Below are 111,753 nucleotides of genomic sequence, written 5' to 3'. Positions count from 1 at the left end.
CGCCACCGTGCCGATCCGATCGGCGAACTCGCGCACGGCCTCGGCCGGGTCGCGCTCGCCGGTGACGAGGCAGTGGCCGGTATCGAGGGCGAGCTTGAGGCCCGGCACATCCAGCGCAACGAAATCGTCCAGGGTCTCGATCAGCATGCCGGGCTCGGGCTCCAGGCAGGGCACGATTCCGGCCTGGCTGGCGAAGGCCGCGACCTCGTGTAGCCCCTCGGTCAGCCAGCGGCGCGCTTCGCCATGGTCGACACCGGGCTTCGGCACGCCGGCCCAGAACGACACGGCCTCGGCCGACAGCATCGCGCCGATCTCGACCGCGCGCTTGAGGAAGCCGACCCGGCGGGCCCGGCCCGCCGCATCGGCGGTCACCAGGGTCGGCTCATGCTTGGCGGTGGGATCGAGCAGGAAGCGGGCGCCGGTCTCGATGACGCAACCGAGTTCCAGCTTCTCCAGCAGGCTCGCCACCCGGCCGGCCTCCGCCGCCCAGGTCTCGGCGAAGGGGTCGAGATGGTGGATGTCGAGGGTCAGAGCGACGCCGTCATAGCCCGCCGCCTTGATCAGATGGAGGGCGTCGTCGAGGCGGTGGTTGGCCGCGCCGTTGGTGTTGTAGGCGAAACGGAGGGTCACGCCGCCCTCCCCTGCTTCTGCGCGAGCCGGAACGGCGCGTGATGCGATTCGGGCTCGCGATAGAGCGGATAGTGCCGGCCGACGATCTGCTCGGCGAGCGCCGTGTCGAACAGCGGCTGGCCGCCGAACCGCTCCAGGGCCTCCGGGGTGAGGCGCACCGGCCGCAGGGTCTCGCTCTCGGTGCCGAAGCGGATCAGCGGGTGGTCGCGGTCGAGGAGCTTGCGCGTGTTGCGCTCGCCGATCCGGTAGTAGCTCATGGTCTCGACCTCGAGCCCGGGCACGATCGCCTTGACCACGCCGACGCTGCCGCCGAGCGGCGAGCAATCGACGTAGAGCAGGTCGAACCCGGCCTCGGTGAGCCGGTCGCAGGCGATCTTACCCCGGGCATGCCCGTCGGCCGCCTCGGTGGACGGCAGGTCCGAGAACCGCTTGGTGCTGCGCTCGCTGTACACGGTATCGGCGAGCACGCTCCGGAGATCGGCGGCCGGCAGCTCGATCCAGGCGAGCATCGCCTGCAGGGCGCGGCTCTCCTCCAGGTCGAGGCTGGGAAGCGCCTTCTGGATGAAGGCATCGACGTAGCCGGGCGGCGTCACCGTGGCGGCGAGGTCGAGCGGACCGTGCCCGAAGGTCTTGCGCACCCGGGCGGCCTGGAATTCGAGCAGCGCCTTGCGCAGGGCCCGCTCGCGGTCCGGATCGCAGGCCTCGCCGCAGGCCGAGAGGGCGATCGGCGCCGGCGCCCGGGCGGGATCCTCGTCGTAGCCGACGACGTAGAGATTGGTCAGGCCGAATTGATCGGTGGCGAATTTCGGCAGGGCGCGGATGCCCAACTCCTTCAACCGCGCCAGCATCGCGGCGTTCTCCGGGCCGATCCCGTCGAGATCGAGCATGACGCCCTGGTCGAGGGCCCGGAACAGCAGGCCGTTGCCGTCGCGCTGGAGCAGTTCGAGCACGCCGTGGCCCAGCGCGAAGGGCACGTCCGGCCCGGCGCCGAGGCCGTTGGTGATCAGGTTGGTGAAGGGCCGGTAGCCCTCCGACAATTCGAAATAATCGGTGGCGGCGACATCGAGCGGCATCAGCACGATCTCGCCGGTCCCGTGCCGGACCGCCGGCGTCCATTCGAGCACCGTGTCCCGCCCGACCGAGGAGCCCGCCGGCAGGCACAGGGTGAGCGGGTCGGCGACCGATTTCGGCCCATAGACCCGCACGAGGTCGGCGTAGCTCGCGCGCTCCTTGGCCCGCGGCAGGACCGCGAGCGAGGGCATCAGGTTCTCGGCGATCTCCGCCACGGCGCCGATCAGCGCCTCCTCGTCGGTGGCGCCGTAGCCGATGCCCGACGGCATCGCGCCCACGAAGAACGGATCATCGAGGAACAGAGCGACGAACCAGACCGGCACGCCGGTCCGGTCCAGCGGCGCCAGCGGGAATCCGACGATGCGCCCCTCCGGCAGCACGTCGAGATAGGCGCGCACCGGATCGGGCAGCGCCTCCGGCAGGCCCTCGATCCGGCGCTTGGCGCCGAACCGATAGGGCCGCGGCGCTTTGATCCGCTCGTGGCGGGCGCGGTCGTCCTGGTCGTGACTGGGAGCTGTGTCGGTCAAGTCGTATTCCCGTCTGCCTTGAACCGCTTTGCCGCCCCATCCCGCCCGTCTCCCTCATCCTGAGGTGCCGAAGCGCAGCGACGGCCTCGAAGGAGGCTTCCAGAAAGCGCAGGGGTCTCTGGAGGACTCCTTCGAGGCCCGCTGACGCGGGCACCTCAGGATGAGGGTCGGGGTGGGAGATCCCGGGGTTTGGCTCGGCGGTCGATCATCCTGTCTTGGGGCCGCTACCCCTGCCCGTAGGCACGGGCGACGAGTCGCATCGTGTGGAGGTCTCGGGAGGCCGAATAGGCCGCGCGCTCCTCGGGCCGGCGTAGCGCCGAGCCGAAGGCCCGCACCTGCTCGGTGAAGGGCGAGCTGTCGGTATCGAAGGCCAGCGGCTCCGCGCGTCCGCTCGCGCCGTCGGTGAAGGTCAGGGACCCGCCCGCCGTCTGGCCCATCGTGTCGATGGCGGTGAGCTGGCCCTTGGTGCCGACGACTTCCAAACGGCGGCGGGGCAGCGCGTCGGGACAATTGTAGGCAACGTGCAGGCTCGCCAGGGCGCCGCCGGCGGTGCGACCGATCAGCAGGGCGCCGTCATCGACGGCATAATCCTGGGCGCGGATCTGCGTCAGGGCCGCGATATCGGCGAGCGGCTCGCCGAGCAGGAAATCCACGAGGTCGAGGCCGTGGGGGGCGAGATCCATGAGCGCGCCGCCGCCGGCCTGCGCGGCGTCGATCCGCCAATTGGGCTGGCCGGCCTCCGACCAGTCGCGCCCGAGCCAGCAGGCATAGACGATCCGGACCGCCGTCACGGTGCCGAGCCGTCCGGCCGCGACCTGCGCGCGGATCGCCCGGTGGGCCGGGTGGTGGCGCTGATCGAAGGCGGTGCCGTAGAAGATCGTCGTGGACTCCACCGCCCGCACGATCGCTTCGGCGTCGGACAGCGTCGCCGCCATCGGCTTCTCGCACAGGATCGCCTTGCCGGCGGCGGCGAGCGCCTCGACGGCGCCCCGATGGAGGTGGTTCGGGGTCGCGACATAGACCGCCTCGACCTCGGGCTCCGCGAGGAGACCGGCGAGGTCGGCATGGGCGCGGGCGCCCTCGCGCTCGGCCGCCGCGCGGCTCTCCGGGTTCGGGTCGCTGACCGCCACGAGCCGGTGCCCGGCGGCCCGGATGCCGGGGGCCATGTAATCGCGGGCGACCCAGCCGTAGCCGACGATGCCCCAGCCGACAGCGTCCATCACCAGCGCTCCGGCAGATCGACATATTCGCGGGCGCGGACGCGCTGCGTATCGGCACCGTCGATTCGGCCGTCGAAGGTGAGCTGTTCGGGACCCGACGACTGCATCGGGTAGGTCGCGCGGGAGGCGTATTCCTCCCGGTAGCGCTCGGAGGGCCAGCGGATCGCGTACCCCTCGCCGTCGGGCTGATAGAGCGGGTTGAGCCGCACGACCGTGCCGGCCTTGGGCAGGGTCAGGCCATCCACCACCGCCCGGGGCGCCGGGCGCATGCCGGGGCCGGCGACCACCGAGAACGCCTCGCAGGTCCTCAAGGCGGCCGGCTCCTGGGGGACAGGCGCCCGGGCCTCGACCAGGGCGCGGGTCAGCTCGGCGTCGTCGTACACGAGGGCGTCGGGAAAAAGCTCGGCGATGTCCTCGGCGGTGACGGCCCGGCCGGCCGAGAAACCGGGGCACTCGCGATTGTGGATGTGGCTCAGGGCGAGCCAGCCATCGTCGCCGGCATTCTGGCGCAGGTTCTCGAGCAGGGCCGTCTTGTCGTCGAGGAAGTAGAAGGCGTCGTTGCACACCACCAGATCGACCGGCGCGTCGGGGATCGGCCAATGCGGCGAGCCGGCGTCGAAGCAGACGAGCTGCGGCTTGGGCCCCACGACCCAGTGGCGGGCGACCCAGAGCTTCGCGAAGACTACGTCGGCCCCGGCAGTCTTGCAGCCGCGGCGCTCGAGCTCCCGGAGGTAGTGGCCGATGCCGCAGGCGAATTCGAAGACGCAGCGCGGCTCGTTCCAATGGGCTTCGAGCAGGGTCAGGCCGGCCAGGAAGGTCGGATCGCTCCAGCGATGCAGGAAATAATCGCCGACGCGGCCCCAGCCGAGGCGGTGGACCGCATCCCGCAGGGTCGCGTCGCGGCGGTCCTTGATCAGCCGGATGATCTCGGCCGGGTCCGCCGGGGGGCCGTTCCACCAATCGTCCTGATCGACCAGCAGGGCGGCCAGGGCCTCATCGGGCTCGCCCGCGTCGAGATGGGCCAGCACCCGCTCGACCAGCGCCTCGCGGCCGACCCGCAGGTACGGGATTCCGTCGATGACGGGCCAGCGCGCCCCGGTGCCGGCGTCACGCAGGGCGTGCGGCGCGTCGGGCTTCAGCGGGTTGCCGGTCTGCGGCGATCTGAGTTCGAACGGGATCATGGGCTCTCGGGACCGCCCCGTCAGATGGGCGACCGGGTCTGACGGACAACGCGAATCTGGTCCTAAGGGATGCGCATGTCGCGCAGGACACGGTCGTGGAACCCCTTCACCGGCCCGGCATGGACCAGCTCCCACTCATCGAGCACCGCCGCCATCGTGGTCGAGGCGCCGCGCAGATGCTGGGCGATCTGCAGGACCCGGTCGACGCAATCTGCCGCGTGGAAGGCACGACCCTCCGCGGTGGCGTCGTCCGGCAGCACCGCCCGGGCACGCTCGACGTGACCGCGCAACGGCGCGTCGAGCTCGGACATCGCCCAGCCGGTGGTCACGGCCATGATCGGGCCGAGATGGTCGCCAAGCAGCATCTCGCCGGTGAAGCCGGCATCGGGCATCGCGGCATTGTGGAAATGGTGGGCCATCGCGGCCAGGAACACAGTCCCGGGATCCGCCCGATAGAACGGGCTCAGGCAGACCCCGTAGACCGCCACGATCAGGCAATGCTCCGCGTGGTTCTCCGGCGGCTCCAGCAGGATCCGGGCGCGACCGGGGCAGGTGACGCCCGCCCGGGGCTGCTTCGCCAGGGCCGCCACGAAGGACGGCACCGGTCCGGGCCGGCCCGGCGGGCGCGGCGTGAGCCGTGCGCGCAGGCGATCCCGAAGGTCCGGGTCGAGGTCGCCGGTCACGGCATCGAAGCCCGCGACCAGCACGGCGGAGGCCGCCGCGTCCGAGAGCCCCGTCGCCGCCAGGAAGGCGGCGTCAAGGTCGCAGAGCCGGGTCGCGGCCAGCGTCGTGGCGGTGATGTCGAGGGCGACGTCCTCCGGGGAGGCCCCGCCGGTAAGCAGGCCCCACCCCTGCGCGAACAGCCGTTCTGCGATCGACCCGTCGCGGCCCGCCGAACGGACGCGCTTGAGATCGTTCATCTCGACGAAGAGTTCGCGCAGAGCGGCCGGCGCCGCCGCGTCGGACATCAGTGAACGCCGAGCCAGTCGAGAAGCATCGCTTCCTGCTTGCCGAAGGCGTGCTCCGGCCCGTGGCCGTTCTTCACCATCGGAGCCTTGAAGAAGGTCGAAAGCTGCTCCTGCACACCGCCGTCGCCGCGCTTCTTCGCCAGATCGAGCACACGGGCGATCTCGATCACCAGGGGCGCCGCCAGGATCGAGTCCTTGCAGAGGAAGTTGACCTTGATCTGCATGCGCTGGCCCATGAAGCCGGTGACGTCGATGTTGTCCCAGGCTTCCTTGTCGTCGCCGCGCGGGCGGTAATAGTGAATGTGCACGAGGTGGTCCTCGACCGGGTAGCCGAGGATCGAGTCGAGCACCGTGCCCTTCGTGTTGAGCTTCGACTGCAGCGAGTTCGGGTCGTTCAGGGCGAGCCCGTCGCGGTTGCCGAGGATGTTGGTCGAGAACCAGCCGTCGACGTGGAGGGCGCGGGCCTTGAAGGCGGGGGCCAGCACCGTCTTCATCATGGTCTGGCCGGTCTTGCCGTCCTTGCCGGCCACCGGAACGTTCATCTCCTTGGCCAATTCGAGCAGGGCCGGCACATCGGCGGCGATGCTCGGGGTGAAGTTGGCGTAGGGGACGCCGCTCTTGATCGCCGCATAGGCGTAGAGCATCGCGGGTGAGATCGACTCGTCGCTGGAATCCAGGCCCTTCTCGAAGGCGTCCGAGGAATTCAGGGTCGGGTCGGATAGGTCGGGCCAGCGCTCGGTGGAGGCGAGGTTCACGACCACGACCTCGTCGAGGTTGCTCTCCTGCTGGAAGCGCCGCAGGTCGCTGGCAATGATCGAGACCGCCTCGCGGTGCCCGGCGGCGACGATGCGGTTGCTGCCGTCGATGTTCTTGCAGAACTTGGCGCTGCCGACCGCGGGCCAGGGCGTGATGCCCTTCAGCGCCTTGGCGCCGTCCTCGATGTCGTCCTTCGACAGCACGCCGTGGCCGGCCGCGGCCGAGGCGAGGTCGTCGCCGTTCAGATCCCAGCCGCCGAACACGAGGTCCTTGTAGTCGGCCATGCCCGCCACGGAGAGGCCGGCGAGCGGCAGTCCGTCGAGCCGGTTCGATCCGGATTTGATCATTTCGATGCCGGCGATGGCGGTGGTGGCGACAGCGCCACCCATGCCAACGAACGCGACGCCGACGCGGCGACCGGTCTGCATGCTCATCGGAAAATACTGTCCTTGTGGGGACGCGCGTCGCGTCTGGGGAAAGAGTAGTCGACCCCCCCGGGGCGATATCTAACTGGCTCAACCGTGGCCCGTTCCAAGTCGAATGCGACAACTTTGCGCCCAACCGACGTGAAGCGCGGCCGGATCACGGCGTTAACGCGGCCTCAAAAAGCAGGGTTAACCCTTCGTTGACCGTGCCACGGTTGAATCACGGGGCCGTCCCATTCTGGTCACGGCCGGTGCCGATAGGGCCGCCGTCTGAGAGAACCCGGCCGCCAGACGCCGGGCCGACGCAAGGGACAATCTAGAGAAGGACCAGTGATGGGGGTTTTCCCGGAGCCGGCGCAGTGCGCCGACGACGTGAGCCGACTCGTGCCCAGCGCGAGCTTTTGTGAGACTGAGACCGTGGCGTGGCTGCCGCGGGCCGGACGCGGGAACGGGCGCCGGTCACTTCGCCGCATGGGCCGCAACGGCCTGCGCCGCCTCACCGGGACCTTGGCCCTGGGCGTCATCGCCGGGTTCGGTCTGCCGCAGGCGGCCTTCGCGCCGGCCGTCTTCGCGCCATCCGCGCAGGCCCATGACCGGATCGACACCAGCCCACGCGCGGCCCGGGCGCTCGCCGCCGGCAGCGAGTCCGGCTGGATGCAGGCCGGCGGCTCTGAGCAAGACCTGCGCGCCGGTTTCACGGACACGCCCCCGGCGGAGAGCCCGGACGCCTGGACCGGACTGCCCGTCGAGGACCAGGAGCCCGCGACCACCGCGCTCATCCAGGACGATCTCGCGACCCTGCCGCGGGTGACCCAGGAGCAGGGCGAGGATGCGGTCCGGTTCGGCGAGCGCAGCGTGCCGCGCAAGGTGGTCGACACGATCGTGAAGGCCTCCGACGAGGCCGGCGTCGACCCGGTCTACATGATGGCTCTGGCCGACAAGGAATCGAGCTTCGACACGGATGCCAAGGCCGGGACTTCCTCGGCGCAGGGCCTGTTCCAGTTCGTCACCCGCACCTGGCTGGAGATGATCCGCGATTACGGCGCCCGCTACGGCCTGGCCGAGGAGGCCGCCGCCGTGAAGGGCCGCGGCTCCGCGATCACCGTCGCCGGCCCCATGCGGGCCCGCGTGCTCGGCCTGCGCAACGATCCCCGCGTCGCCGCCCTGATGGCGGCCGAGCTGATCAAGCGCGACCGCGAGCGGATCGAGGCGAAGGTCGGGCGGGCGCTCACCACCACCGAGCTCTATCTGGCCCATTTCCTGGGCAGCGCCAGCGCCGGGCGCTTCCTGTCGCTCTCCTCCGAGAAGCCCGACGAGGTGGCCGGACGCGAGTTCCGCAGCGCGGCGCGCGCCAATCGCAGCCTGTTCACCGCCAAGACCGGCGGCAAGCGCCGCAGCCTGACCGTGGCCGAGTTGCACGGGCGGATCGACGACATGATCGACCGCCGCCTGACCCGCTACCAGGGCGTCGCCGCGGTGACCGGGGCGGTCATTGCCGACAAGTTGCCCGCCCCGACCGAGACCGCGTCCAACGCGGTTGACCAGGCGCCGGACAACCGTCGCGTCGAGGTGACGGAGGCGCTGCCCCCGGACGGCGTCTGATGCCAACCCGCGTCAGTGCCCGCCTGCCGGGGCACCGCCGCCGAGCTTGACCGATTTCAGGCTCAGCGCGAGGGGCACCGCGCAGGCGGCGACCAGGCCCATCACCCAGAACACGTCGATATAGGCCCAGTAGGCCACCTGCGTCTGCAGCACGCTGCCGATCCAGGCGGTCGCCTGGCTCTGGGCCTCGACGCCGGCATAGCCGTGCTCGGAGAAGTACTGCGTCGCCTGCCGCATGGTCTCCTGGTAGGCGGGCGCGGCCGGGTTGACGCTCTCGACCAGCCGGCTCTGGTGGAACTGGCTGCGATAGGCCAGCATGTTCTGGGCGAGCGACACGCCCATCGAGCCGCCGACGTTGCGGGCGACGTTGATCAGCGCCGAAGCCTGGTCGGTCTGGTCCTTGCGCAGGCCCTCGTAGGAGGCCGAGGTGATCGACAGGAACACCATCGGCAGGCCGATGCCGATATAGACCCGCGACCACGCGAAGAACGAGAAGGTGGTCGTGCCGTTGAGCCGGGTCAGGTCGTACATGCCCAGCGCCACGATGGTCATGCCGGCCGCGATCAGCCATTTCGGCTGCACGTAAGCCGAGACTCGGCCGGTGAGGAACATCATCACCACCGTGACCATGCCCCCGGGGCCGAGAACGAGGCCCGACAGGGTGGCGGTGTAGCCGTAATATTCCTGCGTGATCTGCGGGATGAACTGCGTGGTGGCGATCAGGATCGCCCCGGTGAACATCATCACCAGGAAGCAGGAGCCGAACTGGCGATTGCCGATCAGGCGCAGGTCCACCGCCGGGTTCTTCCGGGTTAGGAGCCAGGGGATCATGGCGATGAACGAGACGACCATGAGCAGGCCGGAGACGTTCATCAGGGTCGACGTGCCGAACCAGTCCTTCCGCTGCCCCTCGTCGAGAATGACCTCCAGCGAGCCGAGGAACACGGCGACCAGCAGGAAGCCGACGATGTCGAACCGGATGCCCTTGCGCACCAGGGCGCGGCGCTCCTTCTTGGCCGCGTCGCTGTCCTCGATCAGCCAGTACATCAGCCCGAGCGCGATCACGCCGATCGGACCGTTGATCAGGAAGCACCAGTGCCAGGAGGCGTTGTCGGAGAGCCAGCCGCCCAAGGTCGGGCCGATCACCGGCGCGACCACGATGGCGACGCCGTAGAGCGCGAAGGCCTGGCCGCGCTTCTCGGGCGGGAAGGAATCGGCCAGGATCGATTGCGCCAGCGGGGCCATGCCGCCGCCGCCGAGCCCCTGCAGCACCCGGAACAGCAGCAGCGATTCGAGGCTCCAGGCGAAGCCGCACAGGATCGACGCGATGGTGAACAGCGCCACCGACCACATGAAGAACGCCTTGCGGCCGTAGCGCTTGGCCAGGAAGCTCGACGCGGTCAGCGTGATCGCGTTGGCCACGAGGTAGCTGGTCACCACCCAGGCCGCCTCGTCGGGCCCGACCGCGAGACCACCGGAGATGTAGCGCAGGGCGACGTTGGCGATGGTGGTGTCGAGCACCTCCATGAAGGTCGCCAGCGCCACCACGCAGGCGATCAGCCACGGATTGTGCCCGCCCGGCGCCTTGGCGGCGGACGATTTGCCGGCGGAAGCCCGGCCGGTCCCGGCCATCGCGGTCACCGCACCGTGACGGTGGGGACGATTGACATGCCCGGGCCGATCGAGACGTCCGTCGGCCAATCCTTGACCACGATCTTCACCGGGATGCGCTGGGTGACCTTCACGTAATTGCCGGTGGCGTTCTGGGCCGGCAGCAGGCTGAAGGCGGTGCCCGAACCCGGCTGGACGGAGGCCACGGTGCCGTGGATCGTGCGACCCGGATAGGCATCGATCACGAGGTCCACCGGCTGGCCGGGACGCATGTCGGTGATCTGCGTCTCCTTGTAGTTCGCCGTGACCCAGATGTCGTCCGGCACGAACATCGACAGGCTCTGCCCGGCCTGCGCCAGCGCCCCGATACCGCCCGTCAGCCGCACGACCCGCCCGGGCTGCACCGCCCGGATCGTCGTGTAGCCGAGGTTCAACTCGGCCTGCTCGACCTGGGCCTTGTCCCGGGCCATCTGCGCCTGGGTCGAGGCCTTCTGGGCCTGGAGCGAGCCGATCTGCTTCTGCGCGGCGACGACGCTCGCATTCGCGCTCTGCACCGAGGCTTGGCGCTGCTGCAGCGTCGAGGTCGCCGACTGGGATTGCTGGACCGAGCCCGAGCCCCGCTCCGCGAGGTCCTTGTAGCGGGCCGCATCCTCCTGGGCGAACTTCAGGGCCGCCTCGGCGGTCGCGACCTGGGCCTTCGACACGTCGATATTGGCGTACTGGGCCTGGATCTGGGCGTCGATATTCGTGATCGCCGCCTCGTCGGCCGCGACCTGAGCCTTGGCCTGCTCGAGAGCGATCCGGTAGTCGCGCTGATCGATCTGGAACAGCATCTGTCCGGCCTCGACATGCTGGTTGTCGGTGACCGGCACCTCGACCAGGTATCCGCCGACCTTCGGCTGGACCGCGATGCTGCGGGCATCGACGAACGCGTCGTCGGTGCTCTCATAGGGATGCATGTACAGGAGCCAGTAGAAGAACACGCCGACGCACAGCGCGACCACCGCGAGGCCTCCGAGCAGGAAGGCCCAGGGGTGGCGCCGCAGGATGTTCGGACGTTGCTCCTCGTCCTCGGGCTCGTCCTCCTGTCGGGCAGCGTCGTCCTGGCCCTCCGCGTCGGAGGAACCCGGATCGTCGTCTTCTGTGTCGGGCTTGCGCGCGGTCTCGCGGCTCTGGCCGGAGGTGTCGCGGCCGAGATCCAGAATGTCGCGCTGGGGCGCCTCGGGCGGTCCCTCGACCGACAGCGGACGTGATGCGGGCTCGGCGGCCTGCCGCTGCTCGTCAAACATGGCGTCTCATCACCACTGGATGGACCGGCCGCCGCACGGCAGCCGGGCTGTACGCGTGCCCGCCTCGGTCAGCAAAAGTCAGGGATTGCGCCAAGGTTCCACCCGGCCCGTGGCCGGCCTCAGGAACGCTTGTCGCAGTGCAGCGTTCTGCGGGCGGATTGACCGGGCCGGCGGGCCCGGCGCGTTTCGGAGTTCCGCCATGACCAGCACCCAATCACCCAACCCGCAGGGCTCAGGCTCCGGCTCGACCGCGACATCGCCCTCCGGCATCCCGCTCACCGGCAGCGCGCGCCTCGATGCGATGAGCGCGGCGCTCGCCCGGAACTGGTGGCTCATCGCCCTGCGCGGCGTCGTCGCGATCCTGTTCGGCATCGTCGCCTTCGCGGCGCCCGGGGCCTTCGTGCTCTCGCTCGTGCTGCTGTTCGCCGCCTACACCCTGGTCGACGGCGCCTTCGCGATCGTCGGCGCCGTACGCGCCGCACAGCGGCACGAGCGCTGGGGCTTCCTGCTGCTCGAAGGCCTCGTCGACATCATCGTGGCCGTGGCCGCCGTGCTCGTCCCGGGCGCGGCTGTCTGGGCGTTCGTGCTGCTGCTCGCCGCCTGGGCGCTCGTGACCGGCGGCCTGATGATCGCGGCCGCCTTCCGGCTGCACCTCCATTACGGACGCTGGTGGCTCGGCCTCGGCGGCCTGGTCTCGATCCTGTTCGGCATCGCGCTGGCCCTGGAGCCGGGTATGTCGGCCCTGGTGCTCACCTGGTGGATCGGCGCCTACACGATCGCGTTCGGCGTGCTCCTGCTGATCCTGGCCTTCCAGCTGCGCAGCCGGCACACGGCCGCGGGGCGGTAAGCCGCCGCCCGCCCGCGGTTCGAGACCGGACCGCGTGGCGCGCGTCACACGCTCGGGCGCGATCGTCTCCGGCAGGCCGGCCTCATCGCTTTGTCGGTGGGACTCGCAGGCGAATGCAGCTTAGAACCCTCCGTCGATCGGATCGGCCGGTCCCGGAACACGTATCGCGATGACGCCAGACGCGCCGGAGCGCGCCCCGACCGACCCGGATCCCGCGCGGAGCCCCGGGGCGGACACGTCGGACCCGCGTAGGGCGGCGCGCGAGGCCGGGCGGGCCGCCCGCGACCTGTTCCGCCACCTGTGGATCCTGATCGCCGCCGGTGGACGCGCCCTCCTGCGGCTCGGGCAATCGGCCTTCGCCCGGCTCGCCGCGAGCCTCGCCCGTCGGCGCGATCGCGTGCGGCCAGAAGCGACGGAACAGCCGGTTGGCGCCTCACCTACCCCCGCCTCCGCGCGTTTCGCGCGCCTGAACCGCAAGCCGGTGCGGCTCGCCGTCGGTGCGGCGATTCTGCTGCCGGTCCTGGCGCTGGCGATCTACCTGCTCGTCGCCCTCCTGACGCTGCCGCCGCTCGGAGGCGCTGTCGTCGATACCGGCCAGCGGGCGATCACCGTCGAGGCGGATGACGGGCGGGTCTTCGCCACCCGGGGCAGCTTTCGCGGCCAGAAGCTCACCGCCGCCGACCTGCCGCCGAACCTCGCCAAGGCGATCGTGGCGATCGAGGATCGCCGCTTCTACAGCCACTGGGGCATCGACCTGCGCGGCCTCGGCCGTGCCGCCTGGCGCAATGTCGCGGGCGGCGGCGTGCGCGAGGGCGGCTCGACGATCACGCAGCAATATGTCCGCCTGACCTCGCTCAACCAGGAGAAGACGCTCTGGCGCAAAGTCCAGGAGGCGTTCCTGGCCTTGCGGGTCGAGTCGACCATGAGCAAGGACGAGATCCTGCTCGGCTATCTCGACGCCGCCTATTTCGGTGCCGGCGCCTACGGGGCGGATGCGGCGGCGCGGCGCTATTTCGGCAAGCCCGCCAAGGCCCTGACCCTGCCCGAGGCGGCCATGCTGGCCGGGCTGGTGCGGGCGCCCTCGCAGCTCGCCCCGACCCGCAACCTCGGCGGCGCCAAGGAACGGGCCGACGTGGTGCTGCAGGCCATGGTCGAGACCGGCGCGATCACGCAGGGAGAGGCCGACGCCGCGCGCAAGCAGAGCGTGAGCCTGGAGTCGCCCCCCGAGGCGCCCCCCGGCACCAACTACTTCCTCGACATGATCGCCGGCGACGTGAAGCGTCTGGCCGGCACCGACGGCGACATGACCGTGCGCTCGACCCTCAATCTCGACCTGCAGAGCCTCGCCGAGGGCGTCGTCGCCCGCCGCCTCGACAAGGACGGCGCCAAGCGCAAGGTCGGCCAGGCGGCCATGGTGGTGCTGTCGAAGGCCGGCGCGATCCTCGCGATGGTCGGCGGGCGGGATTACGAGGACAGCCAGTTCAACCGCGCCGTCCAGGCCAAGCGGCAGCCGGGCTCGCTGTTCAAGCTCCTCGTCTACCTGACGGCCTACGAGCAGGGCCTCACGCCCGAGACCGTGATGGACGATCGCCCGGTGCGGATCGGCGACTGGGAGCCCGAGAACGACGACGGGCGCTACCGCGGGCCGGTGCCGCTGCGGACCGCCTTCGCGCTCTCGATCAACACGGTGGCGGCCCAGCTCGGGCAGGATGTCGGTATCCCGGCGGTGATCGCCACCGCCCGCAAGCTCGGGATCCAGTCCGAGCTGCCGAACGTGCCGAGCCTCGTCCTCGGCTCCGGCGCCGTGAGCCTCCTGGAGATCACCCGCGCCTACGGCTCGGTGCTCTCGGGCCGTGCCCCGCTCCAGGCCTTCGGCATCCACGCGATTCGCGGCGCCGCCCCGCAGCCGCTCTACGTGCGGGCCGATCCGGCCCAGACCGCCCCCTTGGCGCAGGAGCCGCGCCAGATGATGCTCGATTCGCTTCAGGCGGTGGTCGAATCCGGCACCGGCCGGGCGGCGCGGGTGCCGGGCCAGATCATCGGCGGCAAGACCGGCACCAGCCAGGATTTCCGGGACGCCTGGTTCGTCGGCATGACCCCGGACCTCGTGGTCGGGGTGTGGATCGGCAACGACGACGACAGCCCGATGAACCGGATGTTCGGCGGCGAGATGCCGGCCGGCATCTTCCACGATTTCGTCCAGCGCGCCTCGGCGCAGCTGGCCAAGGGCAAGCCCCGCCCTTCGGCGGAACGGGCCGAGCCGGCGCCGGCCGCCGCCTCGGCCCCGCCGGCCCCGGTCGCGTCCGCGGAGATCCGGGGCGTGCCCGAGGTGATCGACACCGGGACCCTGTCGCTGCGCGGGCGGACCGTGCGCCTGCTCGGCGTCGTCGGCGAGCGCGGCCATCTCGCCCGCCAGCTCGCGAACTACCTGCGCCGCCGGGAGGTGGTCTGCAGCCTCTCCGACGGGGCCACGGCCCGCTGCCGGATCGAGGGCGACGACCTCGCCGCCCTGATCCTCACGGCCGGCGGCGCGCGCGCGGCGGAAGACGCCCCGCCGGACCTGCTCGGCGCCGAGGAGCAGGCCCGGGCCGAGCGCGTCGGCCTATGGGGGCGGTGACCCCCTAGCCCCCGCCGAGCTTGGCGAGCGTCAGCGGATCGGGCTGGCCGTCGAAATACCGCGCCAGCGCCTCGGCGAAGAGCGGCTCCTCCGGCGCGGCGCGCGTGAACAGCGTCATGCTCGAGCGGAACTTCACGTCGTCGGGCGAACCGAAGATCGCGTGCGCCGAGCGGGCGGTGACGCCGTTCACCGCCGCCGTGCAGGCGCGCAGGCGGTCGCCGAGCACGGGATGGGCCAGGTACGCCTTGGCCTCGTCGAGGGAGCCGATCGCGTAGCGCTGGGCCATCGGGCTGGAGCCCAGGCCGGCGATCTGCGGGAAGATGAACCACATCCAGTGGCTGCGCTTCTCCCCGGCGCGCAGCTCGGCCAGCGCCCGCTCGTAGACGCCCTCCTGCGCGGCGACGAAACGCTCGAGAGTGTACGGTTCGGCCATGGTCCCGCTCCGGTCTGCAGGGGATCAACCCCGCGGCCGGCATTCGGATGCGCGCGGCCGACGCCGGGCGGCGGATCGTGTAACCTCACCGGATGCTCGACGCGCTCCTCGGCTTCATGATCGCCAACCCGGCGACGAGCCACGCCCTCACAGCCCTGCCCGAGACCGCCGGCGTCGCCGCAGCGATGATCGGGCTGCGCGCACCCCGTCCCGAGGCGACCGCGGCGCTGGTGGTCTCGACCTACTATTTCGGCCGCGAGGCCGGGCAGCGCGAGCACGACATCAAGCATGCCGGCTGGGACGCGGTCCAAGCGCATCTGGGCGCCGAATTCCTGTACGGCTGGTCCCTGCCGAACCTTCAGCAATGGCTCGCCCCGACCTGCGCCGCCTGGGCAATCGCGGCCGCGATGATTCTGGTGCGGCGCCGGAGCGTGCGGGGGCGCTGATCGGGCGCGCACGCGCGACCTATCTGGGCGGATGACGCGCAAAGCCGAACACGGAGACGTTTGATGCCGCAGATCGCCGTCCGGGGGCTCGAACTCCGCTACGTTCTCGAAGGCCCGGACGACGCGCCCGTCGTGGCTTTCTCGAACTCGCTGGGGGCCACCCTGGAGATGTGGGACGCCCTGCTGCCGGCCCTGGCCGGCCGCTTCCGGACCCTGCGCTACGACACACGCGGCCATGGCGGCTCGGAAACGCGCGACCGGCCGACCGAGATCGCGGATCTGGCGGGCAACCTCGCGGGACTGCTCGACGCCCTCGGGATCGGCCGCGCCCATCTGGTCGGCCTCTCGCTGGGCGGCATGACCGTGCAGGCGCTGGCGAGCGCCGAGCCAGAACGTGCCGTGAGCGCGACCCTGATGGCGACGGCAGCCCATCTCCCGACTGCGCAGACCTGGAACGCGCGCGCCGCGACGGCCCGGAGCCAGGGCACCGGCGCTCTGGTGGACGCCACCCTGGCGCGCTGGTTCACCCCGGCCTTCGCGCAGCATGCGCCCGAAACCGTCCAGGCGGTCCGCGAACGCTTCATCGCCTGTGACCGGGCGGGCTACGCGGTATGCTGCGAGGTGATCGGGCGCATGGATCTGCGCCCGGCCCTGTCGGCGATCACGGCTCCGACCCTGGTGATGGCCGGGCGCGACGACCCTTCGACGCCGCCCGCCATGGCGGAGGAGATCTGCGCCGGCATCGCCCAAGCGGAACTCGTCGTGCTCCCCCGGGCGGCGCATCTCCTCGCCGTGGAGCGCGCCGACGCGGCCGGCCTCTACCTGCGCGCCTTCCTCGACCGTATCGAGACAGCCCGCCTCTGAGCCCCTCAGAGGCCGCCATTCGGGGCGACGTCCAGACGCCGCTCCCGATCGCGCCCGCCGACGCCGAGCCAGTGGCCGCTTCGGCGCCGAGCGCTCTAGTGGCAGGGAATGCCGGCATCGGCCGGCGACATGCCCCGCGCCAGCCGGCGCCCGACATGGAACAGCACCTTCTCGATCAGCGCCACGGTGAGCGGATCGCCGTCATGCTTGGCCAGCTGATAGGCCACGAGCAGGTTGTCGCTGATATCCCCGAGCAGATCCGACGAATCGATCGGAAACTCCACGGGCTCGGCTTCCGAAGCCGGCGCCAGGTCCTCGGCCGGCTGGTCGCGCGTGGCCTGCGACACTTCGATGACCTCGCGCGCCGCGTCGATCATCGCCCGCATTTCCGCGAGCAGTTCCAGACTCGTCGCGTCTTCCGGCGTGTCGTTTCGCATGGTGTCGGCCCCCCAACCTACCCCAAACTGCACCTACAGGTTGCGATCCGTCAACCGCCAACCTGCACATCTTCCGCGCATCTGTAGATTATTGCCCATCCGTCGCACGGTCGATCTCTTGGCAACGCAACCGAATGCAACATTCAAGATTCGATGCATACAACCGAAGGGTGATAAGCACGCGCCTGCAAGTTCTGCGTATCGGCCTCATATTCGCGACTGAAACGCAAGAACGCCCCCGTGGATACATCCACGAGGGCGTTGCCGTTCGTCGATACGGGCAGGGTGTGCCCGCGAAACGTTACTTGATCAGGGCGAGCAGCGCCTTGCCGGCCTTGGAGTTCAGCTCCTTGGCATCGAGGGTGCCGTCGCCATCCGGGTCGGCCGCCTTGAAGCGGTCGGCGACGGCAGCGAGGTACTCGTTCTTGTCGATGGTGCCGTCGTTGTCCGGATCGGCCTGCTTCAGGCCGGCCTTGCTGAGGCGGCCCTTCAGTTCCTTGGCATCGAGGGTGCCGTCGGCATCCTTCTCCAGGCGATCGAAGGTGGCGGAGGCCACGGCCTCGACTTCCTTGAGATCGACGGTGCCGTCGTTGTCGGTGTCGATCATCTTCACGGCGCTGGCTCCGCTCACCGGCTTGGCCAGGGCGGCGGGGACCGAAAGGCCGGACACGGCAAACGCAACCGCCGCGAAACCACTGATGAAACGAAGGGTCATTGCCAAATTCTCCCGAAACGTGATGCGCGATCTTCCTAGTCGCGCGCCAGCGCTGCTGCAAGTGCGAAGTTTGGCGGTGCAGCGCAGCTTCCAACGCCAGGCGCGATGAGAAAAGGGGCCGGCACATGCCGACCCCTTCCAAAATCATGGCGCCCTACAAGGCGGTCAGCCGGCTGACTCAGTAGCCGTAGCCGCGACGGACCACGGGGCGGTCGTCCTCGAAACGCTGCCGGCGATACATCCGGTCCTCGTCATCGGCCCGGTCGCGATCCCGGCGATATTCCTCGCGCCGGAAGTCGCGTTCCCGCTGACCGCGCGAGCGCAGGTCGACGCTGGGACCGTCGGGTCCGATATCGATGCGCTGGGCCGAGGCCGGGACGACGGTCGCGAGGGAGGCGGCCAGGATGGCGCCGGCGAGCAGGGTCTTCATGGGACACTCCTTCGTGCGTTGGGGTCCCAACACAGTCTCGCGACGATCGTTCCTGATTCGCCCAGGCTTTCCCCGAACCTCCGCATGGATTGAGGCGGTCTCAGGCCAGCATCGAGAGATCCTGAAACCAGTGCTGAGCCTGCACGTAGTCCTTCACCCGCGGCGACAAGGCGTGGGGATTGGTGTCGTGGACCACCCAGACCTGCACCGCGTCGTCGACGATGATTTCATGGATGCGGGCCAGCAGTTTGTTCTGCTCATCCGGATCCAGGCTCGCCTTCACCTTGTCGCAGAGCGCATCGACCTCCGGGTTGCGGTAATGGCTCCAGTTCACGCCGCCCGGGGCGATCTGCTTCGAATCGTAGAAGCGCAGGATCGCGTAGAACGGGTCCGAGGTGACGTAGGCGATGTTGCCGGCGGTGATGCCCTTGAGGCTGGGATCCGCGGCGCCCTGGCGCCAGGCCGTGTAGGCCACCTCCAGTTCCACGGTCTTGAACTCGACCTGGATGCCGATCTCGGCCCAGCTCTGCTGGACGAATTCGTTGATCGGCAGGGACAGCATCTGCCCGGTGCCGCCGGTGGGAATCATGATCGTCGCCTTCACCGGGTTCTGCACCGAGAAGCCGGCCTCCTGCACGAGCTTGCGCGCCTGATCGACGTCGGTCTTGATCTGGAAACTGGGCTTGCCGAACCACGGGCTCGAGGCCTGCATCTGACCGGCCGCCGGCTGGGCGAGACCGCCCAGAAGCTGGACGACGCCCTCGCGATCGATGGCGAGGTTGGCGGCCTTGCGCAGGCGCAGGTCCCGCCAGGGGGAGCCCTCCAGCATCGACAGGTGGTAATTCCAGACATGCGGGGTGTCGTTGCCGACGACGCGGATTCCGGACGCCTTCAGGCGGGGCACCGCGTCCGGGGCCGGCGCCTCGATCAGGTCGACATTGCCGGAGAGCAGCGCGTTCACCCGGGCGAGATCCTCGGGCACGCAGGTCAGCGTCAGCTTGGCGAGCTTCGGCACCCGCTTCGGGTTCCAGTAGCCGGCATTCGGCAGGAGCTCGAGGCGGACCCGGGGGACCAGCTGACCCATCTTGAACGGGCCGGTGCCCGAGGGCTGGAACGCGAACTTCGCCCAGTCACGCCCGACCGCCTCGTATTGCGCCGGCGAGGAGATCAGGAACCACAGCATCTGATAGGGGAACAGGCTGTCGGGATTCTTCGTGGTCACCTGGACGGTCTTGGCGTCGAGCTTCCGGTAGCTCGCGACACCCGGCAGCCTCGGCCGGACCTGGGCGGCCTGCCGCTGATCGAAATGCGGCGCCTCCTTGTTGAGGACCTTGTCGAAGTTCCAAATCACCGCGTCGGCATCGAAGGCCGAGCCGTCATGGAATGTCACGCCTTCGCGCAGGTGGAAGATCCAGACCTTCGGATCCGCCTTGTCGACCTCCCAGGACGCGGCGAGGCCGGGGATCATCGTGCCGGGCCGGTCGGCGATGCCGAGATCCCAGGCGACCAGGGGATCGTAGAGCGTCAGGCCGGTGAACTGGTAGCCGCCGGCGCCCCGGTCCGGCTGACCGGTGGTGAGCGGCAGGTCGGTCATCGAGATGCCGTAGGTCAGGCTGCCGGCACTTCCGCCCTGGGCGCCGGCCCGGCCGACCGTGCCCAGGGCCGCCAGGGCCGCGCCCCCGGCCATCAGCGCGCGGCGTGTCGGCTTGATCGAGTCCATCGTGTCTCTCGGCAGTAGGGGACGCGCTGCCGGTCAGCGCCGCCCCCTTCGTCGAGAGGCACCGCGCGCAGGCTGCATACGGCATCTTGCATGCATCGTGCCCAACGCCGCGGCCGCCGGTATTCCGACCCTCAGCCGGCCCAGACCTGTCCGGGCCTCAGGGCCAGGAACCGCTCGGGGGCGATGCCCTGCGCCTCCAGCGCCGCCGTCAGCGCCTCTACGGGCCGCTCGATCCCCTCGTCGGTGAGCTGGAACGTGCCCCAATGGTGGCCGAGCGCCTGGTCGGCCCCGAGCAGCGCGAAGGCCTCGACCGCCTCGGCCGGGTTCACGTGCTGGGCCTGCATGAACCAGCGCGGCTCGTAGGCGCCGATCGGCAGGGTCGCGAGCCGGGGCGCGCCGAACCGGGCGCGGATGTCGCGGAAGAGGCCGCCATCGCCGAAGCCGGTATCGCCCACATGGTAATGGACGCCCTGGGCCGCGGTGAGCACGAAGGCGCACCACAGGGCCATGCGCCGGTCCTGCACGCCGCGGGCGGACCAGTGATTGGCAGGGGTCAGGTGGACGGTCAGGCCGTCGCCGAGATCCACCGACTCGCCCCAGTCGCGGGTCTCGACATGCATCGTGTCGTCGTAGTTGCGCAGGATCGTGTCGTTGCCGAGCGGCGCGACGATCAGCGGTTGGTGGGCCTGCCAGATCCGGGCGAGGCTCGGCCCATCGAGATGGTCGTAGTGGTTGTGGGTGATCAGGACCGCATCGATCGGCGGCAGGTCGCCGAACGCGATCCCCGGCGGGTTGACCCGCTTCGGGCCGGCGAAGCGGACCGGGCTGGCCCGCTTGGCGAAGACCGGATCGATCAGGATGTTGCGGCCGGCGACCTGGACGAGATAGCTCGCGTGGCCGATCAGCACGACGCGCAGCGCGCCGCTGCGCTCGGGCGGCCGGTCAGCGGGGAACGGGCTCGGATAGCTCTTGGGCCAGGGCTCGCGCTGCCGCTTGGCCTGCCAGCGCAGCACGTCCGGCAGCGACTTGTCGGTGGCTTGGTCCGGCAGGAAGAACCGCAGCCCGTCGAAATGGTCGGATTTCGGACCGCGATAATACGGGTTCTTGCCCCGGCGGTGGGCGGCATAGCCGACGCCGCCGAGCGTCATCACCGTGGCCGCACTCGCGACCGTGAGCAGGCTGCGCCGTTTCATGGAGGGGAGATGGCCGGCCCGGCGCCGTGGTCAAGCTCTCCCGGCCGCGACGGGGAGCCTCAGGGTCGTCTCGGCCTCACTCGACGGCTTCCGCCGCGAGCGACAGGCGCGCACGAAACACCACCTTGCCAACCGTGTCGCGCACGCAGGCGACGTAGTCCTGGCGCTCCACGTCGGGCAGCATGTCGCGGGCGATCGCCGACATGATCCGGGTGACCTTGGCGCGTGCGGCCGGCAGGTCCGGGAGGTCGAAACCGACCTCGTCGCGGACTGGCTGGGAACCGTCATGGAGGTCGATGAAGTAGCGGGGCATCGGCGCGCGGCGTCTCGAGGAATACTAATTCGCCGATATCCGTACGCAAATTATAGTTAATGATGCGTTAACCGCCCCGAATAGTGATCTATACCGGCTCTACAAATCACGAGCGCCAGCGCAGTTCGCGCTGTTCCAGCGGATTCACGAACGGGCGTCCGGCCCGGGCCGATTCCAGGGCCTCGCGCTTGAGCCGGAAATACCATTGCGAGGGCAGATCGCCCTGGCCGAACAGCACCATGGTCGGCTTGCGGTCGAGGCCGTCCTGGGCGTGCTGGAGCACCTGCTGGTCCTGGGTGAGGAACTGCCGCATCAGCGGTCGGGCGACGGGCTTGAGCAGGTTCAGCGCCGGCATGCTCCAGTAGAGGGCATTGGTGAGCAGGGTGCGATCCGGCGTGAGCGGGGTCGCGAAGGTGTAGTTGGCCACGCGCTTCGCGCCGGCGCGGATCCGCTCCAGCCGGACCCCGGGCAGGCGGAACTCGATCTCGACCTCCGGCACGCCGCCGAGCAGGCGGTAGACCGGCGCGCTGGTCGTGGTGGCGTGGCTCGTCATGACGAAGCCGTGCGGCACCGGCTGGAAGGTCTTCACCTTCTCGCGCAGCTGCTTCGAGGGGCGGAACCACCAGCTGTCATGCACGAAGGCGACGTGGCCGGGATCGACGAGGCTCAACGTCGTGAGGTCGTAGGAGGCCTCGACCACGAGCTCGACGACGAGCGACCCCGCCGGCTCGAAATCCAGCTCCGGCACCGCGGGCACCGCGCCGGAAGCAGGGCCGAGATGCGGGTTCACCCAGAGGAACCCCGCGCTCTCGCGGACGGGGAAGCGCTGCACCTGGATGCGGGAGAAATCGGCGGCGTCGTGCTCGGAGAGGGTCGGAACGTCGCGGCAGCGCCCATCCGTGCCGAAGCGCCAGCCGTGGAACGGGCACATCAGCGTGTCGCCGTCGAACCGGCCCTTGGACAGGGCCATGCCGCGGTGCGGGCAGCGGTCGCGCAGGGCGAACGGCGTTCCGTCGGGAGCGCGGCCCAGCACGATCTGCTCGCCGTTCAGCTCGACGGCCCGAAGCCCCGTGCGCCCGAGGCTGCGGGACTGGCCGACGCAGTACCACGCGTTGCCGAGCGGCTGGCGCATGGCCTCGGGATCGAGGGCGGCATCCTCGGCGGGACGCGGCAGGGACGTGACGGGAGCGGTCAAGGGTTTTCGGGCTGGCCTCGGTGCGCCCGTCATACGCCCGGCAGCCCGGGGGCGGAAGCGGCCTTCCCGGGGAGGACAAACGGGCGCAGCCGCGGGGCTTCACAAGCGGCCGTGAGCCACCTACCTTCGCTTCACCCGCAACGAACGAAAGGAGGTGATCCAGTGTCTCATTGTCATCAGCCGTCAGCCTCGGCTTACCGGACCTGGACCGTCGCCTCCGGCGCGTCGCTCTAAGACGCGTCAGAGCCCCGATTTCGGGACAGTTCCGCCGGACATGACGGTTCGGCAATGGAAGGGCCACCCTCACGGGTGGCCCTTCGGCTTTTCGGGACCTGAATTTTCAGCGCTTCGGCGACTGGAACAGCGGCTGCGCCAGGGCCTCGGTCCGCGCCCGCCACAGATCGCGCTCCTCGCGCAGGGCATCGCGCTCGGCCGCGATGGCGTGGCGCTCGGCCCGCAAGGCATCGCGCTCGGCGACGGCCCGGTCGCGCTCGATCCGCATATGCTCGCGCTCCTGCCGGAACCGCTCGCGCTCGCTCCGGAACTCCTCGCGCTCGGCGCGAACCTCCTCCTGCTCGGCGCGCAGATCCTCGATCGAGCCGATCTCCTCGCGGATATGCTCGCGCAGGGTCCGGATCTCCTCGGCCAGGATCGCCTGCAGCTCGTCCTGGCGGTCGGCCTCCAGGCGCAGCTTGGCCTTGAGCATGAGGTTCTCGGCCATCAGCTCGGACACATCGGCGTCCTCCGAGGCCGCCCGGGGACCGTCCGGCGGGGAGACGAGCCGGGGCGACCAGGCCGCCTCGGCACCCCGGGGCGTCCTGGCATCGGGCTGGGCCTCCTGCGGCCGCGCGTCGCCGCGCGGCTCGGCCGGGCTATGGGTCTTCATCGTCGCGAGCCAGTCCCGCAGCGGACCGGGGGCGGCGCGGCTGCCGGCCTCGTGCGGCGGAATGGTGCGGGCGGGTTCCGACATCGGCGGTCGTCCTGAACGGGTGCTGCCGGATCAGAGACCAAACATGCTTAACGATCCGTAAAAGTTAATGGGCGGTCTCAACCCTGGGGTGGTTCGCGGACGAGGACACCGAAAATTGACTTTTGCGGCCGCTGCCGCTACCCCCCGCGCTTCCGATCCGTAGCAGATCGCGACGACACGAAGCCGACCGGTCCCCGAGGCCGGAGGTCAACGCCCGACAGCGCGTCCGCGCCCTCGGGCGCGATCTGTGTTGGGTCGATCCGCTTCGCCGGACTCCGCCGGTCGAGGCCTCCGCATGCCCCAAGATGCCGTGACTCCAGCCGCATTGAACATTGCGGACGCGATCAACGAGACCTGCCCCTGGTCGGGCAAGCCGATTTCGGCCGACTCGCTGACGCTCTATAACGGCGCCGTCGTCGGCTTCTGCAATCCGGAATGCCGGGACAAGTTCGCGAGCGCCGTGCGCAGCTTCGAGGCCGCCCTCCAGGCGCGCCGCGTCGAGCGCGCCGGCCTCGAGCAGTAAGCGCGGGTCCGAAAAACCATGTTCGAAGGCCTGTCCGACCGCCTCTCCGGCATCCTCTCTGGGCTCACCCGCCGGGGCGCCCTGACGGAAGCCGACGTCACCGCGGCGATGCGCGAGGTCCGCCGCGCCCTGCTGGAAGCCGACGTCGCCCTGGAGGTCGTGCGCGGCTTCACCGACCGGGTGAAGGAGAAGGCGGTCGGCGCCGTCGTGCTCAAGTCGGTCACTCCCGGCCAGATGGTCGTCAAGATCGTCAACGACGAGCTGGTGGCGATGCTCGGCACGGATGCCGAGGTGATCGACCTCAACGCCCCCGCCCCGGTGCCGATCCTGATGGTCGGCCTCCAGGGCTCGGGCAAGACCACCACCACCGCCAAGATCGCCCGGCGCCTGTCGGAGCGTGAGAAGCGGAAGGTGCTGCTCGTCTCGCTCGACACCCGTCGCCCGGCCGCCATGGAGCAGCTCGCGGTGCTGGCCAAGCAGGTCGGCGTCGAGAGCCTGCCGATCGTGGCCGGCCAGTCGGCGGTGCAGATCGCCAAGCGCGCCATGGAGGCGGCCCGGCTCGGCGGCTTCGACGTTGTGATGCTCGACACCGCCGGCCGCACCACGGTCGACGAGGCCCTGATGGTCGAGGCGGCCGAGGTGAAGGCCGCGACCCGGCCCCACGAGGTGCTGCTGGTCGCCGACGCGCTGACCGGCCAGGACGCCGTCAACACCGCCCGCGCCTTCGACGAGCGGCTCGGCGTCTCCGGCATCGTGCTGACCCGCATGGACGGCGATTCCCGCGGCGGTGCGGCGCTCTCGATGCGGGCCGTCACCGGCAAGCCGATCAAGCTCGTCGGCACCGGCGAGAAGGTCGACGCGCTGGAGGAGTTCCACCCGGCCCGCGTCGCCAACCGCATCCTCGGCATGGGCGACATCGTCTCCCTGGTCGAGAAGGCCGCCGAGACCATCGACCACGAGCAGGCGCTCCGCACCGCGGAGAAGATGCGCAAGGGCAAGTTCGATCTCGAGGACTTGTCCATGCAGCTCGCCCAGATGGAGAAGATGGGCGGCATCGGCGGCCTGATGGGCATGCTGCCCGGCATGGGCGCGATCAAGAAGCAGGTCGAGGGCGCCAACCTCGACGAGAAGATGTTCAAGCGCCAGCGGGCGATCATCTCGTCGATGACCCCGCAGGAGCGCAAGAACCCGGACCTGCTGAAGAATTCCCGCAAGAAGCGCATCGCGGCGGGCTCGGGGGTCGACGTCTCGGAGATCAACAAGCTCCTGAAGATGCACCGGACCATGGCCGACATGATGAAGGCGATGGGCTCCGGGAAACGCGGCATCGGCCAGGCGCTCGGCTCGATGTTCGGGCTCGGCGGCGGCGGCATGGGTGGTGGCATGGGCGGCCTTCCGCCCGGTATGCCCGAGCCGACGCCCGAGCAGATCGCGCAGATCGAGAAGCAGTTCGGCGGCAAGCTGCCGCCGATGCCGCCGGGCCTCGGCGGGGGCGGGCTGGGCGGGATGCCGAAGATGCCGGGGCTTCCCGGCCTCGGCGGCCCGAAGCTGCCCGGTCTCGGTGGCTTCATGCCGGGGAAGAAGAAATGAGCGTGCTGGCGGCCCAAGCGGTCGATCCCGAACTCGCCCGCCTGCGCGACAGCATCGACAATTTCGATGCGGCGCTGATCCACCTGCTCGCCGAGCGCTTCCGCTGCACGCAGCGGGTCGGCGAGCTCAAGGCCCGAAAGGGGATCCCCCCTTCCGATCCGGACCGGGAGGCCCGTCAGGTCGCCCGGCTCCGCAAGCTCGCGGTCGAGGCCAAGCTCGACCCCGATTTCGCCGAGAAGTTCCTGGCCTTCGTGGTCAAGGAAGTCATCCGGCACCACCAGACGATCGCGGCGACGCACGAGTCGGCGATCGACAACGAGAGAAAGTCCTAAGACAATGGCCCTGAAGATCCGTCTCACGCGCGGTGGCGCCAAGAAGCGTCCGTACTACCGCATCGTCGTCGCCGACGCCCGCGCCCCCCGCGATGGCCGCTTCATCGACAAGGTCGGCGCCTACGACCCGATGAAGGCCAAGGACGACCCGGCCCGGATCCAGCTCGACGCCGAGAAGATCCAGGGCTGGCTCGCCAAGGGCGCGCAGCCGACCGACCGGGTCCTGCGCTTCCTCGATCAGGCCGGCCTGGCCAAGCGCCCGACGCGCAACAACCCGCAGAAGGCCGAGCCGGGCGAGAAGGCCAAGGAGCGCGCGACCAAGCGTGCCGAGAAGGCCGCGGCGCCCGCCGAGGACGCCGCCGCGTAAGGCGGCTGCGCCATGGCGCGCCGCCCCGCAGGTTCATTCTCCCGCGACGGCGGTCGCCGCGGCCGCGCCGGCACGGCTATCGGCGCCATCGCGCCGGAAGCCGCAACCTCGCCCAAGGCGCCGGCCCCCAAGCCGGCGGCTCCGCCCGTGCCGCCCGACCCGAACCTCGTCCTGCTGGGCGAGTTCGGGCGGGCGCATGGGCTGAACGGCGAGATCCGGCTCAAATCCTACACCGGCGATCCCCTGGCGATCGCCGGCTACGGCCCGCTCCTGACCTCGGACGGGCGTACGCTGACCTTGTCCGGGGTGCGCACCGCCCCCGGCTCATCTCCCGACATGCTGATCGCCCGGGTCAAGGATATCGGCGGCCGCAACGCCGCCGAGGCGCTCAACCGGGTCGCCCTGTTCATCCCCCGGGACCGTCTGGCGGAGCCCGAGGATGACGACGAGGTCTACGCCGCCGACCTAGTCGGCGCCACCGCGGTTGACGAGGCCGGGACCGTCGTCGGCACGATCGTCGCGGTTCCGAATTACGGCGGCGGCGACCTCCTCGAACTCCGCCCCGCCGCGGGTGGCGCCACCGCGCTCCTGCCGTTCACCAAGGCGTTCGTGCCGGTGCTGGATCTCCCGCAGCGGCGGGTGACCGTCGTGCTGCCGGACGATTTCTTCGCGCCGGTGGGCGATAAGCCCGCCGACGAGCCGGACTGACAGCCGCATGCCGACCCTGGCGTGAACCGCCGGCTCACGGTCTGTCGAGGCCGGGCAGCTCGGCCAAAGCGGCCGCCAGGGCATCGACCACCAGGCGGACGCGCTTGATGCGGATGCGGCTGGGCACGACCAGGATCGAGAGCGGGACGGGCTCGGGCGCGTGGTCCGGCAGGACTTGTTCGATCGCGCCCGCCGCCAGGAGATCGTCGACGAGCCAGACATGGGCGGCCGCGATCCCGCGCCCCTGCGCCAGGGCTTCGCGCGCGGCCAGGCCGTGATCGACCAGCAGGCGGCCGCCCACGGGAATGCGCGCCGTGGCGCCGTCCGGCCCGTGCAGGCACAGCGTATCGCTGCCGGCGACGTTGCTCATGCGGATCGCCAAATGCCGCGACAGGTCGGCCGGATGCTGCGGCCGGCCGTGATCCGCGAGATAGCCCCGCGACGCCACCAGGATCCGGCGGGAGCGGCCGATGGCCTTGCGCTGCAGGCTGCTCTCCGCCAACGGCCCCAACCGGATCGCGACATCCGTCGCCTCGCGCACGAGGTCGATCCGCTCATCGGTCAGGCTTAGATCGATGCTGATCCCCGGATAGCGGTCCTGGAGCACGAACAGCGCCCGGCAGACATGGCGCACGCCCAACGCAGCCGTGCAGGACACGCGCACGGTCCCGGTCAGACCACCCCCGGCGTTCCGGACCCCGTCCGTCGCCTCGTCCACCAGCCGCAGGATGGTGCGCGCCTCCGCGTGGAAGCGCCGTCCTTCGTCGGTCAGGGTGAGGCGCCGCGTGGTCCGGTTCAGCAGGCTCGCCCCCAGGGCGGCCTCGAGCTCGGCCACGTGCCGGCTGACGGTCGATTGCCCGACGCCCTCCTCCCGCGCCACCGCGGACAGGCTGCCGCGCTCGACCACGCGAACGAAGCTGCGCATCCGCTCCAGCGTGACGCTCGATCTATCCATGGCGCGGAACAATCCTATCCCGCCCTGCCGTCTACCGGATGGATCGGCGGCCGCCTAGCTTCGCGGCTCCCTCCCCCCGTGAGCCCGCACCATGAAGATCCTCGTCGTCTCAGCCCATCCCGATCCGGCCTCGCTGACGAACGCGTTGCGCGGCGTGGCGGTGGAGCAATTGGAAGCGGACGGACACGAGGTCCGCGTCACCGACCTCTACGCCGCGGGCTGGAAGAGTGCCGTCGATCGGACCGATTTCCCGGCCCTGCCGGAAGCGGCGCGCCTGCGGGTCCCGGCCGCGTCCAGCGCGGCCTTCACCACCGGGACCCTGACCGACGACGTCACGGCCGAACAGGCCAAGCTGCTCTGGGCGGACGCGCTGATCCTGGTGTTCCCCCTGTGGTGGTTCTCCATGCCGGCGATCCTGAAAGGCTGGGTCGACCGGGTCTACGCCTACGGGTTCGCCTACGGCGTGGGCGCACACAACGAGACCCGCTGGGGCGACCGCTACGGCGAGGGCACGCTCGCCGGAAAGCGCGCGATGCTGGTGGTGACGGCCGGCGGCTGGGAGACGCATTACGGCCCCCGAGGAATCAACGGGCCGATCGACGACCTGCTGTTCCCGATCCAGCACGGGGTGCTGTTCTACCCGGGCTACGCCGTGCTCCCGCCGTTTGTCGTCTACCGGGCCGACGGCCTGACCGAGAGCGGATTCGCGGCCACGGCGGAGGGCCTGCGGGCCCGGATGCGCACCCTGTTCAGCACGGCCCCCATCCCGTTCCGACGGCAGAACGGCGGCGATTACGCGATCCCGTCCATGGCGTTGCGCCCGGATCTCGCTCCGCATCGCACCGGTTTCGCGGCCCATCTGGACACGGCGCAGCCGAGCACCGGCGGCGCGCCCTGAACGCGCGCCGAACCGTTCAGCGGGCCGTCGCGGTATCCCGGCAGGGGCGGATCGCCTCCGGTCGCGGGCGGTCCTCCGGGGCGGGGGCCGCGAACACCGCCAGATAGGCGCCGCCCTTCAGCGGATGAAAGCCGGTCTCGCGGTAGCCCGCGGCGGCAAGCTCGCATCGCAGGAGCGCCGGCGGGGTGCCGTGCCGCGACGGGATGTCGTCGGCATCGACGATGCCGACCCGACCGCCGGGCCGCATCGCCGGGGCGAGATTGTGCAGCAGGCCGAAGGGCTGGGCGATCTCGTGATACATGTGCACGAGGATCGCGGCATCGACGGAGGCCGCGGGCAGGCGCGGGTCGTGGGCCTCGCCGCGCACCACGGTGACGTTGTCGAGGCCCTTCACCCGCCGCTCCAGGCTCGCCAGGTAGGCAGGGGTGACGTCCTCGGCCAGGACCTTGCCGCCGGGCCCGACCCGCGGGCTCAGACGGGTCACGTAGTAGCCGCTGCCGGCGCCGATATCGGCCACGGTCTCGCCCGGAGCGATGCCCATCCCGCGGGCGACCGCGTCGAACTCGCCGGCCTTGTCCCGCGCGGCCTCCGAGGACCATTGCGGCGCCACGATCTCGGCCACCGGCCGGTCGGGCTTCGGGAACGCGCTCGCGGGCGCGCCCGGAGGCGCCAGCGGCTCCGCCGCGAGGGCCGGTCCCGCCAGCAGGGCGGTGAGGAGGAGGATGTGCCGGATCATCGCCGACAACCCGCCGCGGGGTCGAACGGTGCCCGGGCCGTTGACCGTGCCGCACCCCGCGCGCGATCAAGCGCCATGACGCGCGCGGAAACGCCCTGGCGGGCCACGATCCTCACCCTCTACCCGGAGATGTTCCCGGGGCCGCTCGGCGTGTCCCTGTCGGGCGACGCCCTCGCCCGGGGCGACTGGAGCCTGGAGGCCCGCAACATCCGCGAGCACGGGCTCGGCCGCCACCGGGCGGTGGACGACACGCCGGCCGGGGGCGGGGCCGGGATGGTGCTGCGCTGCGACGTGCTCGCCGCCGCCATCGATGCCGCCGCCGGGCCGGACGACCCGCGGCCGCGGCTGCTGATGTCGCCGCGCGGAAAGCCGCTGAGCCAGGCCCGGGTGCGGGAGCTCGCCGCCGGGCCGGGGGCGCTGATCGTCTGCGGCCGGTTCGAGGGGGTGGACGAGCGGGTGATCGCCGGCCGCGGCCTGGAGGAGGTCTCGATCGGCGATTACGTGCTCTCCGGGGGCGAGATCGCCGCCCTGGTGGTGCTCGATGCCTGCGTCCGGCTCCTGCCCGGGGTGATGGGCAAGGCGGAATCGGGGATCGAGGAGAGTTTCGAGGGCGGGCTCCTCGAATATCCGCACTACACCCGGCCGCGGGACTGGGAGGGGCGGGCGATCCCGGAGGTGCTGTCGGGCGGCAATCACGGGGCGATCGCCCGGTGGCGGCGGGCGGAGGCGGAGCGCATCACCGCCGAGCGGCGGCCCGACCTTCAGGCCGGTTCCAGGTCGATCACCGGCCCGTCGACATCGTAATCCACCGGATCGAGCCGCAGCGGCTGCGGGATCGGACGGTCGAGGCGTCCGGGAAAGCGGGTGCGGGAGGCCGCGGCCAGGATCACGGCAAGCAACAGGAACCAGATCGCCACGAACGCGGCGCTGTCGACAGACATCGGCGTACCTCGAACGCAACTCGGCACGCCGTCGAACCTAGCCGCGCAGGCTTAATCGACTGTTCCGTCCCTTCGGCGGATCTGTCCCGCCCCGGGTGCGGCCCGTCGCAGGCTCTTCGCATTGTCTTGCCAGCCAGCGGGTTTCGGCGCATCCCCGGCCCGGGACACTCCTCCCCGTCGAGGAGCGCCCATCTGCAAGGATGGATCCGACGATGAGCCGACCCGACAGGCGCCCGCGCGTTCCCCATTTCTCGTCCGGCCCCTGCGCCAAGCGTCCGGGCTGGACGCCGTCGGCCCTGGCCGACGCCGCGCTCGGCCGCTCGCACCGCTCCGCGATCGGCAAGGCCAAGCTCGGCCGGGCGATCGACCTGACGCGGTCCGTGCTGCAGGTGCCCGACGCGTACCGGATCGGCATCGTGCCGGCCTCCGATACCGGCGCCGTCGAGATGGCGATGTGGACCCTACTGGGCCCGCGGCCCGTGGAGGTCGCTGCCTGGGAGGCGTTCGGCAAGGAGTGGGTCACCGACGCGCTCAAGCAGCTCAAGATCGCGCCCAGGATCCACCAGACGCCCTACGGCGTGCTGCCGGACCTCGCGGCGATCGACACCCGGAACAGCGACGTGGTCTTCACCTGGAACGGCACCGCCGCCGGGGTGAAGGTGCCGGACGGCGACTGGATCGCCGCCGACCGCGCCGGCCTCACGATCTGCGACGCCACCTCGGCGGCCTTCGCGCAGCCGCTGCCCTGGGACAAGCTCGATGTCGTCACCTTCTCCTGGCAGAAGGTGATGGGCGGCGAGGCGGCGCACGGCATGCTGGTGCTCTCGCCCCGGGCGGTCGAGCGGCTGGAGAGCCACGTTCCGGCCTGGCCGCTGCCGAAGGTGTTCCGGCTCACCAAGGACGGCAAGCTGATCGAGGGCATCTTCAAGGGCGACACGATCAACACGCCCTCGATGCTCGCCGTGGAGGATTACCTCGACACCCTGGACTGGGCGGTGCGGATCGGCGGCCTGCCGGCGCTCCACGCCCAGGCCGACGCCAACGCCCGCGTGATCTACGACTGGGTCGCCCGGACCCCGTGGATCGCGCCGCTGGCGGTCGACCCCGCGACCTACTCGAACACCGGCGTCTGCCTGGTGATCGCCGACCCGGACGTGCTCGCCCGCGGCGACGCGGCGGTGGCGGCGCTCGCCTCGGGCATCGTCGCGCGCCTCGACCGCGAGGGCGTCGCCCTCGACATCGGCGCCTACCGCGACGCCCCGGCGGGCCTGCGGATCTGGTGCGGTGCCACCGTCGAGACCGCCGATCTCGAGGCGCTGACGCCGTGGCTGGACTGGGCGTTCGCCGAGGAGAAGGCGGCGCTGAGCCGGGCGGCGTAGCGCTTCACCGCCCCCACCGCCGCACTTTGAAGTGGAGGCGAAGGCGCGCTTCGAAGGAGCTCTTCTTCGAGGCCCGCGCTGCATCGCTTCAGGATGAGCGGGAGCGAGCGAAACATCCCTCGGGATAAACGCTGCGCTCCCGTCATTGCGAGCGGAGCGAAGCAACCCAGTGCTGCGCGCGATCCCCGGATGTGGCGTGTCCCTGGGCTGCTTCGTTCCATCCGCAATGACGGCGTGAGCGGAAAAACGAAAAACCCCGGCCCTTACGGAGCCGGGGTTTTCCATGTCCGCGGCGCGGCCCCGGAGGGACGCGCCGGTCGCTCTCAGTAGTTGTAGGCACGCTCGCCGTGATCGGCGATGTCGAGGCCCTCGCGCTCCTCTTCCTGGGTCACCCGCAGGCCGATCGTCAGGTCGACGAGCTTGTAGAGGATCGCCGAGCCGATGCCCGACCACAGCAGGGTGAGGCCGACCGCTTCCGCCTGGACGATGAGCTGGCTCATCATGTCGTAGGCGCCCACGGCCAGCTCGCCCGGCTTCGAGGTGTAGTCGGGGATGCCGACGCCGCCGAGATTCGGGTCGACCAGGATGCCGGTCGCCAGGGCGCCCAGGATGCCGCCGACGCAGTGCACGCCGAACACGTCGAGCGAGTCGTCGTAGCCGAGCGCGTTCTTCACGGAGGAGCACATCACGAAGCAGACCACGCCGGCCACCAGGCCGAGCACGATCGAGCCCATCGGGCCGGCGAAGCCCGAGGCCGGGGTGACGGCCACGAGGCCGGCCACCGCGCCCGAGAGCATGCCGAGCAGCGACGGCTTGCCCTTGAGCGCCCACTCGGCGAACAGCCAGGCCACCGCGGCGGCGCAGGTCGCCACGAAGGTGTTGAGCATCGCCAGCGCGGCGGTGCCGTTGGCCTCGAGGTTCGAGCCGGCGTTGAAGCCGAACCAGCCGACCCACAGCAGCGAGGCGCCGATCATGGTCATGGTCAGCGAGTGCGGGGCGAGCAGGTCGCGGCCGTAGCCGATGCGCTTGCCCATGATCAGGCAGCCGACGAAGCCGGCGATGCCCGCGTTGATGTGCACCACGGTGCCGCCGGCGAAGTCGAGGGCGCCCTTCTGGAAGAGGAAGCCCGCATCCTTGTTGACCGCGTCGAGGGCCGCCTGGGCGGTCGCCTTCGAGGCGTCGTCGGTGGCGGCGGCCAGCACCTTGGCGGCGTTGCCGACCGCATCCGGGCCGCCCCAGTACCAGACCATGTGGGCCATCGGGAAATAGATCAGCGTGACCCAGAGGATCGTGAACACCACCAGGGCAGAGAACTTCATCCGCTCGGCGAAGGCGCCGACGATCAGCGCCGGGGTGATCATCGCGAAGGTCATCTGGAAGCACAGATAGACGTATTCGGGGATCACGACGCCGTTCGAGAAGGTCGCCACCGTCGAGTTGGCGTCGATGCCCTTCAGGAACGCCTTGGACAGGCCGCCGACGAAGTCGTTGATGCCGCCGCCATTGGTGAAGGCGAGGCTGTAGCCATAGAACACCCAGAGCAGGCCGACGATCGAGACGATCGCGAAGACCTGGGTCAGGACCGAGAGCATGTTCTTGGTGCGCACGAGGCCGCCGTAGAACAGGGCCAGGCCCGGCACGCTCATCATCAGCACCAGCGCCGAGGAGATCAGCATCCAGGCGGTGTCGCCCTTGTTGGGCAGCGGCACGGCCGTGGCGGCCGGCGCCGCGGAGGCGGCTTCCGGCGCCGGGGTCTGCGCCAGGGACGGCTCGATCAGGAGGGCGGCGAGCGCCGCGCCTCCCAAGCCGAGCATCAGGGCATTACGGACTTTCATGGACAGGTGGCTCCGGTCACGATTCGTTGCGCGTTGCGTAAAGGTTGAAGCTGTCGGCGGGCCGGCTCAGAGGGCGTCGGCGTCGGTCTCGCCGGTCCGGATGCGCACCGCCTTCTCGAGGGGCAGCACGAAGATCTTGCCGTCGCCGATCTGGCCGGTGCGCGCCGCACCCGCGATGGCGTCGATGACGCTGGAGGTCAGGTCGGAGGCGACCGCGACCTCGATCTTGAGCTTGGGCAGGAAGCTCACGGCGTATTCCGCGCCCCGGTAGATCTCGGTGTGGCCCTTCTGGCGGCCGTAGCCCTTCACTTCCGTCACCGTCAGCCCGTGGACGCCGATGCCGGTGAGCGCGTCGCGCACCTCCTCCAGCTTGAACGGCTTGATGATGGCCATCACGATCTTCATGGGCGGCGCCCCCTTACCGAGTCCCTGGGAACCGATGCCGTCGCCCGATCCACGCGGCGACCCATCGGGCCGCCCGTCGAGCCGGGCTGGCCCGCGGTTGAGCGGGGCTATTCAAGGACTATGCCATCCCGCCGGAACCGGGAACTTTTCGCGCAGGGCCCGTTATGCCCAGGAAATAACCGGATCGGGCGAAGCCTTGGGCATGCGGCGCGGCGTAGGTGCCCAGGCAGCGCGCAAACGACCGAAAAATAGGCACTCCGCGGCGGTGCAATTCTGCAACGCACGTCGGACAAGGCATTCTAATCCGGGGGCGATGAGCGATATCGTCGACCGCAGGGTCTGAGGGAACGCCATCGCATTCTGCACCTACCCCGCCTTTCCGCGGCCGCGAAGCGGAGCCCGGGATCCAGGTGCTTGCCCTGGCATGGTCGGCGGCTCTGGATCCCGGGCTCGCCTTCGGCGCCCCGGGATGACGGTGCGGGTCAGCCCGCCGACGCCGCGCGGATCGGATGAGGAGCCGTTCCGCGCCGTGACCTCATCCCCCGTGCGGCCGAATCAGGCCCTCCTGCGCCACCGAGGCGACGAGGTTGCCGGCGCGGTCGAAGATCTGGCCGCGGGCAAAGCCACGGGCGCCGCCGGCGGCCGGGCTGTCCTGGGCGTAGAGCAGCCAGTCGTCGACCCGGACGGGGCGGTGGAACCAGAGGGCGTGGTCGAGGCTCGCCGCCTGGATGTTCGGATCGAACACCGAGCTGGCATGCGGGATCAGCGACACGTCGAGCAGGGTCATGTCGGACGCGTAGGCCAGCACCGCCCGGTGCAGGGCCGGATCGTCCGGCAGGGCCGAGGCCGCCCGCAGCCAGACGTTGAAGACCGGCTCCGGCGGGGCCCCGTCCTTGCGGCGGGCGATGTAGCGGTCGAGATCGACGGGGCGCAGCTCGATCGGGCGCTCCCGGCCGAAATAGGCGGCGACCGCCTCGGGCATGCCGGTGGCGCCGGAGGCCGCCAGCGCCTTGCCGTCGAGGAGGCCGTCCGGCCCCGCGACATCCGGCATCGCCGGCTGGTGCTCGAACCCGCCCTCGGAGACCTGGTAGGATATCGTGGTGGCGAAGATCGCCCGGCCGTGCTGGATCGCCTTGACCCGCCGCGTGGTGAAGCTGCGGCCGTCGCGGATGCGCTCGACCTCGTAGACGATCGGCGCGCGGGGATCGCCGGGGAGCATGAAATAGGCGTGCAGCGAATGGGCCGGCCGGTCGTCCGGCACCGTGCGGGTGGCGGCCACCAGGGCCTGGGCCACCACCTGGCCGCCGAAAACCCGGCGCCAGCCGGTCTTGGGGTTCTGGCCGCGGAACAGGTCGACCTCGAGGCGCTCGAGGTCGAGGATGGCGATGAGCTCGGCGACCGCGTCGGTCATCGCGTCGGTGGTAGCGTCGGTCATGAGTCGCGGGGTTTCCGTTCGTCGTCCAAACGCGACATAGGCCTTTCGGGCGGAGCGATCCACGCGCTCGGCCCCCAGATCGGAGATCCGTGACGATGACGGCCCAGACGCCCCGCCCCGGCAGCCGCAGCCTCCTGATCGCAGGCGGCGGCCTTGCCAGCCTCGCCCTGGCCTTCGCGCTCAAGCAAGCCCACGGGCCGGCGCTCGCGGTGACCGTGATCGACCCCCACGGCGCCGATCCTGCCCGGCACCGCGGCCGTGCCTACGCGCTGGCGGCGGGCGGACGGCGGATGCTGACGCAGCTCGGGCTGTGGGACGGGATCGCGGCCGCCGCCGAGCCGATCGCCGAGATGGTGATCTCCGACAGCCGAATCGCCGACCCGGTGCGGCCGGTCTTCCTGACCTTCGGGCGGGAGGAGGAGGACCAGCCCGACCGGGCGGTGGGCGAGCCCTTCGCCCACATGGTCGAGGCCGAGCCCCTGGCGCGGACGCTCTCCGAGGCCTGCCGGGACGCGGGCGTCGAGATCGTCACCGGGGGCGTGGTGCGGGCGGTGCCGGAGGGCGCGGCGATCCGGGTGGAGCTGACCACCGGCGTGAGCCTCAAGGCCGACCTGCTGGTGGCCGCCGACGGGGCGCGCTCGCGGCTGCGCGAGGCGGCGCGGATCGGCTGGGTCGGCTGGTCCTATCCGCAGGTCGGGATCGTGGCCACGATCGGGCATGCTCGGCCGCACCGGGGCCGTGCCTTCGAGCACTTCCTGCCGGCCGGCCCCTTCGCGATCCTGCCCCTGCGAGACGGCGGCTCCCTCGGCCACCGCTCCTCGATCGTCTGGACCGAGCGCGCCGACGAGGCCGACGCGCTGCTCTCGGGCGAGCCCGACGAGGTGCTGGCCGAGATCGAGCGCCGGTTCACCCTCGACCTGGGTAAGCTGACCCTGGAGCACGGCCCGAGCCGGCATCCGCTGGCCTTCGGCATCGCCCGGGCGTTCCGGGCCGAACGCCTGGCGCTGCTGGGGGATTCGGCGCACGTCATCCACCCGATCGCCGGGCAGGGCCTCAATCTCGGCCTGGCCGACGCTGCGGCGCTGGCCGAGGCGGTGACCGGCGCCCTGCGTCTCGGCCTCGATCCCGGCAGCCCGGACGTCCTGCGGGCCTACGAGCGCGCCCGCCGGTTCGACAGCTTCGCCATGGCGGCGGCGACCGACGGGCTGAACCGGCTGTTCTCCAACGACGCCCTGCCGCTGCGGCTCGCCCGCGATCTCGGCCTCGGGATCGTCGACCGGCTGCCCGGCCTCAAGCGGTTCTTCATCGGCGAGGCCGCGGCCTCCCGGGGCACCCGGCCCCGGCTGATGCGCGGCGAGGCGCTGTGACTCAGGCGGGCCGGCGCTCGCTCACCCAGCGGGCCGCGTCGGCCCGGGGGGCGACCACGTCGGTGTCGGTGCGCAGCTGCGGGCTGTAGGCCGGGTCGTCGGTGAGGACGTCGTGCCAGCGGCGCAGGAAGCGCGAGATCTGCGAGCCCGGGGCGAAGCTGGTCTGCCGGGAGGCGCTCTCGTGGTGCGCCATCTCGGCGAATGGCGTGTAGACGATGCGGTAGCCGAGCATCCGCAGCTTGAAGCACAGGTCGACGTCGTTGAAGTCGAGGGCGAAGCTCTCGTCGAAGCCGTCCACCGCCTCCAGCACCGCCTTGCGGGTGGCGAACAGGGCGCCGGTCACCGACGAGCAGTCGCGCTGCGCCAGCGCCCAGTCGCCGTAGGTCGGCTCGGCCGCGTCGCGGTTGTACCAGGGATGGGCGCAGACATCGAAGATGCCGCCGAACATGCCGGCATGCTGGATCTTGCCGCTCGGGAACAGCAGCCGCCCGCCGACGCCGCCGACGCCGCGGTCGAGCGCGAAGGTCAGGAGCGCCTCGATCCAGCCGGGGCGGCGCACCACGAGGTCGTCGTTCATCAGGATGACGAGGTCGGTCTCGGCGGCGCGCCAGAGGGTGTTCATCTTGGCCGCGTAGTTGAACGGCGCGCCCTCGGGCCGCGTGGTGAGCAGGCGCGTCACCGCGAACCGGTCGGAGCGGCCCCGGTAGATCGCGTCGTCCGCCTTGTCGTCGCCGATCAGCACCCGGATCCGGTCGGCCGGGTAGCTGCTGCGGTCGAGGCTGTCGAGCAGGTTGACGATGTGGGGCTTTGCCCCGTCGACCGCGCGCCCATCCTCGCCCCGGGGCCGGCTCTGGTTGGTCGGCACCACCAGGGTCACGGGCGGGCGCGCATCCAGGCTGCGGCGGATCTCCAGCGTGTCCGGGGTCAGGCCGGGGGCGGTGCGCAGGGGGGAGCCCGAGCCCTGGAACCAGCGGTCGAGCACGTCGGCCCGGGCGGCGCGCTTCGCCTTCGGGCGGGCGAGCGGCGAGGCGATCAGCGTCTGCGGGATCCGGTCGATGCCGATGCCCGCCGCGATCGCGTCGAGCAGCAGCCGGAACCAGGCGGCGTTGCCGGTGCGCCGGCCGAAATCCGGGGTCAGGCTCGCCAGGGCCGAGACGCGGATCACCAGCGGGAAGCCGATGTAATCGTCGGCCATGAGCAGGGCCGGGTTGAAGGCCGGCTTGCAATGGACGCTGCGGACCTGGCCCGCGCCGTCCACCACGGCGTCGTCGCCGTAGAAGATGCCGATATCCGGCCGCTCGGCCATCGCGGCGAGGATCGGTTCGAACAGGTCCGGATGCAGCTCGGACGCTGCCGGGGCCACGAACACCGCCCGGCAGGCGGGAAGCGCGCCGGCGGCGACCTGACCGAGCTTGCGCTCGTCGATCGGGTGGAAGCGCTCGTCGAGGGGCAGCGGCAGGAGCGCGTCCGGCCAGGCGCGCGCGCTCCACGAGGCCGACGGGGCCGGGACCGGTTTCTTGTTCAGCACGGATCGCGTCTCCCGGGCGTCAAATGCGTTCGGCTGCGAGGAGCCGGCTGACGCTCGCCTCCATGGCGGCGGCCACCGCGCCGATCGACAGGCGCTCGCGGATCCGGGCGCGGGCGGCGGCGCCGATCCGCGCGGCGTCGCCGCTGTTCACCGCCCGGGCGGCGTCGGTGAGCGCGCGGGCGAGGTCGGCCTCGTCCACCTGGCCCCATTCGGCGCCGCGCAGATACGGCCCATAGGTCTGGTCCAGGGCGGCGATCTCGGCCTTCACCGGGAAGCCGCAGGTGGCGTCGAGGAAGTCGCGGCTGCCGCCGTAATCGGTGGCGACCACGACCTTGCCCATCTCCATCGCCTCGGCGATCGTCAGGCCGAAGCCTTCCGAGGAATGTGACGAGGCGTAGACCGCGCAGAGCTCGAACAGGGCGCCGAGCTCGTTCTGGGAGAGCGGCTGGTCGACCATCACCACGTCGCCGGTCTTGCCGACGAGGTCGAGCAGCTTCTTGCCCTCGTCGGGCAGGTCGAACACGTGCTTGGTCTTGAGCACGAGCTGCCAGCCGGATTGCGCCAGCCCCGCGGCCCGGAACGCCCGGATCAGCGCGTGCGGGTTCTTGCGGGCGAGGTAGCTCGACCCGTCGAAGGCGTAGAGAATGATCTTCTTGGCCGGGTCGATGGAGAACGTCTTGCGCAGGTTGGCCTTGGCGGCCGCGCTCGCCGGCTCGCCGGGCTCGTTCTCGACCACGTAGGGCACGACATCGACCGGGATGTCGGTGATCTGGCGGAAGATCGCGGCGCAGAACTCGGTGGGCGCCCAGATCGCGTCGAGGCCGTCCACGGTGGGCAGCCAGCCCCCGGGCACGTGCGAGGTCTCCCAGACGAACAGCCCGATCTTGAGCCGGGCGCTCGCGGCGATGTCGAGCTGCCGCGCGCTCATCAGCGAGTGCCAGCTGTCGCCGTTGAAATGCACCAGGGCGACGTCCGGCGCCCCCGAGAAGGTCCGGGCCTGCCAGCCCGGCCCGACCCGGGCATGGACGTGGAACGACCGCTCCATCGGATGCACGTTCAAGGCGAAGGGCGCCCGGTGCAGCGCCCGCACGTAGCTGCGCGCCGCGACGCCCAGCCCGTTGGCGTAGTTCATCGGCGAGACGTAGGAGACCCGCAGCGGCCGCTCCGGTGCCTGGGGCCTGCGCAGGTCGGCCCAGATCTTGGGGCCGGGATAGGTGAAGGTCTGGTCGAGCCGGTCGAGGTCGAAGCCGCGCTCCTCGATCGCCGGGCGCACCGCCGCGCCGCCGATCGCGGCGTGCTCGCCCAGAAGCGAGCGCTTCACGAACGGGAAGCCCTGGCTGAGCATGTTCTCCCAGTCGAAAAGGGTGCGGTTGTTGCGCGGGTCGTTGACTAGCGTCATGTGCTTGTTCTGGGCCGAGAACAGGCTGCGCATCCCGAGCCCGGCAGCCCGCATCCGCCCGGAGAAGGTCAGCTCGTACTCGGTGATGACGCTGTTCTTGTCCGGCCAGTTCGCCACCGACTGGATGAAGTGGTTAAACGCGTAGGAGGACAGGCAGCGCTTCTTCAGGGCAAGGAAGAAGCTCTGCAGGTGGTGACTGTAGTAGAAGTTGTCGGCGAGCCCGATCACCGCCTCCGGGTAGGACTCGATCTTCGCCAGCAGCCCGGCGAAGTCGCCGCTGTCGAGGGGCCCGACCAGGCTGTCGTTGGCGAGATACAGGGTCTCGGAATCGAGCAGGTCGTCGTCCTCCAGGAGGACATGCGCCCAGGCCGCGAAATCGAAGCCCGTGTTCTCGCGCAGGTAGGCCGAGGCGCACAGGTTCAGGATCGCCTCCGGCACCACGGTCTTGTGCTGGTCGGCCGCGACGATCAGCACGATGTCGATGCCGTTCTCGGCAAACGCCCGCAGGTAGGGCTCGACATGGCCGCGGATGCGCCCCTCCGGCGCGTGGGTGATGAACAGGGCCGTGCGGCCGTGCCGGCGCGGCTCCCGCTTCAGGCAGGACAGGCGGGCATCCGCGGCCTCGGGCACCGCGGCGCCGGCGACCCGGCGGGTCAGGCGCCCCGCCTCCAGCCCGGTCGTGACGTAGTCGACCAGGGGATTGAGGCCGAGCGCGGCGACCTTCGGGTAGCGGGCGAGGTACCAGGGCGCGTCGAAGCGCGGCGACGGGCTCGTGCGCCGGCCGTTGTCGGCCAGGAAATGCGCGAGCGGGTTCGCCTCGGTCTCGTCGTCGGCGAGGTAGGTCTTCGTGTACCAGCGCGTGTCGAACCAGGGGCCGGGATCCAGCCCCTCGCGGGCGCCGTGCTCCAGGAAATGCACCAGCGGGTTGAGGCTGTCGGCGCGCACCGCCGCCGATTGCGCCGCATACCAGTCGGGATCGAACAGGGGATGCGGGGCGTAGCGGCGATAGCCGCCGGCCATCACGTAATGCTCCAGGGGCTCGAGCCCGCTGGTCTCGGCTTCGGGGCAGCGCCCGCGATAGAACTCGGCGTCGAAGATCCCGGAGCGGCGGATCAGGTCGACATGCCGCGACAGCCCGGCGAATTCCTCGGGATTGCGCAGGTAGCCCTGCTTCCGGCCGGTCTCGTAGTAATGCGCCAGCGCGATGCCGCCCGCTTCCCGGGCATCCGGGTAGCGCGACCGGTACCAGGCGGAATCGAACAGCGGCGACGGGTCGGTGTCGGGGCTCTTCACGAAGTGGAAGAACGCCCGGGCGCGGGCGTCGGCACCGCCGAGATAGCGCTCCGCGTACCAGTCGGGGTCGAACAGCGGGTTTGGGGCGATGCCGGCATCGGCGCCGCGCTCGACATAGTGGATCAGCGGGTTCACGCCCTCGGCGCGCAGGCCCGGGACGGCGTCGAGATAGCGGTCGCCGTGGAACAAGGGCGACGGCCAGCGGCCCTCGCGCCCGCCATGGACCGCGTAGTGGACGACCGGGTCGATCCCCTCGCCGACCACGTCGGGATAGCGCCTGGCGTACCAGGCCGGATCGAACAGGCCGGAGGCCTTCACGGCCGCCACGAGATCCGCCTGGCGGGGCTCGTTCGTCCGCCGCCGCTTCAGGCGCCGGGCCAGCGGGCGCGTGAGGGACCGCGCGGGCCCGGCGACGAACACATCTCGAAGGCGCATGGTGTGTACCGGATACGCGGGAGGCCCGCTGTGCTGCCTACGCCGCAATCCGCGAGAGACATCAGGAGGTTCAGCCGGCCGCCCCGGCTCGCGCGCCTTCCTAATGGTCCGGCCGGCCCGCGCCAAGGGCCGTGTCGCGGGGCCGCCGCGCGGCGGCGTGAAACCCCGGGGTTCCGGGCGTCGAAACCGCGTGCGGCGATCCCGACCTTGCCAGCCCGGTGCGAACGGCCCCACATTGGCCGGATGACCGACGGGGTTCTCCGGAGCCCCGGACAGGAGACGGACAACCGCATGACGCAGGCGATCAGCCCGGCCACCAGCCTCGACGACGGCATCGTGGCGACCGCGGAGACCTGCCTCGCCGCGGTGGGTCAGGCGCGCGACGCGATCCACGGGGTGATCTTCGGGCAGGAGAAGGTCGTCGACCTCGCCCTGGTGACGATCCTGGCGGGCGGCCACGGCCTGCTCGTCGGCCTGCCGGGGCTTGCCAAGACCAAGCTCGTGGAGACGCTGGGCACCGTGCTCGGCCTCGACGCGCGGCGCGTGCAGTTCACCCCGGACCTGATGCCCTCCGACATCCTCGGCACCGAGATCCTCGAGGAGGATGCCGAGCGCCGCCGGGCGTTCCGCTTCGTGCAGGGGCCGGTCTTCACCCAGCTGCTGATGGCCGACGAGATCAACCGGGCGAGCCCGCGCACGCAATCGGCTCTGCTCCAGGCGATGCAGGAGGGCCACGTCTCGGTGGCCGGCGCCCGCCACGACCTGCCGCGGCCGTTCCACGTGCTCGCCACCCAGAACCCGATCGAGCAGGAGGGCACCTATCCCCTGCCCGAGGCCCAGCTCGACCGCTTCCTGCTCGAGATCGACGTCGGCTATCCCGACCGCGCCGCCGAGCGCCGGATCCTGATCGAGACCACCGGCGTCGACGAGGTGCGCCCGCACGCGGTGATGTCCACCGAACAGCTGCTCACCGCCCAGCGCCTGGTGCGCCGGCTGCCCGTGGGCGAGGCCGTGGTTGAGGCAATCCTCGACCTCGTGCGCGCCGCCCGGCCCGACGGCGGCGATCCGTTGGTCAAGGACAAGCTGCTCTGGGGTCCCGGCCCGCGCGCCAGCCAGGCGCTGACGCTCGCCGCCCGCGCCCGGGCGCTGATCGAGGGCCGGGTCGCGCCTTCCGTGGCCGACGTGAAGGCCCTGGCCGAGCCGGTGCTCAAGCACCGGATGGCGCTCAGCTACACCGCCCGCGCCGACGGCGAGACCATCGAGGGCCTGATCGGCAAGCTCGCGGAGAAGCTTTAGCCTTGGTCGGGACACACGCCCTCGGCTCCGAACGGCGCACGCCCGGCAGGCGCGAGAGCGAGGGCGCGACCGCCCTATCCGAAAAAATGCCCCGCCTCGTCCTGGAGGCGCGGCGGGTTTCGAGCCTGCTGGCCCATGGCCTGCACGGCCGGCGCCGGGCCGGGCCGGGCGAGAGTTTCTGGCAGTTCCGCCCCTTCGTCACCGGCGAGGCCGCCGCGCGGGTCGACTGGCGCCGCTCCGCCCGGGACGACCGGCTCTACGTGCGCGAGCGCGAATGGGAGGCCGCCCACAACATCTGGCTCTGGATCGACCGCTCCGCCTCGATGGGGTTCGCGTCGGACCTGGCCTCGGCCTCCAAGGTCGAGCGGGCCCTGGTCCTCGGGCTGGCGCTCGCCGATGCCTTCGTCGAGGGCGGCGAGCGGGTCGGGCTCCTGGGTCTCACCCGGGCCACCGCCTCGCGGGGCATCGTCGAGCGGATGATCCAGGCGCTGGTCGCCGACAAGGCCGGATTGGCGCAGGACCTGCCGCCCCGGGCGAGCCCGGCCCGGTTCGACGAGGTGGTGCTGATCGGCGACTTCCTCGCCGATCCCGACCGGATCGCGACCGCCGTGCAAAGCCTCGCCGGGCGGGGCAGCCGCGGCCATCTGCTGATGGTGGTCGATCCGATCGAGGAGACCTTCCCGTTCACAGGCCAGGCCGTGCTGCACGACCTCGAAGGCGGGCTCAGCCTCGACATCGGCGATGCCGGCGCCTGGGGCGACCGCTACCGCGCCCGCATCGCCGAGCACCGCGCCGCCTTGCAGGGAATCGCCCGCCAGCAGGGCTGGACGCTCACCATCCACCGCACCGACCGCCCGGCGAGCGAGGCGGCCCTGCGGCTCGCCACGCTGATCGCCGCGCGCGGCCCGGAGTGAGGCCGCCATGCTAGGTCTGACCTTCGCGGCGCCCCTGGCGCTCGCCGCCCTGATCGGCTTGCCGGCCCTGTGGTTCCTGCTGCGGGTGACCCCGCCGCGCCCGCGCCGGATCGCGTTTCCGCCGCTCAAGCTCGTCGCCGACCTGATCCCGCAGCGGCAGACGCCGGCGCGCACCCCGCCCTGGCTGCTGCTCCTGCGCCTGCTGATCGCCGCCGCCCTGATCCTCGCCGTGGCCGGCCCGGTCTGGAACCCCGGCGGCGTCGGGGCCGGCGGCGGGCGCAGCGCGCTCCTCGTCCTCCTAGACAACGGCTTCCCGGCCGCCCACGATTGGCGCGACCGGCTGCGGGTCGCCACCGACGCGATCGAGGGCGCGGCCCGGGACGGACGGCCCGTGGCGGTGATCGGCCTCGCCGAGCCGGCCGCGGCCTTCGAGGCGAAGACCCCGGCCGCCGCCCTGGAGCGCCTGCGCGCCCTGGCACCGCGCCCGATCGTGCCGACCCGCGACGCGCATCTGGCCAGCATCGGCGCGTTCCTGGAGAAGAACCGCGGCGCCGGCCTCGTCTGGATCAGCGACGGCGTCGCTGGCGCCAGCGACGAGCGCTTCGCCAAGGGCCTGGCCGACCTTGTCGGCGGCAGCGGCGCCGCCCTGACCGTGCTGCGCGCCGACAGGCCGCCGGCCCTGGCGCTGACCGCCACCGAGTCCGGCGGCACCCTCACGACCCGGGCGCAGCGGGCGGCGCCCAATGGGCGCGACACCGGTGTGATCCGGGCCCTCGACCAGAAGGGCCTGCCGCTCGCCGAGCGCGATTTCGCCTTCGCGGGCGACGCCACCGAGGCCACGGCCGCCTTCGAGATGCCCGTGGAGCTGCGCAACAGCATCAGCCGCCTGGAGATCGCGGGCGAGCGCTCGGCCGGGGCCGTGGTGCTCCAGGACGAGCGCGGCAAGCGCCGCCGGGTCGGCCTCGTCTTCGGCGGCACCCTCGACCAGGCCCAGCCCCTGCTGGCGCCGACCTATTACCTCGCCCGGGCGCTCCAGCCCTTCGCGGACGTGCAGGAGGCGCGCGGCGCCAAGGGGACGGCGGAGTCGATCAACCAGCTCCTCGACAACCAGGTCTCGGTGCTGGTGCTGGCCGATGTCGGCGCGCTGGACGAGCGGACCACCGCCCGGGTCGAGAGTTTCGTGAAGGCCGGCGGCATGCTGCTGCGCTTCGCCGGGCCGCGGCTCGCCGCCGGCAACGACCCGCTGGTGCCGGTCCGCCTGCGCCGGGGCAACCGGACGCTGGGCGGCACCCTGTCCTGGGACAGCCCCAAGACCCTGGCACCGTTCCCGCCCGAGAGCCCCTTCGCCGGCCTGACCCCGCCGGCCGATATTGGCGTGCGCCGCCAGATCCTGGCCGAGCCGGACGGCGATCTACCGAATCGGACCTGGGCCTCCCTGCAGGACGGCACGCCGATCGTCACCGCGCAGAAGCGCGGCCAGGGCACGCTGGTGCTGTTCCACGTCACCGCAGACACGACCTGGTCGAACCTGCCGCTCTCGGGCCTGTTCATCGACATGCTCCGGCGCGTCGTCGGACTGGCCGGGACTTCGGCGCCGCCCGCGGGCGAGGCCAATCGCGCATCCGCCGTGGTGCTCGCCCCCCGGGCGACGCTGGACGGGTTCGGCGCCCTCGGCTCGCCCCCCGCCTCCGCCACCGCGGTGGCGGCCGACTATGCCGACCGGGGGAATGCCGAGCACCCGCCGGGCTTCTACGGGCCGGCCGATGGCGGCATCAGCGTCAACGCCCTGAAGCCCGACGACCGCCTGAAACCCCTCGACACCGCGGCGCTCGAGGGCGCCCGGATCGGAAGCCTCGCCGGAGCCGAGACCCTGGACCTGCGCCCGACCCTGTTCACCCTGGCGCTGCTGCTGCTCGCCCTCGACACCCTGGCGGGCCTGTGGCTCGGCGGCTTCTTGCGCCGATCCGCCTGGGCGAGCCGCCTGCGCGGACGCCCGGCGGCGCTGGCCGTCGCGGGCCTCCTGCTGTTCGCCGCCCTGCCGGCGCAGCCCCTGCGCGCCGAGGAGCCCGCGCCCAACCGGCCGAACGGCATCGAATCGGCCCTGGTCACACGGCTTGCCTACGTGATCACCGGCGACGCCGCCGTGGACGAGGCCAGCCGGACCGGGCTGACCGGCCTGACCCAGATGCTCGCCTCGCGCACCGCCCTCGAACCGGGCGAGCCCGCCGGGATCGACCCGGCCAAGGACGAGCTCGCCTTTTACCCGCTGATCTACTGGCCGATCGCGCCGTCCCGGCCCCAGCCCTCGGAGACGGCGATCCGCAAGATCGACGCGTTCATGCGCAACGGCGGCACGGTCCTGTTCGACACCCGCGACGCGCTCACCGCCCGCCCGGGCGGCCCGCCCTCCCCCGAGGCGGCCTACCTGCGCAAGATGCTGGCGACCCTCGAAGTGCCGGAGCTGGAGCCGGTGCCCCTGGACCACGTGCTGACCAAGGCCTTCTACCTGGTCGACAGCTTCCCCGGCCGCTACGCCACGGGGCAGACCTGGGTCGAGGCCCTGCCCCCCGCCGCGGAGGGCGCCGAGCGCCGCCCGGCCCGGGCCGGCGACGGCGTCAGCCCGATCATCATCACCGGCAACGACCTCGCCGCCGCCTGGGCGGTGGGCCGCCGGGGCGAGCCGCTCTACCCGGTGGTCGGCGGCGACCAGCGCCAGCGCGAGATGGCCTTCCGGGGCGGCGTGAACATCGTGATCTACACGCTGACCGGAAACTACAAGGCGGACCAGGTCCACGTGCCCGCGCTGCTGGAGCGGCTGGGACAGTGATAGGCATCGACACGTTTCCCGGGCAACGCTTGCTCCCAACAGATCCCCTCATCCTGAGGTGCGGCCGCGCAGCGGGCGCCTCGAAGGAGCCCTCCGGCCGGCTCGGCGATCCCTGGAGCCCTCCTTCGAGGCCGCTGACGCGGCACCTCAGGATGAGGGGGTTTGATGGGCTGACGGCCACCCGCACGCGCATCTTGGAGGCTTGCACGCCATGCTGAGCCTCAGCTTCACCCCCCTCCTCCCCTGGCCGGTCCTGGCCGCCCTCGGGCTGATCGTTGTCGTCCTGGCTCTGCTCGCCTTCGTGGCCCGGGGCCGGACGGCGCTGCTGCGCGCCCTGGTGCTCGCCCTGGTTCTGGCGGCCCTCGCCAACCCCGCTCTGGTGCGCGAGGATCGCGAGCCCGTGAAGGACATCGCGGCGATCGTGGTCGATCGCTCCGGCTCGCAGGCGCTCGGCGACCGGCCGCAGATGACCGACGCGGTGCGGGCCGAGCTGCAGCGCCGCTTCGGCGCGCTCACCAATATCGAGCCGCGCTTCATCGACGTGCCCGACGCCAAGGACGGCGACGACGGCACCAAGCTGTTCACGGCGCTGGGCCAGGCGTTGGCCGACGTGCCGCCCGAGCGGCTCGCCGGCATCGTGATGCTCACCGACGGCGTGGTCCACGACATCCCGGCCGCGATGGCCCAGCTCGGCATCAAGGCGCCGCTCCACGTCCTGGTCACCGGCCATCCGGACGAGCGCGACCGGCAGATCAAGCTCCTGGAGGCGCCCCGCTTCGGCATCGTCGGCAAGGATCTCACGATCCGCGCCGAGGTGATGGAGCGCGGCGGCACCGGCCACGCCGTCGTCACCATCCGCCGTGACGGCGAGGAGATCGGCCGGCGCGACGTGGCCACCGACAAGCCGTTCGCGCTGACCACCCGGATCGAGCATGGCGGCCCGAACGTCGTCGAGATCGAGGTCGAGCCGCTGCCGGGCGAGCTCACCACGGTCAACAACCGCGCGGTGCTGCCGATCGAGGGCATCCGCGAGAAGCTGCGGGTGCTGCTGGTCTCCGGCGAGCCGCACCAGGGCGAGCGGACCTGGCGCAACCTCCTGAAGTCCGACGCCAACGTCGACCTCGTGCATTTCACCATCCTGCGCCCGCCCGAGAAGCAGGACGGCACGCCGATCTCCGAATTGTCGCTGATCGCGTTCCCGACCCGCGAGCTGTTCGTCCAGAAGATCAAGGACTTCGATCTGATCATCTTCGACCGCTACGCCAACCAGAGCGTGCTGCCGCAGGCCTATTTCGACAACATCGTCCGTTACGTCCGCGAGGGCGGGGCGCTGCTCGTCGCCGCCGGCCCCGAATATGCCGGGCCGGCGAGCCTCGCCCGCACGCGGCTGGCCGGCATCCTGCCGGGCGACCCGGACGGGCGCGTGGTCGAGCGTCCCTACAAGGCGACGCCGACCCAGGTGGGCCAGCGCCACCCGGTCACCCGCGACCTGCCGGGCTCGGACGCCAACCCGCCCGCCTGGGGCGACTGGCTGCGCATCGTCCAGGCCCGCACCCGGCCCGGCATCCAGCCGATCCTGTCCGGCGCGGAAGGGCTGCCGCTGCTCGCCCTGTCCCGGGAGGACAAAGGCCGCGTCGCGCTGCTCCTGTCCGACCATGCCTGGCTCTGGGCGCGGGGCTACCAGGAGGGCGGCCCCTATCTCGATCTGCTGCGCCGCCTGGCGCACTGGCTGATGAAGGAGCCGGCCCTCGAGGAGGAGGCCCTGCGCGCGCAGACCACCGGCCGCGGCCGGGAGGTCCGGGTCGAGCGCCAGACCATGGCCGAGCAGGTCGAGCCGGTCACCGTCACCGGCCCGACCGGCAAGGTGACGACGCTCACCCTCAAGCCCGGCGAGCCCGGCCTGTTCACCGCCACCTTCGACGCGGAGACCCTCGGGCTGCACACCCTGCGCTCGGGCAACCTCGTGGCCTTCGTCAGCGTCGGCCCGGCCAATCCGCGCGAGCTCGCCGACGTGTTCAGCGACACCGAGCGCCTGAAGGCGGTGGCGGAGGGCTCCGGCGGCTCGATCCGCCGGGTCGCGGATGCCGGCGGCACCACCCAGGTGCCGCGCCTCGCCACCGTGCGCAGCGGCCGGCTGGCCGGCGGCGACTGGATCGGTTTCCGCCCGAGCGACAGCGCCAACATCCGCGGCGTCGAGGTCTACCCGCTGGCGCTGGGCCTCGCCGCCCTGGCGGCCCTCGCGGCGGCCGTGCTCGCCATGTGGCTGGTCGAGGGACGCCGCGGGCGTGCGGCTTGAGTTTTTCCGAGTTGGGGGGCTCGGCGAGGAGCGTTCTGGGCTCACCCGCATCCAACAGCCGCGACGCTTTCCCTCCTCCTCCGCGGGGGAGGGAATGGCGCGGATCCGGCCCGCTTCAAGAAGCCCCGTGCCGGGCGTCACGCCGCGTTCGCGCACCGACCGGCAACATGTGACCTCGACGCCCGGGCCACGCCCGGCCTAAGACCCTTCGGACACCCCAATGCCCGCACCGTACGGTGCGCCGACATGGAGATAGCCTGCCTGTGACTGGACGCCTCCTCGCCGCCACGCTCTGCATCGCCTGCCTCCAGTTCGCCCCCGCCCGCGCGCAGGAACCGGCCGCGAGCGCGGCCGCCACGGAGGCGACGATCCCGGCTGCCACCGGCCAGTGGACCCACGCCATCACGTTGATGGGCGAGCCGAAATACGGCCCGGGCTTCAAGCATTTCGACTATGCCGACCCGGCCGCGCCCAAGGGCGGCCTCGTCCGGCTGGGCATGCAGGGCGGGTTCGACAACTTCAACATGATCGTCTCCGGCCTGAAGGGCGATCTCGAGGGCGGCGTGCTGCAGCTCTACGATACGCTCATGACCGAATCCTCGGACGAGCCGTTCACCTCCTACGGCCTGCTGGCCGAGGCGGTGCGGGTCGCCCCCGATCTCGGCTCGGTGTCGTACCGCCTGCGCGAGAATGCCCGCTGGCATGACGGGAAGCCGATCACCCCCGAGGACGTGGTCTGGTCCTACGGCGTGCTGAAGGCCAACAGCCCGTTCTACGCCGCCTATTACCAGACCGTCGCCAAGGCCGAGGCGACCGGGCCGCACGAGGTGACCTTCACGTTCAGCGAGAAGGGCAACCGCGAGCTGCCGCAGGTGATCGGCCAGCTGCGGGTGCTGCCCAAGCACTGGTGGGAGGGCAAGGACGCCAGCGGCAAGCCGCGCAACCCCACCGAGACCACCCTGGAGCCGCCGCTCGGCTCCGGCCCCTATCGGTTGGCCAAGTTCGAGCCCGGCCGCAGCGTCACCTACACCCGCGTGCCGGATTATTGGGGCAAGGATCTGCCGGTGAATGTCGGGCGCTACAACTTCGACACCGAGCGCCACGAGTATTTTCGCGATGGCACCGTGCTGGTCGAGGCGCTGAAGGGCGACCTCTACGACTTCCGGTCCGAGAACATCGCCCGCAACTGGGCGACCGCCTACGACGACTTCCCGGCCGTGAAGGAGGGACGCCTGATCAAGGAGGCGTTCCCGGAGCGCGGCATGGGCATCATGCAGGCCTTCGCGTTCAACACCCGCCGGGACAAGTTCAAGGATCCGCGGGTGCGCCGGGCCTTCAACCTGGCGCTAAACTTCGAGGAGATGAACAAGAACCTGTTCTACGGCCTCTACAAGCGGATCGACTCCTACTTCTTCGGCTCGGAACTGGCCTCCTCGGGCCTGCCGGAGGGCCAGGAGAAGGCGATCCTGGAGAGCGTCAAGGACAAGATCCCGGCCTCGGTCTTCACTACGCCCTACGCCAACCCGGTCAACGACACCCCGGACGCCGTGCGCAAGAACCTGCGCGAGGCCGTGGGGCTGCTGCGCGAAGCCGGCTACGAGCTGCGCGGCGGCAAGATGGTCAACAAGGCGACCGGCGAGCCCCTGACCGTCGAGTTCCTGGAATTCCAGAACGCCTTCGAACGGGTGATCCTGCCCTTCGCGGCGCAGCTGAAGCTCATCGGCATCGATGCCTCGATGCGGGTGATCGACGCCGCGCAGTACCAGAACCGGATCCGCGACTTCGACTTCGACATCACCACCAACGGCTGGGGCGAGTCGCTCTCGCCGGGCAACGAGCAGCGGGAATTCTGGGGCTCGGCGGCGGCCGACAAGCCGGGCTCGCGCAACCTGATCGGGATCAAGGATCCCGGCATCGACGCCCTGATCGACAAGGTCATCTACGCCCATGACCGGGCCGGCGTGATCGCCGCCACCAAGGCCCTCGACCGGGTGCTGCTCGCCCACGAATACGTTGTGCCGCAATGGTCGGCGAGCGAGCAGCGGACCCTGCGCTGGAACCGGTTCGGCCACCCCGCCGTGCTGCCGCGCTATGCCGGCTCCGGCTTCCCGACGACCTGGTGGTACGACGCGACGCGCGCCGCCAACACCGGAGCCCCGCGGTGACCGGCCGGCCCTGGCGGCCGAGCCGGCGCGGCCTCGTCCTCGGCGCCGGCGCCCTCGCGGCGATCCGTCCCGCCCGGGCCGCCGGCGAGGAACGCCACGGCCTGTCGAGCTTCGGCGAGCTGAAATACGGCCCCGGCTTCGAGCATTTCGACTACGTGAACCCGATCGCCCCGAAGGGCGGCCGGTTCTCGACCCAGCTCGCCAGCACGACCGGCAACCAGGCGCTCAACACCTTCAACACGCTGAACATCTACGTGCTGCGGGGCGACGGCGCGGCCGGGCTGGACCTGACCTTCGACAGCCTGATGGTCCGGGCGCTGGACGAGCCGGATTCGGTCTACGGGCTGGTGGCGCGCGCCGTGACGGTGAGCCCGGACGGCTTGACCTACACCTTCGCGCTGCGCCCGCAGGCCCGCTTCCACGACGGCTCGCGGCTGACCGCCCGGGACGCCGCCTTCAGCCTCAAGATCCTGCGCGACAAGGGCCATCCCTCGATCTCCGAGGTGATCCGGCCGATGACCGACGCCCGGGCCGAGGGCGACGATACCCTGGTCGTCACCTTCGCGGAGGGCCGAGCCCGCGACCTGCCGCTGTTCGTGGCCCAGTTGCCGATCTTCTCCGCGTCCTACTACGCCAACCGCGACTTCGAGGCCGCGAGCCTCGAGGCGCCGCTCGGCTCCGGGCCCTACCAGGTCGGCGCGGTCGATCCCGGCCGCTCGATCGGGCTCGACCGGGTGCCGGATTACTGGGCGGCCGAGCTCGCCGTGACGGTCGGGCAGAACAATTTCGACGCCATCCGCTACGAGTACTTTCGCGACCGCACCGTGGCCTTCGAGGCGTTCAAGAGCGGCGCCTTCACGTTCCGCGAGGAATTCACCGCCCGGGTCTGGGCCACCGGCTACGACTTCCCCGCCGCCACCGAGGGGCGCGTCATCCGCCAGACCGTGCCGGATGCGCGACCGAGCGGCACCCAGGGCTGGTGGATCAACACCCGCCGCGAGCCGTTCCGCGACCCGCGCATCCGTGAGGCGATCGGCCTGTGCTTCGACTTCGAATGGTCGAACCGCAACCTGATGTACGGCGCCTACACCCGCACCGCCTCGTTCTTCGAGAATTCCGACCTCAAGGCCACCGGCAAGCCCTCGGCCGAGGAGCTGGCCCTGCTGGAGCCGTTCAAGGACCTGCCGCCGGAGGTGTTCGGCGAGGCCTGGATGCCCCCGGTCTCGGACGGGTCCGGCCAGGACCGGGCGCTGCTCAAGCGTGCGGACGCGCTGCTGCGCGAGGCCGGCTGCACCCGCCAGGGCGGCGGCCTCCTGCTGCCGGGGGGCAAGCCCCTTTCCATCGAGTTCCTGGACGACGACCCGGTCTTCCAGGCGGTGACCCAGCCGTTCATCCGCAATCTCGGCCTGCTCGGGATCAAGGCGAGCCACCGAACCGTCGACCCGTCGCAGTACCAGGCCCGGGTCAACGATTTCGACTTCGACGTCACATCGCGCCGCTTCTCCGGCGGCGTCACCCCGGGCACGGAGCTGCGCGAGCTCTACGGCTCCAAGGCGGCCGCCACCCCGGGCTCCAACAACCTCTCGGGCGTGGCCGACCCGGCCATCGACGCCCTGCTCACTGCCATCGCGGATGCCCGGTCCCGCGCCGCGCTGACCACAGCCTGCCAGGCCCTCGACCGGGTGCTGCGGGCCCGGCGCCTCTGGGTGCCGATGTGGTATTCCGGCGCCCACCGCCTTGCCCTGTGGGACATCTACGGCCGGCCCGCCAACCCGCCGAAATACGACCTCGGCGCCCCCGGTACCTGGTGGTACGAGGCCGACAAGGCCAAGCGGATCGGGCGGGACTGAGACGATGCTCGGCTACATCCTGCGCCGCACCGGCCTGATGATCCCGACCCTGTTCGGGATCATGCTGATCACCTTCACGATCGTGCAATTCGCCCCCGGCGGCCCGGTGGAGCGGGTGCTGTCGCAGATGAAGGGTCAGGGCGACGGCACCCTGTCGCGGGTCACCGGCGGGGGCGGCGACCTCGGCGGCGGCGGCCGGGCGGCAGGCGGCGGCGAGGGCAATTCCCGCTACCGCGGCGCGCAGGGGCTGAGCCCCGACTTCATCGCCAAGCTGGAGAAGCAATTCGGCTTCGACAAGCCGGCCCCGGAGCGCTTCGCCAAGATGCTCTGGGACTACGTGCGGTTCGATTTCGGCCGGAGCTATTTCCGCGACGTCACGGTCATCCAGCTGATCAAGGAGCGCCTGCCGGTCTCGATCTCGCTCGGCCTGTGGATGACGCTCCTCTCCTACGCGATCTCGATCCCGCTCGGCATCCGCAAGGCCGTCAAGGACGGCGAGCGCTTCGACCGCTGGACCTCCTTCGTGGTGATCATCGGCTACGCGATCCCGGGCTTCATGTTCGGGCTGATGCTGATCATCCTGTTCGCTGGCGGCTCGTTCTACCAGTGGTTCCCGCTGCGCGGCCTGACCAGCGAGGGCTGGGAGACCTTCTCCACCTGGCACAAGCTCACCGACTACGCCTGGCACCTGGCGCTGCCGCTCACCGCCCTGGTGATCGGCGCCTTCGCGACCTCGACCCTGCTCACCAAGAACTCGTTCCTCGACGAGATCCGCAAGCAATACGTCCTGACCGCCCGGATGAAGGGCCTGTCCGAGCGCCGCGTGCTCTACGGCCACGTCTTCCGCAACGCCATGCTGATCGTGATCGCGGGCTTCCCCGGTGCGTTCATCTCGGCCTTCTTCACCGGTTCGCTGCTGATCGAGACGATCTTCTCCCTGGACGGCCTCGGCGAGTTGTCCTTCCGGGCGATCGTCGGCCGCGACTACCCGGTGGTGTTCGCGACCCTCTACATTTTCTCCCTGCTCGGGCTGGCAGTGAACCTGCTCTCGGACCTGATCTACGTCTGGATCGACCCGCGGATCGACTTTTCCGCGCGGGCGACGTGACGGCCGGACGCGTCCGGTTCTCGCCTGGGGCTTGCAACAGGTGGAAGCTCCCACTCCACGGACATCCGGATCGCCGGCTCATCCTGCGGGGATGGGTGAGACCTCTCTGCTCTGCGGGGAGACCTGCCCGGTCAGCGACCACGACTGCACTCGGACGCGCGACATCCACCCCGGCATCCCGGGCTTCGCTTCGCGGCCGCGGGATGAGTGGGTTGTTGTCCGAGCGGTCCCTGCGAAGAACCTGCGCCGTCGCGCGAGCGGAACAATCCGCTGCCCCCATTCGGAGCCCGCGCCCAGGACCCTGCCCGGGCAGGTCCGGGTCGACCGATTGTCACCGCGCGGACCCCACCGTCATTGATCCCGTTCACGATTGCGATAGCACTGCGCGGGCCGTGCAACGCGGAATCGTGCGGCGATCGTGATCGGAGCACCCATGCGTCTCTCGACCCTCCTCGTCGGCCTCTGTCTCGGAACCGCGCTGCCCGGCGCCGTGCTGGCGCAGGCGCCCCAGAAACCCGCGCCGGCCGCCGCCCCGGATCCGGCCCTGCTGAAGGTCGCCCGGGAGACGGTCGCGCAGATGCAGGGGGATCGCGCCGCCACGCTCGGCTCTATGGCGGCCCCGATGGTCGGCATGATGCAGCAGATCGGCATCAAGGAGCCCGAGAAGGCGCAGGTCCTGGTCCAGGAGGTCGTGATGCCGACCCTGTCCGAGCATTACGACGAGCTTCTCGACATCCAGGCGCGCGGCTTCGCCACGATCCTCGGCAAGGACGACCTGCAGGCGATCGCGGCGTTCTACGCCACGCCCACCGGCAAGCGCCTCGCAGCCGCCCAGCCGCAGCTCGCCCAGATCCAGCTGGCCGGCATGCAGCAATGGATGCAGGCGGTGGCGCCCGAGATGCAGGCCAAGATCGTCAAGGCGGTCCAGGCCCATGGCTGGGGTCCGGGCGGCCAAGCCAAGCCGAAGTGACCGGCTGATCCGGTTCGACGGAGAACCGCGCGGGCGGCCTACGGCGGTCCACCGCCGCCCAGCACCCGCGCCACCGTGCTCCGCAAAGCCTGCGCGCTCCGGTAGCCCACCGCCGCCGCCACGGCGCCGGGCGGGCGGCCCTCGGCGGCGAGCGCGAGCGCCCGGATCACCCGGGCCCGCGCCCGCCAATCGCCGAAGCTGAGCCCGGTCTCGGTGCGGAACCGGCGGGTCAGCGTGCGCCGGCTCGCCCCGGCGCGGTCGGCCCAGGCATCGAGATCCTCCGCGGCGGCGGGATCCGCGATCAGGCCGAGGCAGACCCGGCGCAGGCGGGCATCCCGCGGCGGCGGCAGGGTGAGCGGCGTCTCGGGGGCGCGGCCGATCTCGTCGAGCACCAGGGCGGCGAGGTGGCCGCCGCGGCCGGCCTCGTCGTACAGAACCGGCTCCTCCGCGAGGGCGGTCAGGGCCGAGGACAGGAGCGGCGAGGCCGCGATCACCCGGCAGGAGGCCGGAAACGCCGCCACGGCGGCGGGGTCGAGATAGGCCGTGCACAGGGCCACCGGCCCATGGGTCACCGTGGCATGCGGCAGGCGTGGCGGGATCCAGAGGGCGTGCCCCTCCGGCACGACCCAGGTGCCGTCCTCGGCCGAAGCGCTCATCAGCCCGGCCGTCGCGTAGAGAAGCTGCGCCCGGACATGAAAATGCAGGCCGGTGCCGCTCCCGGCCGGCAGCGGCTTGCGCACGACCGCGACCGGCCGCGGCACATGCTGATAATCGGCCGCGGCGGTCGACCGCGGCGCCACCACCGATTTTGGCCCGTTCGCATACATATCCGGCCCGACGTCTCCATCGGGCCAGAGTATCAGGGGGCGATCCCGGAGGATAGGTCGCGATGGATTCCGAAACCCTCTCCCGACGCACGCTGCGCTTCGTCAATGTCGCGCACGCCCTCGACCATTTCGTGCTGCTGATCTACCCGACCGCGGTGATCGCCATCGCGGCCCAGACCGGGCTCGGCTACGGCGAGCTGATCGGGCTGGCCACCGGCGCCTTCGTGGCCTTCGGCCTGTGCTCGCTGCCGATGGGCTGGCTGGCGGACCGGTTCGGCCGGCGCAACATGCTGGCGGTGTTCTTCCTCGGCTACGGCCTCTCCTGCCTGGGGGTGGCGAGCGCCACGACGCCGCTGAGCTTCGCGCTCTGGCTGTGCGTGCTCGGCCTCGCCTCGGCGATCTACCACCCGGTCGGCTCGACCATGCTGGTGACCCACGCGCGCCGGCTCGGCCGCGACCTCGGGGTCAACGGTGTCTGGGGCAATCTCGGCGCCGCCTCCGCCTCGGGGGTGACCGCGCTGCTGGCCGCCAATGTCGGGTGGCGCGCCGCCTTCGTGGTCCCGGGCCTCGTCTGCCTCGCCTGCGGCGCCGCCTTCCTGGCGCTGGTCCCGGGCGACGGCGAGGCCGGCGGCAAGAAGGCCGGGGGCGCGGCCGCGATCGCGGTGAGCCGACCCTGGATGCTGATGGGTCTCTACGCCCTGGCGATCTTCGCCGGCGGCGTCACCTTCAACCTCACGACGATCAGCCTGCCCAAGGTGATCGACGAGGGCGTCGGCCAGGCGCTGCCGCTGACGCTGATCGGCTCGCTCGCGACCGTGGTCTTCCTGTTCGGCGCGCTGATGCAGCTCGCCATGGGCCGGCTGATCGACCGGTTCAGCCTGCCGTCCCTGTTCGTGACCCTGTCGGTGCTGCAGCCGCTGGGCCTCGGGATCGCGGCGCTCACCACCGGCCTGCCGCTGCTCGTCGGGCTGATGCTAGCCATGACGGCGATCTACGGACAGGTGGTGATCAACGACGCGATGATCGCCCGCTACGTGCCCCCGGCCTACCGGGCCCGGGCCTACAGCGTGCGCTACTTCGTCGGCTTCACCGCCAGCGGCTTCGTGGTCCCGGCCATCGCGGTGCTGCATGATCGCGGCGGCTTCGCGCTGGTGCTCGGCATCGCGGCCGCCTGCGGCGCGGTGATCTGGCTCTCGGCGCTCGGCTTCCTGAAGGTGACGCAGGGCGGCCCCAGGGCCGAGCTGGCGGCGGCGGAATAGGCCGGCGGTTTGCCGCCCCGGGCCTCCGCTGCTACGCGGCCACGGTTCCGAGCCGTGAGCCCGCCGTGACCACACTCTCCCTCGTCATCCGGCCCGAGCGGCCGGAGGACGCCCCCGCGATCGACCGGCTCCAGGCCCGCGCCTTCGGCCCCGGACGCTTCGCCCGCACCGCCTACCGGTTGCGCGAGGGCGCGGCCGAGCGGATGGATCTCGGGGTCACCGCCTCGGTCGGCAGCTTTCTGGTGGGCTCGGTGCGGATGGGGCCGGTGCGGGCCGGACCGTCGGCCTTCGTCATGCTCGGGCCGCTGGCGGTGGATCCGAGCTTCGCCGGACGCGGCATCGGCGGCACCCTGACCCGCGCGGCGCTCGAGGCCGCCCGGCAGGCGGGCGAGGGCCTGGTGATCCTGGTGGGTGACGCGCCCTATTACACCCGGTTCGGATTCGCTCCGGTCCCGCCCGGCCGCCTGACCCTGCCGGGACCGGTAAATCCCGCCCGGCTGCTGTGGCTGGAGCTGCGGACTGGGTTCTGCGCGGGCGTGTCGGGCCTGGTCGAGGCGGTGCGCGCCTGAAGCTCCGCGCCGCGTGCTAGGCCTGCGGCTCGGCGCGTCCCTCGATCAGGCGCGCATATTCGGCCTCCGCCACGCCGTAGCTGTCCCCGGCATAGTCGAGCAGCCCATCGCGATCGGTGATCTCGACGCTGCCGCGGCGCTTGCGCACCGAGCCGGCCATCTCCAGGCTTCGCAACGCCGCCGTCACGCCCGGCCGCTCGACGCCCAGCATGAACGACATGAAATCCTGCGTGACCGTGATCTGGTCGCCATCGACGCGGTCGTGGCACATCAGCAACCACCGGGCGAGGCGGGTCGCGGTGTTGCCCCGGGCGTTGACGAAGGCCGTCTGGGCGGTCTGGACGAATTGCGCCTGGATGAAGCGCTGCAGGAGCCGCCGCAGCGCCGGGCGCCGCTCCACCTCGGCCCGCAGCCGCGGCACGTCGATGCTCAGCATGTGCCCGGCCATCTGCACGAAGTGGGTGTGCGGGCTGCGATCGTCATCGAGCAGGATCGGGGCGGCACCGACCAGACCTTCCCGGCCGATCAGCCCGATCTCGACCCGGCCGCTGGGCGCATCGCTGGTGATCGAGACGAACCCGTCTTCCGGGAAATAGACCGTCTCGATCGTCGTGTGGGACGCGATCAGGACATGCCGCAGGCGCATCGCCTGGGCCCGCAAAGCCGGCTGCAGGACCGCGAAATCCTCCGGCGGGAGAGCCCGGAGGAGGCGGTTGCGGATATCGGCTTGCTGGAGGGGGGCCATGAGGGTCGCCTGTGGGGCAAGAGCACACGGCGTCCCTCAATCACCAGCGCCCGAACCATGGCCGGCGATGAAGAGAAAATGGTATTTGCCACGAAAACCGCAAGTGTTGCTCAAAAAACGCAAGAATATTACCGCCGACTGAAAACTGATCTCGATCAATACTACGCGTACCGGCGACGCCCGTTAGAGACTCCGCCGCCTATCGTTCGCGATGACCGTCGGACTGCGCCTTCAGGACTTCGCGGACGCAGGCGAACACCGTCTGGCGATCCTCGGGATTCCGGATCGCGAGCCACATCTGGAGAAGCTGAGCCGTCTGGCCGGTCGAAGGCCCGTCAGAAGCCGCGAAGAACAGATCCGTCGAACAGCCGAGCACCTCGGCGAGGTCTTGGAGCTTCCCCAGGGCCCGGGGGCTTGCGGCCGAACCCGGGATGGTGGGGGTCTTCATGTCCATCGCAGCGGCTCCATCGATAATTCGCCCCCACATCAACGATGAACAGCTCTTATCACCACAACATCGGTTGCAATACGGTAATAAAAATACAATTATTCGAGTGAAGGCGACCGGAATGTAAAATTTTTACAATCCGCAACCCGTCTTCGACATGTTAGACGTTGGATATGCAATGAGTCGGGCCACCGATCTGGATGCCGTGGCGGATGCGTGTATCGCCGCCTACGCCGTCATCGCCGATCACGGCACGCCGCAGATGAAGATGCTGATCCGGGTGCTGCTGCACATCGTCGGCCGGGAGATCGTGCAGGATCTGGAGCGAAGGGAGCGCGCGGACGACGGGACGCCCGAGGGTTCACCGGAACGCGACACGGGGGCCTGATCGTTTCGAGGCCCGGCCGGCCAAGGCCAGTTTACGCGACGCGACCGCGCAGGGCTCGGACCCGCGATCGGCCGCCACCCCAGACAGTCACGCCCGCCGCAGCGCCAGGGCGGCGATCAGCCCGGCGGTGAGCAGCGCCAGGGCCACGGGGGTCGCCGAGGTCGCGGGCCAGGCCGAGGCAGCGGCCGTGAACAGGGCCCCGAAGGTCATCTGCGTGAAGCCGTAGAGGCTGGAGGCCGAGCCCGCCGCATGCGGATCGACGTTCATCAACCCGGCCACCGCGTTGGGGCTCAGCAGGCCGACCCCGACCGCGTAGGCGAAGAGCGGCACGATCAGGCTGACGACGCCGAGCATCCCGGTCCGGTCGACCAGCAGCAGCGCCAGGGCGGACGCGATGCAGAGCAGGTTGCCGCGGCGCGCCGCCTTGCGGATCGGCACGCGGCTCGCGAGCCGGCTCGCCAGCACGGCACCCCCGACCATGCCGAACACCACGATCAGGCAATCGAACCCCACCTCCTGCGAGGAACGCCCGAGCCGGTCGACCAGCAGGAAGGGCGCCACCGCCAGGAAGGCGTAGAGGCTGGTGCCGCCGCAGGACCCGGCCACCAGGTAGGCGCGGAAGGCCGGGATCTTCACCAGCCGGAGATAGCCCGCCAGGATCGCCACGAAGCCCGGCAGCGCCACCTTGTGCCGGTTGGTCTCCGGCAGGGTGAACACCACCAGGGCACCCAGCAGGGCGACGATCCCGGCGAGCACCACGAAGACCGCGCGCCAGCCGAACACCTCGTTCACCACGCCGCCGATCGCCGGGGCCAGGGCGGGGGTGAGGGTCATGGCGGTGGTGAGGATCGCGAGCTTCTTGGCCGCGTCCTCCCGGGTGGAGACGTCGCGCACCATCGCCCGGCCGATCACCAGGGAGCCGCAGGCCCCGAGCGATTGCAGCACCCGCGCCACCAGCAGCACGCCGATGCTCTGGGCCGGAATCGCCAGCAGCAGCCCGGCCAGGTAGAGGCCGAGCCCGCCGATCAGGATCGGACGCCGCCCGAACCGGTCGGAGAGCGGGCCGTACAGGAGCTGGCCGCCCGCGAGCCCGATCAGGTAGACCGTGATGGTGAGCTGGGCGGCGGCCGTCGTGGTGCCGAGGTCGGCGGCGGCGGTGGCGAGCGCGGGCACGAAGATGTGCAGCGCCACCGTGCCGGTCATGGTCACGGCAACGAGCAGCGGCAGGGGCGCACGGCGCCCCTCCGGATCCAGACGTCGATCGGGCAAGCGGATTCCTTCGCGGTGTCTGACCCGGACGGACATCGGGTCGCGGACGCCTAAAGGCAAAGGCCGGGCCTGAGGCCCGGCCGGTGCGCCGCCGCTACTCCTTCGGCGTCGGCAGCGGCGCGTTCAGATCCTTGGTCGGGCCGTCGACCTCGAGGTTCTTGGCCCGGTCTACCGCCTCGGGATTGGCCTGGGCCGGCGGCTCCTTGGCGGCCGGGGCGGACGGGGCCGTCGGCTCGGCCGGGATCGCGCTCGACGGCGTGCCCTGCTGGTCGCCGTCATGGGCGCCCGCCGGCGGGGCCGGGGCGTTGCGGTCGCTTGATTCGCTCGGCGCACGCGGGCTGCCGGCGGATTTCTCCTCGACCGGCTTGGCCGTGTTGACGTCGGCGGGCTTGGCCGGGCTGTCCTTGCCCTCGGAGCCCTTGCCGGCGGCCGGCTTGGCGGCGGTGGGCTTGTCCTCGGCGGCGGGCGCGGGCGCAGGCTTGTCCTCGGGCTTGGCGGCCGCCGGAGCGGCCTCGGGCTTCGCCTCGGTCTTCTCCACGGCGGGCAGCGGCTTGGGGCTGTCGGCGTTCTTGTTCAGGTAGGCGATGACGTTGGCGCGCTCCTGCGGCGAGGCGATGCCGGCGAACGCCATCTTGGTGCCCGGGGCGTAGCCCTTCGGGCTGGCCAGGAAGGCGTCCAGGTCATCGTAGGTCCAGGTGCCGCCCTTGCCCTTCAGGGCCGCCGAATACTCGAAACCGGCATGGCCGCCCTTCGGGCGCTCGACCACGCCGTAGAGATCCGGGCCGACCTTGTTCGGGCCGCCCTTCTCGAAATTGTGGCAGGCCCGGCAGGCCTTGGTGCCGGCCTCGCCCTTCTCGACGTTGGCGCTGGCCAGCCGGACGGCGATCGGCTCGACCTTGGCCTCCGGGGTCGCGGCGGCGGTCTGCGGCTCCGGCTCGGGCAGGTCGTAGCCGGCTTTGCCCGCAGGTCTCGGATGGTAGATCAGCTCGGCGACGAAACCCGATCCAGCCGCGAACAACAGGGCACCGAGCACGGCACCAAGCACTTTGTTCACTTCGAACGAGTTCATGCTCTTCTCTCGATCTGCCCGTGCCGTCACAGGCAGACACGCCGGGACACAGGACCTTGGAAGATTTCAAGGGTGCTTAGCCGTTCCGGCACGATCTTGACAATGGTGGTGGGGGGATCCGTACCGTCGCGGGGCAAAACCCCCGTGCCAAATCGCCCAGCTTGTCACCCAGCGGCATCATTTTGCCGGATCGCGAGACGCGGAGCCCCGCCCGCGCCAGGGACGACAACCGCCGGCAGGCCTGTTAAGCAGCCGCGCTCCGCCGCGAGCCCCCGCCCGATCGCCGATCCCCGATGTCCGATCCCCTCGTCCTGATTCCGGCCCGCCTGGCCGCGACGCGCCTGCCGAACAAGCCGCTGGCCGAGATCGCCGGCGAAGCGATGATCGTCCATGTCTGGCGCCGCGCCATGGAGGCCGGGATCGGCCCCGTGGTGGTGGCGACCGACACCGCCGCGATCGCCCAGGCCGTCGAGGCGGCCGGCGGCATCGCGGTGATGACCCGGGCCGACCACCCGTCCGGCTCGGACCGGCTCGCCGAGGCGCTGGAGACCATCGACCCCGAAGGACGCCACGACGTGGTGGTCAACGTCCAGGGCGACCTGCCGACCATCGACCCGGCGATCATCGGCGCCTCGATCGGCCCGCTCTCGGACCGGACCGTGGACATCGTCACGCTCTGCGCGCCGATCACCGACGCGCACGAGGCCGACAACCCCAACGTGGTCAAGCTCGTGGGCCACAGCGTCGGCCCGGGCCGCCTGCGCGCGCTCTACTTCACCCGCGCCCGCGCCCCCTGGGGCGAGGGTCCGCGCTGGCACCATATCGGCCTCTACGCCTATCGCCGCACCGCGCTGACCCGCTTCGTCGCTCTGCCCCCCGGGGAGCTGGAGACCCGGGAGAAGCTCGAGCAGCTGCGCGCGCTGGAGGCCGGCATGCGCATCGATGCCGTCATCGTCGACGACCTGCCGCTGGGCGTCGACACCCCCGCCGACCTGGAGCGCGCCCGCGCCCTCCTCCAGGCCCGCCGCCTGAACTGAACCGCATTCCCGATGACCGACCGCACCATCTCGTACCAGGGCGAGCCCGGGGCCAACTCGCACATCATCTGCGCCGCGGCGTTTCCGGACTGGACGCCCCTGCCCTGCCCGACCTTCGAGGACGCCTTCGCGGCAGTCACGGAGGGCCGCGCGCAGCGGGCGATGATCCCGATCGAGAACTCGATCGCGGGCCGGGTCGCCGACATCCATCACCTGATCCCGACCTCGCCGCTGCACATCGTGGCCGAGCACTTCCTGCCGATCCATTTCCAGCTGATGGTCCTGCCGGGCACGAAGTTGGAGGCGGTGCGGACCGTGCACAGCCACGTCCACGCGCTCGGCCAATGCCGGCGGATCGTCCGCCGGCTGGGCCTGAAGGCGGTGGTGGCCGGCGACACAGCGGGCGCGGCGCGCGAGATCGCCGAGATCGGCGACCCGAGCCGGGCCGCCCTGGCGCCGGCGCTGGCCGCCGAGGTCTACGGCCTCGAGATCCTGGAGCGCGACGTCGAGGACGAGGCGCACAACACCACCCGCTTCGTGGTGTTCTCCCCCGAGCCGGAGCCGGTGGAAGCCGGGACCGGCCCGTGCGTGACCAGCTTCGTGTTCCGCGTGCGCAACATCCCGGCCGCCCTCTACAAGGCGCTCGGCGGATTCGCGACCAACGGCGTCAACATGTCCAAGCTCGAGAGCTACATGATGGACGGGGAGTTCACCGCCACGCAGTTCTACGCCGAGGTGGACGGCCACCCCGAGGATCCAGGCCTCGCCCGGGCGCTGGACGAGCTCGGCTATTTCTCGCGGGAATTGCGGGTGGTCGGCACCTACCCGGCTAATCCGTTCCGCGAGGCGGCGCGGCCGGCGGCGGAGTAGGCTCCTGAATTCAACGGTCGGCCGCGCTGACCAAGGCCGCCTCGATGAAGGCCGACCGGCTGAGGCCTCTCTCCTCGGCCGCCTCGTCCGTCAGGCGCAGAAGACCCTTGTCGATCATGATGTTGACGCGCACCCGTTCGCCTGGGACGCGCCGCGGTACGATGAGTTGGACCATCGCGCCTTCCAGATCTTCTGCAAGGGTCGGGTCAGCACGGAGTTCGGCCAGCGTCCGGGGGGATGGGGGTGCCACTCCATCCGAGGCCAACATGGCGAGATGCCCCGACAGCGCTTCGCGGGCGGACTCAACGGCGGCCTCGAAGCTTGGGCCGCCGGAGGTGCAACCCGGCACGTCCGGGAATGTGACACCCCACTCAGAGGTGCCGATCGGCGGATGGATCAGGCCAATATATGGGGTCATGTCCCTGATTCCTCGTCGAAAGGAGGGTCCGATCACAGGCCGGCAGCCCGGAGGATGGATCTCACCGTCTTGGGATGCATATCCTTCTTCGGGTGAGGGATCGTGATCTTGCCGGGCTTCACCGGGTGCTTGAAATGCCGATGGCTTCCGGTGGTTGAATGCCAGATCCAGCCATCCGCCTCGAGCATGCGGATCAGATCACGCGAATCCACGAGCACCATCCCAGCGGGAACCCAGAGCGCGCGCGCGGGCGGCATCGCCACTAAAATGTGGAACGCGTGTGTAATTTTAGCAAGCGGTGGACGATCAGGAGCGCCCCGCCCGATCACTCCCGTCGCAGCACCTTGTCGGCGGCCAAGTCCGACCAGAATCCCGGCCGGAAGTCGCGCTTGAGCGCCTCCGGGTCATAGATCGTCTCGACCCAGGCCAGGAAATCGATGCCCTTGGCCTCGCCCTCGACCAGGTAGCGGGCGAAGAACGCGTCGAGGATGCCGGTCTTGGCGAAGCGGAGATGGCCGTAACGGGCCGAGAGCTGGCGGGCGGCCTCGGCGACCGGGCGGTTCTCGTGCAGGATCAGGTAGAGGGCGGAGGCGAGCCCGGCCCGGTCGGCGCCCGACTTGCAGTGCATCACCGCCGGGTACTGGATGCCGGCGAAGAAGTCCTTGGCGGCCAGCAGGGTGGCGCGGTCGGGGGCCTCGCGGGAGCGCAGGACGAACTCGACCAGGGTGAGCCCGTGGCGCTCGCACGCCTCCCGCTGCAGCGGCCAGGAGCCGTGCTCGCGGCCGCCGCGCAGGGAGATGATCGTGCGCACGCCCTCGGCCCGGAAGCGCGCGAGCTGGTGCGGCCCCGGCTGGGCCGAGCGCCAGAGCCGACCCGAGCCGACCCGGTGGCGGTTGAGATAGGCCAGCCGGAACACGCCGTGATCGATCAGCAGCATGTTCGCCCAGGCCTTTAGCCGGTCGCCGGGGCCGGCGATCGGCCGCTCGAACCGGGCGATCCGGGCCATGCGGCGGGCGTAGCGCGTCTCGGGCTTGAGGAAGCGGTTGAACACGTTCAGGACTGCCGCGGAATTGGGAGCTGGCTCTAACAGCCGCCCGGAAGCCCGGCAATTCGCCTGTCGGGCCGGCATCCACGCCGCGTTGCCGCCGACCATCGGAATGTTCCGAAAAACCGGCGCCGATCTTGCCTTCACTCTGCCCGGATCGGGATCGAACCTGGGCGGGCCGCGCGGGTTATCCGACGGTCGACGGGGGAAGGCCGGAAGCCCATGAGCACGCGCACCACGAGCATCCGCCGGGCTCGCGAGGCCGATCTCGGCAGCCTGTCGACGGTGTTCGATGCCTCCTGGCGCGAGGCCTATCGCGGCATCATTCCCGGGGTGGCCCTCGAGCGGCTGATCGCCGGGCGCGACCGGGCCTGGTGGCGCAGCGCCCTGCGCCGGGGCCGCCCGATCGCCCTGGTCGAGACCGGGGAGCGTGTGGTCGGCTACGCCGCCTACGGGCGCACCCGCAGCCGGGCGCTCGGCACCGAGGCGGAGATCGACGAGCTCTACCTGCTGCCGGAATACCAGGGCGTCGGCCTCGGTCGCCGCCTGTTCAAGGCGGTCCGCAACGACCTCGCCGATCACGGCCTGACCCGGCTCGGCGTCTGGAGCCTGGAGGACAACGCCCGGGCCGGCGCCTTCTACGAGGGCCTGGGCGGCCAGGCCGGGCCGCGGGTGCTGGACCGGGTCGCCGGCGTCGCGCTGCCCAAGGTCGGATACCTGTTCAGCTAACGTTTCCTGGGACTCGTCGCCGGCCCCGCGCCGATACTGATTTGCATCGCACGGCCAGGCATCTAAGAGGTCGGGGAAGCGGTGCAAGCCGCATCCCGGAAGCGATACGCCATGAACATCGACGCCATCCCGCTCGGCAAGAAGCCCCCGCACGACGTCAACGTCATCATCGAGGTGCCGCTGGGCGGCGAGCCGATCAAGTACGAGATGGACAAGGAATCCGGCGCGCTGGTCGTCGACCGGTTCCTCTATACGCCGATGTTCTACCCCGGGAACTACGGCTTCATCCCGCACACCCTGTCGGGCGACGGCGATCCCTGCGACGTGCTGGTTGCCAATACCCGGGCGGTGCTGCCCGGCGCGATCATCAGCGCCCGCCCGGTCGGCGTGATGGTGATGCAGGACGAGGGCGGCGAGGACGAGAAGGTCATCGCGGTGCCCTCCCGCCACCTGACCAAGCGCTACGACCGGGTCGAGAACTACACCGACCTGCCCGACATCACGATCCAGCAGATCCAGCACTTCTTCGAGCACTACAAGGATCTGGAGCCCGGCAAGTGGGTCAAGTTCGTCCGCTGGGGCGACAAAGAAGAGGCCCACCGGCTGATCGAGGAAGCGATCGAGCGGGCGAAGGCCAAGAAGTAAGATCGACCGGCAGGCCGCTCCCGTTCGGGGCGGCCTGTTTCGTTCACCCGTCGATGCGGCGCAAGCCGGCCTTGTAGCGCCGGGCGTTCTCGACGTAACGCAGGGCCGCCTGGCGCAGGCCCTCCACGGCCGCGGCATCGAGGGTGCGCACGGCCTTGGCCGGGGCGCCAACGATCAGGCTGTGATCCGGAAATTCCTTGCCCTCGGTGACCAGCGCGTTGGCCCCGACCAGGCAACCGCGGCCGATCCTGGCGCCGTTCAGCACCGTCGCGCCCATGCCAATCAGGCTGCCGTCGCCGATCGTGCAGCCATGGACGATCGCGCCGTGGCCCACGGTGACATCCGCGCCGATCACCAGCGGGAAGCCGGGATCGACATGCATGATCACGCCCTCTTGCACGTTGGTGCGGTCGCCGATGCGGATCGGCTCGTTGTCGCCGCGCAGGGCCGCGCCGAACCAGATGCCGACATCGACGCCGAGATGGACGCGGCCGATCACCTGGGCGTCCGGGGCGATCCAGACGCGATCGGGATCGGCCAGGTCCGGCGCGTGGTCGTCGAGGGCGTAGAGCGGCATGGCTGGCTTTCCGTCCCGGGGCTGATCGGTCGGCGTCGAGGCCGACGAGGCACATCGTCTGTCGCCGGAATGGCACAGGTCCGGCCCGCCTGCCAATGTAGGGTCACCGGCGAATCGTGAGCGAGGCGCGGCGTGAAGCGGATCACGGCATCGATCGGCCTTGCGGCCCTGTTGCTGGCGCAAGCCGCCACGGCGGCGGATTGGCACGACGGCGCGCCGGCCGGCGGCTTTCGGGCCACTTGCGAGGACCTCGCCACCTTTTGCTTCGCCGATGCCTGCGGACGCGATCAGATCACGGCGGCCCAGAGTTGCCAGGCGCGCTGCCCGAGCGCCGTGATCCTCAGCGTGGTGCCGGCCGCCTGCCGCATCCCGGAAGCGCCGCTCGGGCCCATCCTCCGGCGTCGCGGCTGAGCGCCCTGCAAGATCCACCGCGTCATCGCGGATGGATCCCCAGATGAGGCCGAGAAAAAAATCATCGCCCTGCGGCAACGAAACGCGGGGCGCAGCATTGACCATGCTCGAACGGCTCTAAAGCGAACAGGTCGACATGGACCGTTGCTCGCAAAGGCGCGAGACCGGAAGTCATATCATGATCAACGATGATCTTATGCCGCCCAAATCGGGCCTGAATGCTGACCCTGTTCTCTACGGCGTCGCCGCCGGCCTGGCGGTCCTGTTCCCGCCGGTCATGGCGCACGCCCAGGATGCGGCGCGGCCGAGCGCATCATCCGAAGGCGACGAGGACGCGGAGACGCAAGACGCGGAATGACCGGGGCCCACTGAGGGTCGTGCCGGACGCACGAGCGTCAGACGGCAAGTCGCGCGATCAACAGCAGGGTCGCCAACACCGGCGCCGCGGCCGCGAGCCAGAGCGCACCGGCATGCACGGCGGGGGGTGCGCTGAACCGCAGGGGCCGCGCCACGCCGGGGCGCAGGGGTTGCTCGCGCCCGAAACCGATCCCGATGGCCATCCGCCGCCTCCTCGATGCACGAGGAGGAAATCGCGGCGGCCCTCAAGGCCGTCTGAATCGACGGCCGGGTTCGTGCGGCGTGGTGAATCCGCCCTTAAGGCGGCTTCCGGCCAGGGATCTCTTGCCTCAGAGCGCCCGGTCGAACTTCAGCTCGCCGTTCGGGCTCTTCAGCACCAGCTGCGAGCCGACCAGATCCCACACCGCCGCGGTCCGCAGGGCGACGAAGAACGCCTGCTCGGAGGCCGCGAGGCTCTTGTCGCAGCTCTTCTTGGTGAGCGCGAGCGGGCCGACCGCGAGGTGCTGATCCTTCAGCGGGAAAGCGGTGGCCGCGAAGGTGTTGCAGCCGCCGTAACCGCGGGCGCGGTACTGCTTGTCGATGATGAAGCTCGGCCGGTCGCCGCCGGTGAACGGCTTGCCGTTGAGGCTCACCGCCGTCCAGGTCGAGTCGAGCGGGAAGATCTTCTCGCTCGCCTTGGTGCCCGGCACGTATTGCGGCTTCTTCTCTTCCTCGCCGCCCGGGCGGCGGTTGCCGCGGCCGAAGCCCGTGGGCGCGCCACCGCCCATCTGGGCCTGGGCCTGCGTCGCTGCGGTCAGGTCCACGGCCATCACGGCACAGGCCAAGGTGGCGATCAGCACCGCTCTCATCGTTCTGCCCCTACTCTCGCGCGCACGGCGCTCAGCTCGTCGTCCATTCGGCGGCGCATCATGCCCCCGACGCCCACGATTCGCGCGTCGAGGCCGCCCCGAATCCATACACCCCCGCGGATGCGACCGAATTTCAGCACAATTATGGTCACGGCGCATCCGGCGGCGCCCTGAACCGATCGGCGGCCGTTATCGTTGTCGATCATCGTACAGTGACGAGCGACGGAATGGAGGACGACGTGGCGGGATCGGACGAGAGCGGCCAGGCCGGGGCGAGCGCGCTCGCGATGAGCCCGGCGCAGTCGCGGGCGGCCCGCGGGCTGCTCGGATGGTCCGAGGCAGACCTCGCCACCAAGGTCGGCCTGGACGAGCAATTCGTGCGCGACTTCGAGAGCGGCTACGGCGATCCGCCGAGCGGGCAGATCGAGGCCCTGCGCAGCGCCCTGTGCACCGCCGGCGCGGTGTTCGACGACACGCCCAATCCCGGCGTCCACCTGGCCGCCCAGGCCACGGCCGACGAGGGCGTCCGGCTCGGCGCCCTGACCACCGAGAACGATCGGTAGGGCCTGCCATGGGCGGTCCCGGTCATGACGCGTTCAGCCGCCGGGGCCGATAGCCGGGGGGCTCGATCCGCACGTCGTCCCAGGAGGGATCCGTGACCGTTCTTCTCGACCGCCCCATCCGAACCGGGGCGCACGTCATGGCGGGGGCACGCTGATGCGAGCCGACGCTTTCCTGGCGGCCGCCGACGCGCTTCCGGTAGCGGATCTCGACTGCCTGGTGGCGCGCGGTGGCCTCGTCGTGGTCGCGCCCCATCCCGACGACGAGAGCCTGGGCTGTGGGGGCCTTATCGCCGCGGCGCGCGCCGCCGGCCGCGACGTGCGCCTCGTGGTGGTCAGCGACGGCTGCGGCTCGCACACCCATTCCCGGCTCTACCCGCCGGACAAGCTGCGGACTTTGCGCGAGGCGGAGACGCTCCGGGCCGTGGCGATCCTCGGCCTCGCCGCGGATTCCGTCACCTTCCTGCGCCTGCCCGACGCGCATGTGCCGAGCGCAGGGCCCGAGGCCGAGGCCGCCGCCCATGCCGTCGTGCAGGCCGCCACCGCCTGCGAGGCCGGCGCGGTCTTCGTGACCTGGCGGCACGATCCCCATTGCGACCACAAGGCGTCCGCCGCCATCGTCGGCCTGGCCCGGCCGCTCATGCCCAAAGTTGCGGTCTACGAATACCCGGTCTGGGGCTGGACCCTGCCGCCGGAGACCGAAGTCGGGCCGGCGCCGGACGGCCTGCGCCTCGACGTGTCGGCCTATCGCGCGGCTAAGGCCCGCGCGGTCGCGGCGCACGAATCCCAGACGACCGACCTGATCGCGGACGATCCCACGGGCTTTCGCCTGGAGCCCGCGATGATCGACCGGCTCTGCGGCCCCTACGAGCGCTTCGTCAGGATCCCCGCATGAGCCGGGCCACGGAGACCATGCCGGCCGATTACTTCGCCGGCATCTACGCCAGCGATCCGGATCCCTGGAAGTTCACGAGTTCGGCCTACGAGCGCGACAAGTACGCGGCCACTTTGGCCTGCTTGCCGCGGCCGCGCTACCGCGCCGCCTTCGAGCCGGCCTGCGCGATCGGGGTGTTCACCCGGGCCCTGTCCGAGCGCTGCGACCGCCTCCTGGCGAGCGATCTGATCCCGGCCGCCGTCGAGGCCGCCCGGGCCCGTTGCGCCGACCGGCCGACGGTTGAGATCCGCCAGGGCGCCGTGCCGGCGGACTGGCCGGAGGGGCGGTTCGACCTGATCGTGCTGTCCGAATTCCTGTATTTCCTCGCCCCGCCCGACCTCACCGAGCTGGTCCGACGTGTCGGCGGGGCGATCGAGCCCGGCGGCGACCTCGTGCTGGTCCATTGGATCGGCGAGACCGACTATCCGCAATCGGGCGACGAGGCGGTCGAGAGCTTCATCGCGCAGGCCGCGCCGTTCGCCGGCCTGCTGCATCAGGACCGGACCGACAAATACCGGCTCGACGTGCTGCGTGCGGGAGGTGCCGCGTGAGCACCACGGTCATCACCCTCAACAAAGGCCGGGGCGCGCATCTCGCCCGGCTGCTCGAAGGCCTGGGGCGCGGCACGCCACCCGAAGCTTGCATCGTCGTCGAGATCGGCGGCGACGACGCGCCCCTGCCGGATCTGCCGTTCCCGGTCGAGCGCGTCCCGTTCCCGCGGGACGGCCTGCCGCTCGCCGCCGCGCGCAATGCCGGGCGCCGGGCGGCGCGGACCGACACGCTGGTCTTCCTCGATGTCGATTGCATCCCGTCCCGCGGCCTGGTCGCGGACCTGTCGCGGGCGGTCGCCGAGCACGACGCCCTGATCTGCTGCGAGATCGGCTACCTGCCGGCCGGCGCGGTCACGGATGGCTGGGACGAGGCCGAGCTCGACCGGCTCGGCCATCCGCACCCGGTGCGCACCTTCCCGGCCCCGGGCCGGGTCGCGCCGGCACCCCAGCCCGGCCTGTTCTGGTCCCTGGCCTTCGCGGTGCGGGCCGCGACCTACGACCGGATCGGCGGCTTCGACGAATCCTTCTCCGGCTACGGGGCGGAGGATACCGACCTGGCGTTCCGGGCCGACGCGGCCGGCGTGCCGATCCTGTTCCTCGGCGGCCCCCGGGCCTATCACCAGCACCATGGGAGCTACGACCCGCCGCTCCAACATTTTCGCGACATCGTCGCCAACGCCGCCCGCTTCCACGCCCGCCACGGCTTCTGGCCGATGGACGGCTGGCTCGACGGGTTCGCGCGCCTCGGCCTGATCGCACCGGACCGGTCGAACGGAATCGTGGTCCATCGCGACCCGACTCCGGCGGAGATGGCGGCGGCGCGGCTGCCGGACGCGCGGCCGTTCTGAGCGGATCGCATCGCGACCGGTGATCCCGGCCGCGACGCGAAGTTGGGCCGCCCTTCTCCGCATGGAGAAGGGCGAGGCCTCTCACGCCTTCATGGCGTCCGCCTTCTCGATCAGCGCCTCGGCCATGCGGATCGACGCGATGTCGATCAGGCGGCCGTCGAGGGAGACGGCGCCGCGGCCGGCCTTGGCGGCCTCCTGCATGGCCTCCAGGATGCGGCGGGCCTTGGTGACCTCGGCCTCCGACGGGGTGAACACCTCGTTGGCGAGGTCGATCTGCGAGGGGTGGATCGCCCACTTGCCCTCGAAGCCGAGCGCGGCGCAGCGCTTGGCCGCCGAGCGGTAGCCGTCCGGATCCGAGAAGTCGCCGAACGGGCCGTCGATCGGGCGCAGGCCGTAGGCGCGGCAGGCCACCAGCATGCGGTTCTGGGCGAACAGCCACGGATCCTGCCAATGGGTCTGGCGGTTGCCGGCCTCGTCCTTGTCGGTGAGCACCGAGAAGTCGGGGTTCACGCCGCCGATGACCGTGGAGCGGGCGCGAGTCGAGGCCGCGTAATCGGCCACGCCGAAGGACATCGCCTCCAGGCGCTTCGACGACTGGGCGATCGCCTCGACATTGGCCATGCCGAGGGCGGTCTCGATCAGCACCTCGAAGCCGATCTGCTTCTCGCGCTTCTTGGCCTGCTCGATCTGGGTGACCAGCACGTCGATGGCGTAGACGTCGGCCGGCACGCCGACCTTGGGGATCAGCACCATGTCGAGCCGCGGGCAGGCTTCGACGATGTCGACCACGTCGCGGTACATGTAGTGGGTGTCGAGACCGTTGATGCGGATCATCATGGTCTTGTTGCCCCAATCCAGGTCGTTGAGCGCCTGGATGATGTTGGTGCGGGCCTTCTCCTTGTCGTCGGGCGCGACCGCATCCTCGAGGTCGAGGAAGATCACGTCGGCCGCCGACTGGGCCGACTTCTCCATGAAGGTCGGGTTGGAGCCCGGGACGGCGAGTTCGGAGCGGTGCAGGCGCGGCTTGGCCTGCTGGATCAGGGTGAAGCTCATGGGTGTTTCTCTCTCCTGGTAACGGTTCTGATGCCGCCGGGGTGCGTGTGGATCGCCCTCCGGGAACAAGATGGGTCACGGGTCGGCGGGCGACAGAGCGGCGCGCCTCACCCGGTCGAGCCGAAGGCGACCGCGATGCAGTTGATCGACAAGAGCAGGGCGGATTTCACCGCCTCGCGCCGGTCCTCGTCGGTCTCGGCCCGGTAGCGGGCCAGCAGCTCGACCTGCTCGCGCCCGACCTGGTTGATCGTCGGCAACCGCCCCTTCAGCCGGTCGCGGAACAGCGGGAAGCGCTCGGCCAGCTCGGTTCCGCCGCTCACCCGCAGCACCATCTCGCGGGTCAGCGCGTACTCGGCCTCGATCATCGCGAAGATCCGGTCCCGGACGCCCGCGTCGGGGACGAGGCCGGCATAGGCGCGGGCGATGTCGAGATCGACCATCATCAGGGTCTTCTCGACCTCGTCGAGGACCAGGCGGAACACCCGCGACTCCTGGAACAGCCGCTTCAAGGTCGCCTCGCCGTCCCGGCCGCGCACCTCGAGGAAGCTCGCCAGCCCCGAGCCGACGCCGTACCAGCCGGTGATCACGTGCCGGTTCTGCGACCAGGCGAACACCCAGGGGATCGCCCGCAGGTCCGACAGCGAGCGGGCGCCGAACCGGCGCGCCGGGCGCGAGCCGATATTCAGGAGCGCGATCTCGTCCAGCGGACTCGCCGACTGGAAATAGTCGACCAGGCCATCGGTCTGGAGCAGGCGGACATAGGCGGCCCGCGAGGCGCCGGCGAGCGCCTCCAGGGCGTCGTCGTGGCCGACACTCGCCCGCTCGCCGTCGCCCGCCAGGGCGTGCTCGAAGACCGAGGCGGCGAGCAGTTCCATCTGATAGGCGGCGGTGCCGCGGTTGGCGTATTTGAACGAGACGACCTCGCCCTGCTCCGTGGTGCGGAACCGGCCGCGGATGGAGCCCGGCGGCTGGGCCATGATGCCCCGATGGGTCGGCACGCCGCCCCGGCTCACAGAGCCGCCGCGGCCGTGGAAGAACGCGATGCCGACGCCGAGCTCCTGGCCGAGCCGGGTCAGCTTGCTCTGCGCCTTGTATAGCTCCCAGTTGGCGGCGACGAAGCCGCCATCCTTGTTGGAGTCGGAATAGCCGATCATCACCTCCTGCACCCCGCCCTGCCAGCGGGTCGAGCGGCGCACCACTGGCACGCCCAGGAGCTCGCGCATGATCGCCGGGGCGGCGCGCAGGTCGTCGATCGTCTCGAATAGGGGCACGATCGCGAGCGGGCAGATTTCCGGACGGATCTCGGGGCCCGCCGCGTCGAGGAACACGCCGGCCTCCTTGGCGAGCAGGTAGGCCCCGAGGATATCCTCCACCGACCGGGTCATCGACAGGACGAAGGCGCCGAACGCCTCCCGGTCGAGGCATTCGCGCATCTCGGCCACCAGCGCGAAGGTCGCCAGCGTCTCGCGGGCGGCGTCGGGCAGGCTCTCGAAGGAGCGCTCCGGATCCCGGGGCCGGACCAGCTCGGCGTCGATCCATTGCCGCCAGGCCGCCGAGCCCAGCGCCGGGGGCTCGCCCTCGCCGTTGCGCTGGCGCCAGAGCGCCTGGAGCGTCTCGGTGGTCCGGGTGGTGTTCTCGCGCAGGTCGAGCCGGACCGTGGAGAAGCGGAAGATCTCGACCATGCGGCGGACCGGCCGGACCAGGTCGCGGCCGAGCGCGCCGCACTTGGCGTCCTCCAGGCCCCGCTCCAGGGTGCGCAGGTCCTCGATCAGGCCGTCGGCGCTGGCATAGTCGGGCCCGGACGGGTGCTCGCCCTCGTTGCGGGCGATGGTCGCGTCAAGCTTGCGCAGGACGCAGGTGAGATACTGGCGATACGGCTCGCCGGGATTGCGCCGGGCGATGGCCCGGGCCTGACCGCTCTCGGCGAGCTGCCGGTCGAGCTCCTGGCGGAACGTCTCCGGCAGCGGCAGGGCACGCTCCGTGAGCGAGAGCGTCCGGCCGAGCTCGTGCACGCCGTCGCGGTAGCGGTTGAGCGAGGCCAGCGCGTTCCGGTGCAGGGCCTGCCGGGTGACCGCCGCCGTGACGTAGGGATTGCCGTCCCGGTCGCCGCCGATCCACGAGCCGAACTGGAAGAACGGCGGCACCTTGAACGAGGTGCCCGGATAGGCCTCGGCCAAGGATTCCTCCAGGGTGTCCATGGTCTCGGGCAGCATCTCGAACAGGGTCTCGTCGAAGAAGTGCAGCCCCCAGGCGACCTCCCGCTCGACGGTGGCCTTCTCCAGGTGTAGCTCGCCGGTCATCCAGACCAGCTCGATCTGATCGCGCAGCTCGTTCATGAGCCCGTTGCGCTCGCGGTCGGTCCAGCGCGGCATCTCCAGCTCGCGCAGCACGAGGTAGATCCGCCGGAACTTCTCCAGCACCGTCACCCGCTTGCCCTCGGTCGGGTGCGCGGTGAGCGTCGGCCGGATGCGCAGGTCGGAGAGCAGCGCCTGGATCTGCGCCGGCTGGATCCCCTTGGCGCGGGCTTCGGCGAACACTTTCGCGAACGACCCGCTCAGCGCGGCCCGCCCCTCCGTGCGCTCGACGTGCCGGCGCCGGCGCATCGCGGCGTTCTGCTCGGCGATCGAGATCAGGTGGAACCAGATCCCCTGCACCTGGAGGGCGCGCGCCAGCATCTCCGGCGAGAAGCGCGAGATGTCGGCCGTGCCGTGCAGCACCGCCTCGAGATCCGGGTCGTGCCGGCGGGCGACGTCGAGCAGGGCCTGGAACAGGATGTCGAGGGCCTGCTCGGCCGAGGTGCCGGTGATCACCGGCGGCGCGAAGGCGCTGGCCTCGGCGAGGCCGGGGGATGCGTGAAGGGTACGGGTCATGGAGCCACCTCGTGGCGCACGTTTTTAGAGAAGCCGCCGCGATGTCCCCTCCCCCCTTTGCGGGGGAGGGTGGCCCCTGCATCAGCAGGGGTCGGGAGAGGGGAGCGACGGTGCCGGAGAGGTCGCGACGGGCCTCGCATCCTGAAGCGTCGCGCTGCCCCTCTCCCGCCCCGCATCCGCGGGGCACCCTCCCCCGCAGAGGGGGGAGGGTTGAGACAGCTACGCCGCCCGGGCGAGCACGTCGGCGACGGTCTGGCCGAAGGAGCCGGGATCGGGCGCCACGGTCAGGCCGTAGGAACGCATGATCTCGGCCTTCTCGGCGGCGCTGTCGCCGGCCGCCGAGATGATCGCCCCGGCATGGCCCATCCGGCGGCCCTTGGGGGCCGTGAGCCCGGCCACGAAGCCGATCACCGGCTTCGACATGTTGTCCCGGATCCAGGCCGAGGCCTCGGCTTCCTGCGGGCCGCCGATCTCGCCGATCATCAGCACCGCGTCGGTGTCCGGATCGGTCTCGAACAGGGCGAGGTGGTCGAGGAAGGACGAGCCGTTGATCGGGTCGCCGCCGATGCCCACCGAGGTCGAGATCCCGAGGCCGAGCTCCTTGAGCTGCGAGGCGGCCTCGTAGCCCAGGGTTCCCGAGCGCGAGATCACCCCGACATTGCCCTTGAGGTAGATGTGGCCGGGCATGATCCCGAGCATCGCCTTGCCGGGCGAGATGATGCCGGCGCAGTTCGGGCCGACCACCATGGTGCGGCGATCCCGCGGGTAGCGCATCAGGTAGCGCTTCACCCGCATCATGTCCTGGGCCGGGATGCCGTCGGTGATCGAGCAGACCAGCCGCAGGCCGGCATCGGCCGCCTCCATGATGGCGTCCGCCGCAAACGGCGGCGCCACGAAGGTGATCGAGGTGGTGGCCCCCGTGGCGGCGACCGCCTCCTTGACGGTGTTGAACACCGGCAGGCCGAGATGGGTGCGGCCGCCCTTGCCCGGGGTGACGCCGCCCACGACGTTCGTGCCGTAGTCCAGCATCTCCTTGGCGTGGAAGGTGCCCTTGTCGCCCGTGATGCCCTGGACGATGATCGGGGTGGTCTCGTCGATGAGGATGCTCATGGCGTGGTCTCCCCTCAGCGGTTCTTCTTGGCGGCGTCGCAGGCGTCGACCGCCTTGCGCGCCGCGTCCGACAGGGTGTCGGCGGTGATCAGGTCGAGGCCGCTCTCGGCCAGGATCTTCTGGCCGGCCTCGACATTCGTGCCGGCCAAGCGCACCACCAGGGGCACGTCGATCTTCACCTCCCGGGCAGCCTGGATCACGCCCTCGGCGACCCAGTCGCAGCGGTTGATGCCGGCGAAGATGTTGACGAGGATCGCCTTCACGTTGCGGTCCGACAGCACCAGCCGGAACGCCGTCGCGACGCGTTCCGGAGAAGCACCACCACCGACATCCAAGAAATTCGCCGGCTCACCGCCCGCGTGCTTGATCATGTCCATGGTCGCCATGGCCAGCCCGGCGCCGTTGACGATGCAGCCGATCTCGCCCTCAAGCCCGATATAGCTGAGGTTGTGCTCGGCGGCCTGCGCCTCGCGGGGATCGCCCTGCGACGGGTCGTGCATGTCGGCGATGCCCGGCCGGCGGAACATCGCGTTGTCGTCGAAGCTCATCTTGGCATCGAGGGCCAGAACGCGGTCGTCCTTGGTGACGACCAGCGGGTTGATCTCCAGCATCGTGCCGTCGCAGTCGCGGAACGCCCGGTAGGCGTTCATGATGGTCTTCACCGCGGCCGAGACCTGCTTGATGTTCAGGCCGAGCTGGAAGGCGATCTCCCGGGCCTGGAATTGCTGCAGGCCCACCGCCGGCTCGACGACGATCTGGATCAGCGCCTCCGGCTCGTTGGCGGCGATCTCCTCGATATCCATGCCGCCGCGCTGGCTGGCGATGACGCGCACGCGCTCGGCTTTCCGGTCCAGCACGTAGCCGAGATAGAGCTCGCGCTCGAACGGGTCGGCGGTCTCGACATAAACCCGCTGGACCGGCTTGCCCTCGGGGCCGGTCTGCAGGGTGACGAGGCGCTTGCCCAGCAGCTCCTTGGCGGCGTCGCGGACCTCGTTGTAGGTCCGGCACAGCTTGATGCCGCCGGCCTTGCCGCGGGCGCCCGCATGGATCTGCGCCTTCACGGCCCAGAACGAGCCGCCGAGCTCGGTGGCGGCGTAGACCGCCTGGTCCGGGCTGAACGCGATGGCGCCCTTCGGGACCGCCACACCGAAGCTCGCAAGCAGCTCCTTGGCTTGGTACTCGTGGACGTCCATTCGGCGCCTCCTCCGCGGTCGTTGCCGCCGTTTGTCGCCGTCTACTTTAGTTGAGTGGGAAGATTACGCCCGTCAAATTTTTTGATCCGCCGGTTCAGGCGGCCTTTTTCGCGGATGCAAAACACGTCGGCGCCACTATTGCACCGCAGCATTTCGGCAAAAAGAAAGGCCGGGCGCCCAATGCACCCGGCCTCGACTATCGATCCATTTGCGGCACCCGTGGCGGGTGCGGCTCGGTTCAGTTCACCTTGGCCTTGACGACCCCGTAGACCTTCTCGGTCAGCGCGCCGGCCTCGGCCAGCAGGCCTTCGAGTTCCTGGAGCCGCTCGTCGGCAAAATCCCGGTCCTCGATCCCCTTGGCGTTGACGTAGACGTTCAGCGCCGCGCTGCGCAGGCCGGCATAGGCTGAGAGCACCGCAACGCCGGCATCGGAGACGACGTTCAGATTGCCCTTCTCGGCGGTGATCGCCGCGAGGTCGATCACCGTCCGGCAGGCCCGGCAGCAGGAAAGCGGCACGTCGGTGGCCGTCTTCAGCGCCGCCTGGATCGCCGTGGCGCGGGCCGCCTTCTCGTCGTCGGTGCCCTTGGGCAGGCCGTAGGCGCCCATCACGGCGTCGAAGGCCTGGACGTCCTCGCCGATCATGCCCGTGAGCACGACCCGCAGGCCCTCGGACCGGGCGAGCACGTCCTTCAGCTCGGCCTCGACCTCCACGTACTTCTTCTTGCCGATGGTGAGGTTGCAGACCATCGAGACCAGGGCCGCGCCCATGGCGCCGGAGATCGCCGCCGCGCCGCCGCCGCCGGGGGTCGGGGCGGCGCTCGCCAGCCCCGTCAGGAAGGTCTCGATGCTGTCGGTCTCGGGGGGACGCGTGTCGGTCACCGGCGCCTCCTCAGGCCATCGACTTGGCGAGCGCGTAGATCTCCTCGGCATCGAGCACCTGCTCGGTGCTCTCGAAGAGCTGGCCGACGCAGGCCCGGTGCAGCTTGAGCTTCAGGCCGCCGATGCCGAGCGCCCCGAACGCCTTCTTGCCGTTACGGTCCTTGCCCTTGTCCATCACCTCGATGCCGCCGATCCCGGTCGGGGGCTGGGCATTGTAGTCGGCGACGATCTCGACCGCCGGATCCTGGGCCCAGGCGGCCTCGGGCAGCAGCTCGACCCCGATGGCACCGGCCGTGAAAATGAGGTTCTTGCCCTTCACCAGGGCGATGCGGGAGGCCTCGTCCGGCGTCGCGGCGGCCTTCACGTTGACCTTGAAGCGCGCATTGATCGCGTCGGCGGCGGCCTGGGTCTTGTCGAGGGCGCGGCCCGCGATCGTCACCTCGGCGCCCTCGCCGGCGAGCAGCGCGGCCGAGCGCATGCCGACCGGGCCGGTGCCCGCCAGCACGACGGCCGTCTTGCCCTGAAGCGAGCCGGCGGCCTTGGCCACAAGGGCGACGCCGGCGGCTGCCGTGGTGTTGGAGCCGTTGGAATCGAGCATGACCGAGACCCGGAACGGGCCGAAGAAGCGCTTCTTGACGGCGGTGAACAGCTCCTCGCCGGCCGCCATGCTGCCGCCGCCGACGAAGATCGCCGTCGACTTCTTCTCGGAGCCGCCGCGGGTGTAGATCGTGCCATCGACCAGCGCGCCGACATTGTCCGGATTCACGCCGCCGTAGCCGGTGATGTGGTCGGCACCGCCATCGTAGCCGACGACCGTGTCGAACACGTTCGGCACGGCATCGGTGTCGAACAGGAACAGCAGCTTCTTTGTCATGCTTTTTGGACCTTATCCGTCGCGCCTGTGAGGCGCCGTCGTGATGTCTTCTCGATCCGTTCCCAATCTCGAGGGGAGCGGACGGCCTAAATGTCAGAACTCGGCTCCGCGCGTCTCCCTCCCCCCTCTGCGGGGGAGGGTGGCCCCTGCGTCAGCAAGGGGTCGGGAGAGGGGAACCCGGCTTCCGGAAGAGGCGCGACCGGCATGAGGGGCGCAGCCCGCTTCGGCGCCGTCGCTCCCCTCTCCCGACCCCCTCCGGGGGCCACCCTCCCCCACAGAGGGGGGAGGGAGAGCCCGAGCCCTACTCCACCACGTTCTGCGGCTTGCCGGCGACGAACGCCTCGACGTTGTCGACGAGCTGGTCGGCCAGGATCTGCATCGCCTCCTTGCTGGCCCAGGCGACGTGCGGGGTCACGATCAGGTTCGGCAGGTCGGCCTCGCACAGGATGTTGCCGTCTTTCGGCGGCTCCTGCGCGACCACGTCGAAGCCCGCCCCCGCGATGGTGCCGTCCTTGAGCGCGGCCAGCAGCGCGGCCTCGTCCACCAGCCCGCCCCGGGCGGTGTTGATCAGGATGGCGTTCTTCTTCATCCGCTTGAGCTCGGCGGCGCCGATCATCCCCTTGGTGTCGGGGGTGAGCGGCACATGCAGCGTGATCACATCGGACTGCGTCAGGATCGTCTCGAAATCGACCAGCCCGTCCTGCGGGAACACGTCGTAGGCCAGGACCTTCATGCCCAGCGCCTCGGCGCGCTTGCCGATCGACTTGCCGAGCGCCCCGTAGCCGACGATGCCGAGCGTCGAGCCCGCGATGTCGTAGATCGGATAATCGAAGTAGCAGAACTGCTTGGACTTCGCCCAATCGCCCCGCTTCACGGAGTTGGCGTAAGGCACGATCGCCCGGCGCAGGGCGAACATCAGCCCGACCACGTGCTCGGGCACGGTGTTGAACGCGTAGTTGCGGATGTTGACGACGGTGATGCCCTGGGCCTTGGCCTGGGCCTTGTCGACCACGTCCGTGCCGGTCGCGGCCACCGCGATCAGCTTCAGGTCGGGGAGCTGCTTCAGGGTCTCGGCCCGCATCGGGACCTTGTTGATCAGCGCGATCTCCGCCCCCTGGAGCCGAGCCACCGTGTCCTCCGGCGTCCAGGTCGAGTCGTGCTCGACATATTCGTGCGGGAAGCTGAACGGCCGGACCGTCGCGTCGAGGGACTCACGGTCCAGGAACACGATTTTCTTCGTCATGGATCCCCTCTCGGGCGACGGGCGGTTTCCTCGGGATTCTTGTTCTTACTTGCGCGTCGAAGCGGAGCCGGCAAGCCGACCCCGCTTCGACGACGGGCGTGAATTACGCCTTGTGCAGCGGATTCTCGCGCAGGTAGCTCGATGCCGCGGCGACGCCCGAGCCCGGCGTGACCTTGATGCCGCAATCGAGCATCGCCATCTCGGCGCCCGCGATAGCGCCGAGCAGGGACAGCTCGTTCAGGTCGCCCAGGTGGCCGATCCGGAACACCTTCCCGGCAACTTTCGACAGGCCGGCGCCCAGCGAGAGGTTGTAGCGCTCGTAGGCATGCGTGATCACCTTGGCGGCGTCGGCGCCCTCCGGCACCACGATCGCCGTGACCGTGTCGGAGTTCCACTTCGGCTCCTTGGCGCAGGGCTTGAGGCCCCAGGCCGCCACCGCCTGGCGGGTCGCCTCGGCGAGGACGTGATGGCGGTGGTAGATGTTCTCCAGCCCCTCCTCCTTCACGATCGCCAGGGCCTCGCGCAGGCCGTAGAGCAGCGGCAGGACCGGGGTGTAGGGGAAGTAGCCGGTGGCGTTGGCCGCGAGCTGGTCCTTCCAGGCGAAGTAGGCGTGGCCGAGCCGGTCGTTGCGGCCGGTGCCGCCCTCGGCGATCTTCAGCGCCTTGGGGCTGATGCAGATCAGGCCGAGGCCGGCCGGCAGCATGAAGCCCTTCTGCGAGCCCGCGATGGCGCAATCGACCTTCCACTCGTCCATGTAGAACGGCAGCGAGCCGATCGACGAGATGCCGTCCACGAACAGCAGCGCCGGGTGGCCGGCGGCGTCGAGCGCCTTGCGCACGGCGGCGATGTCGCTGGTGACGCCGGTGGCGGTCTCGTTGTGGACGACCATCACGGCCTTGATGGCGTGGTCCTTATCGGCCCGGAGCGCCTCCTCGATTTTCTGCGGATCGGCGCCGGTGCCCCATTCCTCCTCCTGGACGATCACGTCGAGGCCGAGGCGCTGGGCCATGTCGACCCAGAGGTGGCTGAACTGGCCGTAGCGGGACGTCAGCACCTTGTCGCCGCGGCAGAGGGTGTTGGACAGGGCCGATTCCCAGATGCCGGTGCCCGAAGACGGGAACAGGATGACCGTCCCGGCGGTCGAGCCGAACACGATCTTGGCGTCCTGCAGCAGCGGCTTCACCAGCTCGGGGAAGCCCGGCGAGCGGTGATCCTCGGACGGCACGTGCATCGCGCGCAGGACGCGGTCCGGGATGTTCGTGGGGCCGGGGATGAAGAGATGGTTGCGACCGGGGCGCCGGGTTGCGGCCATGGTGTTTCCTCCAAAAACTCTGTTGTGCGCGGGCGGACCCGCGCCGGTTCGTTCGAACGTCCTCGGCGGCCGTGTCGGGCATCCTGCGAGCGGCGCCGGTGGCCGCGGCAGACCGCAGCGTCCCGAACGTCATCCGCGTCATCCGTGGATCGGGGGGCTCAGCGGAGCGGCAGGCGGCCTCGTGCCGCTCGCGTCGCGGCGCGCCCCCGCGCGCCGGTCGCCTCCGAAATGCCGTCCCGTTCTACGGCGCCTCGTCTCAAGGCACCCTGGCCGCCTTCCAGTACGCGTCCGGCCCGGCTCACGCCGAGCCACCGGTTATCTGGTATTATGAGGCGGCGAAGCTCGGAAGCAAAACCGGAAAAACTTCGGGATCGCGGTAAAAAAATTTTTTGTGCGCCGCAACGCCAGCTATTCGGGCTTGAGAACTTCCGCTGCAGCGCACCACAACACCCACAGCGATCCACCCCCGCGTCATCAAACTGAGACGTGATCGCGCTCTGGATCCCGGCACCGTTCGACCGCCGGGAGGGTGACGTGGCCGAGGATGAGGAGATGCCGGTCCGGGTCCGCACGCTGTTCCTGTCGGACCTGCATCTCGGAACGCGCGGCTGCCAGGCCGGGCTGCTCCTGTCGTTCCTGCGCGATTACGACGCCGACACGGTCTACCTGGTCGGCGACATCGTGGACGGCTGGCAGCTGCGCTCCGGCTGGTACTGGCCGCAGGAACACAACGACGTCGTCCAGAAGCTCCTGCGCAAGGTGCGCAAGGGCGCCCGGATCGTCTACCTGCCGGGCAACCACGACGAGTTCCTGCGAGACTACGTCGGCACCAATTTCGGCGGCATCGAGATCGCCGAGACCGCGATCCACGAGGCGGCCGACGGGCAGCGCTACCTGGTGATCCACGGCGACCAGTTCGACATGGTGGTGCGGCACTCGCCCTGGCTCGCCCATCTCGGCGACGGCGCCTACACGCTGGCCCTGACGCTCAACACCGTGATCAACCGGATCCGGCGACGGGTCGGCCTGTCCTACTGGTCGCTCTCGGCCTGGGCGAAGCTGCGGGTGAAGAACGCCGTCAGCTTCATCGGCCGGTTCGAGACGATCCTGGCCGAGGAGGCGCGTCGCCAGGGCGCGAACGGCGTGATCTGCGGGCATATCCACCACGCCGCCGACCGGGCGATCGGCGATTTGCGCTACCTCAACACCGGTGACTGGGTGGAATCCTGCACCGGGCTGATCGAGCATTACGACGGCCGCATCGAGGTGCTGCACTATCCGAGCATCCTGCGGGCGCGCGAGGCCGAGGCTGCGCCGCGGGCCGTGACGGGCCGGCGCGCGGTGGCGTGAGGGATCGCTCGGTGAAGCTCCTCATCGCCAGCGACGCCTGGCATCCGCAGGTCAACGGCGTGGTCCGCTCCCTGGAGCAGATGGTCCGCCGGGCGCCCGAGCACGGCTTCGAGACGGCCCTGCTCTCGGTGGCCGATTTCCGTTCGCTGCCCCTGCCGGGCTACACGGAGATCCGCCTGGCCCTGGCCGGACGGGACCGGGTGGCGGCGCGCTGGGCCAAGGAGCGGCCGAGCCATGTCCATATCGCCACCGAGGGGCCGATCGGCTTCGCGGCCCGGCGCCACTGCCTGGCCCACGGGCTGCCCTTCACCACGAGCTATCACACGCGGTTTCCGGAATACCTCGCGGCCCGGCTGCCGGTGCCGGAGGCGTGGTCCTACGCCTATCTGCGCAGCTTCCACGGCGCGGCCCGGGGCACGATGGTCAGCACCCCGACCCTCCAGGCGGAGCTGGAGGCCAGGGGTTTCACCCACCTGATGCGCTGGACCCGCGGGGTCGACACCGAGCGGTTCCGCCCGGCCGCCCCCGGCGAGCCGCCGCCGGCGGAACTGGCACAACTGCCGCGGCCGCTGTTCCTCTATGTCGGCCGGCTCGCCGTCGAGAAGAACCTCGCCGCCTTCCTCAGCCTCGATCTGCCCGGCACCAAAGTCGTGGTCGGCGACGGGCCGGACCGGGCGCGGCTGCAGGCCCTGGCTCCGGAGGCGCGCTTCCTCGGCACGCGGACCGGCGCGGCGCTGGCATCGGTCTACGCCGCCTGCGACGCCTTCGTGTTCCCGAGCCTCACCGACACGTTCGGCATCGTGCTCCTGGAGGCCATGGCCTGCGGCCTGCCGATCGCCGCCTTCCCGGTGCCGGGACCCAACGACGTGCTGAGTGGGACCCGGGTCGGGATCCTCGACCACGACCTGCGCGCGGCCGCGCTCGCGGCGCTCCGCCTGTCCCGGGCCGAGTGCCGGCAGGAGGCCCTGCGCCGCGGCTGGGACGTCAGCGCCGATCAGTTCTTCGGCAACATCATCGAGGCGCATGGCGGCGAGCGGGGCACCCGGAACGCCGCCTGAACCGTGACGACGGCCGCGCGGGATGGCAGGACGGCCGCATGCCGCCCGTGAAGCGAACCAGATCCATCCTCACCCCGCCCTTCGACCCGGCCCGCGCCAAGAATTACCCGCCGGTGATCGGCTGCGACGAGGTCGGGCGCGGCGCCCTGTGCGGACCGGTGGTCGTGGCCGCGGTCTGGTTCGACCCGAATGCGATCCCCCCGGCCCTGCTGGGCGCCCTGGACGACAGCAAGCGCGTGCCCGAGCCGGTTCGCGCCCAGCTAGCGCCCCTGATCCGTGCCCATGCCCGGGTTGCCGTGGCGGCGGGCTCCCGGGCGCTGATCGACCAGATCAACATCCGCGCCGCGACCCTCGACGCCATGGCGCGGGCGGTGGCACGCCTCGGCATTGCGGCGCCGGTCCTGGTCGACGGCCGGGACGCCCTGCCCGGCCTGCCGGGCCGCGCGGTGGTCGGCGGCGATGCCCTGGTGCCGCAGATCGCCGCCGCCTCGATCGTCGCCAAGGTCTTCCGCGACGACCTCATGCGCCGGCTGGCCGAGCGCCATCCGGGCTACGGCTGGGAGCGCAATGTCGGCTACGGCACGGCCCTGCACCGCGCTGGCCTGACGGCCCTGGGCCGGAGCCCGCACCACCGTCTCAGCTTCACCCGCGGGTTCGGCTAGGTTTCAAAAGGTCGGGACCTGCGGGTGCAGGGCAGAGCCCTGCTGTCGGGCTTCGACCGATGCATCCAGGGGCTCCGCCCCCGAACCCCGCCAAAGAGCCAGCCCTTTGGGAACCCCGATTTTGCCGTCTTCGAACCGGATCACTTCGATCCGGAATCGGCGGGCAGCGCGTAGGCGACCACGTAGTCGCCGCGGTCGGGGGACTGGCGGGCGCCGCCGGCCGTGATCACAACGTATTGCCGACCGGTCTTGGGCGACCGGTAGGTCATCGGCGCCCCCTGGCTGCCCACCGGCAGGCGGCCCTTCCAGACCTCGCGGCCGGTCGCGGCATCGAACGCCCGCAGGTAGTAATCCTGGGTGCCGGCGAAGAAGATCAGGCCCGAGCCGGTCACCAGGGACCCGCCGAGCGAGGGCATGCCGATCGGGATCGGCAGGTGCATCTTGATCCCCAGCGGCCCGGTATCCTCGACCGTGCCGAGCGGGACCTGCCAGGCGATGCGGCGCGCCCTCAGGTCGATGGCGGTCAGCGTGCCGAAGGGCGGCTTCTGGCACGGCACGTTCAGCGCCGACACGAAGCGGTTGCGCAGGGAGACGTAGGGCGTGCCGCGCATCGACGACAGGCCCATCTCGGTGCCGGCGGCCTTGCCGGTCTCGACCTGTTCCCTCGGGATCAGCCGGTTCCACAGGCCGAGCCGCATGTCGTTCACGATCAGGTAGTCCCGGCTCATGTCGATCGCGGTGCTGCCCCAGTTCATGCCGCCGAGCGAGCCCGGCATCTGGAGCGCGGTGTCGAAGCCCGGCGGGGTGAAGGTCCCCTCGTGGCGCATGGTCTTGAACTGGATCCGGCACAGGAGTTGGTCGAACGGCGTCGCCCCCCACATGTCGGCTTCCGTCAGGGTCTCTGTGCCGATCGACGGCATGTCCGAATAGGGCTGCGTCGGCGCGTAATGCTCGCCCGGCACATTGCCTTGCGGCACCGGCCGCTCGGTGATCGGCGCGATCGGCGCCCCCGTCGCGCGGTTCAGCAGGAAGATCTGGCCGTGCTTGGTGGCGGCGATCAGCCCCGGCACGGTGCCGCCGTTGCCGTCGGGCAGGTCGTAGAGCGCCGGCTGGGCCGGCACGTCGAAGTCCCACAGGTCCTTGTGCACGAGCTGGACGTGCCAGCGCGGCCGCCCGGTCGCCGCGTCCAGCGCGAAGATCGACGAGTTGGTGGCATCGTCCTGCGCGGTGCGGTGGCCGCCGAAGAAGTCGGGCGTCGCGTTGCCGGTGGGCGCGTAGATCAGGCCCAGGGCCGAATCATACGCCATGCTGGTCCAGACGTTGGGCGTGCCGCGCGTATAGGTCTCGCCCGGCGGCGGCAGGCGGGTGGTCGCCGGGTTGCCCGGGTCCCAGGCCCAGCGCAGCTCGCCGCTGGCGACGTCGTAGGCCCGGACCACGCCGCCGGGCTCCCCGGTCTCGATATTGTCGGCGACCCGGCCGCCCACCACCACGAGATCGCCGGCGATCAGCGGCGCCGCGGTCTGCGTGTAGTAGCCGGATTTGACTTCACCCATGTCGGTCTTGAGATCGACCGTGCCGCCCGTCCCGAAATCGGTGCAGGGCTGGCCGGTGGCGGCGTCGAGGGCGATCAGGCGCGCGTCGATCGTGGCGAGCAGCAGGCGGCGGGGGCAGACCTTTCCACCCTCCGCGGCACCCGCATCGTGATAGCCGAGCCCGCGGCACCGCTGCCATTGCGGGGCGCTCGCCTTCGGATCGTGGCGCCAGCGCTGCGCGCCGGTATCGGCGTCGAGCGCGATGACGATGTCGTTGGGCGTGCAGACATAGACGGTGTCGCCGATCTGGAGCGGCGTGGTCTGGTCCTCGGCGCCGAAGCCGTTGCTCACGGCGATGTCCCCGGTGCGGAAGGTCCAGGCCGGCTGGAGTTGGGCGACGTTGGTGGCGTCGATCTGGGTCAGCCCGGCGAAGCGTGTGCCGGCATTGGTGTTGCCCCAGGCCGCCCAATCGACCTGCGGCCCCGCCTGGGTCGCCGGATGCACCGCCGCAACCTCGGTCGCGGCGATGATCGGCGCCGGCTGGAACGCCCGCAGCGTGGTCGCCACCAGGGCGAGTGCCACAGCGGCGGCGAGGCCCAGGGAGGCCCGGCGCCACGCGACGCTGCCGGATCGATCGAGCAGCGGTGCGACCAGGGCGACCACGCAGGCGAGCACCGCCAGCGCAAACAGCCGCGAGACCAGCGGCCAGAACGCGAACCCGACCTCCCAGACCGCCCAGGCCCCGGTGAGGACGAACGCCGCCCCGTAGAGCAGCGCGCCTTCGCGCCGGCGCTGGGCGACCAGGATGCCGGAGACAAGCATCGCGGCGCCCATGACCACGAAATACCAGCTGCCGCCGAGCCACGCCAAGTATGCCCCGCCGGCCAACAGGGCCAAACCCATCGAAGCCACGACCGATCCAAGCAGGATCGACACCAAATCGGCCAATGCCCTGGGTCGGCTCATCGAACAACCTCAACCGTGCGAGATGAGCGTCTGTTTATCTCGGATCGCGCAGCCGTAAACGATGTTGTTCTGCGCTTTTACCATGCACAATTTTGCAAGACGGCGATTATTTATTTCTTGACACGAGCAAATTTGTGCCTTGAGCCGCGCGCTATTGCATGACGGACCGCGAAACAATCACCGGACCGCTTCGGCGCGGGGAACAGGCCGGCCGAATCTGGTCTCGTAACCTGTGCGTCGTCTCGGAAGGGTAGCCCCGACGCAGCGCGACGCCCGCCCGGATTCAGGCGGCCCGGACATTGGCGAGGAAGCGATCCACCTCGGCCGCGAGTTGCTCGGACTGGCGCGACAGCCCGGTGGCCGAGGCGAGGACCTGCTCGGCCGCCGCGCCGGTCTGCCCGGCGGCCTGGGCCACGCCGGCAATGTTGCCGGTGACCTCCTGCGTGCCCGCTGTCGCCTGGGTGACGTTGCGGACGATCTCCCGCGTCGCCGCGCCCTGTTGCTCCACCGCGGCCGCGATCGTGGTCGCAACGGCGTTGATCTCCCGGATCCGGCCGGTGATCGCGCCGATCGCTCCCACGGCCTCGCCGGTGACGCCCTGGATCCGGCCGATCTGGCTGGCGATCTCTTCGGTCGCCTTTGCGGTCTGGCCGGCGAGTTCCTTCACCTCCGCGGCCACCACAGCGAAACCCCGTCCGGTCGCGCCAGCCCGCGCGGCCTCGATCGTGGCGTTGAGCGCCAGCAGGTTGGTCTGCGCCGCGATCGAGGCGATCAGCTGCACCACGTCGCCGACCCGGGCGGCGGCGGCGCTCAGCTCGGACACGAGGGCGGCGGTCTGGTCGGACTCGCCGACCGCCCGTTGGGCCAGGGCCGTCGAGTCCTGCACCTGGCGGCCGATCTCCTCGACGGTGCTGCCGAGCTGCTCGGCGGCGCTCGCCACGGTGTTGACGTTGGAGGCGGATTGCTCGGCCGCCGCCGCGACCGTGCCGGACTGGCTGGCGGTCTGCTGGGCGCTCGCGGTCATCTGCCAGGCCGTGGCCTGCAACTCGGTCGCGGCCGACGAGACCTGGGTGACGATGCCGGCGACCGCGGCCTCGAAGGTCTCGGCCATCTGGCGCATGACGGCCCGGCGCTGCCCCTCGGCACTGCGGCGCGCCTCCTCCGCCTCGGCTTCGAGCTGCCGGGTCCGGAGCAGGTTGTCCTTGAACACCTGGACGGCGCCGGCCATGGCGCCGATCTCGTCCCGGCGCTCCCGGGCCGGAACCACGACGGAGGCGTCACCGTCGGCCAGGGCGCGCATCGCTCCGGTCATGCTGCGGATCGGCCGCAGCACCCGCCGAACCACGATCAGCGTGCCAAACCCGGTCAGCAGCAGAGCGGCGATCAGGAACAGGGCGGTCCGCAACAGCGCGGCACGCGCCTCCTCGGTCAGCGCCTGGGCCCGATCGACCAGCGCGTCGAGCGCGGCTGTGGCCAGGTCGGCGATCGTGTTCACCTCGGCGGTGTGCCGGATGCGCAGGTCGTCGATGGACAGGCCGGTCGGCCGGCCCTGCGAGAGCGCCTCCGTGGCGGCCCGGCGGCGCGCCTCGGCCTCGCCCTCGAAATTGTCGGCCTTCGCCTTGCGGAAGGCGGCCCGGACCGTGTTCGACGGCTCATCGGCGGCGGCCGCGACGACGCCGGCCCAGGCGGCGGCCAGCCGACCGCGCTCCTCGGCCGCGGCGACGACATCCGCCTGCGACCACGGGGTGCCGGCGGCGACGGCGGCTTCGATCCGCACGACCACGCCGCCGATCAGGGCCCGCGACGCCCAGGCGGCGCGTTTCAGGTCGAGATAATGCGCAAGGCTCGCATCCCCGCGCGGGATGACGGCGTCGACCGCGTCGTTCGTCGCCAGGAAGGCGTCGAGCAGCGCTTGCGACGCCTCGGCGATGGCCGGCAGCGTGCCGGCGGGCCGCTGCGCCGCCGGAACCGCGAGAGCGGCATCGACCTGTGGGCGCAGCTTGAGCGTGGCCTCGTAGGCCCGCTGCAGCGGCTCGACCTTCGCCAGCACCGTGGGCGCATCCACCTCGCGGGCAAGCGTCGCGAGCTGGGCGAGACCGGTCGCGATGGTGGCGCGCTGGGCGGCGATCAGCGCCGCGTCCTTACCGGGAATCGGCTCGGCGGCCTTCAGGGCCTGGAGCGTGCGGCCCCGCTCCATGCGGATGGCCAGGAGATCCTTGAGTAGCGTCCGGCTCGCCTCGGTCAACGCCACCACGCGATGGCTCTGGTCCGCCTGGACCTGAGCGTCACGCAGGGTCGAGACCCCCGAGGCGATCAGCATGACGCTCATCGAGAACAGGGTCGCGCACAGGATCTTGCCGATCGTCAGGGTCGTGAGCTCGAAGCCGGCGAACGTGAAGGGTTGCCCACGAGACATCGGAAGCGGTTCCATCAAGATGAAAATGTGTTGCCGGATGATTTTCGATCCTATTTTAGAAAAACTCTAAAGATCTATCAGCGGCATAATCTCTCTGGATCCGAATCACGACGTTTGCAACACGAATGTGTGACACTTTCCATTGGTAAATACTGTACCGCAGGAATTGCTTTTCCCTGGAAATGCGCTCGCTATCTCACTTGAGACGGATGCCGGCACGGCCATCATTGCGTGGCCCATCGGCTGAGATCTGATTCTCCCGGCGGAATCCGCGTCGGGAGCGAAGGTCGACTTTCGTGCGGCCGGTACCGCACCGGCAATCGCTCCCGCGGATCCCGGGCGAGCGTCCCGTCAGAACAGCGCGAGCTGCGCCCCCGGCTTGCGGAACGCCGCCTCGTTCAGGGCCATCCGCCCGAAGGCGAAGCCGAGCCGGCCGCCGGCGAGGCGAACCCGCTGGCCGATCATCTCGGCATAGGCCCCCTCCCCGCGGAAGCGGTGGCCGAATCGGGGATCGTTCTCGCGGCCGCCCCGGGCCTGGCTCAGCAGCGCGAAGGCCCGGGCCCGGCGCTCGGGATAGTGCTCGGCGAACCAATCGGCCACGAGGTCGGCGACCTCGCCCGGCAGGCGCAGCAAAGCATGGCCGATGCGGCTCGCGCCGTTCTCCCGGGCGCAAGCCAGGATCGCCTCGATCTCGTGGTCGGTCAGCCCCGGGATGATCGGCGAGACGTTGACCATCACGGGCACGCCGGCCTCGCTCAGGCGCCGCATCGCGGAGAGCCGCTTCTCCGGCCGCGGCGCCCGTGGGTCGAGCCGCCGGGCGAGGTGCGGGTCCAGCGTCGGCAGCGAGACGGCCACCAGCACGAGGTTCTCGGCCGCCATCTCGGCCAGGATGTCGAGGTCGCGCAGCACGAGGTCGGACTTGGTGGTGATGCCGACGGGATGGCGGGCCTCCCGCAGCACTTCCAGCACGGCGCGGGTGATGCGGTGCTCCCGCTCCACCGGCTGGTAGGGATCGGTGGCGGTGCCGAGCGCGATCGTCGCCGGCCGGTAGCCCGGCGCGGCGATCTCCCGCGCCAGGACCCGGGCGGCGTCGGGCTTGGCGACGATCCGCGATTCGAAGTCGAGCCCCGGCGACAGACCGAGCCAGGCATGGGTCGGCCGCGCGTAGCAGTAGATGCAGCCGTGCTCGCAGCCGCGATACGGGTTGACCGACCGGTCGAACGGGATGTCCGGCGAGGTGTTGCGGGCGATGATCCGCGCCGTGCGCTCGCGGGTGACCTGGGTGCGCAGGGGGGCGGGGGCAACCGCCTCCCAATCGCCGTCCTGGAAGACCTCGCGCGCGGCGTCGTAGCGACTCGTCTGGTTGGCGGTGGCGCCGCGCCCGCGCCGAGCCTCCGGAGGCCGCGCGCTCGGGCCGAGGCGCAAAGACGCCTCGGGAATGGATCCGCTCGGACTGTCTGCCATGTTGCGCCGCCTGGTTCCTCGATCAGAACATAGCGCGAACGGAGACGCGGCCAACGCCTTAATTTCAGGCAAAGCCGCCCGCGCGGCAGCTTCAAGGCCCGGCATCACCTCCGAGACGCGGCGCAGCGGTTTACCGCCGCGCAGAATCGTCTATGGGCGCGCTCATGCTCTCCGCCGTGACCTATCTGGCCGACCCGGCCGATCCGGACGCGATCGACCGCCTGGCCGACACGCTCAGCGTGCTCGTTTCGGGCGTCGCCGGCGGCCTGATCGGCGACGCGGTGATCGTGACCGGCCGGGAGAGCGAGGCGGCCGCCGCCATCGCGGACGCCACCGGGGCGACCCTGGTGCTGCATCGTGGCGCGAGCCCCTATGCGGCCGGCGCCGCGGCGGCCCGGCGGGACTGGGTGCTGTGCCTGGAGGCCGGCGACGTCCCGGCGGAGGGCTGGATCCGCACCCTCGACCGCTTCGTCGGCACGGCCCGTCCGGAGACCGGGCTCGGCCGCCTGCACCGCCCGGCCGCGGGCTGGATTGCCGGTCTGGTCGGCCGCATCGAAGCCGTTCTCGGCGCCCGGCGGGCCCGGCCCGGCGACGTGGTGCGGCGGGACGCGCTGCGGGCCGGCGCGGTGTTCGCGCCGCGCCTCAAGGTCAGGCCGCTGATCGCCCGGATCGACCGGCCCTGATCGACAGAATGTCGCAGCTCGACTTGCCGTTATCCGCGCACGCGCGGTGAAATTCCCTGGTGCGATGGCAGAAAACTTGCTGAACTGGCGCTTATAGGCGAGCGCCGCACCCGTTGCGCCGCAGGGAAGGATGCGCCGATGGACTCCTCGGGCCTGATGGGGCGGAAGTCCGTCGACGACATCCTGGAGAGCGGCGAGGGCGAGCAGCAGCTCTCGAAGACGCTCGGGGCGCTCTCGATCACCGCGATGGGGATCGGGGCGATCATCGGCGCCGGCATCTTCGTGCTCACCGGCACCGCGGCGGCGCAGTATGCCGGGCCCGGGATCATGCTGTCCTTCGTGCTCGGCGGCATCGCCTGCGCGTTCGTCGGCCTCTGCTATTCCGAGATGGCCGCGCTGATCCCGGTGGCCGGATCGAGCTACACCTATACCTACGCGACGCTGGGCGAGTTCTTCGCCTGGCTGATCGGCTGGGACCTGATCCTCGAATACGCCATGGGCGCCGCCACGGTGGCGGTGGGCTGGTCGGGCTACGTCACGAGCCTGCTGAAGGATGTCGGCATCGTGATCCCGGCCCGGTTCGCGCACGCGCCGGGCACGGCGATCGACGGCGGCGGCACCGCCCTGTTCAACCTGCCGGCCGTGGTGATCGTGGCGCTGATCACGATCCTGCTCATGCGCGGCACCAAGGAATCGGCGCGGTTCAACAACATCATGGTGGCGGTCAAGCTCACCGTGGTGGTCGCGTTCATCGCGCTGGGCTGGGGCCATGTCGACATAGCGCATTGGAGCCCGCTGATCCCGCCGAACGAGGGCACCTTCGGGCAGTACGGCTATAGCGGCATCCTGCGCGGCGCCGGCGTGGTGTTCTTTGCCTTCATCGGCTTCGACGCGGTCTCCACCGCCGCCCAGGAGGCGCGCAAACCGCAGAAGGACATGCCGATCGGCATCCTCGGCTCGCTCGCCGTCTGCACCATCCTGTACGTGCTCGTGGCCGCCGTCCTGACCGGGCTGGTGCCGTACAAGGAGCTGAACGTTCCCGACCCGATCGCCAAGGGGGTCGATGCCATCGGCATCGGCTGGTTCGCGTTGCTGATCAAGCTGGGCGCGCTCACCGGCCTGACCACGGTGATCCTGGTCCTGCTCTACGGCCAGAGCCGGATCTTCTTCACCATGGCCAATGACGGGCTGCTGCCGAAGCTGTTCGCCCATGTCCACCCGACCTACCAGACGCCCTATCGCAGCCAGGCGCTGATCGGCGCCGCGGTCGCCCTCGTGGCGGCGCTGGTGCCGATCCACATCCTCGGCGAGATGGTCAGCATCGGCACCCTGGCCGCCTTCATTCTGGTCTGCGGCTCGGTGATCTACCTGCGCCGGACCGACCGGCACATGAAGCGGCCGTTCCGGGCCCCGGCCGTGCCGGTGGTGCCTATCCTCGGCATCCTGTTCTGCCTGCTGCTGATGGTCGGACTGCCCCTCGACACCTGGCTGCGCCTGGTGATCTGGATGGCGATCGGGCTGGTCATCTACTTCTTCTACGGACGCAGGCACTCGGTGCTGCGCCGCAAGGAGGGCAACGCCGTCACGCCGTGATGCTGGCGCCGCGCCGCAGGTGCTCGTCGAGCCGCGGCATGATCTCGACGAAGTTGCAGGGGCGGTGCCGGTAATCGAGTTGCTGTGCCAGGATGCCGTCCCAGGCGTCCCGGCACGCCCCCGGCGAGCCCGGCAGCACGAACACGTACGTCGCCTGCGCGACCCCGGCCGTGGCCCGGGATTGCAGGGTCGAGGTGCCGATCTTGTCGTACGAGATCCGGTGGAACACCGCCGAGAAGCCGTCCATCCGCTTCTCGAACAGCGGCTCCAGCGCCTCGGGAGTCACGTCGCGGCCGGTGAATCCGGTGCCGCCCGTGGTGATCACCACGTCGACCGCCGGATCGCGCAGCCATGCCTCGACCTGCGCGCGGATCGCCGGGATCTCGTCCGGCACGATGGCCCGGGCCGTGAGCCGATGACCTGCGTCGGTGAGGCGCTGGCTCAGGGTATCGCCCGAGCGGTCATCCGCCATGCGACGGGTGTCCGAGACGGTGAGCACCGCGATTCCCAGCGGGATGAAGCGGCGTGTATCGGGCTGATCGGCCATCGTGGGTTCTCCGGACTCGAGCCGGGATATGGGCCGCCGCCCCGCGCTTGTCGCCCCCCTGGGCTGCGGGCTGCCGCATCGGCAATGGGGATGTGGGCGCCTCTCCCGGGGCCGATTTCACGAGGCCTCCGCCCGGTGCGCCGAACCGTTGCGGCCTGTTCGCCCGCTGTCGTCTGCGCCGGCATCGCGCCTATGAACCCGGATTAGCCGGCAAGCGCTCCGGAACAAAGCGTGAGCGTCGCACGAAGATATTTTTTGAAAGAAACTATCTTTAGCCGATCCGGTCAAAGAAACTCAATCACGAAATCGTGCGCCTTGTGGAAAGATGATACATCTCTCCATCAATACTGCGCAACCCATCCCACAAAACCGCAGCCGAGACTGCATCCGTCGGGCGCGCTCCATTCAAGCGGCATGCCGCGGCGCCATGCCAAGTCATCGCCCGAACAATATAGTATTAGACACAAACAGCTACAAAATCTTTGATTTTTCCCGCGACTCAGACCACTCTCTTTAGGCGACGGCGTCCGGACGAGTCACCGCCCGGTGGAGACTGACATAGGTCAGTCTTCCGCGTGCCGACGACGAATCGAGATCGTATTCCGGCCTCGAACCAACGACACCCCTCATGGAGTTTCGCGCGCGAATCGTGTTCTGACCTTCGCCTCGCCGCTCGAACATATCGAGCCTGGAACGATGCCGTTCCGGACACGGGTCTTTGCTTTATCCGCGCCTGATACGCGCTCAGGAATTCGCAGGTTTCGCCACCGGACCGACAGGGAACGGCCGATGCTTGCACAGGTTCCTGGGCCCGAATGTTTCATCTCGGCCGAACGAACATCCACGACGCCAAGCAGGAGGGCGCGAGATGACCACGACATCAAGACGATTGGGGGTCCTCGGCGGCCTGAGCCGGCGTTCGACGATCGAATGCCACCAGATGATCAACCGTCACGTCTTGAGTCTAACCAATAACCGTGCCGCTGCGGACCTCGTGACCTGGAGCCTCGACCCGGACACGATCATTCATCTGCTCTCGAAAGACGGCTGGCCGTTGATCGTCGACCAGATCAAGGAGGCCGCCGCGAACCTGCTTCTCGAAGGCGTCGATGCCCTGATGATCGCCAGCGACACGCTTCAATGCGCGCTTGCGGAGGAACCGATCCATTTCGGCGTGCCCGTCATCCCGGTTCATGACGCGCTGGCCGATGAGATCCAGCGCCTGTCCTTGAGAAAAGTCGGCCTCGTCGGTACCTCGGCGACCATGAGCGGGCCGTATTACCAGGATCTCAGACAGGGATCCTGCAATCTGGATGTGGTGCTTCCGAGCCAGAACCTTTGGGTCAATATCGACTATTCAGTCTGCAATCGCATCTACAACGGCGAGAGCACAGTGCTCGAAGTCGATACCTACCAACAGATCATGTCCCAGTTCGAGGCGCAGGGCGTTGACGGGATCATCGTCGCCTCGCCGGAAATCGCCCTGGCCTTCAACAAGCCCGATCCCGTGCCCGTTCTGCACACGGCCCAGATCCATGCCGCCGCCGCAGCGCGCTGGTGTGTCGCCGGCCGCGACATCCTGCGACCCGATATGGCGCGCCACGACGAGGCCGGGCGCGCGTCGGCGGCATCCACCGACGCGGCTTCCAAGGACACGTCGAAGATTTCGTTCGAAGCGCTGCAGCCGCGCGATCTTCGCCGGAAACGCAAGCGGAAGGCCGGACGGTTGTCGGCTGCGGCCGCATCGGTCTCCGCCGGACAGCAGACGCGCAACTCGTAGCGCCGGGTGACGACCCGCGGGACATGACGTACCCGTGCAGTTCCTGGCCCGTGGACCGAGGCGAAAATCTGCAGACGCCTCGACTTGCCGCGGGCGCCGAACTGCGGTGTCTTCGTGCCTATCGGTGCCGAAGACACCGCAGTCCGGAACTCCTCCCATGCACATGTACGGCAATTGGCGCTCGGCGGCGGCCTTCCGGGTCCGGATCGCTCTGAAACTGAAGGGCATCGCCTACGAGGAGACCTTCATCGACCTCGATGCCGGCGACCAGCACAAGCCGGAATTCCGCACGATCAACCCGCAGGGCGCGGTGCCGGCGCTGTACGACGGCGACGGTCCGCCGCTGACCCAATCCCTGGCGATCCTCGACTATCTGGAGGAGACGCAGGGCGGCGTGCGCCTGCTGCCCGAGGAACCGCGAGCCCGCGCCCGGGTACGCTCGCTCGCGCAGGTCGTCGCCTGCGACACGCATCCCCTCTACGTGCCGCGGGTGCGCACCTTCCTGATGGAGGAATACGGGCTGCCCCGGGACCGGATGCTGGCCTTCCTCCGCAACGCCTTCGAGACCGGCCTGAAGACCCTCGAGACCCGGCTCGCCACCGAGCCGGGGACCGGCCGCTTCTGCCAGGGCGACGCGGTGAGCCACGCCGACCTCTGCCTCGTCAGCCTCTGGGTCGGGACCGGGATCTTCGGGGTCGAAACGGCGGCCTACCCGACGGTCGCCCGGATCGCCGAGGCCTGCCTCGCCCTGCCGGAGGTCGCCGAGGCGCATCCCCTGCGCCAGCCCGGCGCCCCCGCGGTCTGAGGCGCGAGCCCGGATCCCGCCCCTGCGCGGATCGGGCCTGCCCGATCGGGCGTGCTCTTGCTCGATCGGGCGTGCTCTTGGCAGGCAGATGTGGCAATCGGACGTCCGAGGCGTTTAATCCGGCCGGGGCGTCAATCCAGGCCCGTGGGGGAGAAAGGGTGTCGATGGTACCCGTCGAGAACGAGTCCGGCCTGCATCGCGTCGTCGTGGTCGGTGGCGGTGCCGCGGGGCTCCAGTTGGTGACGAAGCTCGGCGACAAGCTCGGGCGCGGCAAGCGCGCGCATATCACTCTGGTCGACCGCGCCCGGACGCATATCTGGAAGCCGCTGCTGCACGAGGTGGCGGCGGGGAGCCTCGATATCGGCCACCACGCCGTCGATTACCTGCACCACGCCCATATGCACGGGTTCCGCTACCGCATCGGCAGCATGACCGGCCTCGACCGCGAGGCCCGCACGATCCGGCTCGCCGCGAGCCACGACCCCGAGGGGCGCGAGGTCACGCCGGAGCGCTCGGTCCCCTACGACACCCTCGTGATGGCGGTGGGCTCGACCACCAACGATTTCGGGACGCCCGGCGTCGCCGAGCACGCCATCGCGCTCGACACCCAGGACCAGGCGGTGCGGTTCCACCAGCGCCTGGTCAACGCGTCCCTGCGGGCCCACACGCAGGATGGGCCGGTCCGTCCCGGCCAGCTCCACGTCACGGTGATCGGCGCCGGCGCCACCGGCACCGAGCTCGCCGCCGAGTTGCACCGGACCTTCCGCCACGTGGTCGCCACCGGGCTGGACCGGATCGACCCGAGCAAGGACATCCGCATCACCCTCGTCGAGGCGGCCGACCGGATCCTGCCGGCGGTGCCGCAGCGCCTCTCGGTGGAGGTGATGCAGCTCCTGAACAAGATCGGGGTCGACGTTCGCGTGAAGGCGCGGGTGACCGAGGTGCGCGCCGACGGCGTGCAGCTCGCCGACGGCACCTTCATCCCGTCGGAGCTGGTGGTCTGGGCGGCCGGCGTGAAGGCGCCGCCCTTCCTGCAGGGCATCGGCGGCCTGGAGACCACGCGGACCAACCAGCTGGTGGTCGCCCCGACCCTGCAGACCACCCGCGATCCCGATATCTTCGCGATGGGCGACTGCGCCTATCTGGTCGAGGCCGGCTCGGACCGGCCCGTGCCGCCCCGGGCCCAGGCCGCCCACCAGCAGGCCAGCCACCTCATCGGCCAGATCCAGGCCAAGATCGACGGCAAGCCCTTGAAGCCGTTCAAGTACAAGGATTTCGGCTCGCTCGTGTCGCTCGGCGAGTACTCGACGGTGGGCAGCCTGATGGGCTTCGTCCGGGGCAAGAACATGCTCATCGCCGGGTTGTTCGCCCGGATGATGTACCGCTCGCTCTACAAGATGCACGAGCGCGCGCTCCACGGCACCGTCAAGACGGCGCTCGACGCCATGGCCCGGGCGCTCACCCGCCGCACCGAATCGCGGGTGAAGCTGCACTGAAGCACCGTCCCGGATCCGATATCCGGGGCGATGGTCTGAGCGTTGGAGCGGGCATCATCTCTTTCCGAGAGCCGGCGATTGCCTTTCGGGATGGCGCCCTATGGTTTTACCGGCACCCCGGCGATACGGGGGCCGCAACAGGGAGGATGACCGCATGATCCTGGTCAGCGTGATGTATCCGGCCGGCCCGAATTTCGACATGGGCTACTATCTCGGCCACCACATGCCGCTGGTGCGCGAGCGCTGGTCGGCCCTGGGCCTCCACGACGCGAAGGTGGTCAAGGGTGCCGGAACCCCGGACGGCGGCGCAGCCCCGTTCCAGGTGATGGCGCTGCTGACCTTCGAATCGGCCGACGCCTTCAAGAAGGCCGTTGCCGCCCATGGCGAGGAGATCTTCGCCGACATCCCGAACTTCACCACGGCCCAGGCCCAGGTGCAGCTCAACGACTTCGCGGAGAGCCCGTGATCGACATCGTCAAAGCGGTGCAGCAGGCCGATCCGAGCCTCGGAACCTACGTGGTCGTGCTGCGCGCCGACGCCCGGGCCCTCGACGGTCCGGAGCGGCTGACCCCCGACGCGCAGGCCTGGATCGACGCGAACGCCCCCGGCGGCCGCCTCGCCCGGGTGCGCGTCCTGCTCGCCCCCTATCCGGGAGCGATGCCGGCCGAGCGGGACGTGACCGTCGCGGCCTTCGCGGATGCCCGCCAGCTCGCCGCCTTCGCGACGACCTGGACCGGTGATCCGCTGCCGGAGGCGGAGGAGCCGTAGGGCCGGCTCAGGCCGCCCGCAGCTGGCGGATGGCCCGGAGGGCCGTGGCCCGCTGCACCTCCAGGCGCCGGATCAGCGGCATGAGGTCGGCGCCCGCATGGGCGGCGGCCTCGACCTCGCGGCACAGGCTCGACAGGCCGACGAAGCCCAGCAGCCCGGCCGCCGCCACCATGGCGTGGGCGTCGTGGGCGATCTGAAGGCGGTCGGTCTCGCTCGGCCGGAACCGCTCGGACAGCTCGTTGGCCAGGAGATCCAGCAGCGCGCCGACCTGGTCCGTACCGAAGCTCATCTCCATGTCGCTGAGCACACCGGCGTCGAGCACCGCGGGATCGACCGGCACCCGGCGCCGTGTCGCCTCCTGGCGTGCCGGTCGGCGGGCCCCGGGAGCGGTCCAGCGGCTGATCGTGGCGAACAGGTCGGCCCGGCGGAACGGCTTGCCGACATGGTCATCCATCCCGGCCTCGCGCAGCTCCGCGACCTGTGCCGGCAGGACGTTGGCGGTCATCGCCACGATCGGGACGTCGCAGGCCGGCGGCGCCAGGGCGCGGATCCGGCGCGTGGCGGTGAGCCCGTCGACACCCGGCATCTGCACGTCCATCAACACGAGGTCGTAGGGCCGCCCCTCGGCCACCGACAGGGCCACGGCCGTGATCGCGGCGCCGCCGTCGCCGGCCACCTCCACGCTGTAGCCCTGGGATTCAAGCACGGCGCAGGCGAGTTCCTGATTGAGCGGCACGTCCTCGACGAGGAGCAGACGCAGCGGCGCCCGGGCCGGAAGCGCCCGGGACGTCTTGGCCGGCGGCGCGGATGCGGCCGCCGTCCCGGCGAGACGGAGCGTAACCGCCGCCTCGGCGCTTCGCGGCAGGATCAGGCGGAACCAGAAGGTCGAGCCTTCGCCTTCCCGGCTCTCCATGCCGATCTCGCCGCCCATGAGCGTCACGAGGTGCCGGGAAATGGCGAGACCGAGACCGGTGCCGCCGAAGCGCCGGCTGATCGAGCCGTCGACCTGGCTGAAGCGCTTGAACAGGCGCTCCTGCTGGGCCGGCGCGATGCCGATGCCGGTATCGGTCACGGTGAAGCGGACGACGTCGCCCGGGCCGCCATCGGGCGCGAGGCCCTCGCCCTCCCGCCGCACCGTGAGGGTGACCGAGCCTTCGGGGGTGAACTTCACGGCGTTGTTGAGCAGGTTGAGCAGGACCTGCCGCAGGCGGCCCGGATCGCCGACGACGACGCCCGGGAGCGCCGGGTCGATCTGTGCCTCGATGCGCAACCCGCTCCGGAGCGCGCTGCCACGCACGATCGACACCGTGTCGTCCACGATCTGGACCAGCGGGAAGCTGACCGGGTCGAGGGTCAGCTCGCCGGCCTCGATCTTGGAGAAGTCGAGGATGTCGTTGACCACGGTGAGGAGCGCCGCCCCCGAGCTGTGGATCAGCTCCAGGCGCCGCCGGTCCTCGTCCTGGATCGCGCTCTCATCGAGCAGCAGGTCGGCGTAGCCCAGGATGCCGTTGAGCGGCGTGCGGATCTCGTGGCTCATCGCGGCCAGGAACTCGCTCTTGGCCGCGCTCGCCCGCTCCGCCTCGGCCCGGGCGGCTTCGGCGTCGCGGGTGGCCTCCCGCAGGGCGGCCTCCGCGGCCTTGCGCTCGGTGATGTCGAGATGGAGGCCGACCATGCGCTGTGGCTGGCCCTCGGGGCCGAACTGCGTGCGCCCGCGCGCGTAGATCCAGCGCTCGCCCACCCGGAACTCGGCGACGAAGGGGCACGAGGTTTCCACCGCCCGCCGGATCTCGTTCCAGACGTCGCCGGCATCCTCGGGATGCAGGAGCGCCGTCCAGGCCGCCGCCGACATGGTGTGCGACCGGCCGGTATCGGGCAGCCCGTGCATCCGCGCGCTCTCGAGGCTCAGGGTGGCGAACCCCGTGCGCATGTCCCAGTCCCAGGTGCCGGCATCGGCCGCGTCCAGGGCGATGCCCAGGAGCCCGCGCGCCTCCTCGACGGCGAGCCGGGCCGTGACGATGTCGTCGACGTCGAGGGCGGTGCCGAGCCACTCCACCACGGCGCCGTCTTCGGGGTCGAGATAGATCGGGATCAGCGAGATCTTGTGCCACCGATAGGCACCGTCATGCCGCCGGATCCGCCACTGGCCGCTATAGCCGATCCCGGTCTCGATCGCCTCCTGCCAGGCCGCCTCCATGGCGGCGGCATCCTCCGGGTGGTTGCGGGCGAGGCGCTGGGCGCGGTCCGGCCCGATCGGCCCGTAATAAGCGTGGAACTGGGCGTTGGCGTAGGTCGCCTGCCCGTCGCCGACCCGCATGGTCCAGATCAGGAGGGGCAGGGTCTCGGCGAGGCCGCGATAGCGCAGCTCGCTGCGGCGGACCTCGTCCTCGGCGCGGCGCCGCTCGGTCACGTCGATGAGCACGCCGATGAGGCCGGTCACCGCGCCCTCGCCGCGGCACAGGCCGCGCACGACAACGTCGCGAACCTCGCCGTCGGGCCGCAGCAGCCGCGTCTCGAAATCGAAGCTGGCGCCGCGGGCCACCGCATCCGCGACGATCCCTTCGAGCCGCTCCCGGTCATCCGGGTGATAGATCTGCGCGAAGGCGGCCTGCGGGGGCGCCGGTCCGCCGGGATCGCGGCCGGCGATCGCGTAGAGGCTCTCCGACCAGACCGGTTGCCCGTCGGCGAAGTCCACGCGCCAGTTGCCGACGCTGGCGAGCTGCTCGGCCATGGTGAGCTGGTGGTTGGCCGCCGCCTGGGCCTCCGCCCGGGCGTTGATCTCGCGATGCTGCTCCCGGATCAGGGCCTCGCGGACCGCCGCCTGCGCGATCTCGTGGCTGCGCTTCGCGTTGGCCTCGGTCAGCCGCAGATGGGCGATCACGATCTCGGCGAGGTCGCGGAACGCTTCCGCGTCGGATTCCGAGAGCCCGTCCCGGGGCTCCGGGTCGATCAGGCAGAAGGTGCCGATCCGGATCCCCGGCGTCAGGCTCAGGGGAATGCCGGCGTAGAACCGGAACCCATCGGGCGCGGCGACCCCGGGCAGGTCGCGGAAGCGGGCATCGAGCCGGGTGTCGGGCACGACCAGCATGGCATCGCTGCGGATCGTGTGGTCGCACAGGCCGAGTTCCCGGGGGCTCGACGTCGGGACGTCGATGCAGGGAGTCTTCAGCCAGAGCTGGGTGTCGTCGATGAAGCCCACGAAGGCGCTGCGCACGCCGAACAGGCGGCGGGCGGTGCGGCACACGGCGTCGAAATGCGGCTCGGGGGACGTGCCGACGATGCCGAGGGCATCCAGGGTCGCAAGCCGCGCCGCCTCATCGTCCGGATGTACTCTCACTGCCGTCTCCGGGAACGGATCCGCCGTTCGCCAGCGTCCTCGCAGGAGCGATGCCGCGAGTGCGGCCACGTTTCAAGCGGGCCCTGGGTCGCGCGCGATCACGTTGCCCTGACGCGCGCCCCCGAAGGCGCCGATCCGGGCATGCGCAGCCGGGCGGCTTCCAGGGCCCAGACCATGCCGAGCATCATGTAGACGTGGCGCCACTTCTCGATGTCGATCTGGAACGCCTGCAGGAAGAACATCAGCAGCGCCGGCCAGACGATCTGGGCATGCGCCCGGAACGGCGAGGGCCGCACCAGCAGGCGGAAGCCGACGAAGCTCGTGGCCAGCACGAGACCGATGAACACCGCGCCGCCGAGCCAGCCGCCATTGGCGAAGGAGCCGAGATAGGAATTGTGCGGCTCCAGCCCGAAGACGAGCCGCCAATGCATCGGCCCCATGCCGAACGGGCGCTCCAGCAGCATCGCCAGGCCGCGGATCTGGTTGCCGAAGCGGCCGGTCTCGCCCTGGTCGTAATCCTGGGCCAGGGAAGCCCGGGTCTCGAACATCTTGTGCACGTGCTCGACCGAGAGGAGCCCGATCACCGCGATCGCGCCGAGCACCAGGGTGGCCAGGGTCAGGAGCACGATCCGGCGGCGCAGGCGGATCGAGCCGCTGCCGGCATAGACGGAGCCGACCATCAGCAGCACGGCCACGACGCTGCCGCCCCAGGATCCGCGCGAGAACGACAGGAAGATCCCGGCCATGATGATCAGCAGGCCGGCCAGCGCCACCAGCGGGCGCCGCGCGCTGCCGGTAAGCAGCCCGTGCATCAGGTAGAGGGCGCCGAGCGTCAGGAACGAGCCGAACACGTTCGGGTCCTGGAAGGTGCCCGAGGCCCGGTCGTACTTGTAGAACAGGTCCTCGATCCCGAGCCATTGCAGGTAGCCGACGATGCCGAGCGCGGCCGAGAACACGCAGCTCACCGTGTAGGCCTTGAGCGCCAGCTCCATCCGGGCATGCGTGTCCTCCGAAAAGAACATCGCGAAGAACACGCACGTGACCACGAGGTAGATCAGCTGGATCGTCCAGGTGACCGGGAATTCCTCGTTCATGTACGGGAACAGGGCGGTGACGATCGCCACGAGGTAGAGCAGCAGGAGCGCCAGCAGCGGCACCGCCCCCCGGTGCAGGCGCACGCCTAGGCAGAGCCACAGCAGGATCGTCGGGATCGCCACCGCGTCGTAGGGCGAGGTTTCCGAGAATGCGAAGCAGGCGAAGAAGATGAAGGCCGCAAACAGCGCCTTGGCCAGCCCTCGGACGAGCCCGATGAGCGGGATCCCGGCGGCGAATCCCGACGGGATCGGGATTCCGGGCGCTGCGGTGTGAGCCATGGATACGCGGACTCCGCGGGCCGGTTACGCAGGCCCGCACGTCCGGTATCCATGACAGCCAATGGTTGAGAATGGGCTTCGCGGCGCCCCGTCCTCAGGGGCTCAGACGCGGCAGCTCTCGAACCCCTCGCGGATCGCCACCGGATCGAGGTTGCGCCCGATGAAGACCACCCGGGACACCCGGGGCTCGTCCGGACGCCAATCCCCCTGGACGTCGCCGTCGAGGATCATGTGCACGCCTTGGAAGACGAAGCGCTTCGGCTCGTTCGGGAAGGCGACGATGCCCTTGCAGCGCAGGATATCGGGCCCCTGGACCTGGGTCAGGTTCGAGATCCAGGGCATGAACTTCTCCGGATCGACCTCGCCGTCGATCCGGGCCGAGACCGACTGAATCTCGGAATCGTGATGGTGATGGTGGCCCTCCTCCAGGAAATCGGGCTCCACCTCCAGGATGCGGTCGAGGTCGAAGGCGTTGCGCTCGAGGACGGCTTCCAGGGGCACCGCGCAGTTCTGGGTGCGGTGGAGCTTGGCCAGCGGGTTGATGCCGCGGATCTCGGCCTCGACCCGGTCGAGGTCTTCGGGCGAGACGAGGTCGCTCTTGTTGAGCAGGATCACGTCCGCGAAGGCGATCTGGTTCTTGGCCTCGGGGGCATCTTTCAAGCGGTCGGACAGCCACTTGGCGTCGGCCACCGTCACCACGGCGTCGAGGCGGGCGGCGTCGCCGACATCCTGGTCGACGAAGAAGGTCTGGGCGACGGGGGCCGGGTCGGCCAGGCCCGTGGTCTCGACGATGATCGCGTCGAACTTGCCCCGGCGCTTCACCAGCCCGTCCATGATCCGGATCAGGTCGCCGCGCACGGTGCAGCAGACGCAGCCGTTGTTCATCTCGAACACTTCTTCGTCCGCGCCGACGACGAGATCGTTGTCGATACCGATTTCGCCGAACTCATTGACGATCACGGCGTAGCGCTTGCCATGATTTTCCGTGAGGATCCTGTTGAGCAGCGTGGTCTTGCCGGCACCGAGATAGCCGGTGAGCACGGTCACCGGAATCTTGCCGGCGGTCGAACCCGATGGGGCGGAAGCAGAACTCATGTCGGTCATGGCGGATTCTTCGATCGGATCTGCGGGATGGGTCGGGCGAGCGGCCCGCGAGCGTTGTCATATTGTAACAAATCCCGGCGAAGGAAGATGGAGCCACACGGTTTCGCGACCTGGCCCCCCGATCGATTGCGGATCAGCCAAGCTTTGCTCTAGGCACGTGGTGCAGTCTGGGTCCTCCGCCCGGACGGCACGCCTCGACAAGCGACTCCGATCACCATGAAACGGCCGGGGTCCGGGCCGAAGCATGCCCTCGTCAGCCATCACGGTCCTTCGCCCGGACCCAGAAGACCAACCACATGGACGCCCGCAACCCGCTGGAACAGGACGAGGCTTTCGCCGCGTCCACGCACAGGCGCCGCCCGCCGCTGCTCCTGATCATCCTGGTGCTGCTCGTGGCTGCGGGCGGCCTGGCGCTCGCGGTCTCGGACCGCGCCCGCGAGTCCGTTTCGGGAATCGCCGCCGCGCTGTTCGGATCGAGCAAGCCCGATGCGGGGATCGAGGCCGAGAAGGCCGGCGCGGTCGAGCGGGTGTTCCGCCCGACCAAGGAGCAGCGCGCCGCCTTCGAGATCCTGCCGGTGGCGACCCAGGTGTTCCGCCCGGAGGGCTCCGCGGAAGGCCGCATCGCGCTCAACGACGACGACAACGTGCCGGTGGTCTCGCCCTACGCGGGCCGGGTGACCAAGGTGCTGGCCCGGGCGGGCGACGACGTGAAGGCGGGCGACGTGCTGCTGACGCTCGAGGCCACCGACATGGTCCAGGCGCAGAACGACTACCAGGCGGCCCTCAACAACCTCCAGAAGCAGCAGGCGCTGCTGAAGCTCGACCAGACCATCGCGGCGCGCCAGCAGGAGCTGTTCCAGGCCCATGCGGTGGCGCTGAAGGATTACCAATCGGCCCAGAACGACGTCATCGCCGCGCAGAGCGATCTCAAGACCGCCGAGGCGGCCCTCGACGCCGTGCGGAACCGCCTGCGGCTCCTGGGCAAGTCCGACGCCGAGATCGCCGCCTACGAGAAGAACGGCCGCCTGAGCCCGGAGACGCAGATCCGGGCGCCGATCGCCGGCACGATCGTCCAGCGCAAGGTCGGAACCGGGCAGTTCCTCTCGGCCTCGAGCGACCCGGTCTTCGTGATCGGCGACCTGTCCACCGTGTGGCTCGTGGCCAACGTGCGCGAGAGCGAGATCCCGAAGATCCGCATCGGCCAGGAGGTCGAGGCGAAGGTGGCGGGCTTCGGCGCGCGGGTGTTCAAGGCCCGGGTGAACTACATGGCCGCGAGCCTCGACCCGGCCACGCGGCGCCTCGCCGTGCGCAGCGAGGTCGACAATCCCGACCGCGTCCTGCGCCCGGAGATGTTCGCCACCTACACGATCATCACCGGCAAGGGCGAGCCCAGCCCGAGCGTCCCGCTGGCCGCGATCGTGTACGAGGGCGACCGCACCCATGTCTGGGTGGCCCGCCAGGACGGCGCCGTGGAGGCGCGCGACATCAAGCTCGGCGTGATCAACGGCGACAACGCGCAGGTCGTCGACGGCCTGCACGCCGGTGAGCAGATCGTGACCCGGGGGGCCCTGTTCATCGACCGGGCCGCCACCGGCGACAAGGCGTCCTGAGCGGGAATCCCGGGCGATGAACAGCCTGATCGTCTTCTCGCTGCGCCAGCGCGTGCTGGTCGTGCTGCTGTTCGTGGTGATGCTCGGCATCGGCTACGGCGCCTACACGCAGCTCAACATCGAGGCCTATCCCGACCCGGTGCCGCCGCTGGTCGACGTGATCACCCAGAACCCGGGGCAATCCGCCGACGAGATCGAGCGCTACATCACCATCCCCCTGGAGGTGGCGCTGGCCGGCATCCCCAACGCCCAGGTGGTGCGCACGATCTCGCTGTTCGGCCTGTCCGACGTGAAGGTCCAGTTCAACTACGAGTACACGTACGACCAGGCGCTGCAGCGGGTGCTCAACCGCCTGTCGCAGGCGCCGAGCCTGCCCAACGGCGCCACCCCGCAGATCTCTCCGACGAGCCCGGTGGGCGAGATCATGCGCTACAAGCTGGTCGGCCCGGCGGGCTACTCGCCCATGGACATGAAGACCCTGCAGGACTGGGTGCTGCAGCGCCGGTTCAAGGCGATCCCGGGCGTCACCGACGTGACCGCCTTCGGCGGCAAGGCCAAGGAATACGAGGTCGCGGTCGACCTGAACCGCCTCCAGGCCCAGGGCCTGACCCTGGTCCAGCTGACCACGGCGCTCAACAACGCCTCGATCAACGTCGGCGGCCAGACCCTGAATGTCGGCCAGCAATCCGCGGTGGTGCGCGGCATCGGCCTGATCCGCGACATGGACGACATCAAGGACACGATGATCAGCCTCGTCAACGGCACCCCGGTGCTGGTGCGCGACGTGGCCGAGGTGCGCGTGTCGAACGCCCCGCGGCTCGGCATCGTCGGGCACGACGACCAGTCGGACGTGGTCGAGGGCATCGTGCTGATGAGCCGCGGCGGCCAGAGCCTGCCGACGCTGCAGCGCGTCGAGGCCGAGATCGACAAGATCAACAACTCGACGATCCTGCCGCCCGACGTGAAGATCGAGCGGATCTACGACCGGTCGGGCCTGATCCACACGACGACCCACACGGTGATGCACAACCTCGTCTTCGGGGTGGTGCTGGTGTTCATCGTGCAGTGGCTGTTCCTCGGCTCGCTCACCAGCGCGATCATCGTGGCAGCCACGATCCCGTTCGCCCTCGGCTTCGCGATCCTGATCCTGGTGGTGCGCGGCGACTCGGCCAACCTGCTGTCGCTCGGCGCGATCGATTTCGGCCTGATCGTCGACGCCACGGTGATCATGGTCGAGAACGTGTTCCGCCACCTCGCCGAGCCCGAGCATACCGAGGGTCAGCAAGCCCCCGGGGGGCTCGAGGGTCGGCTCGGCACCATCGCCATCGCGGGCGTCGAGGTGAACCGGGCGATTTTCTTCTCGGCGATCATCATCATCGTCGGCTTCCTGCCGCTGTTCACGATGAGCGGCGTCGAGGGCCACATCTTCGGGCCGATGGCCAAGACCTACGCCTACGCGCTGGTCGGCGGCCTGCTCGCGACCTTCACGGTCTCGCCGGCCCTGTCGGCGCTGATCCTGCCGAAGAAGCTCGAGGAGCGGGACACCCTGATCGTGCGGGTCCTGCGCGCCGGGCACGAGCGCGTCCTGGCCTTCGGCCTGAAGAACCGGGTGCTCGCGCTATCGGTGATGCTCGTGGTGCTGCTCGCCTCGGGGCTGGCCGCCCGGAATCTCGGCCTCGAATTCCTGCCTCGCCTCGAAGAGGGCAACCTCTACGTGCGCGGCACCATGCCGTCCTCGATCTCGCTGGAGGCGGGCAACGCCTATGTCCAGCGCCTGCGCAAGATCTTCCAGGAGGTCCCGGAGGTCGTCACGGTGATCTCGCACCAGGGCCGGCCCAATGACGGCACCGACGCCACCGGCTTCTTCAACGTCGAGATCCTGGCCCCCCTCAAGCCGATCGACGAGTGGCGCAAGGGCCTCGACAAGGACACGCTGATCCACGACCTCAGCAAGAAGCTGGAAGCGGAGTTTCCCGGGATCGAGTTCAACTTCTCGCAATATATCGAGGACAACGTCCAGGAGGCGGCCTCGGGCGTGAAGGGCGAGAACTCGGTCAAGATCTACGGCAGCGACCTCGCCCAGCTCACCAAGACCGCCAACGCCGCCAAGGCGGCGTTGGCCACGGTGCCCGGCATCACCGACCTGGCGGTGTTCGAATCGCTCGGCCAGCCGACCGTGCGGATCGACGTCGACCGCCACAAGGCGGCCCGCTACGGCCTGTCGATCGGCGACGTCAACACCACGATCCAGGCGGCGATCGGCGGCCAGACCGCCGGCGACCTCTACGAGTACGGCTCGGACCGCCACTTCTCGATGCGGGTGCGGCTGGCCAAGGAATACCGCTCGTCGCTGGCCGGCATCCGCAACATCGCGGTGGGCGCCCAGAATCCCAATGGCGGCGTGATCCAGGTGCCGCTCTCCGAGATCGCCGACGTGGACCTCGTCTCGGGCGCCTCGTTCATCTACCGCGAGGACCAGGAACGCTACATCCCGGTCAAGTTCTCGGTGCGCGGGCGCGACCTCGGCAGCGCCGTGATCGAGGCCCAGCGCAAGGTCGCCGAGGCCGTGGACCTGCCGCCGGGCTACCGGATGGAGTGGGTCGGCCAGTTCACCAACCTCAAGGACGCCGCGACCCGGCTCAGCCTGGTCGTGCCGGTGACCCTGCTGCTGATCGCGCTCCTGCTGTTCATCAACTTCTCCTCCCTGGCGGACATGCTGCTCACCCTGTCGGTGATCCCGATGGCGATGATCGGCGGCATCTTCGCCCTGTCGTTCACCGGCACGCCGTTCTCGATCTCGGCGGCGATCGGCTTCATCGCGCTGTTCGGCATCTCGACCATGGAGGGCGTGATCCTCCTGGCCTACTACAACCAGCTCCTCGACGAGGGCTGGCAGCGCAAGGAGGCGGTGTGGAACGCCGCGGTCGTGCGCATGCGCCCGGTGATGATGACCTGCGTGGCCGCCTGCGTCGGCCTGCTGCCGGCGGCGATCTCCACCGGCATCGGCTCGCAGGTGCAGAAGCCCCTCGCCCTGGTGGTGGTCGGGGGCATCATCCTGGCGCCCAACCTGATCCTGGTGGTCGTGCCGGTGCTGATCTCGCTGTTCTCGCGGCGGCACCCGAACCCGAATGCCCGGGCCCGGACCGAGCATCGGGTCGCGGCATGAGCCGGATGAGAGCGGTGCGGGCCGGGAATCGTCACGTGGCCGGGGCGCCACAGCGCGGCGCCGGCACACAGCATCGGAGCGCCGGCGGATTGACTTGGCCGTCAGCCCGGACGCTCTACCGAGGGAGGGGTTTCGGGGGCATGATGGTGGAGTTGGCGCCGATCCGGTGCGGTCGTGCGGCCGCCATGCTGGCGGCCGCCCTGTCCCTGTCGGCCTGCGCGGTCGGCCCGAACTACGTGCCGCCCGAGGCGCCGCCGGTCAGCCGCTACACCAAGGAGCCGCTGAAGGACCCCTCGGCCGCCGACAACATCCGCACCCGTCAGGGCGGATCGGCGGATCAGAGCTTCGTCTCCGGCGCCGACATCCCCGGCCAGTGGTGGACCCTGTTCCACTCCAAGGCTTTGAACCAGCTCGTCGAGCAGGCGCTCGCCAACAACCCGACCCTGGAGGCGGCGCAGGCCTCGCTGCGGATCGCGCAGCAGAACGTGCTGGCCCAGAAGGGCACACTCTATCCGAGCCTGACCGCGACCCCGCAGGTGCAGGGCATTCTCGCGCCCGGCCTCGACCTGCAATCGCCGCTCAACAACGAGAGCCGGTTCCTCTACAGCCTGTCCACGCCGCAGGCCGTGGTCGCCTACAATCCCGACGTGTTCGGCGGGAACCGGCGCCAGATCGAGTCGCTGGAGGCCACCACCGAGAACCAGCGCTTCCAGCTCGAGGCCGCCTATCTCAGCCTCACCGGCAACGTCGTCGCCGCCGCCATCCAGGAGGCGGCCCTGCGGGCGCAGATCGACGCCACCCGCAAGGTGATCCAGGCGCAGACCGAGGTGCTGCAGCTGTTCAACAAGCAGCTCTCGCTCGGCCAGATCGCCGGGGCCGACGTGGTCCAGCAGCAGGCGGCCTTGGCCCTGTCGCAGCAATTGCTGCCGCCGCTGGAGAAGCAGCTGGCGCAGCAGCGCAACCTGCTCACCGCGCTGGCCGGGCGGCTGCCTTCCGACGAGATCGCGGAGACCTTCCAGCTCTCGGCCCTGCGCCTGCCGACCAAGCTGCCGGTGAGCCTGCCCTCGCGCCTCGTGCAGCAGCGCCCCGACGTGAAGGCGGCCGAGGCCCTCGTGCAGCAGGCGAGCGCCAGCGTCGGCGTCGCCGTGGCCAACCGCCTGCCGCAATTCAGCCTGACCGCCACCGGCGGCTCCAGCGCCGTGCGGCTCGCGCAGGTGACCAATCCCGGCGCGGCGTTCTTCACGATCATCGGCCAGGCGACGGCGCCGATCTTCGACGCCGGCACCCTGTTCCGCCGCCAGCGGGCAGCCGAGGAGACGCTGACCCAGGCACAGGCGCAGTACAAGGCGACGGTGATCACCGCCTTCCAGAACGTCGCGGACGCGCTGCGGGCACTCCAGGCCGACGCCAAGGCGGTGGCCGCCGCCGACGCCGCGGTCAGCGCCACCAACCAGAGCCTCGGGCTGATCCGCAAGCAGTACACGGCGGGCGCCGTCACCTCGACGCAGGTGCTGATCGCCCAGCAGGGCTACCTCTCGGCGCTCGTCACCTCAGCGGGTGCCCGCGCCACCCAGTACGCCGACAGCGCGGCCCTGTTCGTGGCGCTGGGCGGCGGCTGGTGGAACCGCAACGACGTGGCCCCGCCCCCACCCGAGACGGACCCGCTGAAGTTCCTGTGACGATCCCACGGACGGCGTGACCTACCTGGTCCTGAAATACGCCCACATCCTTGGGGCCGTCGTCCTCCTGGGAACCGGAACCGGGATCGCCTTCTTCATGCTGATGGCGCATCTGAGCCGCGACGCGGCCTTCGTGGCGCGCACGGCCGGGACCGTCGTCCTGGCCGACATGCTGTTCACCGCGACGGCGGTGGTGGCGCAGCCGATCACCGGTTATCTGCTAGCCCACGAGAGCGGCTTCGCCCTAACGGAAGGCTGGCTCGGCGCGTCCCTCATCCTCTATGGCGTCGCCGGATTGGTCTGGCTGCCGGTGGTCTGGATGCAGGTGCGGATGCGTGACCTAGAGCACTTTCGGTTTGGGCTGAGTCGGATGCCTGGGGTTCACGCGGGGCTGTTGGGCTGATTCATTGCGCACT

The 111,753-nt window shown here is 70.3% G+C and carries 100 protein-coding genes (1 of these 100 only partly in view); 49 read left to right on the top strand and 51 right to left on the bottom strand.

All coding sequences use genetic code 11. The features are described 5' to 3' along the window. The 6 genes from LGR69_RS25615 to LGR69_RS25590 form a co-directional block, all read right to left on the bottom strand. Window positions 1-630 carry the 5' portion of a sugar phosphate isomerase/epimerase family protein gene (locus LGR69_RS25615; RefSeq protein ID WP_007568809.1) on the bottom strand. The gene continues 243 nt to the left of window position 1, outside the view, so the window shows 630 of its 873 coding nt (coding positions 1-630); its start codon is at window positions 628-630; its stop codon lies beyond the left edge, outside the window. Continuing rightward, window positions 627-2,228 carry a YcaO-like family protein gene (locus LGR69_RS25610; protein ID WP_230367775.1) on the bottom strand — a complete coding sequence of 534 codons (1,602 nt, stop codon included), beginning with the start codon at window positions 2,226-2,228 and terminating at the stop codon, window positions 627-629. Before LGR69_RS25610 ends, LGR69_RS25615 begins: the two co-directional genes overlap by 4 nt. A gap of 224 nt (window positions 2,229-2,452) precedes the next feature. Then, window positions 2,453-3,448: a Gfo/Idh/MocA family protein gene (locus tag LGR69_RS25605; protein WP_230367806.1), complete on the bottom strand. Its 996-nt coding sequence runs from the start codon at window positions 3,446-3,448 to the stop codon at window positions 2,453-2,455. Next, window positions 3,448-4,629, bottom strand: coding sequence for a class I SAM-dependent methyltransferase (locus LGR69_RS25600; RefSeq protein WP_230367774.1), 1,182 nt, complete (start codon window positions 4,627-4,629; stop codon window positions 3,448-3,450). Before LGR69_RS25600 ends, LGR69_RS25605 begins: the two co-directional genes overlap by 1 nt. Window positions 4,630-4,691: 62 nt before the next feature. Then, window positions 4,692-5,597 carry an HD domain-containing protein gene (locus LGR69_RS25595; protein WP_230367773.1) on the bottom strand — a complete coding sequence of 302 codons (906 nt, stop codon included), beginning with the start codon at window positions 5,595-5,597 and terminating at the stop codon, window positions 4,692-4,694. Then, window positions 5,597-6,787 (bottom strand): inositol-3-phosphate synthase, encoded by a 1,191-nt coding sequence (locus LGR69_RS25590; RefSeq protein WP_007568803.1) that lies wholly within the window; start codon window positions 6,785-6,787, stop codon window positions 5,597-5,599. The genes LGR69_RS25595 and LGR69_RS25590 overlap by 1 nt, the downstream gene beginning before the upstream one ends. Before the next feature lie 324 nt (window positions 6,788-7,111). Here LGR69_RS25590 and LGR69_RS25585 point away from each other — a divergent pair, with 324 nt between their 5' ends. Then, on the top strand, window positions 7,112-8,380 hold the full coding sequence (locus tag LGR69_RS25585; RefSeq protein WP_230367772.1) for a transglycosylase SLT domain-containing protein: 1,269 nt from the start codon (window positions 7,112-7,114) through the stop codon (window positions 8,378-8,380). A 12-nt stretch (window positions 8,381-8,392) separates the two neighbouring features. Here the strand turns inward: LGR69_RS25585 and LGR69_RS25580 are convergent, their stop codons facing one another. After that, window positions 8,393-10,012, bottom strand: a complete 1,620-nt coding sequence (locus LGR69_RS25580) for a DHA2 family efflux MFS transporter permease subunit (RefSeq protein ID WP_230367771.1) — start codon at window positions 10,010-10,012, stop codon at window positions 8,393-8,395. A 5-nt stretch (window positions 10,013-10,017) separates the two neighbouring features. Further along, on the bottom strand, window positions 10,018-11,280 hold the full coding sequence (locus tag LGR69_RS25575; protein ID WP_230367770.1) for an HlyD family secretion protein: 1,263 nt from the start codon (window positions 11,278-11,280) through the stop codon (window positions 10,018-10,020). Between the two features lie 199 nt (window positions 11,281-11,479). On the opposite strand from LGR69_RS25575, the gene LGR69_RS25570 reads away from it, so the two are divergent. Both LGR69_RS25570 and LGR69_RS25565 read left to right on the top strand, forming a co-directional pair. Beyond that, on the top strand, window positions 11,480-12,127 hold the full coding sequence (locus tag LGR69_RS25570) for an HdeD family acid-resistance protein (RefSeq protein WP_007568798.1): 648 nt from the start codon (window positions 11,480-11,482) through the stop codon (window positions 12,125-12,127). Between the two features lie 169 nt (window positions 12,128-12,296). Next, window positions 12,297-14,744 carry a PBP1A family penicillin-binding protein gene (locus LGR69_RS25565; protein ID WP_230367769.1) on the top strand — a complete coding sequence of 816 codons (2,448 nt, stop codon included), beginning with the start codon at window positions 12,297-12,299 and terminating at the stop codon, window positions 14,742-14,744. 4 nt (window positions 14,745-14,748) lie between these two features. Here the strand turns inward: LGR69_RS25565 and LGR69_RS25560 are convergent, their stop codons facing one another. After that, window positions 14,749-15,177 (bottom strand): DUF1810 domain-containing protein, encoded by a 429-nt coding sequence (locus LGR69_RS25560; RefSeq protein WP_230367768.1) that lies wholly within the window; start codon window positions 15,175-15,177, stop codon window positions 14,749-14,751. 92 nt (window positions 15,178-15,269) lie between these two features. Here LGR69_RS25560 and LGR69_RS25555 point away from each other — a divergent pair, with 92 nt between their 5' ends. Together LGR69_RS25555 and pcaD are read left to right on the top strand one after the other, a co-directional pair. Then, entirely contained in the window at window positions 15,270-15,623 is a 354-nt protein-coding gene (locus LGR69_RS25555; protein WP_230367767.1) for a hypothetical protein, read from the top strand. Between the two features lie 63 nt (window positions 15,624-15,686). Continuing rightward, window positions 15,687-16,487 carry a 3-oxoadipate enol-lactonase gene (gene pcaD, locus LGR69_RS25550; RefSeq protein WP_230367766.1) on the top strand — a complete coding sequence of 267 codons (801 nt, stop codon included), beginning with the start codon at window positions 15,687-15,689 and terminating at the stop codon, window positions 16,485-16,487. Window positions 16,488-16,582: 95 nt separating this feature from the next. Here pcaD and LGR69_RS25545 read toward each other — a convergent pair whose 3' ends face one another. The 8 genes from LGR69_RS25545 to LGR69_RS25510 all read right to left on the bottom strand — a co-directional run bounded on the left by LGR69_RS25545 (window position 16,583) and on the right by LGR69_RS25510 (window position 23,460). Continuing rightward, a complete protein-coding gene (locus tag LGR69_RS25545; protein ID WP_007568788.1) occupies window positions 16,583-16,924 on the bottom strand; it encodes a hypothetical protein in 342 nt (113 codons plus the stop codon). 301 nt (window positions 16,925-17,225) lie between these two features. Beyond that, window positions 17,226-17,639, bottom strand: coding sequence for an EF-hand domain-containing protein (locus LGR69_RS25540; RefSeq protein WP_007568786.1), 414 nt, complete (start codon window positions 17,637-17,639; stop codon window positions 17,226-17,228). 178 nt (window positions 17,640-17,817) lie between these two features. Next, on the bottom strand, window positions 17,818-18,069 hold the full coding sequence (locus LGR69_RS25535) for a hypothetical protein (protein WP_007568784.1): 252 nt from the start codon (window positions 18,067-18,069) through the stop codon (window positions 17,818-17,820). A 100-nt stretch (window positions 18,070-18,169) separates the two neighbouring features. Beyond that, a complete protein-coding gene (locus LGR69_RS25530; RefSeq protein ID WP_230367765.1) occupies window positions 18,170-19,789 on the bottom strand; it encodes an ABC transporter substrate-binding protein in 1,620 nt (539 codons plus the stop codon). Between the two features lie 131 nt (window positions 19,790-19,920). Beyond that, complete coding sequence (locus LGR69_RS25525; protein ID WP_122162168.1) at window positions 19,921-20,982, bottom strand: MBL fold metallo-hydrolase; 1,062 nt, start codon at window positions 20,980-20,982, stop codon at window positions 19,921-19,923. A 76-nt stretch (window positions 20,983-21,058) separates the two neighbouring features. Then, a complete protein-coding gene (locus LGR69_RS25520) occupies window positions 21,059-21,295 on the bottom strand; it encodes a DUF6894 family protein (protein WP_007568781.1) in 237 nt (78 codons plus the stop codon). A gap of 106 nt (window positions 21,296-21,401) precedes the next feature. Further along, window positions 21,402-22,523: an aromatic ring-hydroxylating oxygenase subunit alpha gene (locus tag LGR69_RS25515; protein ID WP_230367764.1), complete on the bottom strand. Its 1,122-nt coding sequence runs from the start codon at window positions 22,521-22,523 to the stop codon at window positions 21,402-21,404. Window positions 22,524-22,830: 307 nt separating this feature from the next. Continuing rightward, window positions 22,831-23,460, bottom strand: coding sequence for an ATPase (locus LGR69_RS25510; RefSeq protein ID WP_230367763.1), 630 nt, complete (start codon window positions 23,458-23,460; stop codon window positions 22,831-22,833). 295 nt (window positions 23,461-23,755) lie between these two features. Between LGR69_RS25510 and LGR69_RS25505 the strand changes: the two genes are divergently transcribed. From LGR69_RS25505 to rimM, 5 genes are read left to right on the top strand one after another with little or no spacing between them, the layout of a single operon-like run. Next, the gene (locus LGR69_RS25505) at window positions 23,756-23,983 is read left to right on the top strand and encodes a hypothetical protein (protein WP_007568778.1); all 228 of its coding nucleotides are present in this window, start codon (window positions 23,756-23,758) and stop codon (window positions 23,981-23,983) included. Window positions 23,984-24,001: 18 nt separating this feature from the next. Continuing rightward, window positions 24,002-25,573, top strand: coding sequence for a signal recognition particle protein (gene ffh / locus LGR69_RS25500; RefSeq protein WP_230367762.1), 1,572 nt, complete (start codon window positions 24,002-24,004; stop codon window positions 25,571-25,573). Next, window positions 25,570-25,905 (top strand): chorismate mutase, encoded by a 336-nt coding sequence (locus tag LGR69_RS25495; protein WP_007559474.1) that lies wholly within the window; start codon window positions 25,570-25,572, stop codon window positions 25,903-25,905. Before ffh ends, LGR69_RS25495 begins: the two co-directional genes overlap by 4 nt. Window positions 25,906-25,909: 4 nt before the next feature. Then, window positions 25,910-26,272, top strand: a complete 363-nt coding sequence (rpsP, locus tag LGR69_RS25490) for a 30S ribosomal protein S16 (protein WP_007559476.1) — start codon at window positions 25,910-25,912, stop codon at window positions 26,270-26,272. Window positions 26,273-26,284: 12 nt separating this feature from the next. Continuing rightward, on the top strand, window positions 26,285-26,980 hold the full coding sequence (rimM, locus tag LGR69_RS25485; protein WP_007559478.1) for a ribosome maturation factor RimM: 696 nt from the start codon (window positions 26,285-26,287) through the stop codon (window positions 26,978-26,980). Window positions 26,981-27,014: 34 nt separating this feature from the next. On the opposite strand, the gene LGR69_RS25480 is transcribed toward rimM, so the two are convergent. Continuing rightward, window positions 27,015-27,935 (bottom strand): LysR family transcriptional regulator, encoded by a 921-nt coding sequence (locus tag LGR69_RS25480; RefSeq protein WP_230367761.1) that lies wholly within the window; start codon window positions 27,933-27,935, stop codon window positions 27,015-27,017. Between the two features lie 91 nt (window positions 27,936-28,026). Between LGR69_RS25480 and LGR69_RS25475 the strand changes: the two genes are divergently transcribed. After that, window positions 28,027-28,833 (top strand): NAD(P)H-dependent oxidoreductase, encoded by an 807-nt coding sequence (locus LGR69_RS25475; protein WP_230367760.1) that lies wholly within the window; start codon window positions 28,027-28,029, stop codon window positions 28,831-28,833. A 16-nt stretch (window positions 28,834-28,849) separates the two neighbouring features. Here LGR69_RS25475 and LGR69_RS25470 read toward each other — a convergent pair whose 3' ends face one another. Further along, window positions 28,850-29,569, bottom strand: a complete 720-nt coding sequence (locus tag LGR69_RS25470; protein ID WP_230367759.1) for a class I SAM-dependent methyltransferase — start codon at window positions 29,567-29,569, stop codon at window positions 28,850-28,852. 75 nt (window positions 29,570-29,644) lie between these two features. Here LGR69_RS25470 and trmD point away from each other — a divergent pair, with 75 nt between their 5' ends. Then, window positions 29,645-30,373 (top strand): tRNA (guanosine(37)-N1)-methyltransferase TrmD, encoded by a 729-nt coding sequence (gene trmD, locus LGR69_RS25465; protein WP_230367758.1) that lies wholly within the window; start codon window positions 29,645-29,647, stop codon window positions 30,371-30,373. On the opposite strand, the gene LGR69_RS25460 is transcribed toward trmD, so the two are convergent. Next, window positions 30,331-30,510, bottom strand: coding sequence for a hypothetical protein (locus LGR69_RS25460; protein WP_007559489.1), 180 nt, complete (start codon window positions 30,508-30,510; stop codon window positions 30,331-30,333). The two genes, trmD and LGR69_RS25460, sit on opposite strands and share 43 nt — an antisense overlap. A 212-nt stretch (window positions 30,511-30,722) precedes the next feature. Between LGR69_RS25460 and LGR69_RS25455 the strand changes: the two genes are divergently transcribed. Next, a complete protein-coding gene (locus tag LGR69_RS25455) occupies window positions 30,723-31,889 on the top strand; it encodes a phosphoserine transaminase (protein WP_230367757.1) in 1,167 nt (388 codons plus the stop codon). 323 nt (window positions 31,890-32,212) lie between these two features. Here the strand turns inward: LGR69_RS25455 and LGR69_RS25450 are convergent, their stop codons facing one another. The 3 genes from LGR69_RS25450 to tesB form a co-directional block, all read right to left on the bottom strand. After that, window positions 32,213-33,724, bottom strand: coding sequence for an ammonium transporter (locus LGR69_RS25450; RefSeq protein ID WP_230367756.1), 1,512 nt, complete (start codon window positions 33,722-33,724; stop codon window positions 32,213-32,215). A gap of 66 nt (window positions 33,725-33,790) precedes the next feature. Beyond that, window positions 33,791-34,129, bottom strand: a complete 339-nt coding sequence (locus LGR69_RS25445) for a P-II family nitrogen regulator (protein ID WP_092036434.1) — start codon at window positions 34,127-34,129, stop codon at window positions 33,791-33,793. Window positions 34,130-34,664: 535 nt separating this feature from the next. Next, complete coding sequence (gene tesB, locus LGR69_RS25440) at window positions 34,665-35,564, bottom strand: acyl-CoA thioesterase II (RefSeq protein WP_091858526.1); 900 nt, start codon at window positions 35,562-35,564, stop codon at window positions 34,665-34,667. Window positions 35,565-35,659: 95 nt separating this feature from the next. On the opposite strand from tesB, the gene LGR69_RS25435 reads away from it, so the two are divergent. Beyond that, complete coding sequence (locus tag LGR69_RS25435) at window positions 35,660-36,931, top strand: FAD-dependent monooxygenase (RefSeq protein ID WP_230367755.1); 1,272 nt, start codon at window positions 35,660-35,662, stop codon at window positions 36,929-36,931. A 1-nt stretch (window position 36,932) separates the two neighbouring features. On the opposite strand, the gene LGR69_RS25430 is transcribed toward LGR69_RS25435, so the two are convergent. Next, window positions 36,933-38,459, bottom strand: a complete 1,527-nt coding sequence (locus tag LGR69_RS25430; RefSeq protein WP_230367754.1) for a glycosyltransferase family 2 protein — start codon at window positions 38,457-38,459, stop codon at window positions 36,933-36,935. Between the two features lie 19 nt (window positions 38,460-38,478). Then, complete coding sequence (locus tag LGR69_RS25425; RefSeq protein WP_230367753.1) at window positions 38,479-41,586, bottom strand: rhamnan synthesis F family protein; 3,108 nt, start codon at window positions 41,584-41,586, stop codon at window positions 38,479-38,481. A 291-nt stretch (window positions 41,587-41,877) separates the two neighbouring features. Here LGR69_RS25425 and LGR69_RS25420 point away from each other — a divergent pair, with 291 nt between their 5' ends. The 8 genes from LGR69_RS25420 to LGR69_RS25385 all read left to right on the top strand — a co-directional run bounded on the left by LGR69_RS25420 (window position 41,878) and on the right by LGR69_RS25385 (window position 55,012). Further along, window positions 41,878-42,882 (top strand): AAA family ATPase, encoded by a 1,005-nt coding sequence (locus LGR69_RS25420; protein WP_039902257.1) that lies wholly within the window; start codon window positions 41,878-41,880, stop codon window positions 42,880-42,882. Between the two features lie 2 nt (window positions 42,883-42,884). Further along, entirely contained in the window at window positions 42,885-43,796 is a 912-nt protein-coding gene (locus LGR69_RS25415) for a DUF58 domain-containing protein (protein ID WP_230367752.1), read from the top strand. A 7-nt stretch (window positions 43,797-43,803) separates the two neighbouring features. Beyond that, complete coding sequence (locus tag LGR69_RS25410) at window positions 43,804-46,623, top strand: DUF4159 domain-containing protein (RefSeq protein WP_230367751.1); 2,820 nt, start codon at window positions 43,804-43,806, stop codon at window positions 46,621-46,623. 211 nt (window positions 46,624-46,834) lie between these two features. Continuing rightward, entirely contained in the window at window positions 46,835-48,919 is a 2,085-nt protein-coding gene (locus LGR69_RS25405) for a hypothetical protein (protein ID WP_230367750.1), read from the top strand. A gap of 263 nt (window positions 48,920-49,182) precedes the next feature. Next, a complete protein-coding gene (locus LGR69_RS25400; protein ID WP_370881401.1) occupies window positions 49,183-51,084 on the top strand; it encodes an extracellular solute-binding protein in 1,902 nt (633 codons plus the stop codon). Beyond that, entirely contained in the window at window positions 51,081-52,934 is a 1,854-nt protein-coding gene (locus LGR69_RS25395) for an extracellular solute-binding protein (RefSeq protein ID WP_230367749.1), read from the top strand. The genes LGR69_RS25400 and LGR69_RS25395 overlap by 4 nt, the downstream gene beginning before the upstream one ends. A 4-nt stretch (window positions 52,935-52,938) precedes the next feature. Continuing rightward, window positions 52,939-54,042 carry a microcin C ABC transporter permease YejB gene (locus tag LGR69_RS25390; protein WP_230367748.1) on the top strand — a complete coding sequence of 368 codons (1,104 nt, stop codon included), beginning with the start codon at window positions 52,939-52,941 and terminating at the stop codon, window positions 54,040-54,042. Window positions 54,043-54,475: 433 nt separating this feature from the next. Then, window positions 54,476-55,012, top strand: coding sequence for a DUF2059 domain-containing protein (locus tag LGR69_RS25385; RefSeq protein WP_230367747.1), 537 nt, complete (start codon window positions 54,476-54,478; stop codon window positions 55,010-55,012). 38 nt (window positions 55,013-55,050) lie between these two features. On the opposite strand, the gene LGR69_RS25380 is transcribed toward LGR69_RS25385, so the two are convergent. Beyond that, window positions 55,051-55,839: a helix-turn-helix domain-containing protein gene (locus LGR69_RS25380; RefSeq protein WP_230367746.1), complete on the bottom strand. Its 789-nt coding sequence runs from the start codon at window positions 55,837-55,839 to the stop codon at window positions 55,051-55,053. Window positions 55,840-55,901: 62 nt separating this feature from the next. Between LGR69_RS25380 and LGR69_RS25375 the strand changes: the two genes are divergently transcribed. Both LGR69_RS25375 and LGR69_RS25370 read left to right on the top strand, forming a co-directional pair. Further along, window positions 55,902-57,098, top strand: coding sequence for an MFS transporter (locus LGR69_RS25375; RefSeq protein WP_007559523.1), 1,197 nt, complete (start codon window positions 55,902-55,904; stop codon window positions 57,096-57,098). A gap of 65 nt (window positions 57,099-57,163) precedes the next feature. Beyond that, the gene (locus LGR69_RS25370) at window positions 57,164-57,667 is read left to right on the top strand and encodes a GNAT family N-acetyltransferase (RefSeq protein ID WP_230367745.1); all 504 of its coding nucleotides are present in this window, start codon (window positions 57,164-57,166) and stop codon (window positions 57,665-57,667) included. Window positions 57,668-57,683: 16 nt separating this feature from the next. On the opposite strand, the gene LGR69_RS25365 is transcribed toward LGR69_RS25370, so the two are convergent. Together LGR69_RS25365 and LGR69_RS25360 are read right to left on the bottom strand one after the other, a co-directional pair. After that, window positions 57,684-58,412 (bottom strand): Crp/Fnr family transcriptional regulator, encoded by a 729-nt coding sequence (locus LGR69_RS25365; protein ID WP_230367744.1) that lies wholly within the window; start codon window positions 58,410-58,412, stop codon window positions 57,684-57,686. Between the two features lie 199 nt (window positions 58,413-58,611). Further along, the gene (locus LGR69_RS25360; protein WP_122162149.1) at window positions 58,612-58,866 is read right to left on the bottom strand and encodes a hypothetical protein; all 255 of its coding nucleotides are present in this window, start codon (window positions 58,864-58,866) and stop codon (window positions 58,612-58,614) included. A gap of 172 nt (window positions 58,867-59,038) precedes the next feature. Here LGR69_RS25360 and LGR69_RS25355 point away from each other — a divergent pair, with 172 nt between their 5' ends. Beyond that, window positions 59,039-59,248, top strand: a complete 210-nt coding sequence (locus tag LGR69_RS25355) for a hypothetical protein (protein ID WP_230367743.1) — start codon at window positions 59,039-59,041, stop codon at window positions 59,246-59,248. An 87-nt stretch (window positions 59,249-59,335) separates the two neighbouring features. On the opposite strand, the gene LGR69_RS25350 is transcribed toward LGR69_RS25355, so the two are convergent. Beyond that, the gene (locus tag LGR69_RS25350) at window positions 59,336-60,553 is read right to left on the bottom strand and encodes a multidrug effflux MFS transporter (RefSeq protein WP_230367742.1); all 1,218 of its coding nucleotides are present in this window, start codon (window positions 60,551-60,553) and stop codon (window positions 59,336-59,338) included. A gap of 58 nt (window positions 60,554-60,611) precedes the next feature. After that, window positions 60,612-61,586, bottom strand: coding sequence for a c-type cytochrome (locus LGR69_RS25345; RefSeq protein ID WP_091858465.1), 975 nt, complete (start codon window positions 61,584-61,586; stop codon window positions 60,612-60,614). Between the two features lie 293 nt (window positions 61,587-61,879). On the opposite strand from LGR69_RS25345, the gene LGR69_RS25340 reads away from it, so the two are divergent. After that, window positions 61,880-62,623, top strand: coding sequence for a 3-deoxy-manno-octulosonate cytidylyltransferase (locus LGR69_RS25340; protein ID WP_230367741.1), 744 nt, complete (start codon window positions 61,880-61,882; stop codon window positions 62,621-62,623). 12 nt (window positions 62,624-62,635) lie between these two features. After that, the gene (locus tag LGR69_RS25335) at window positions 62,636-63,493 is read left to right on the top strand and encodes a prephenate dehydratase (protein ID WP_122162147.1); all 858 of its coding nucleotides are present in this window, start codon (window positions 62,636-62,638) and stop codon (window positions 63,491-63,493) included. Window positions 63,494-63,503: 10 nt separating this feature from the next. On the opposite strand, the gene LGR69_RS25330 is transcribed toward LGR69_RS25335, so the two are convergent. The 3 genes from LGR69_RS25330 to LGR69_RS25320 form a co-directional block, all read right to left on the bottom strand. Then, window positions 63,504-63,911 (bottom strand): type II toxin-antitoxin system HicB family antitoxin, encoded by a 408-nt coding sequence (locus LGR69_RS25330; protein WP_230367740.1) that lies wholly within the window; start codon window positions 63,909-63,911, stop codon window positions 63,504-63,506. A 32-nt stretch (window positions 63,912-63,943) separates the two neighbouring features. Next, window positions 63,944-64,132, bottom strand: coding sequence for a type II toxin-antitoxin system HicA family toxin (locus LGR69_RS25325; RefSeq protein ID WP_230367739.1), 189 nt, complete (start codon window positions 64,130-64,132; stop codon window positions 63,944-63,946). 104 nt (window positions 64,133-64,236) lie between these two features. Then, window positions 64,237-64,962 carry a tyrosine-protein phosphatase gene (locus LGR69_RS25320; protein WP_230367738.1) on the bottom strand — a complete coding sequence of 242 codons (726 nt, stop codon included), beginning with the start codon at window positions 64,960-64,962 and terminating at the stop codon, window positions 64,237-64,239. A 216-nt stretch (window positions 64,963-65,178) separates the two neighbouring features. On the opposite strand from LGR69_RS25320, the gene LGR69_RS25315 reads away from it, so the two are divergent. Together LGR69_RS25315 and ppa are read left to right on the top strand one after the other, a co-directional pair. Further along, a complete protein-coding gene (locus LGR69_RS25315; protein ID WP_091858452.1) occupies window positions 65,179-65,685 on the top strand; it encodes a GNAT family N-acetyltransferase in 507 nt (168 codons plus the stop codon). 111 nt (window positions 65,686-65,796) lie between these two features. After that, complete coding sequence (gene ppa, locus LGR69_RS25310; RefSeq protein WP_007559546.1) at window positions 65,797-66,330, top strand: inorganic diphosphatase; 534 nt, start codon at window positions 65,797-65,799, stop codon at window positions 66,328-66,330. A gap of 43 nt (window positions 66,331-66,373) precedes the next feature. Here ppa and LGR69_RS25305 read toward each other — a convergent pair whose 3' ends face one another. Then, window positions 66,374-66,907 carry a gamma carbonic anhydrase family protein gene (locus tag LGR69_RS25305; protein ID WP_091858449.1) on the bottom strand — a complete coding sequence of 178 codons (534 nt, stop codon included), beginning with the start codon at window positions 66,905-66,907 and terminating at the stop codon, window positions 66,374-66,376. 132 nt (window positions 66,908-67,039) lie between these two features. Between LGR69_RS25305 and LGR69_RS25300 the strand changes: the two genes are divergently transcribed. Both LGR69_RS25300 and LGR69_RS25295 read left to right on the top strand, forming a co-directional pair. Next, window positions 67,040-67,318, top strand: coding sequence for a hypothetical protein (locus LGR69_RS25300; protein ID WP_091858446.1), 279 nt, complete (start codon window positions 67,040-67,042; stop codon window positions 67,316-67,318). Between the two features lie 178 nt (window positions 67,319-67,496). Then, window positions 67,497-67,676, top strand: coding sequence for a hypothetical protein (locus tag LGR69_RS25295; RefSeq protein ID WP_091858443.1), 180 nt, complete (start codon window positions 67,497-67,499; stop codon window positions 67,674-67,676). Between the two features lie 37 nt (window positions 67,677-67,713). On the opposite strand, the gene LGR69_RS25290 is transcribed toward LGR69_RS25295, so the two are convergent. Together LGR69_RS25290 and LGR69_RS25285 are read right to left on the bottom strand one after the other, a co-directional pair. Further along, the gene (locus tag LGR69_RS25290) at window positions 67,714-67,878 is read right to left on the bottom strand and encodes a hypothetical protein (protein ID WP_163006177.1); all 165 of its coding nucleotides are present in this window, start codon (window positions 67,876-67,878) and stop codon (window positions 67,714-67,716) included. A gap of 126 nt (window positions 67,879-68,004) precedes the next feature. Next, the gene (locus LGR69_RS25285; protein ID WP_007559556.1) at window positions 68,005-68,523 is read right to left on the bottom strand and encodes an META domain-containing protein; all 519 of its coding nucleotides are present in this window, start codon (window positions 68,521-68,523) and stop codon (window positions 68,005-68,007) included. Between the two features lie 227 nt (window positions 68,524-68,750). Here LGR69_RS25285 and LGR69_RS25280 point away from each other — a divergent pair, with 227 nt between their 5' ends. The 4 genes from LGR69_RS25280 (at window position 68,751) to LGR69_RS25265 (ending at window position 71,416) form a co-directional block, all read left to right on the top strand. Further along, entirely contained in the window at window positions 68,751-69,086 is a 336-nt protein-coding gene (locus tag LGR69_RS25280; protein ID WP_230367737.1) for a helix-turn-helix domain-containing protein, read from the top strand. A gap of 154 nt (window positions 69,087-69,240) precedes the next feature. Beyond that, window positions 69,241-69,978 carry a PIG-L deacetylase family protein gene (locus LGR69_RS25275; protein ID WP_230367736.1) on the top strand — a complete coding sequence of 246 codons (738 nt, stop codon included), beginning with the start codon at window positions 69,241-69,243 and terminating at the stop codon, window positions 69,976-69,978. Further along, window positions 69,975-70,568 carry a class I SAM-dependent DNA methyltransferase gene (locus LGR69_RS25270; protein ID WP_230367735.1) on the top strand — a complete coding sequence of 198 codons (594 nt, stop codon included), beginning with the start codon at window positions 69,975-69,977 and terminating at the stop codon, window positions 70,566-70,568. Before LGR69_RS25275 ends, LGR69_RS25270 begins: the two co-directional genes overlap by 4 nt. Continuing rightward, window positions 70,565-71,416 (top strand): glycosyltransferase family 2 protein, encoded by an 852-nt coding sequence (locus LGR69_RS25265; RefSeq protein WP_230367734.1) that lies wholly within the window; start codon window positions 70,565-70,567, stop codon window positions 71,414-71,416. The genes LGR69_RS25270 and LGR69_RS25265 overlap by 4 nt, the downstream gene beginning before the upstream one ends. Window positions 71,417-71,497: 81 nt before the next feature. Here the strand turns inward: LGR69_RS25265 and LGR69_RS25260 are convergent, their stop codons facing one another. The 8 genes from LGR69_RS25260 to LGR69_RS25225 form a co-directional block, all read right to left on the bottom strand. Then, a complete protein-coding gene (locus LGR69_RS25260) occupies window positions 71,498-72,469 on the bottom strand; it encodes an HpcH/HpaI aldolase/citrate lyase family protein (RefSeq protein WP_007559565.1) in 972 nt (323 codons plus the stop codon). A 107-nt stretch (window positions 72,470-72,576) separates the two neighbouring features. After that, the gene (locus LGR69_RS25255; RefSeq protein ID WP_230367733.1) at window positions 72,577-75,339 is read right to left on the bottom strand and encodes a phosphoenolpyruvate carboxylase; all 2,763 of its coding nucleotides are present in this window, start codon (window positions 75,337-75,339) and stop codon (window positions 72,577-72,579) included. Window positions 75,340-75,558: 219 nt separating this feature from the next. Further along, window positions 75,559-76,449, bottom strand: a complete 891-nt coding sequence (gene sucD / locus LGR69_RS25250) for a succinate--CoA ligase subunit alpha (RefSeq protein WP_007559569.1) — start codon at window positions 76,447-76,449, stop codon at window positions 75,559-75,561. Between the two features lie 14 nt (window positions 76,450-76,463). Continuing rightward, window positions 76,464-77,642, bottom strand: coding sequence for a malate--CoA ligase subunit beta (locus LGR69_RS25245; protein WP_230367732.1), 1,179 nt, complete (start codon window positions 77,640-77,642; stop codon window positions 76,464-76,466). A 238-nt stretch (window positions 77,643-77,880) separates the two neighbouring features. After that, window positions 77,881-78,522, bottom strand: a complete 642-nt coding sequence (fchA, locus tag LGR69_RS25240) for a methenyltetrahydrofolate cyclohydrolase (protein WP_091858299.1) — start codon at window positions 78,520-78,522, stop codon at window positions 77,881-77,883. Between the two features lie 10 nt (window positions 78,523-78,532). Beyond that, window positions 78,533-79,396, bottom strand: a complete 864-nt coding sequence (locus LGR69_RS25235) for an NADP-dependent methylenetetrahydromethanopterin/methylenetetrahydrofolate dehydrogenase (protein ID WP_007559576.1) — start codon at window positions 79,394-79,396, stop codon at window positions 78,533-78,535. 301 nt (window positions 79,397-79,697) lie between these two features. Next, on the bottom strand, window positions 79,698-80,639 hold the full coding sequence (locus LGR69_RS25230) for a D-2-hydroxyacid dehydrogenase (protein ID WP_007559578.1): 942 nt from the start codon (window positions 80,637-80,639) through the stop codon (window positions 79,698-79,700). A 103-nt stretch (window positions 80,640-80,742) separates the two neighbouring features. After that, the gene (locus LGR69_RS25225; RefSeq protein WP_007559580.1) at window positions 80,743-81,951 is read right to left on the bottom strand and encodes an aminotransferase class V-fold PLP-dependent enzyme; all 1,209 of its coding nucleotides are present in this window, start codon (window positions 81,949-81,951) and stop codon (window positions 80,743-80,745) included. A 534-nt stretch (window positions 81,952-82,485) separates the two neighbouring features. Here LGR69_RS25225 and LGR69_RS25220 point away from each other — a divergent pair. The 3 genes from LGR69_RS25220 to LGR69_RS25210 are packed head-to-tail and all read left to right on the top strand — an operon-like array spanning window position 82,486 to window position 85,021. After that, window positions 82,486-83,301, top strand: a complete 816-nt coding sequence (locus LGR69_RS25220; RefSeq protein WP_007559582.1) for a UDP-2,3-diacylglucosamine diphosphatase — start codon at window positions 82,486-82,488, stop codon at window positions 83,299-83,301. 11 nt (window positions 83,302-83,312) lie between these two features. Further along, complete coding sequence (locus LGR69_RS25215) at window positions 83,313-84,359, top strand: glycosyltransferase family 4 protein (protein WP_230367731.1); 1,047 nt, start codon at window positions 83,313-83,315, stop codon at window positions 84,357-84,359. 38 nt (window positions 84,360-84,397) lie between these two features. Further along, a complete protein-coding gene (locus tag LGR69_RS25210) occupies window positions 84,398-85,021 on the top strand; it encodes a ribonuclease HII (RefSeq protein WP_230367730.1) in 624 nt (207 codons plus the stop codon). 140 nt (window positions 85,022-85,161) lie between these two features. Here LGR69_RS25210 and LGR69_RS25205 read toward each other — a convergent pair whose 3' ends face one another. The 3 genes from LGR69_RS25205 to LGR69_RS25195 form a co-directional block, all read right to left on the bottom strand. After that, a complete protein-coding gene (locus LGR69_RS25205) occupies window positions 85,162-87,519 on the bottom strand; it encodes a membrane-bound PQQ-dependent dehydrogenase, glucose/quinate/shikimate family (RefSeq protein ID WP_230367729.1) in 2,358 nt (785 codons plus the stop codon). A 283-nt stretch (window positions 87,520-87,802) separates the two neighbouring features. Then, complete coding sequence (locus tag LGR69_RS25200; protein WP_230367728.1) at window positions 87,803-89,935, bottom strand: methyl-accepting chemotaxis protein; 2,133 nt, start codon at window positions 89,933-89,935, stop codon at window positions 87,803-87,805. Between the two features lie 351 nt (window positions 89,936-90,286). Next, on the bottom strand, window positions 90,287-91,399 hold the full coding sequence (locus LGR69_RS25195) for a PA0069 family radical SAM protein (RefSeq protein ID WP_230367727.1): 1,113 nt from the start codon (window positions 91,397-91,399) through the stop codon (window positions 90,287-90,289). A 152-nt stretch (window positions 91,400-91,551) separates the two neighbouring features. Here LGR69_RS25195 and LGR69_RS25190 point away from each other — a divergent pair, with 152 nt between their 5' ends. Then, entirely contained in the window at window positions 91,552-92,082 is a 531-nt protein-coding gene (locus LGR69_RS25190) for a hypothetical protein (protein WP_230367726.1), read from the top strand. Between the two features lie 138 nt (window positions 92,083-92,220). Next, the gene (locus LGR69_RS25185; protein WP_230367725.1) at window positions 92,221-93,675 is read left to right on the top strand and encodes an amino acid permease; all 1,455 of its coding nucleotides are present in this window, start codon (window positions 92,221-92,223) and stop codon (window positions 93,673-93,675) included. Here the strand turns inward: LGR69_RS25185 and moaB are convergent. Beyond that, window positions 93,665-94,222: a molybdenum cofactor biosynthesis protein B gene (gene moaB, locus LGR69_RS25180; RefSeq protein ID WP_230367724.1), complete on the bottom strand. Its 558-nt coding sequence runs from the start codon at window positions 94,220-94,222 to the stop codon at window positions 93,665-93,667. The genes LGR69_RS25185 and moaB overlap by 11 nt on opposite strands. A gap of 868 nt (window positions 94,223-95,090) precedes the next feature. Here moaB and LGR69_RS25175 point away from each other — a divergent pair. The 5 genes from LGR69_RS25175 to LGR69_RS25155 all read left to right on the top strand — a co-directional run bounded on the left by LGR69_RS25175 (window position 95,091) and on the right by LGR69_RS25155 (window position 99,071). Continuing rightward, on the top strand, window positions 95,091-96,002 hold the full coding sequence (locus tag LGR69_RS25175; RefSeq protein ID WP_230367723.1) for an aspartate/glutamate racemase family protein: 912 nt from the start codon (window positions 95,091-95,093) through the stop codon (window positions 96,000-96,002). A 157-nt stretch (window positions 96,003-96,159) separates the two neighbouring features. Continuing rightward, on the top strand, window positions 96,160-96,807 hold the full coding sequence (gene maiA, locus LGR69_RS25170; protein WP_230367722.1) for a maleylacetoacetate isomerase: 648 nt from the start codon (window positions 96,160-96,162) through the stop codon (window positions 96,805-96,807). Window positions 96,808-96,971: 164 nt separating this feature from the next. Next, window positions 96,972-98,303, top strand: coding sequence for an NAD(P)/FAD-dependent oxidoreductase (locus tag LGR69_RS25165; RefSeq protein WP_050734419.1), 1,332 nt, complete (start codon window positions 96,972-96,974; stop codon window positions 98,301-98,303). 154 nt (window positions 98,304-98,457) lie between these two features. Continuing rightward, window positions 98,458-98,769, top strand: a complete 312-nt coding sequence (locus LGR69_RS25160) for an EthD family reductase (protein WP_007559606.1) — start codon at window positions 98,458-98,460, stop codon at window positions 98,767-98,769. Next, window positions 98,766-99,071 (top strand): hypothetical protein, encoded by a 306-nt coding sequence (locus LGR69_RS25155; RefSeq protein ID WP_230367721.1) that lies wholly within the window; start codon window positions 98,766-98,768, stop codon window positions 99,069-99,071. The genes LGR69_RS25160 and LGR69_RS25155 overlap by 4 nt, the downstream gene beginning before the upstream one ends. Before the next feature lie 7 nt (window positions 99,072-99,078). Here the strand turns inward: LGR69_RS25155 and LGR69_RS25150 are convergent, their stop codons facing one another. From LGR69_RS25150 to LGR69_RS25140, 3 genes are all read right to left on the bottom strand, one after another. Continuing rightward, window positions 99,079-102,405: an ATP-binding protein gene (locus tag LGR69_RS25150; RefSeq protein WP_230367720.1), complete on the bottom strand. Its 3,327-nt coding sequence runs from the start codon at window positions 102,403-102,405 to the stop codon at window positions 99,079-99,081. A gap of 98 nt (window positions 102,406-102,503) precedes the next feature. Next, window positions 102,504-103,778: an O-antigen ligase family protein gene (locus LGR69_RS25145; RefSeq protein ID WP_230367719.1), complete on the bottom strand. Its 1,275-nt coding sequence runs from the start codon at window positions 103,776-103,778 to the stop codon at window positions 102,504-102,506. Window positions 103,779-103,880: 102 nt separating this feature from the next. Then, complete coding sequence (locus LGR69_RS25140) at window positions 103,881-104,882, bottom strand: CobW family GTP-binding protein (RefSeq protein ID WP_007559616.1); 1,002 nt, start codon at window positions 104,880-104,882, stop codon at window positions 103,881-103,883. A 296-nt stretch (window positions 104,883-105,178) separates the two neighbouring features. Here LGR69_RS25140 and LGR69_RS25135 point away from each other — a divergent pair, with 296 nt between their 5' ends. The 4 genes from LGR69_RS25135 (at window position 105,179) to LGR69_RS25120 (ending at window position 111,740) form a co-directional block, all read left to right on the top strand. Next, complete coding sequence (locus LGR69_RS25135) at window positions 105,179-106,492, top strand: efflux RND transporter periplasmic adaptor subunit (RefSeq protein WP_230367718.1); 1,314 nt, start codon at window positions 105,179-105,181, stop codon at window positions 106,490-106,492. A gap of 16 nt (window positions 106,493-106,508) precedes the next feature. After that, the gene (locus LGR69_RS25130) at window positions 106,509-109,658 is read left to right on the top strand and encodes an efflux RND transporter permease subunit (protein WP_230367717.1); all 3,150 of its coding nucleotides are present in this window, start codon (window positions 106,509-106,511) and stop codon (window positions 109,656-109,658) included. A 143-nt stretch (window positions 109,659-109,801) separates the two neighbouring features. Beyond that, window positions 109,802-111,337: an efflux transporter outer membrane subunit gene (locus LGR69_RS25125; protein WP_091858940.1), complete on the top strand. Its 1,536-nt coding sequence runs from the start codon at window positions 109,802-109,804 to the stop codon at window positions 111,335-111,337. 16 nt (window positions 111,338-111,353) lie between these two features. Beyond that, window positions 111,354-111,740: a DUF2269 family protein gene (locus LGR69_RS25120; protein ID WP_230367715.1), complete on the top strand. Its 387-nt coding sequence runs from the start codon at window positions 111,354-111,356 to the stop codon at window positions 111,738-111,740. Window positions 111,741-111,753: the final 13 nt, after the last annotated feature.

The sequence above is a fragment of the Methylobacterium brachiatum genome, assembly GCF_020523825.1.
Lineage (GTDB): Bacteria > Pseudomonadota > Alphaproteobacteria > Rhizobiales > Beijerinckiaceae > Methylobacterium > Methylobacterium brachiatum.
The sequence above is the reverse complement of the archived record's forward strand: the minus strand, read 5'-3'. Positions and strand labels throughout refer to the sequence as shown.

What these genes read in the sequence shown, in the direction of transcription:
- LGR69_RS25605 (WP_230367806.1), bottom strand. Translation starts at nt 3,448, where the DNA reads ATGGACGCTGTCGGCTGGGGCATCGTCGGCTACGGCTGGGTCGCCCGC.
- LGR69_RS25600 (WP_230367774.1), bottom strand. Translation starts at nt 4,629, where the DNA reads ATGATCCCGTTCGAACTCAGATCGCCGCAGACCGGCAACCCGCTGAAG.
- LGR69_RS25595 (WP_230367773.1), bottom strand. Translation starts at nt 5,597, where the DNA reads ATGTCCGACGCGGCGGCGCCGGCCGCTCTGCGCGAACTCTTCGTCGAG.
- LGR69_RS25590 (WP_007568803.1), bottom strand. Translation starts at nt 6,787, where the DNA reads ATGAGCATGCAGACCGGTCGCCGCGTCGGCGTCGCGTTCGTTGGCATG.
- LGR69_RS25585 (WP_230367772.1), top strand. Translation starts at nt 7,112, where the DNA reads ATGGGGGTTTTCCCGGAGCCGGCGCAGTGCGCCGACGACGTGAGCCGA.
- LGR69_RS25580 (WP_230367771.1), bottom strand. Translation starts at nt 10,012, where the DNA reads ATGGCCGGGACCGGCCGGGCTTCCGCCGGCAAATCGTCCGCCGCCAAG.
- LGR69_RS25575 (WP_230367770.1), bottom strand. Translation starts at nt 11,280, where the DNA reads ATGTTTGACGAGCAGCGGCAGGCCGCCGAGCCCGCATCACGTCCGCTG.
- LGR69_RS25570 (WP_007568798.1), top strand. Translation starts at nt 11,480, where the DNA reads ATGACCAGCACCCAATCACCCAACCCGCAGGGCTCAGGCTCCGGCTCG.
- LGR69_RS25565 (WP_230367769.1), top strand. Translation starts at nt 12,297, where the DNA reads ATGACGCCAGACGCGCCGGAGCGCGCCCCGACCGACCCGGATCCCGCG.
- LGR69_RS25560 (WP_230367768.1), bottom strand. Translation starts at nt 15,177, where the DNA reads ATGGCCGAACCGTACACTCTCGAGCGTTTCGTCGCCGCGCAGGAGGGC.
- LGR69_RS25555 (WP_230367767.1), top strand. Translation starts at nt 15,270, where the DNA reads ATGCTCGACGCGCTCCTCGGCTTCATGATCGCCAACCCGGCGACGAGC.
- pcaD (WP_230367766.1), top strand. Translation starts at nt 15,687, where the DNA reads ATGCCGCAGATCGCCGTCCGGGGGCTCGAACTCCGCTACGTTCTCGAA.
- LGR69_RS25545 (WP_007568788.1), bottom strand. Translation starts at nt 16,924, where the DNA reads ATGCGAAACGACACGCCGGAAGACGCGACGAGTCTGGAACTGCTCGCG.
- LGR69_RS25540 (WP_007568786.1), bottom strand. Translation starts at nt 17,639, where the DNA reads ATGACCCTTCGTTTCATCAGTGGTTTCGCGGCGGTTGCGTTTGCCGTG.
- LGR69_RS25535 (WP_007568784.1), bottom strand. Translation starts at nt 18,069, where the DNA reads ATGAAGACCCTGCTCGCCGGCGCCATCCTGGCCGCCTCCCTCGCGACC.
- LGR69_RS25530 (WP_230367765.1), bottom strand. Translation starts at nt 19,789, where the DNA reads ATGGACTCGATCAAGCCGACACGCCGCGCGCTGATGGCCGGGGGCGCG.
- LGR69_RS25525 (WP_122162168.1), bottom strand. Translation starts at nt 20,982, where the DNA reads ATGAAACGGCGCAGCCTGCTCACGGTCGCGAGTGCGGCCACGGTGATG.
- LGR69_RS25520 (WP_007568781.1), bottom strand. Translation starts at nt 21,295, where the DNA reads ATGCCCCGCTACTTCATCGACCTCCATGACGGTTCCCAGCCAGTCCGC.
- LGR69_RS25515 (WP_230367764.1), bottom strand. Translation starts at nt 22,523, where the DNA reads ATGACGGGCGCACCGAGGCCAGCCCGAAAACCCTTGACCGCTCCCGTC.
- LGR69_RS25510 (WP_230367763.1), bottom strand. Translation starts at nt 23,460, where the DNA reads ATGTCGGAACCCGCCCGCACCATTCCGCCGCACGAGGCCGGCAGCCGC.
- LGR69_RS25505 (WP_007568778.1), top strand. Translation starts at nt 23,756, where the DNA reads ATGCCCCAAGATGCCGTGACTCCAGCCGCATTGAACATTGCGGACGCG.
- ffh (WP_230367762.1), top strand. Translation starts at nt 24,002, where the DNA reads ATGTTCGAAGGCCTGTCCGACCGCCTCTCCGGCATCCTCTCTGGGCTC.
- LGR69_RS25495 (WP_007559474.1), top strand. Translation starts at nt 25,570, where the DNA reads ATGAGCGTGCTGGCGGCCCAAGCGGTCGATCCCGAACTCGCCCGCCTG.
- rpsP (WP_007559476.1), top strand. Translation starts at nt 25,910, where the DNA reads ATGGCCCTGAAGATCCGTCTCACGCGCGGTGGCGCCAAGAAGCGTCCG.
- rimM (WP_007559478.1), top strand. Translation starts at nt 26,285, where the DNA reads ATGGCGCGCCGCCCCGCAGGTTCATTCTCCCGCGACGGCGGTCGCCGC.
- LGR69_RS25480 (WP_230367761.1), bottom strand. Translation starts at nt 27,935, where the DNA reads ATGGATAGATCGAGCGTCACGCTGGAGCGGATGCGCAGCTTCGTTCGC.
- LGR69_RS25475 (WP_230367760.1), top strand. Translation starts at nt 28,027, where the DNA reads ATGAAGATCCTCGTCGTCTCAGCCCATCCCGATCCGGCCTCGCTGACG.
- LGR69_RS25470 (WP_230367759.1), bottom strand. Translation starts at nt 29,569, where the DNA reads ATGATCCGGCACATCCTCCTCCTCACCGCCCTGCTGGCGGGACCGGCC.
- trmD (WP_230367758.1), top strand. Translation starts at nt 29,645, where the DNA reads ATGACGCGCGCGGAAACGCCCTGGCGGGCCACGATCCTCACCCTCTAC.
- LGR69_RS25460 (WP_007559489.1), bottom strand. Translation starts at nt 30,510, where the DNA reads ATGTCTGTCGACAGCGCCGCGTTCGTGGCGATCTGGTTCCTGTTGCTT.
- LGR69_RS25455 (WP_230367757.1), top strand. Translation starts at nt 30,723, where the DNA reads ATGAGCCGACCCGACAGGCGCCCGCGCGTTCCCCATTTCTCGTCCGGC.
- LGR69_RS25450 (WP_230367756.1), bottom strand. Translation starts at nt 33,724, where the DNA reads ATGAAAGTCCGTAATGCCCTGATGCTCGGCTTGGGAGGCGCGGCGCTC.
- LGR69_RS25445 (WP_092036434.1), bottom strand. Translation starts at nt 34,129, where the DNA reads ATGAAGATCGTGATGGCCATCATCAAGCCGTTCAAGCTGGAGGAGGTG.
- tesB (WP_091858526.1), bottom strand. Translation starts at nt 35,564, where the DNA reads ATGACCGACGCTACCACCGACGCGATGACCGACGCGGTCGCCGAGCTC.
- LGR69_RS25435 (WP_230367755.1), top strand. Translation starts at nt 35,660, where the DNA reads ATGACGGCCCAGACGCCCCGCCCCGGCAGCCGCAGCCTCCTGATCGCA.
- LGR69_RS25425 (WP_230367753.1), bottom strand. Translation starts at nt 41,586, where the DNA reads ATGCGCCTTCGAGATGTGTTCGTCGCCGGGCCCGCGCGGTCCCTCACG.
- LGR69_RS25420 (WP_039902257.1), top strand. Translation starts at nt 41,878, where the DNA reads ATGACGCAGGCGATCAGCCCGGCCACCAGCCTCGACGACGGCATCGTG.
- LGR69_RS25410 (WP_230367751.1), top strand. Translation starts at nt 43,804, where the DNA reads ATGCTAGGTCTGACCTTCGCGGCGCCCCTGGCGCTCGCCGCCCTGATC.
- LGR69_RS25405 (WP_230367750.1), top strand. Translation starts at nt 46,835, where the DNA reads ATGCTGAGCCTCAGCTTCACCCCCCTCCTCCCCTGGCCGGTCCTGGCC.
- LGR69_RS25390 (WP_230367748.1), top strand. Translation starts at nt 52,939, where the DNA reads ATGCTCGGCTACATCCTGCGCCGCACCGGCCTGATGATCCCGACCCTG.
- LGR69_RS25385 (WP_230367747.1), top strand. Translation starts at nt 54,476, where the DNA reads ATGCGTCTCTCGACCCTCCTCGTCGGCCTCTGTCTCGGAACCGCGCTG.
- LGR69_RS25380 (WP_230367746.1), bottom strand. Translation starts at nt 55,839, where the DNA reads ATGTATGCGAACGGGCCAAAATCGGTGGTGGCGCCGCGGTCGACCGCC.
- LGR69_RS25375 (WP_007559523.1), top strand. Translation starts at nt 55,902, where the DNA reads ATGGATTCCGAAACCCTCTCCCGACGCACGCTGCGCTTCGTCAATGTC.
- LGR69_RS25365 (WP_230367744.1), bottom strand. Translation starts at nt 58,412, where the DNA reads ATGGCCCCCCTCCAGCAAGCCGATATCCGCAACCGCCTCCTCCGGGCT.
- LGR69_RS25360 (WP_122162149.1), bottom strand. Translation starts at nt 58,866, where the DNA reads ATGGACATGAAGACCCCCACCATCCCGGGTTCGGCCGCAAGCCCCCGG.
- LGR69_RS25355 (WP_230367743.1), top strand. Translation starts at nt 59,039, where the DNA reads ATGAGTCGGGCCACCGATCTGGATGCCGTGGCGGATGCGTGTATCGCC.
- LGR69_RS25350 (WP_230367742.1), bottom strand. Translation starts at nt 60,553, where the DNA reads ATGTCCGTCCGGGTCAGACACCGCGAAGGAATCCGCTTGCCCGATCGA.
- LGR69_RS25345 (WP_091858465.1), bottom strand. Translation starts at nt 61,586, where the DNA reads ATGAACTCGTTCGAAGTGAACAAAGTGCTTGGTGCCGTGCTCGGTGCC.
- LGR69_RS25340 (WP_230367741.1), top strand. Translation starts at nt 61,880, where the DNA reads ATGTCCGATCCCCTCGTCCTGATTCCGGCCCGCCTGGCCGCGACGCGC.
- LGR69_RS25335 (WP_122162147.1), top strand. Translation starts at nt 62,636, where the DNA reads ATGACCGACCGCACCATCTCGTACCAGGGCGAGCCCGGGGCCAACTCG.
- LGR69_RS25330 (WP_230367740.1), bottom strand. Translation starts at nt 63,911, where the DNA reads ATGACCCCATATATTGGCCTGATCCATCCGCCGATCGGCACCTCTGAG.
- LGR69_RS25325 (WP_230367739.1), bottom strand. Translation starts at nt 64,132, where the DNA reads ATGGTGCTCGTGGATTCGCGTGATCTGATCCGCATGCTCGAGGCGGAT.
- LGR69_RS25315 (WP_091858452.1), top strand. Translation starts at nt 65,179, where the DNA reads ATGAGCACGCGCACCACGAGCATCCGCCGGGCTCGCGAGGCCGATCTC.
- ppa (WP_007559546.1), top strand. Translation starts at nt 65,797, where the DNA reads ATGAACATCGACGCCATCCCGCTCGGCAAGAAGCCCCCGCACGACGTC.
- LGR69_RS25305 (WP_091858449.1), bottom strand. Translation starts at nt 66,907, where the DNA reads ATGCCGCTCTACGCCCTCGACGACCACGCGCCGGACCTGGCCGATCCC.
- LGR69_RS25295 (WP_091858443.1), top strand. Translation starts at nt 67,497, where the DNA reads ATGATCAACGATGATCTTATGCCGCCCAAATCGGGCCTGAATGCTGAC.
- LGR69_RS25290 (WP_163006177.1), bottom strand. Translation starts at nt 67,878, where the DNA reads ATGGCCATCGGGATCGGTTTCGGGCGCGAGCAACCCCTGCGCCCCGGC.
- LGR69_RS25285 (WP_007559556.1), bottom strand. Translation starts at nt 68,523, where the DNA reads ATGAGAGCGGTGCTGATCGCCACCTTGGCCTGTGCCGTGATGGCCGTG.
- LGR69_RS25280 (WP_230367737.1), top strand. Translation starts at nt 68,751, where the DNA reads ATGGAGGACGACGTGGCGGGATCGGACGAGAGCGGCCAGGCCGGGGCG.
- LGR69_RS25275 (WP_230367736.1), top strand. Translation starts at nt 69,241, where the DNA reads ATGCGAGCCGACGCTTTCCTGGCGGCCGCCGACGCGCTTCCGGTAGCG.
- LGR69_RS25270 (WP_230367735.1), top strand. Translation starts at nt 69,975, where the DNA reads ATGAGCCGGGCCACGGAGACCATGCCGGCCGATTACTTCGCCGGCATC.
- LGR69_RS25260 (WP_007559565.1), bottom strand. Translation starts at nt 72,469, where the DNA reads ATGAGCTTCACCCTGATCCAGCAGGCCAAGCCGCGCCTGCACCGCTCC.
- LGR69_RS25255 (WP_230367733.1), bottom strand. Translation starts at nt 75,339, where the DNA reads ATGACCCGTACCCTTCACGCATCCCCCGGCCTCGCCGAGGCCAGCGCC.
- sucD (WP_007559569.1), bottom strand. Translation starts at nt 76,449, where the DNA reads ATGAGCATCCTCATCGACGAGACCACCCCGATCATCGTCCAGGGCATC.
- LGR69_RS25245 (WP_230367732.1), bottom strand. Translation starts at nt 77,642, where the DNA reads ATGGACGTCCACGAGTACCAAGCCAAGGAGCTGCTTGCGAGCTTCGGT.
- LGR69_RS25235 (WP_007559576.1), bottom strand. Translation starts at nt 79,396, where the DNA reads ATGACAAAGAAGCTGCTGTTCCTGTTCGACACCGATGCCGTGCCGAAC.
- LGR69_RS25230 (WP_007559578.1), bottom strand. Translation starts at nt 80,639, where the DNA reads ATGACGAAGAAAATCGTGTTCCTGGACCGTGAGTCCCTCGACGCGACG.
- LGR69_RS25225 (WP_007559580.1), bottom strand. Translation starts at nt 81,951, where the DNA reads ATGGCCGCAACCCGGCGCCCCGGTCGCAACCATCTCTTCATCCCCGGC.
- LGR69_RS25210 (WP_230367730.1), top strand. Translation starts at nt 84,398, where the DNA reads ATGCCGCCCGTGAAGCGAACCAGATCCATCCTCACCCCGCCCTTCGAC.
- LGR69_RS25205 (WP_230367729.1), bottom strand. Translation starts at nt 87,519, where the DNA reads ATGAGCCGACCCAGGGCATTGGCCGATTTGGTGTCGATCCTGCTTGGA.
- LGR69_RS25200 (WP_230367728.1), bottom strand. Translation starts at nt 89,935, where the DNA reads ATGTCTCGTGGGCAACCCTTCACGTTCGCCGGCTTCGAGCTCACGACC.
- LGR69_RS25195 (WP_230367727.1), bottom strand. Translation starts at nt 91,399, where the DNA reads ATGGCAGACAGTCCGAGCGGATCCATTCCCGAGGCGTCTTTGCGCCTC.
- LGR69_RS25190 (WP_230367726.1), top strand. Translation starts at nt 91,552, where the DNA reads ATGGGCGCGCTCATGCTCTCCGCCGTGACCTATCTGGCCGACCCGGCC.
- LGR69_RS25185 (WP_230367725.1), top strand. Translation starts at nt 92,221, where the DNA reads ATGGACTCCTCGGGCCTGATGGGGCGGAAGTCCGTCGACGACATCCTG.
- moaB (WP_230367724.1), bottom strand. Translation starts at nt 94,222, where the DNA reads ATGGCCGATCAGCCCGATACACGCCGCTTCATCCCGCTGGGAATCGCG.
- LGR69_RS25175 (WP_230367723.1), top strand. Translation starts at nt 95,091, where the DNA reads ATGACCACGACATCAAGACGATTGGGGGTCCTCGGCGGCCTGAGCCGG.
- maiA (WP_230367722.1), top strand. Translation starts at nt 96,160, where the DNA reads ATGCACATGTACGGCAATTGGCGCTCGGCGGCGGCCTTCCGGGTCCGG.
- LGR69_RS25165 (WP_050734419.1), top strand. Translation starts at nt 96,972, where the DNA reads ATGGTACCCGTCGAGAACGAGTCCGGCCTGCATCGCGTCGTCGTGGTC.
- LGR69_RS25160 (WP_007559606.1), top strand. Translation starts at nt 98,458, where the DNA reads ATGATCCTGGTCAGCGTGATGTATCCGGCCGGCCCGAATTTCGACATG.
- LGR69_RS25145 (WP_230367719.1), bottom strand. Translation starts at nt 103,778, where the DNA reads ATGGCTCACACCGCAGCGCCCGGAATCCCGATCCCGTCGGGATTCGCC.
- LGR69_RS25140 (WP_007559616.1), bottom strand. Translation starts at nt 104,882, where the DNA reads ATGACCGACATGAGTTCTGCTTCCGCCCCATCGGGTTCGACCGCCGGC.
- LGR69_RS25135 (WP_230367718.1), top strand. Translation starts at nt 105,179, where the DNA reads ATGGACGCCCGCAACCCGCTGGAACAGGACGAGGCTTTCGCCGCGTCC.
- LGR69_RS25130 (WP_230367717.1), top strand. Translation starts at nt 106,509, where the DNA reads ATGAACAGCCTGATCGTCTTCTCGCTGCGCCAGCGCGTGCTGGTCGTG.
- LGR69_RS25125 (WP_091858940.1), top strand. Translation starts at nt 109,802, where the DNA reads ATGGTGGAGTTGGCGCCGATCCGGTGCGGTCGTGCGGCCGCCATGCTG.